At 43.2% G+C, this 94316-nt stretch carries 91 protein-coding genes, 1 tRNA gene, 2 pseudogenes and 1 CRISPR repeat array; of the genes and pseudogenes, 7 read left to right on the forward strand and 87 right to left on the reverse strand.

The window, feature by feature from the left end:
- Nucleotides 1–1352 (forward strand): IS1634 family transposase (locus tag ACFQ4A_RS08080; RefSeq protein WP_382399382.1); only part of this gene is annotated, 1352 nt, incomplete at its 5' end.
- A gap of 116 nt (nt 1353–1468) precedes the next feature.
- On the opposite strand, the gene ACFQ4A_RS08085 is transcribed toward ACFQ4A_RS08080, so the two are convergent.
- Nucleotides 1469–1717 carry a glutaredoxin family protein gene (locus tag ACFQ4A_RS08085; protein WP_382399384.1) on the reverse strand — a complete coding sequence of 83 codons (249 nt, stop codon included), beginning with the start codon at nt 1715–1717 and terminating at the stop codon, nt 1469–1471.
- 14 nt (nt 1718–1731) lie between these two features.
- The gene (gene rpoN / locus ACFQ4A_RS08090) at nt 1732–3003 is read right to left on the reverse strand and encodes an RNA polymerase factor sigma-54 (RefSeq protein ID WP_382399386.1); all 1272 of its coding nucleotides are present in this window, start codon (nt 3001–3003) and stop codon (nt 1732–1734) included.
- 162 nt (nt 3004–3165) lie between these two features.
- On the opposite strand from rpoN, the gene ACFQ4A_RS08095 reads away from it, so the two are divergent.
- Nucleotides 3166–3663 (forward strand): hypothetical protein, encoded by a 498-nt coding sequence (locus ACFQ4A_RS08095; protein WP_382399388.1) that lies wholly within the window; start codon nt 3166–3168, stop codon nt 3661–3663.
- A gap of 18 nt (nt 3664–3681) precedes the next feature.
- Nucleotides 3682–4587: a prenyltransferase gene (locus ACFQ4A_RS08100; RefSeq protein ID WP_382399390.1), complete on the forward strand. Its 906-nt coding sequence runs from the start codon at nt 3682–3684 to the stop codon at nt 4585–4587.
- Nucleotides 4588–4674: 87 nt separating this feature from the next.
- On the opposite strand, the gene ACFQ4A_RS08105 is transcribed toward ACFQ4A_RS08100, so the two are convergent.
- A tRNA-Arg gene (locus ACFQ4A_RS08105) sits at nt 4675–4748 on the reverse strand.
- Nucleotides 4749–5118: 370 nt separating this feature from the next.
- On the opposite strand from ACFQ4A_RS08105, the pseudogene clpP reads away from it, so the two are divergent.
- Nucleotides 5119–5715, forward strand: a pseudogene (clpP, locus tag ACFQ4A_RS08110) (ATP-dependent Clp endopeptidase proteolytic subunit ClpP); the annotation flags it as partial.
- Nucleotides 5716–5908: 193 nt separating this feature from the next.
- Here clpP and ACFQ4A_RS08115 read toward each other — a convergent pair.
- The 28 genes from ACFQ4A_RS08115 to ACFQ4A_RS08250 form a co-directional block, all read right to left on the reverse strand.
- On the reverse strand, nt 5909–6163 hold the full coding sequence (locus tag ACFQ4A_RS08115; RefSeq protein ID WP_382399392.1) for an HPr family phosphocarrier protein: 255 nt from the start codon (nt 6161–6163) through the stop codon (nt 5909–5911).
- 140 nt (nt 6164–6303) lie between these two features.
- Entirely contained in the window at nt 6304–7254 is a 951-nt protein-coding gene (gene whiA / locus ACFQ4A_RS08120) for a DNA-binding protein WhiA (protein ID WP_382399394.1), read from the reverse strand.
- Between the two features lie 38 nt (nt 7255–7292).
- Nucleotides 7293–8252: a gluconeogenesis factor YvcK family protein gene (locus ACFQ4A_RS08125; protein WP_382399396.1), complete on the reverse strand. Its 960-nt coding sequence runs from the start codon at nt 8250–8252 to the stop codon at nt 7293–7295.
- Between the two features lies 1 nt (nt 8253).
- On the reverse strand, nt 8254–9138 hold the full coding sequence (gene rapZ, locus ACFQ4A_RS08130) for an RNase adapter RapZ (protein ID WP_382399398.1): 885 nt from the start codon (nt 9136–9138) through the stop codon (nt 8254–8256).
- 16 nt (nt 9139–9154) lie between these two features.
- Nucleotides 9155–9619, reverse strand: a complete 465-nt coding sequence (locus tag ACFQ4A_RS08135) for an NUDIX hydrolase (protein WP_382399400.1) — start codon at nt 9617–9619, stop codon at nt 9155–9157.
- Between the two features lie 362 nt (nt 9620–9981).
- Nucleotides 9982–10956 carry a thioredoxin-disulfide reductase gene (gene trxB, locus ACFQ4A_RS08140; RefSeq protein WP_382399562.1) on the reverse strand — a complete coding sequence of 325 codons (975 nt, stop codon included), beginning with the start codon at nt 10954–10956 and terminating at the stop codon, nt 9982–9984.
- A 93-nt stretch (nt 10957–11049) separates the two neighbouring features.
- Nucleotides 11050–12054, reverse strand: coding sequence for a tetratricopeptide repeat protein (locus tag ACFQ4A_RS08145; protein WP_382399402.1), 1005 nt, complete (start codon nt 12052–12054; stop codon nt 11050–11052).
- Nucleotides 12055–12154: 100 nt separating this feature from the next.
- Complete coding sequence (locus tag ACFQ4A_RS08150) at nt 12155–12346, reverse strand: hypothetical protein (protein WP_382399404.1); 192 nt, start codon at nt 12344–12346, stop codon at nt 12155–12157.
- Nucleotides 12347–12367: 21 nt separating this feature from the next.
- Complete coding sequence (locus ACFQ4A_RS08155) at nt 12368–14029, reverse strand: glycerol-3-phosphate dehydrogenase/oxidase (protein WP_382399406.1); 1662 nt, start codon at nt 14027–14029, stop codon at nt 12368–12370.
- A gap of 289 nt (nt 14030–14318) precedes the next feature.
- Nucleotides 14319–14693, reverse strand: a complete 375-nt coding sequence (gene dhaM, locus ACFQ4A_RS08160; RefSeq protein WP_382399408.1) for a dihydroxyacetone kinase phosphoryl donor subunit DhaM — start codon at nt 14691–14693, stop codon at nt 14319–14321.
- Nucleotide 14694: 1 nt separating this feature from the next.
- A complete protein-coding gene (gene dhaL, locus ACFQ4A_RS08165; protein ID WP_382399410.1) occupies nt 14695–15315 on the reverse strand; it encodes a dihydroxyacetone kinase subunit DhaL in 621 nt (206 codons plus the stop codon).
- A 16-nt stretch (nt 15316–15331) separates the two neighbouring features.
- Nucleotides 15332–16312 carry a dihydroxyacetone kinase subunit DhaK gene (gene dhaK, locus ACFQ4A_RS08170; protein ID WP_382399412.1) on the reverse strand — a complete coding sequence of 327 codons (981 nt, stop codon included), beginning with the start codon at nt 16310–16312 and terminating at the stop codon, nt 15332–15334.
- A 91-nt stretch (nt 16313–16403) separates the two neighbouring features.
- Entirely contained in the window at nt 16404–17897 is a 1494-nt protein-coding gene (glpK, locus tag ACFQ4A_RS08175; RefSeq protein ID WP_382399414.1) for a glycerol kinase GlpK, read from the reverse strand.
- 50 nt (nt 17898–17947) lie between these two features.
- Nucleotides 17948–18757: an MIP/aquaporin family protein gene (locus ACFQ4A_RS08180; RefSeq protein ID WP_382399416.1), complete on the reverse strand. Its 810-nt coding sequence runs from the start codon at nt 18755–18757 to the stop codon at nt 17948–17950.
- Nucleotides 18758–18967: 210 nt separating this feature from the next.
- On the reverse strand, nt 18968–20185 hold the full coding sequence (gene fdhA / locus ACFQ4A_RS08185; RefSeq protein WP_382399418.1) for a formaldehyde dehydrogenase, glutathione-independent: 1218 nt from the start codon (nt 20183–20185) through the stop codon (nt 18968–18970).
- A gap of 111 nt (nt 20186–20296) precedes the next feature.
- Entirely contained in the window at nt 20297–20842 is a 546-nt protein-coding gene (locus tag ACFQ4A_RS08190; RefSeq protein WP_382399420.1) for a glycerol-3-phosphate responsive antiterminator, read from the reverse strand.
- A 15-nt stretch (nt 20843–20857) separates the two neighbouring features.
- On the reverse strand, nt 20858–21373 hold the full coding sequence (locus ACFQ4A_RS08195) for an acyltransferase (protein WP_382399422.1): 516 nt from the start codon (nt 21371–21373) through the stop codon (nt 20858–20860).
- Between the two features lie 3 nt (nt 21374–21376).
- Nucleotides 21377–22012 carry a pyrophosphatase PpaX gene (gene ppaX, locus ACFQ4A_RS08200; RefSeq protein ID WP_382399424.1) on the reverse strand — a complete coding sequence of 212 codons (636 nt, stop codon included), beginning with the start codon at nt 22010–22012 and terminating at the stop codon, nt 21377–21379.
- A complete protein-coding gene (locus ACFQ4A_RS08205; RefSeq protein WP_382399426.1) occupies nt 21987–22946 on the reverse strand; it encodes a nucleoside recognition domain-containing protein in 960 nt (319 codons plus the stop codon). Before ACFQ4A_RS08205 ends, ppaX begins: the two co-directional genes overlap by 26 nt.
- An 18-nt stretch (nt 22947–22964) precedes the next feature.
- Entirely contained in the window at nt 22965–23813 is an 849-nt protein-coding gene (gene lgt, locus ACFQ4A_RS08210) for a prolipoprotein diacylglyceryl transferase (protein ID WP_382399428.1), read from the reverse strand.
- Nucleotides 23814–23824: 11 nt separating this feature from the next.
- Complete coding sequence (gene hprK / locus ACFQ4A_RS08215; RefSeq protein WP_382399430.1) at nt 23825–24757, reverse strand: HPr(Ser) kinase/phosphatase; 933 nt, start codon at nt 24755–24757, stop codon at nt 23825–23827.
- Between the two features lie 119 nt (nt 24758–24876).
- A complete protein-coding gene (locus ACFQ4A_RS08220; protein WP_382399432.1) occupies nt 24877–25230 on the reverse strand; it encodes a phage holin family protein in 354 nt (117 codons plus the stop codon).
- Nucleotides 25230–25424, reverse strand: coding sequence for a PspC domain-containing protein (locus ACFQ4A_RS08225; protein WP_382399434.1), 195 nt, complete (start codon nt 25422–25424; stop codon nt 25230–25232). The genes ACFQ4A_RS08220 and ACFQ4A_RS08225 overlap by 1 nt, the downstream gene beginning before the upstream one ends.
- Before the next feature lie 26 nt (nt 25425–25450).
- A complete protein-coding gene (gene bshB2, locus ACFQ4A_RS08230; RefSeq protein ID WP_382399436.1) occupies nt 25451–26122 on the reverse strand; it encodes a bacillithiol biosynthesis deacetylase BshB2 in 672 nt (223 codons plus the stop codon).
- A gap of 53 nt (nt 26123–26175) precedes the next feature.
- Nucleotides 26176–26529: a YojF family protein gene (locus ACFQ4A_RS08235; protein WP_382399438.1), complete on the reverse strand. Its 354-nt coding sequence runs from the start codon at nt 26527–26529 to the stop codon at nt 26176–26178.
- 257 nt (nt 26530–26786) lie between these two features.
- Nucleotides 26787–29666, reverse strand: coding sequence for an excinuclease ABC subunit UvrA (gene uvrA / locus ACFQ4A_RS08240; RefSeq protein ID WP_382399440.1), 2880 nt, complete (start codon nt 29664–29666; stop codon nt 26787–26789).
- 75 nt (nt 29667–29741) lie between these two features.
- Nucleotides 29742–31727 (reverse strand): excinuclease ABC subunit UvrB, encoded by a 1986-nt coding sequence (gene uvrB, locus ACFQ4A_RS08245; RefSeq protein WP_382399442.1) that lies wholly within the window; start codon nt 31725–31727, stop codon nt 29742–29744.
- 216 nt (nt 31728–31943) lie between these two features.
- Nucleotides 31944–33056 (reverse strand): MGDG synthase family glycosyltransferase, encoded by a 1113-nt coding sequence (locus ACFQ4A_RS08250; RefSeq protein ID WP_382399444.1) that lies wholly within the window; start codon nt 33054–33056, stop codon nt 31944–31946.
- A 96-nt stretch (nt 33057–33152) separates the two neighbouring features.
- On the opposite strand from ACFQ4A_RS08250, the gene ACFQ4A_RS08255 reads away from it, so the two are divergent.
- Nucleotides 33153–33986, forward strand: a complete 834-nt coding sequence (locus tag ACFQ4A_RS08255) for a metallophosphoesterase (RefSeq protein ID WP_382399446.1) — start codon at nt 33153–33155, stop codon at nt 33984–33986.
- A gap of 1 nt (nt 33987) precedes the next feature.
- Here the strand turns inward: ACFQ4A_RS08255 and ACFQ4A_RS08260 are convergent, their stop codons facing one another.
- From ACFQ4A_RS08260 to ACFQ4A_RS08415, 32 genes are all read right to left on the reverse strand, one after another.
- On the reverse strand, nt 33988–34527 hold the full coding sequence (locus ACFQ4A_RS08260; protein ID WP_382399448.1) for a YkoP family protein: 540 nt from the start codon (nt 34525–34527) through the stop codon (nt 33988–33990).
- A gap of 242 nt (nt 34528–34769) precedes the next feature.
- Nucleotides 34770–35810 (reverse strand): multicopper oxidase domain-containing protein, encoded by a 1041-nt coding sequence (locus tag ACFQ4A_RS08265; RefSeq protein ID WP_382399450.1) that lies wholly within the window; start codon nt 35808–35810, stop codon nt 34770–34772.
- Nucleotides 35811–36171: 361 nt separating this feature from the next.
- Nucleotides 36172–36732 carry a hypothetical protein gene (locus tag ACFQ4A_RS08270; RefSeq protein WP_382399452.1) on the reverse strand — a complete coding sequence of 187 codons (561 nt, stop codon included), beginning with the start codon at nt 36730–36732 and terminating at the stop codon, nt 36172–36174.
- Nucleotides 36733–36765: 33 nt separating this feature from the next.
- Complete coding sequence (locus ACFQ4A_RS08275) at nt 36766–38232, reverse strand: cbb3-type cytochrome c oxidase subunit I (protein WP_382399454.1); 1467 nt, start codon at nt 38230–38232, stop codon at nt 36766–36768.
- 19 nt (nt 38233–38251) lie between these two features.
- On the reverse strand, nt 38252–38776 hold the full coding sequence (locus tag ACFQ4A_RS08280; RefSeq protein ID WP_382399456.1) for a cytochrome C oxidase subunit II: 525 nt from the start codon (nt 38774–38776) through the stop codon (nt 38252–38254).
- A 258-nt stretch (nt 38777–39034) separates the two neighbouring features.
- Nucleotides 39035–40225 (reverse strand): PDZ domain-containing protein, encoded by a 1191-nt coding sequence (locus ACFQ4A_RS08285; protein ID WP_382399458.1) that lies wholly within the window; start codon nt 40223–40225, stop codon nt 39035–39037.
- A gap of 373 nt (nt 40226–40598) precedes the next feature.
- On the reverse strand, nt 40599–42053 hold the full coding sequence (locus ACFQ4A_RS08290) for a S41 family peptidase (RefSeq protein WP_382399460.1): 1455 nt from the start codon (nt 42051–42053) through the stop codon (nt 40599–40601).
- Between the two features lie 180 nt (nt 42054–42233).
- Nucleotides 42234–43604: a murein hydrolase activator EnvC family protein gene (locus ACFQ4A_RS08295; RefSeq protein ID WP_382399462.1), complete on the reverse strand. Its 1371-nt coding sequence runs from the start codon at nt 43602–43604 to the stop codon at nt 42234–42236.
- 45 nt (nt 43605–43649) lie between these two features.
- On the reverse strand, nt 43650–44543 hold the full coding sequence (gene ftsX / locus ACFQ4A_RS08300; RefSeq protein WP_382399464.1) for a permease-like cell division protein FtsX: 894 nt from the start codon (nt 44541–44543) through the stop codon (nt 43650–43652).
- Nucleotides 44533–45219, reverse strand: coding sequence for a cell division ATP-binding protein FtsE (ftsE, locus tag ACFQ4A_RS08305; RefSeq protein WP_382399466.1), 687 nt, complete (start codon nt 45217–45219; stop codon nt 44533–44535). Before ftsE ends, ftsX begins: the two co-directional genes overlap by 11 nt.
- A 559-nt stretch (nt 45220–45778) precedes the next feature.
- Nucleotides 45779–46120 (reverse strand): cytochrome c551, encoded by a 342-nt coding sequence (gene cccB / locus ACFQ4A_RS08310; RefSeq protein WP_382399468.1) that lies wholly within the window; start codon nt 46118–46120, stop codon nt 45779–45781.
- 165 nt (nt 46121–46285) lie between these two features.
- Nucleotides 46286–47387 (reverse strand): peptide chain release factor 2 gene (gene prfB / locus ACFQ4A_RS08315; RefSeq protein ID WP_382399470.1). Its coding sequence is split into 2 segments (ribosomal slippage): nt 46286–47314 and nt 47316–47387, totalling 1101 coding nucleotides; the frame shifts between segments, so codons are not numbered across the junction.
- 64 nt (nt 47388–47451) lie between these two features.
- Nucleotides 47452–49971, reverse strand: a complete 2520-nt coding sequence (secA, locus tag ACFQ4A_RS08320; protein WP_382399472.1) for a preprotein translocase subunit SecA — start codon at nt 49969–49971, stop codon at nt 47452–47454.
- 371 nt (nt 49972–50342) lie between these two features.
- On the reverse strand, nt 50343–50558 hold the full coding sequence (locus tag ACFQ4A_RS08325) for a hypothetical protein (RefSeq protein ID WP_382399474.1): 216 nt from the start codon (nt 50556–50558) through the stop codon (nt 50343–50345).
- A 326-nt stretch (nt 50559–50884) separates the two neighbouring features.
- Nucleotides 50885–51442 (reverse strand): ribosome hibernation-promoting factor, HPF/YfiA family, encoded by a 558-nt coding sequence (hpf, locus tag ACFQ4A_RS08330; protein WP_382399476.1) that lies wholly within the window; start codon nt 51440–51442, stop codon nt 50885–50887.
- An 816-nt stretch (nt 51443–52258) separates the two neighbouring features.
- A complete protein-coding gene (locus ACFQ4A_RS08335) occupies nt 52259–52612 on the reverse strand; it encodes a flagellar protein FliT (RefSeq protein WP_382399478.1) in 354 nt (117 codons plus the stop codon).
- Nucleotides 52612–53013, reverse strand: coding sequence for a flagellar export chaperone FliS (fliS, locus tag ACFQ4A_RS08340; RefSeq protein ID WP_382399480.1), 402 nt, complete (start codon nt 53011–53013; stop codon nt 52612–52614). The genes ACFQ4A_RS08335 and fliS overlap by 1 nt, the downstream gene beginning before the upstream one ends.
- 45 nt (nt 53014–53058) lie before the next feature.
- Nucleotides 53059–54525 (reverse strand): flagellar hook-associated protein 2, encoded by a 1467-nt coding sequence (locus tag ACFQ4A_RS08345; protein WP_382399482.1) that lies wholly within the window; start codon nt 54523–54525, stop codon nt 53059–53061.
- Nucleotides 54526–54564: 39 nt separating this feature from the next.
- Nucleotides 54565–54921 carry a flagellar protein FlaG gene (gene flaG, locus ACFQ4A_RS08350; protein ID WP_382399484.1) on the reverse strand — a complete coding sequence of 119 codons (357 nt, stop codon included), beginning with the start codon at nt 54919–54921 and terminating at the stop codon, nt 54565–54567.
- A gap of 76 nt (nt 54922–54997) precedes the next feature.
- Nucleotides 54998–55222 carry a carbon storage regulator CsrA gene (gene csrA / locus ACFQ4A_RS08355; RefSeq protein WP_382399486.1) on the reverse strand — a complete coding sequence of 75 codons (225 nt, stop codon included), beginning with the start codon at nt 55220–55222 and terminating at the stop codon, nt 54998–55000.
- Nucleotides 55223–55224: 2 nt separating this feature from the next.
- On the reverse strand, nt 55225–55674 hold the full coding sequence (fliW, locus tag ACFQ4A_RS08360; protein WP_382399488.1) for a flagellar assembly protein FliW: 450 nt from the start codon (nt 55672–55674) through the stop codon (nt 55225–55227).
- A gap of 17 nt (nt 55675–55691) precedes the next feature.
- Nucleotides 55692–56264 (reverse strand): DUF6470 family protein, encoded by a 573-nt coding sequence (locus ACFQ4A_RS08365; RefSeq protein ID WP_382399490.1) that lies wholly within the window; start codon nt 56262–56264, stop codon nt 55692–55694.
- A gap of 63 nt (nt 56265–56327) precedes the next feature.
- Nucleotides 56328–57212, reverse strand: coding sequence for a flagellar hook-associated protein FlgL (gene flgL, locus ACFQ4A_RS08370; RefSeq protein WP_382399492.1), 885 nt, complete (start codon nt 57210–57212; stop codon nt 56328–56330).
- A 9-nt stretch (nt 57213–57221) separates the two neighbouring features.
- On the reverse strand, nt 57222–58733 hold the full coding sequence (gene flgK, locus ACFQ4A_RS08375; RefSeq protein ID WP_382399494.1) for a flagellar hook-associated protein FlgK: 1512 nt from the start codon (nt 58731–58733) through the stop codon (nt 57222–57224).
- Nucleotides 58734–58758: 25 nt separating this feature from the next.
- Nucleotides 58759–59247 (reverse strand): flagellar protein FlgN, encoded by a 489-nt coding sequence (locus ACFQ4A_RS08380; protein WP_382399496.1) that lies wholly within the window; start codon nt 59245–59247, stop codon nt 58759–58761.
- Nucleotides 59248–59309: 62 nt separating this feature from the next.
- Complete coding sequence (gene flgM, locus ACFQ4A_RS08385) at nt 59310–59576, reverse strand: flagellar biosynthesis anti-sigma factor FlgM (RefSeq protein WP_382399498.1); 267 nt, start codon at nt 59574–59576, stop codon at nt 59310–59312.
- A gap of 79 nt (nt 59577–59655) precedes the next feature.
- Nucleotides 59656–60072, reverse strand: a complete 417-nt coding sequence (locus ACFQ4A_RS08390) for a TIGR03826 family flagellar region protein (RefSeq protein WP_382399500.1) — start codon at nt 60070–60072, stop codon at nt 59656–59658.
- A 43-nt stretch (nt 60073–60115) separates the two neighbouring features.
- Nucleotides 60116–60799: a ComF family protein gene (locus ACFQ4A_RS08395; RefSeq protein ID WP_382399502.1), complete on the reverse strand. Its 684-nt coding sequence runs from the start codon at nt 60797–60799 to the stop codon at nt 60116–60118.
- A 1-nt stretch (nt 60800) separates the two neighbouring features.
- On the reverse strand, nt 60801–61913 hold the full coding sequence (locus tag ACFQ4A_RS08400; protein ID WP_382399504.1) for a DEAD/DEAH box helicase: 1113 nt from the start codon (nt 61911–61913) through the stop codon (nt 60801–60803).
- 330 nt (nt 61914–62243) lie between these two features.
- Complete coding sequence (locus ACFQ4A_RS08405; RefSeq protein WP_382399506.1) at nt 62244–63086, reverse strand: DegV family protein; 843 nt, start codon at nt 63084–63086, stop codon at nt 62244–62246.
- A gap of 223 nt (nt 63087–63309) precedes the next feature.
- Nucleotides 63310–64002 (reverse strand): response regulator, encoded by a 693-nt coding sequence (locus ACFQ4A_RS08410; protein ID WP_382399508.1) that lies wholly within the window; start codon nt 64000–64002, stop codon nt 63310–63312.
- Between the two features lie 160 nt (nt 64003–64162).
- Nucleotides 64163–65302 (reverse strand): sensor histidine kinase, encoded by a 1140-nt coding sequence (locus ACFQ4A_RS08415; RefSeq protein ID WP_382399510.1) that lies wholly within the window; start codon nt 65300–65302, stop codon nt 64163–64165.
- A 216-nt stretch (nt 65303–65518) separates the two neighbouring features.
- On the opposite strand from ACFQ4A_RS08415, the gene ACFQ4A_RS08420 reads away from it, so the two are divergent.
- Entirely contained in the window at nt 65519–66151 is a 633-nt protein-coding gene (locus ACFQ4A_RS08420) for a YigZ family protein (RefSeq protein ID WP_382399512.1), read from the forward strand.
- A gap of 284 nt (nt 66152–66435) precedes the next feature.
- Here the strand turns inward: ACFQ4A_RS08420 and nagB are convergent, their stop codons facing one another.
- The 5 genes from nagB to ACFQ4A_RS08445 form a co-directional block, all read right to left on the reverse strand.
- Complete coding sequence (nagB, locus tag ACFQ4A_RS08425; protein WP_382399514.1) at nt 66436–67161, reverse strand: glucosamine-6-phosphate deaminase; 726 nt, start codon at nt 67159–67161, stop codon at nt 66436–66438.
- The gene (gene nagA / locus ACFQ4A_RS08430; protein ID WP_382399516.1) at nt 67162–68328 is read right to left on the reverse strand and encodes an N-acetylglucosamine-6-phosphate deacetylase; all 1167 of its coding nucleotides are present in this window, start codon (nt 68326–68328) and stop codon (nt 67162–67164) included.
- Between the two features lie 108 nt (nt 68329–68436).
- Nucleotides 68437–68580 (reverse strand): hypothetical protein, encoded by a 144-nt coding sequence (locus tag ACFQ4A_RS08435; protein ID WP_382399518.1) that lies wholly within the window; start codon nt 68578–68580, stop codon nt 68437–68439.
- Nucleotides 68581–68904: 324 nt separating this feature from the next.
- The gene (locus ACFQ4A_RS08440) at nt 68905–69399 is read right to left on the reverse strand and encodes a VanZ family protein (RefSeq protein WP_382399520.1); all 495 of its coding nucleotides are present in this window, start codon (nt 69397–69399) and stop codon (nt 68905–68907) included.
- A gap of 97 nt (nt 69400–69496) precedes the next feature.
- A complete protein-coding gene (locus ACFQ4A_RS08445) occupies nt 69497–69829 on the reverse strand; it encodes a helix-turn-helix domain-containing protein (protein WP_382399522.1) in 333 nt (110 codons plus the stop codon).
- A gap of 174 nt (nt 69830–70003) precedes the next feature.
- Between ACFQ4A_RS08445 and ACFQ4A_RS08450 the strand changes: the two genes are divergently transcribed.
- On the forward strand, nt 70004–72031 hold the full coding sequence (locus ACFQ4A_RS08450) for a penicillin-binding transpeptidase domain-containing protein (RefSeq protein ID WP_382399524.1): 2028 nt from the start codon (nt 70004–70006) through the stop codon (nt 72029–72031).
- Nucleotides 72032–72259: 228 nt separating this feature from the next.
- On the opposite strand, the gene ACFQ4A_RS08455 is transcribed toward ACFQ4A_RS08450, so the two are convergent.
- The 19 genes and pseudogenes from ACFQ4A_RS08455 to ACFQ4A_RS08545 all read right to left on the reverse strand — a co-directional run bounded on the left by ACFQ4A_RS08455 (nt 72260) and on the right by ACFQ4A_RS08545 (nt 94118).
- On the reverse strand, nt 72260–74134 hold the full coding sequence (locus ACFQ4A_RS08455) for an OPT family oligopeptide transporter (RefSeq protein ID WP_382399526.1): 1875 nt from the start codon (nt 74132–74134) through the stop codon (nt 72260–72262).
- Nucleotides 74135–74420: 286 nt separating this feature from the next.
- Nucleotides 74421–75431 (reverse strand): hypothetical protein, encoded by a 1011-nt coding sequence (locus ACFQ4A_RS08460; RefSeq protein WP_382399528.1) that lies wholly within the window; start codon nt 75429–75431, stop codon nt 74421–74423.
- Nucleotides 75432–75645: 214 nt separating this feature from the next.
- A CRISPR array of direct repeats spans nt 75646–77508; the repeat unit is 29 nt; unit sequence CTTTATATCCCACTATGTTCAGATATAAC.
- Nucleotides 77509–77689: 181 nt separating this feature from the next.
- Nucleotides 77690–77953, reverse strand: a complete 264-nt coding sequence (gene cas2, locus ACFQ4A_RS08465) for a CRISPR-associated endonuclease Cas2 (protein WP_382399530.1) — start codon at nt 77951–77953, stop codon at nt 77690–77692.
- 2 nt (nt 77954–77955) lie between these two features.
- Nucleotides 77956–78945 carry a type I-B CRISPR-associated endonuclease Cas1b gene (gene cas1b / locus ACFQ4A_RS08470; protein WP_382399532.1) on the reverse strand — a complete coding sequence of 330 codons (990 nt, stop codon included), beginning with the start codon at nt 78943–78945 and terminating at the stop codon, nt 77956–77958.
- Nucleotides 78946–79440, reverse strand: coding sequence for a CRISPR-associated protein Cas4 (cas4, locus tag ACFQ4A_RS08475; RefSeq protein WP_382399534.1), 495 nt, complete (start codon nt 79438–79440; stop codon nt 78946–78948).
- 15 nt (nt 79441–79455) lie between these two features.
- The gene (gene cas3, locus ACFQ4A_RS08480) at nt 79456–81681 is read right to left on the reverse strand and encodes a CRISPR-associated helicase Cas3' (protein ID WP_382399536.1); all 2226 of its coding nucleotides are present in this window, start codon (nt 81679–81681) and stop codon (nt 79456–79458) included.
- 58 nt (nt 81682–81739) lie between these two features.
- Complete coding sequence (cas5b, locus tag ACFQ4A_RS08485; RefSeq protein WP_382399538.1) at nt 81740–82450, reverse strand: type I-B CRISPR-associated protein Cas5b; 711 nt, start codon at nt 82448–82450, stop codon at nt 81740–81742.
- Entirely contained in the window at nt 82447–83337 is an 891-nt protein-coding gene (gene cas7i, locus ACFQ4A_RS08490; protein ID WP_382399540.1) for a type I-B CRISPR-associated protein Cas7/Cst2/DevR, read from the reverse strand. The genes cas5b and cas7i overlap by 4 nt, the downstream gene beginning before the upstream one ends.
- A complete protein-coding gene (locus ACFQ4A_RS08495; RefSeq protein ID WP_382399542.1) occupies nt 83330–85024 on the reverse strand; it encodes a hypothetical protein in 1695 nt (564 codons plus the stop codon). The genes cas7i and ACFQ4A_RS08495 overlap by 8 nt, the downstream gene beginning before the upstream one ends.
- Nucleotides 85025–85741 carry a CRISPR-associated endoribonuclease Cas6 gene (gene cas6, locus ACFQ4A_RS08500; RefSeq protein ID WP_382399544.1) on the reverse strand — a complete coding sequence of 239 codons (717 nt, stop codon included), beginning with the start codon at nt 85739–85741 and terminating at the stop codon, nt 85025–85027. It lies immediately after the preceding gene.
- A gap of 288 nt (nt 85742–86029) precedes the next feature.
- On the reverse strand, nt 86030–86812 hold the full coding sequence (locus tag ACFQ4A_RS08505; protein WP_382399546.1) for a carbon-nitrogen family hydrolase: 783 nt from the start codon (nt 86810–86812) through the stop codon (nt 86030–86032).
- Nucleotides 86813–87030: 218 nt separating this feature from the next.
- Nucleotides 87031–87807 (reverse strand): ABC transporter permease, encoded by a 777-nt coding sequence (locus tag ACFQ4A_RS08510; RefSeq protein WP_382399548.1) that lies wholly within the window; start codon nt 87805–87807, stop codon nt 87031–87033.
- The gene (locus ACFQ4A_RS08515) at nt 87804–88757 is read right to left on the reverse strand and encodes an ABC transporter ATP-binding protein (protein ID WP_382399550.1); all 954 of its coding nucleotides are present in this window, start codon (nt 88755–88757) and stop codon (nt 87804–87806) included. The genes ACFQ4A_RS08510 and ACFQ4A_RS08515 overlap by 4 nt, the downstream gene beginning before the upstream one ends.
- A gap of 394 nt (nt 88758–89151) precedes the next feature.
- Nucleotides 89152–89580: a DinB family protein gene (locus tag ACFQ4A_RS08520; RefSeq protein WP_382399552.1), complete on the reverse strand. Its 429-nt coding sequence runs from the start codon at nt 89578–89580 to the stop codon at nt 89152–89154.
- Nucleotides 89581–89753: 173 nt separating this feature from the next.
- On the reverse strand, nt 89754–90032 hold the full coding sequence (locus ACFQ4A_RS08525; RefSeq protein ID WP_382399554.1) for a hypothetical protein: 279 nt from the start codon (nt 90030–90032) through the stop codon (nt 89754–89756).
- A 333-nt stretch (nt 90033–90365) separates the two neighbouring features.
- Nucleotides 90366–91700: pseudogene (locus ACFQ4A_RS08530) on the reverse strand (transposase); the annotation flags it as partial.
- 119 nt (nt 91701–91819) lie between these two features.
- Nucleotides 91820–92254, reverse strand: a complete 435-nt coding sequence (locus tag ACFQ4A_RS08535; RefSeq protein WP_382399556.1) for a hypothetical protein — start codon at nt 92252–92254, stop codon at nt 91820–91822.
- 826 nt (nt 92255–93080) lie between these two features.
- The gene (locus tag ACFQ4A_RS08540) at nt 93081–93449 is read right to left on the reverse strand and encodes a DUF4181 domain-containing protein (protein WP_382399558.1); all 369 of its coding nucleotides are present in this window, start codon (nt 93447–93449) and stop codon (nt 93081–93083) included.
- 471 nt (nt 93450–93920) lie between these two features.
- Nucleotides 93921–94118, reverse strand: coding sequence for a hypothetical protein (locus ACFQ4A_RS08545; protein WP_382399560.1), 198 nt, complete (start codon nt 94116–94118; stop codon nt 93921–93923).
- Between the last annotated feature and the right edge of the window lie 198 nt (nt 94119–94316).

The raw sequence follows: 94316 nt of genomic DNA on the forward strand, positions 1-94316 counted from the left end.
TTAATGAGATTCTTTCGCGTCTTCTGTATTTGCGTATTCTACACCCTGCTTCAAAAAAGGGAACGTTTGAACATTCGAAGGACTTACTTGAACCGGCACAATTTCAGTCCCATCAAATCTATCGGGCACTTGGGGTGCTTGCGGAACAATCGGATTTTATTGAAGAAATGGTCTATAAAAATAGCCTCCAAGTTGTTGATCGAAACACGCAAGTTTTATATTATGACTGCACCAATTTTTTCTTTGAAATCGAGGAAGAAGATGGTTTAAAACAATATGGCGTTTCTAAAGAAAATCGTCCCAGCCCCATTGTTCAAATGGGACTGTTCATGGATGGGTCCGGGCTTCCACTAGCTTTTAGTATGACACCTGGAAACCAAAACGAACAAACCACCTTGAAACCGCTAGAACGCCGTATTCTAAAAGACTTTAACCTTTCAAAATTTGTAGTATGCACAGATGCCGGTCTATCTTCAAATAAAAATCGGATCTATAACACGAAAGGAAAACGCGCCTTTGTAACCACGCAATCCATCAAAAAACTGAAGAAATTTTTGAAGGAGTGGGCTCTGGATTCCGAGGGATGGCGCATACCCGGAAGCAATAAAAAAATAAATTTGGATGATGTTCGCAAGCTCAAAAATGATCAGAAAACGTATTACAAAGAGCGCTGGATAAACGAAAATGGATTGGAACAAAAGTTAATTGTCACCTACTCACCCGTTTATCAGCGATATCAAGCTTCTATCCGGGAAAAACAAGTTGAACGCGCGAAGAAGAAGGTGGACAATCCAAGTTCGTTGCATAAACATAACCAGAACGACCCAAAGCGATTCATTAAAGCAACACATGTCACAGACGATGGCGAAATCGCGGACAAGACTCAGGCAGCTCTGAATCAAGACCAGATTGATAATGAATCCATGTATGACGGGTTTTATGCGGTATGTACCAATCTGGAATCCACTATTGAGGAAATTATTAAGATTAATCATAGGAGATGGGAGATTGAGGAGACGTTCCGGATATTAAAAAGTGAATTCCAGACCCGACCCGTTTACTTGCAGAGGGAAACCCGAATAAGAGCACATTTTTTAACATGTTTTTTAGCATTACTGATTTATCGCATTTTGGAGAAAAAATTGGATGAAAGCTTTACATGCCCTGAATTAATCAGTACGTTGAGGAATATGAACATGCGGGAATTGAATGGAGAGGGATACATACCTGTATATACACGAACAGAAATTACGGATGCTTTACATGAAGCATTTGGCTTTAGAACCGACTTTGAAATAGTTACTCAAAAAAACATGAAAAAAATTTTAAAACAAACCAAAAAAGGAAAATAGTACGCTGTTTTTGAGCAATTTAAAACCGCCAATAACGTTGATTTTGCAGCGCTTATGGCGGTTTTTAGTGTCAAAGATGAGATTTTCATTGTATCATATCTCTATTTTTATACAAATCATTTGCTGTTCGCCACCTGCAATGCTGCTTCCACCGCTTCATAGCTGATCTGTTCGCAGTTGAGTGTGGTGCCATTAATGTCAATAACCGGTATCTGCAATTGATATGTTTCCAGCCAGTCATCATTGGTGTAAATATCTCTTTCGTCGATGGCGAATGAGTAATCATGACGTAATAATTGAAGTGTCGCAAGTGCCTCATCACATAAGGGACAATTTTCTTTTGTGTATACGATAATCGTTTGCATGGTTAACCTCCATTTTATCTACGTTTCGTTGATGCCGCTATCCCTAATTGCTCCCGGTACTTCATCACGGTTCGTCGTGCTACGGTGATACCGAATTCCTGCTGGAGACGGTTTTTGATGGCTTGATCTGAAAATGGCTTTTGTTTATCTTCATTATTAATCAGTTCAGCAATCAGCTGTTTAATCACAAACGAAGCGGTTTGCTGTCCATCTTTCTGTTTGATCCCGGATTGTAGAAAAAATTTCAGCGGGATAACGCCATATTTGGTTTGGACATACTTATGGGATATAGCACGGCTGACCGTGGAAATATGCATATTTAATTCGGCGGCGATCTCTTTTAATGTCAATGGCTGCAGCATAAACGCCCCATGCTCAAAATACATACGCTGTTTCTCCACGATCTTTTCAATCACTTGTTCCACTGTATGGCCACGGAATTTGATCGCCTGCTGCAGCCAGTTGACCTGATTGATTTTTTCCTTTAAATAATCTGCGGCGTCTTTCTCATCAACCTGCAGATGCTTGTATGATTCGTTAACTTCAATCGTCGGTGCATGCCATTTATAGAACGATATTTTCCAATTCCCATCTTCCTCATAAATGTACGCTTCGGGAATGATGTATTCTGTCTTTTTCGCCGATAAAAGCTGACCTGGTTTGGGGTGACATGATTGGATCCGTTTTAATATGTCCGCCGCTTTCGCTTCTGACAAATGATAACGGTCACTGATGGCGATAGTGTCTTCTTCAGCAACCCAATCCAAATGATCGGTCAGCAATTCAGCTAGTAACGCCCCTGAATCCGGCAGCTGTAGTTGAATGCATTCCTGCAGCGTACGGGCCCCGATTCCGGCCGGCTCCAACTGCTGAATCAGCTGTAATGCATCCTCTACCCTGTCAACCGTTACGCCACACTGATCTGCCCAGGACGTCAAGTCGATGTCAAGATAACCGTCTTCATTTAGCGAGTCGATTCCAAAATGGACAGCTTCACGTAAATCATTTGGCACATGAATGGCATACAGCTGGCTTTTCAGCTGCTCATACATCGTCAGTTCAGCCGGGTTGATTTCACCAATCGATATGTCATTGGTACTGGCCTGTTTGAATCGGCCTATCTCATAGTCAACATTAACGTCTTCAATCAGTGGGTTTTCCTTGGAGAGCTCTTGGATATATTCCACCATTTCCACGCCAGAATACTGGAGCAAATGAATGGCCTGGATAAGTGACTGATTCATCTTCAGCTGTAATTTCTGTTCCTGGACAATTGCCGGCCGCATCGTGGATCTCCCCCTCATCCTGACTAGTTCTATTTTGCCACAAAATCGACAAAAACTCACGTTCAGAAAACATAGGAAGCTGACATTTCGTGATATGTGTCACATCACATCACGTTTCCCGGGTATACAATCGAGTCAAATCACGCAAAGCTGGTGGTCAACATGCCATGGGAACTGCGTCAAGCGCTTTTATTTGTGCATATCGTGCTTGCGATCATCTGGGTTGGCGGTATATTGTTTATCGGCTGGGGAGCTTTTCCGGCTGTCAGGAAAATGACTTTCGTCCGGCAGCGGGACGTATTGCAAGCGTTGATGCAATGGTCCCACAAATTTCTGACCGGGTCCGGTGTCGGCGTCATCATGAGCGGAATATTGCTCGGGACTGTTTTCGGCCCGATTGATCAATGGCGTAACTTGTGGAAGACCAGATACGGCCATATTTGGCTGGCAGCTTTGATTATCGGAGCCGTCACACTGCTATGGGGACTTTTCATCGGATATCGGCAATCGCTTAAAGTACTGGCACATGTTGAGCTGTGGCAGCAGGCAGATTCCGGCGATAAAAAACCGCTGTTAAACGACCTGACCAAAGTCGCGTTGTTTGAATCAGTCGAGGTAATTGGTTTTATGGCCCTTATTGTTTTGATGGTTTTATTTTAATAAAGGGGATGAGCTGTGATGTTACAGTCTGCCGTCAGTCACAAACACGAAATCTATTATTATCGGGCTTCGTGGATTCAGTTGTTTCGTCCGATGACCCTGACCGGGACCATTACCCCGATCTTAGTCGAAACTGGTATGGCACTCATGCAAGGGGGGATTCGATTTGATGTGTTTCTGGCCATGCTTGCAGCAGCACTATTCATTCAAGCCGGCACCAATCTGTTTAATGATTATTATGATTTCAAGCATGGTCAGGATCAGGAAAAATGGACTGTCGATGAATCGCAGGCACGAGGGCCTGCTCATCATACAGTTCCATATTTAGCCATGTCACTGATAAGTATCGCCATGGTGATTGGATTCTGGCTCGCCGTTCAAAGTACGTTCTGGATTATACCTGTGGGCGTTGCCGGTATTGTTTTCGGTTATTTGTATTCAGCCGGGCCGCGCCCATTATGCTCGATCGGACTGGGCGAAACAATCGCTTTTATCTCTCTTGGACCGGTTGTCATGATATTAAGTTATGTTGTCCAAGGAAACGGATTGGACTTTCAAATCACTGCCGTCTCCTTACCCTTTGCATTGGCGATCGCATCGATGATTTTGACAAACAACATTCGCGATATTGACAAGGACCGTCATTTTCGCCACACGCTGGCAATACTGCTTGGCCGTAAGCGGGCTGTTCGTTTACTGACAGCATTGCTGACACTTGCCTACCTGGTCGTTATTGGACTCATATCGGGCGGGGTAATGCCTATACCTGCCATCATCGTTTTGCTGGCAACACCTGTTGCTGCGCGTTTGCGCTGGTCATTCCGGGAAGGAGCAGGACGTGCCGATGAACTTGGTGGCATGAAGTGGGCAGCCTGGCACCACTGGGCTTTCGGGCTATTGTTGGCGATCGGGGTATGGCTGTGACGGCTTATTGGGAAAGAGCAGCGATTTTTCAGGTATATTAAAAGGCAAGGAATCAGCGGCTGATCCCTTGTCTTTTTAAATAGAAAACGCGCCCGGGAGGACTTGAACCCCCGACTCCTGGTACCGGAAACCAGTGCTCTATCCGACTGAGCTACGAGCGCATAAAATAAATATTTCCTTCAGACACATATGGTATTATAATACGTGATTTAAAAATAAACAAGTCTTTTTGTAGATTTTATAATGAGACAGTATTTTCTGACTAAGTATCAGACTGGTGATCGATTCATGATTTTTTATAACATTTTTTCATAACGGGTTTTATCCAAATCTTTTTAAGGGTATGATGGTAGATGATAATTGTATCATAGAACCATTGATCAGGTTTGTATAACCGCTATGAAAAGCGGCCATTCACTAAAACGCCAGCTTCGAAGCTTGAGCATTTTTTGTTTGACCTTTTTTGACCTATTAGTTATGATAAGACTATCCAATGTATGGATGAATTTGAAATGAAATAAGGAGGATGAACAGATGAATTTAATCCCAACAGTCATTGAACAGACGAACCGTGGAGAACGCGCCTATGATATTTATTCACGTTTATTGAAAGACCGTATCATTATGCTTGGAAGCGGCGTTGACGACAATGTTGCCAACTCCATTGTTGCTCAGCTGCTTTTCCTGGAGGCGGAAGATCCGGATAAGGATATTTCCCTGTACATTAATTCACCGGGTGGTTCCATTACGGCCGGTATGGCCATTTATGATACCATGCAATTTATTAAATCGGATGTTTCAACCATTTGCACGGGGATGGCAGCATCCATGGGAGCTTTCCTGCTGGCAGCCGGTGAAAAAGGCAAACGGTACGCTCTGCCAAATAGTGAAGTCATGATCCACCAGCCATTGGGCGGAACACAGGGACAGGCAACAGATATCGAAATTCATGCACGCCGAATCATCGAAATGCGTGAGAAAATCAACAAAATCCTGTCTGATCGTACAGGTCAGCCAATGGAAGTGATCGACCGTGACACGGATCGCGATAACTTTATGTCCGCCGAAAAATCAGTCGAATATGGTCTGATTGACAAGATCTTGGAGAGAAATACCGACCGGGAATAATCAATGTCAATTGGAAATAAAAACTGCACCGAATTCGGTGCAGTTTTTTTAAAAGATAAGAAAGTATAAAATTTTGAAATCGGCTAACTCGCCGATTTCTTCCAATCCAACTTCTGACCTCTGGCATCTGAAAAGACACGTCAGCGTTTTTTCTTATGGGCTCACGCCTGAACTATAGGATTCACCCTCAACGTTATGATTTTGATACAAAGGCTGTTAATTCATTAAGCGCTTCCGCTTCATCATCACCTTCTGCAATCAATTTAACCGTTTCACCTGGGGTTACCGCGAGGCTCATCAACCCCATGATACTTTTGGCATTGACCCGCTTGCCGTCTTTTTCAAGAAATAGATGGGCCGAAAACCGATTTGCTTCCTGAACAAACTTTGATGCCGGCCGTGACTGCAAACCTGTATCAAGTTCAACCTTCACCAATTTCTCCACCAAACATCTCACCCTCCTATTGAAATCGTTTTCATAATTTTGTAAAAAATTGGCAGTATGTTTGAACCGCTTACTGCCATGATTGCTGATAATCATCATTTAAATAATCATAGTATATCATATAACATGTGATTATTGAATTGTCACTTCTTCGGTGCAACACCTTCCTCACGAAGTTTCTCAGCGAATTCGTCAATTTTTTTCAGACGATGATTTACACCGGACTTGGAAATTTTACCGCCGGACATGAGCTCACCCAATTCTTTCAGCGAAATATCTTGATGCTGAACCCTTAATTCAGCAATTTCCCGCAATTTTTCCGGCAATGATTCCAATCCAACTGTCTCGGAAATGAAATTGATATTTTCAATCTGACGGAATGCTGCTCCAATGGTTTTGTTTAAATTAGCTGTTTCACAATTAACGAGTCGATTGACCGAATTGCGCATATCCCGGACGATCCGGACATCTTCAAATTTGAATAACGCGTTATGGGCGCCAATAATATTGAGTAAATCGGTTATTTTTTCGGCTTCTTTCAAATAAGTGATGTAACCCGTTTTGCGTTCCAGTTTGCGTGCCTTTAAATCAAAGTCGTTCAGAAGTTCACATAAGGAATCATTATGTTCCTGATAGGAGTTGAAAATTTCCAGATGATAGGACGACGTTTCCGGGTTATTAATCGAACCACCTGCCAAAAAAGCTCCCCTTAAGTATGCGCGTTTACAGCAGTTCTTTTCCCAATATTTATCCGGGATGGTTCTATGGAACGTATACGAATCCTGGATAATCCCCAATTCATCAAGCAGTTTCTGAACAACTTCTTTCAAGCGTACAATATAAATATTATTTTTCCTCAGCTTCATCTTCTTGCGGACAAGCAGTTCAGACGAAAAGTTGTATAATGATTTCACCAGTGTATATATACGGCGAGCGATAGCAGCATTTTCAGTCTGGACATCCAGTGTGTAGACGTTACCGGACTTGGAGATAACACCATTCATGCGAATTAATGCGGCCAATTCAGCATACTGACAGCAATTATCCACCTCAACGCCTGTTAATTCTTTCTTTATTTCCGATGCAAATGACATTCCCGATACCTCCCCGTTCAGCCGTCCTCACAAATCGATTATTCATGAATTAATGAATAAAGCAATTTTGCTATTTTCTGTGTATCGTGGCGCAATGCTGTTTTCGATGGGTCAATGATATCACTTTCGATAATCCGCAGCCCCATATCAAGCAATCGTTCCGTATCATAAATGACAGGAGCGGCATTCTCTTCGGCATATACCTCACGAACATGCCCGCGAATCGGTTCATTATGAACGACAATCGAATCGATGCATTCCTCACCAATGTGACCGCGAATAGCCTGGACATGATCTGCCGCCGTATAATCAGTCGTCTCGCCCGCCTGGGTCATGACGTTACAGACATAAACAACATTTGCTTTCGTTTGACTGAGAGCAACATCAATTTGCGGAATGATCAAGTTCGGTAAGATACTCGTATACAAACTCCCGGGAGCCACTACCACCAAATCGGCATCGGTAATCGCGTTGACCGCATCCGGAAGCGGCTGAACCGGCTGCGGACTTAAATAAACATGGGCAATTTTTTTATTGGCCAGTGGAATATTGGACTCACCTGATACTACCGTGCCATCTGTCATTTTGGCATGCAGCGACATGCTGTCATTTGATATGGGGAAGATTTCACCTTTAACATTCAATACCCGCGATATTTCCTGAATACCTGTTAAAAAATTACCGGTAACAGACGTCATCGCCGCCAGGAGCAAATTACCCATCGAATGACCTGACAGACCATTGCCGACTTTAAACCGATGCTGGAATAAATCAAGCAGCATCGGTTCGGCATCCGATAAAGCAGCAATCACATTTCGTATATCGCCGGGAGCCGGGATGGCCATTTCATCCCGCAGCCGACCTGTACTCCCGCCATCATCGGCAACGGTTACCAGAGCCGTTAAATCAATCGGCAAATCCTTCAGCCCACGTAAAAGCACCGGCATTCCTGTCCCGCCGCCAAGAACAACAACACGCGGTCGTTTCCTGCTGTCCATATTAATGACCCTTTCTTTTATCAATGTCACGGTGGCTGACATGTGTAATGTAATGATCTGAAAGCTGTTTGGCGAAATATTCCGCAATGGCTACGGAACGATGCTGTCCGCCTGTACAACCGATACCCACCACCAGTTGTGATTTACCCTCTTTTTTATATTGTGGCAACATAAACTGCAGCAAATCGAGTACTTTCGCATTAAACTTCTGTGTGTCAGACCATTTGAATACGTAAGAGGACACTTCCGAATTAAGACCGGTCAATGGCTGCATGTGCGGCACATAATGCGGATTCGGCAAAAACCGTACATCAAACAATAAGTCCGCATCAATCGGGATGCCATATTTATAACCAAATGAAACCATGTGCACGGAAAAAATATCCTGTTTACTTTCTGTATAGGCTTTTAATATGTTGTCTCTTAATTCCTTTGGCTTTAGACTGCTAGTATCAATAATCCGTTGTGCCCTGCCCCTTAACTCATCCATAATTTGCCGTTCCTGCTGAATGCCGCTTAAAGGCAGGCCCTCAGGAGCCAGGGGGTGCGTTCGCCGTGTTTCTTTATACCTTGTTACGAGCGCTTCATCCTTGGCATCCAGGAAAAGGATGTGTTCATTCAACCAGTCTTCCTCGGCTAATCTATCGAGCGCTTCAAATAACGAATCGAAAAACTCGCGGCCGCGCAAATCCATCACAAGCGCCACATTTTGAATGTTGTTTCGGGAATCTTTCATCAGATCCAAAAACTTCGGCAAGAGAGCTGGCGGCAGGTTATCGACACAATAATAGCCGAGATCTTCAAAACTTTGCACGGCAACGGTTTTTCCCGCTCCCGACATGCCGGTGATCACAACGAGTTTTGTTTCCTGTTCACTGTTTGACATGGCACATTTCTCCTCTTCAGGGACTGGAAGGATCAAGACGACATTCAATCAACTGATAGTCTTCAGTGTATTTAAAAGATCCGTACAACATCTTACTAGAATTCAGGACGTGACGGAAAATTTTCCTGTCCCCCTCAGCCATGGGTAATTCATAGATAGTCTCCCGCGTCACCCATTCCAGTTCACCTTCACGGCAGTCATTCGTTAACGTTCCGGTATACGTTTGACACAGGAATGTGAACATCATCCATTCCTGTATCAGTCTATCTGCTTGATAAACCATGAAGGTAAAGACCCCGGCGAGCTCCGGGTCAACCAGTTCCAGCTCTGTTTCTTCCCGGTATTCACGGGCCGCTGATTCTTTGATCGATTCACCCTGCTCCATTTTTCCGCCAGGGGTGGCATACCAACCACGCCGCGGTTTTTTCAATAGTAAAACATGATCCTGATTTAATAATATGCAATTGGTCACACGTTGCATTCATATGTCACTGCTTTCTCTCTCCTGAAAAATTGCCCGCCCATTAGCGAGTGCCGATAATTTTCCGTATACGTTATTCTAAAGTGAAAAAGAAAAATCATTTGATGACTATTATACACTGAATCCAATCCAGGCAACAACCATATAGCCTGCAGCTGTTCGACACGTTTTGACAACAGCTATTCAGCTGGCGTCAGGCCAAAAAAAATACAGGTGAAACGAGTCACCTGCCATCAAACTAATTTATTATTAAAAGGGGGTCAATTAGTTAATTCCATTGTACCTGATTAATGTTTCGTGCGTGTTACAGCAGCGTTAAAATGTCATGACTTTTTGATACGTTTAACGTGACAAACGTAAAATTACGATTGTGCCGCTTTCAGTTCTTCATGCAAATCCTCAAGATATTTTTGAGCAGTTTCAGCGGCAATGCTTCCATCTCCGGTTGCTGTCACAATTTGTCGCAGAGATTTTTCACGGATATCGCCCGCTGCAAAAATGCCCGGGATGGCTGTTTCCATATTTTCGTTTGTCGGAATATAGCCTTCATCATTGGTAATTCCAAGTGATTTGAATGGCTCGTTTAGCGGCAGCATTCCAATATAAATGAACACACCATCAATCGGATGGTCGTACGCTTCGCCGGTTTCATTGTTATGCAAGCGTACCGATTGGACCTTGCCGTCCGGGCCATTGATCGTTTCCGCCTCTGTATTCCAGATGAATTCAATTTTATCGTTATCAAAGGCGCGGTCCTGCAGAATTTTCTGGGCACGGAGTTTATCACGGCGGTGCACGATGGTTACTTTTTCGGCAAAGCGGGTCAGATACATCCCCTCTTCCACGGCTGAATCTCCACCACCGATAACGAAAAGATTTTTTTCCTTAAAGAAAGCACCATCACATACCGCGCAATAGGATACACCACGGCCACCCAGTTCTTCTTCACCCGGAATACCGAGTTTTTTGTATTGGGCGCCTGTCGTAATAATCAGTGCCCGTGTATTGTATTGCTTATTTCCGGCGATAACGGTTTTGTAATCGCCGTGATCTTCAACCCCTTTAATGTCGCCATAAGCATATTCGGCACCAAATTTTTTTGCATGGTCAAACATTTTATTCGATAAATCGGGACCAAGAATGTGTTCATAGCCAGGGTAGTTCTCCACATCTTCCGTATTGGCCACCTGGCCGCCTGGAATACCGCGTTCGATCATTAATGTGTCAAGATTCGCACGTGATGCATAAACGGCCGCAGTCATGCCTGCGGGTCCGGCACCGGCGATAATGACATCGTACATACGTTCATCGGCCATACTATCAGCCCTTTCCTCCACTATAATCGTCAAGCCATATTCATCATATTAAATGGCTCCGGTTTCGTCTAACGTTCTGCTCATACCGGGATGATCCCCCTGATGAGCCCATCTTCACACGTTCCATGGTCCTTCTTCATCCGCAAGTCCCGGATGTTTTCTGCAGCCTTCTTCCCATAACGATAGTGCTTTGGATGGCTGACCGAGCTGGTATGCAGAAATACTGTACCACTTATAATATGATAAATGATGTTGCATTTGTGATCTGGCCAACTTACGAAAGCGACTATAAGCTTGATCGTAGACACCGGTTCGGGCAAGTGTCACAGCTATTCGTAATTTTTGCTGCTCATGGATGGGATATACATTTAGTAATGGCTCAATATGCTTTTTATATTCCTCAGACTGCCCTGTCTGATAATAAAATATCGCCAGGTTGGTATGGCTGTTTAATGAATCAGGCCGCTCTTCCAGGGTCTCCAGTTCCATCCTGATGGCCTCATCAGCATGGCCGAAAAAGAACAGGGCATGGGCGTAGTCATGCTGGATCACTTTGTGCTCCGGGAACAGGGTGAGCATTTCTTCAAGTAATGGAAGCGCCTCTTCCCATTCTTCATGTTCCATATGCTGAAAAACGGCTTCCTGATAAACAAGTAATTCATCCTCGGCTTCGAACTCCCAGTCATCCTCATCTGCTTCATCAATAGTCACTAAATCCAGCAAATGTTCAGCATCTTCCCGAAAGTCACCATCCGTCGCTTTATGAAGATACATTTCCGCATGTGTTTTCGCATCATTCAACAGCCCCAAATGCGCATAATTATTGGCAAGGAAGTAATAGCAATCCGTATACGTTTCATTTGTTGACTGCAGCACGTCATTCAGCAGTTGATTCGCCGCGTGATAGGCACCGATCTCAGTATACACAATCGACATTTGGCACTGATATAACGGGTTTTCAGGTGCCGATTCGATCGCTTTGCGCAACCATTTAATGGCCACATCGAATTTCCGTTTCTCAAAGGCTTCGACACCTTTTGTGAAATAAAACTTACCGTCCGGAATAAAGGGGAGAATATTCTCCTTATATCCTTGTATTTGCTTGTCTGATTGCTGCATACATCAAATCCCCTTATTGTCGAATCTCATCGAACAAAGTATATCATAATTGGAAGGAGAATTATATACATGTTTGAGATTAAAAAAGGAAAAAAGCAATTTATCCGAGGTTGCCTGCTTTTCCGGTCGATGGTGCGCCCGCTCCGGTTGATGTTGTGCGCTCTCCGGTTGATGTTGTGCTCGTTCCGGTCGATGTTGCGCTTGCTCCGGTTGATGTTGCCCCCGCTCCGGTTGATGTTGCCCCCGCTCCGGTTGATGTTGCCCCCGCTCCGGTTGATGTTGGGCGGAACAAAAACTGTTCCGCCCACTCACATTATTCAACCGGATGTACGGCTTCGTAGAGTAACTGATCCAGTTCTTCGGTATAGCTTTGTCTCTGCCGGTCGTTCCATTGCAGTGCATGCGCCATGTAGTCAATAACGTTTTCCTTGTGCTCTCTAACAAAGTCAATGTCAAAGAAGAGAGCCCCGGTCCGCCGTACAAAAAAGTCAACAGGCTTATACGTCATTTCCTGCTCGATGGCATAGATCAATTCCGCAAACACGATCGGCTTAATACCTGCCTCGTCAGCACGCAGTTGTTCACTTTGATACAGATCAAAAATCTGATCAATATTCGAACCATACTTTTGGATTAGAAAAATCGCTGCTTCTTCTTCAATTCCCAAGTCAGTTGCCTCGGCAATTTTTTGTTTCTTAAACTGTCGAAATCCATTTGATCCGTTGACGTCGCCGCCAGATATCGGCAAATGCTCCGTTTCCGACTCAGAATACAGGATGCCGTCTTCTTCTTTTAGTTGCTTTACAACCGTATCAACCGCTTCTTCAGCCATTTTACGGTAACCTGTTAATTTTCCGCCGGCCATCGAGATCAGGCCGGAATCCGAAATGAATATTTCATCTTTCCGGGATATTTCATCAGGATCATCCTGTCCTTCTTCGGCAATCAACGGCCTTAAGCCGGCATAGCTTGAATCAACATCTTCTTTTGTCATAGCAAGCGAAGGAAACATGTAATTGATCGCATTCAACAAATAATCCCGGTCTTCTTCCGTCATTTGCGGATGGGCAATATCGCCTGTGTAGCTCGTATCAGTTGTGCCGACATATGTTTTTTTGTTCCGTGGGATGGCAAAGATCATCCGGCCGTCCGGTGCATCAAAATAAATCGCCTGCTTTAGTGGGAATCGTTTTTTCGGAAACACGAGATGAACCCCTTTTGTCAGATAAAGATTCTTCCCTTGTTTGGAGCCGTCAATTTCCCGTAAATCATCCACCCATGGACCACCCGCATTAATGATTTTTTTGGCATAAACGTTGTGCTGTTCGCCGGTAATCCGGTCTTTCACAACCGCGCCGCAAATTTTGCCACTATCATAAAGAAAACCTGTGACTTTGGCATAGTTAACCGCATGGGCGCCTTTCTCGACTGCTTTCTTCATGACTTCAATCGTCAGTCGGGCATCGTCCGTTTTGTATTCAACATAATAACCAGCTCCTTTAAGGCCGTCATCCTTAACAAGTGGTTCTTTTTTTAGTGCTTCTTCAGAACTTAGCATTTCCCTGCGCTCGCTTTTTTTGACCCCTGCCAGAAAATCGTAAACACGCAGACCGATATTTGTTGTGAACGGGCCGAATGTTCCACCTTTATAAAATGGCAGCATCATCCATTCTGGCGTGGTAACGTGGGGGCCATTTTCATAAACAATCGCCCGCTCCTGACCAACTTCTGAAACCACTTTAACCTCAAATTGCTTCAAATAACGAAGCCCGCCATGTACCAATTTGGTGGAGCGGCTAGATGTCCCGGCCGCAAAATCCTGCATTTCCACGACAGCTGTATTCAAACCACGGGTAACAGCATCAAGCGAAATTCCGGCACCGGTGATTCCACCGCCGATGATGAGCAGATCAAGCGGCTCCTGCTCCATGTCGTGAAAAACGGGATTGCGCTGATGACTTGAAAATACTGACATATTCATTCACTCCTTATCACCTGTATCTGTCAGCAACCTGACCAGATTTATTCATATATTGAGAACAACATACGGGATGATCTATTTTTTTTTGGAGCCGAAATCAATGGCCTATTTATTACTTTTCCTTAAAACGAAAAAAAGAAACCACAAAATGAACTAATGATTGACGATCATCAGTAATTGTGGTTTCTCCATCTCTCCGGCACATGTATTAACTTACGTTTATCATAGCACAAAGCTTGAACGCTGTATAGTCATAGGCAAACATCGGCGCGAAAACGATGTGTCAGCCAAATTCATTGGCCAAAGCAGCTGTAATACGTTGCACATCTTTCCCCATCCCAGATTCAACAGCCGCCACATATGATCCTTCCACTAAAGGTGCTCCCATGAGCTTGACGTCCTCTTCCCCGATCATTTCTATGGCCATTTCTGCATTCATTTTGGCACTGCCGATATCATAAAACACGGATACACCCTCGCCGTCATTTGCGCGTTCGATTGCTTGCTGGACCATTTCAACGTTTGTGCCAATCGCACCATCATCCGTTCCACCGGCGATTTCAATTGGTACTTCCTTTATAACCTGACGAATAAGATCTTTAGTTCCCTCAACGATTTTTGGACTGTGGGAAATGAGCACGATCCCGACATAGGACATATTACGCCCTCCTTTCAACGATATCTGCCAGTGCCTGGAAAATATAAAACGAGGAAGCAGAACCCGGGTCAATTGATCCAACTGATCGTTCTTTAAAATAGGCCGCCCGCCCCTTTGTTGCCATCATATCTTTTGTATCTTCCATCGCTTTTTTAGCCTTTTCAGCAATCGTCTCGGCATGGAAATCCGTTTCATGTTTAAAGTAATTCATCATTTGTGACCATACATCAACAAGTGTTTTTTCACCTTCCGTTGCTTTTCCGCGCTGTTTGAGACCATTCACCGCTTCTTCCAGTCCATTTGTAAACGTCTCGTAACTGATTGGATCCATTCCGTTTGCCGCCGTTGACAATTTCAGGAATGCCGTTCCAAATAAAGGGCCTGATGCACCGCCGACCTTGGACATAAGCGTCATCGCAGTATCTTTTAGTACATCAGCACTACTCGTATAAGTCTGCTCCGCTATTTTGGCAGCCGCCTCCTGAAATCCGCGAGCCATATTAATCCCATGGTCGCCATCCCCGATTTCCTGATCAAGGGTTGTGAGGTATTCTTTGTTCGCTTGAATGTTTTCATTTGATTTTTCAATCCATGCAACAATGTCTTGGACATCTAATTCCATGTTCAAAACTCCTTTCTCAGCTGCGAAAAGCTAGCGCTTGCGATGGTTCATCGAGTAATTGTTTTAATTCATCGTCTAATTTCAACAACGTGACAGAGCAGCCAGCCATTTCCAGTGATGTCATATAGTCGCCGACAAATGTTTTGTAGATAGTGATGCCTTTTTCCGCTAATATCGACTGAACTTTTTGATTGACAATATACAGTTCCATCTCCGGTGTAGAGCCTAAACCATTTACCATGACCGCTACATTGCCTGAGAAATCAAAATCATTCAGCACTTTGTCCGTGAGTTCTTTTGCTATATCGACAGCGGTTGTCATCACTTTCCGTTCAATACCTGATTCACCGTGAATACCGATGCCAATCTCCATTTCATTCTCGTCCAGCTGAAAGCTTGGTTTCCCAGCCGCTGGCACTGTACACGGACTTAAGGCCATACCCATCGAGCGAACGTTTTGCACAGTCTTTTCGGCAGCAGCTTTCACTTCTTCCAAAGAACCGCCCTGTTCAGCCTTTGCCCCGGCCATTTTATGAACGAAAACAGTTCCGGCAATGCCCCTTCTTGACACTCGTTCGTCTACGGCAACATCATCGTTCACAACCACTTTATCTACCGCAATGCCTTCTGCGTCAGCAAGCTCTGCAGCCATGTCGAAATTAAGGACATCCCCGGTATAATTTTTAATCACCAATAGGACACCGGCACCACTATCGACCGCTTTAATCGCTTCAAAAATTTGATCTGGTGTGGGTGATGTAAAAACTTCTCCGGCAACGGCTGCATCAATCATGCCTTTCCCTATATAACCAGCATGGGCGGGTTCATGACCACTCCCGCCGCCGCTGACAATGCCGACTTTATTTGCAATCGGGGCATTCTTTTTCACCATGACGGTTGTGCCAAATAGCTGTTTCAATTCATCAGGATGTGCAGCGGCCATCCCGCTGACCATATCCTGCACAACTTGATTCGGATCATTAATGATTTTTTTCATATGGGTATCCTCCCTTACATTGATTGGCTCCAAAAAAGCGAAGCGAGATCGACTAATGCATTGCCATAGTGATCCCCCTCGCTATCAAAAATTATTTAAACGTTCTCGCTGCCTCAACGGCCTTCTTCCAGCCAGCATAGAGCTCATCACGTTTCTGTTCATCCATGTCGCTGTTAAATGTCCGTCCATTTTGCCACTGTCTGGCAATTTCATCTTTATCTTTCCAATAGCCGACGGCCAGCCCGGCCAGATACGCTGAGCCGAGAGCTGTTGTTTCCTGCACAACGGGGCGCTCAACCGGGACACCGACAATATCACTCTGGAATTGCATCAAGAAGTCATTTTTTACTGCGCCACCATCAACCCGCAATGTTTTTAAATCAATACCCGAGTCTTCGATCATCGCATCGAGAACATCTTTGGATTGATAAGCCAGTGATTCAAGCGTTGCCCTTATCATGTGTTCTCTTGTTGTCCCACGTGTGATGCCGAAAAATGCGCCACGGGCATCACTATCCCAGTAAGGCGTACCCAGCCCGACAAACGCCGGCACCATATACACACCGTCAGTTGAATCGACTCTTGTGGCATAATCTTCACTTTGCGGGGAATCATCGATGATTTTTAACCCGTCACGCAACCATTGAATGGCCGAGCCCGACACGAAGATACTTCCCTCCAAGGCATATTCCACTTGGCCATTAATACCCCATGCCAGTGTTGTCAAGAGACCATGATCCGATTGAACGCCTTCATCGCCTGTATTCATCAGCATAAAGTTACCCGTACCATATGTGTTTTTGACCATCCCTTTATCAAAACATGCCTGGCCGAATAGAGCTGCCTGCTGGTCACCGGCGATCCCGGCGATTGGAACCTCATGACCAAAGAAGTGATAATTGACCGTATTAGCGTACACTTCACTGGATTCCCGCACTTCCGGAAGCATGCTTTTCGGAACACCCAATATGTCCAGTAATTCTTCGTCCCATTGAAGATCATAAATATTAAACATCAATGTTCTGGCGGCATTGGAATAATCGGTAATATGTGTTTTGCCGCCGGAAAGCTTGTAAACAATCCATGTGTCCATCGTACCAAACAGCAAATCACCATTTTCTGCCTTTTCCCGGACGCCCTCGACATTGTCAAAGATCCACTTCACCTTCGTTCCGGAAAAATAAGCATCAATCAATAAACCGGTTTTTTCGCGAATAATATCCTGATAGCCTTGTTCAACCAATTCCTTACAAATGCCGTCCGTTTGGCGTGACTGCCAGACGATTGCTTTATAGACGGGCTTTCCGGTATGTTTATCCCACACAACGGTCGTTTCACGCTGGTTGGTTATGCCGATTCCGGCGATTTGGGATGGTTCCACATCTGCTTTGCGCAGTACTTCCGAAATACAAGACAATACAGATGTCCAGATTTCATTCGCATCATGTTCCACCCAGCCTGGATGCTGAAAAAACTGTTCAAATTCTTTTTGGGCTGTTTCAACAATCTCACCGTCATGGTTAAACAGAATCGCCCTTGAACTTGTTGTCCCCTGATCTAATGATAAAATAAATGTTTCACTCATAGTGTCTCCTCCTTAAAATATTTATAGTTTTATACCATTTTTCCCGTGTTTTATCTGCTGCTGTTTTTCCCTTTTCTGAGCTCCACATTGGCAGCGCCGCTTAAAATAATGACGGCGATAACACTTAATATCCAAAACAACGCAGAATAATCACCTAAAAACATGGCGTTATAAAACACCGCACCATAAATCCCTCCCAAAATCGGGCCAACTACCGGAACCCAGGCATAGCCCCAATCTGAGACGCCCTTTCCCGGTATGGGAAGCAATGCATGGGCAATTCGCGGCCCAAGGTCACGAGCTGGGTTAATGGCATAACCGGTTGCGCCTCCTAAGGACACACCAATCGCCAGAATCAGCAAACCGACAATCAATGGATTCAGACCTTCAGTGAATTCGTTCGCTCCAATGAACATAAGACCGAGCAAAAGGACAAACGTGCCAATCATCTCACTGACCAAGTTGGAAAAAGGGCTTCGTATCGCTGGCGTCGTGGAAAAAACATCCCGTTTGGCCACTTTATCATCTGTAACCTTCCAGTGTGGCAAATAATTAAAGAACACAACGACTGCTCCAATAAACGCACCACTTAATTGAGCACTTATATACATTGGTACTTTTGACCATGGAAACTCCCCCGCAGCGGCGAATCCCAATGTTACCGCAGGATTAATATGTGCATCGGTAAACTGACCGACCGCATACACCCCCATTGTAACACCTAATCCCCAGCCAATCGTAATCAATACCCAGCCAGTACCTTCTGCTTTCGACTTTTTTAAAACGACGCCGGCAACAACGCCGCCACCTAAGATGATTAAGATCATCGTGCCGATTAATTCAGCCAAAAACTCCGGCATATCAAAACACTCCTTTAACAGCAATATCAATCTCGCAAACAAGTAATGATGATTTAAAAAAACCCACACTGCAACAGACGTACTTTACCCGGGAAAGTACTATTGCAGCGTGGGTCTCCATGTCTCCACCTCATCGTTAACTTGTTGAAAGCAATATTACCTCACAGTGTAAACGCTGTCAACAGTTGTTTACATTTAAATTTGTAGAAATTAGTTTCTCACCAGGCCGTGCGGATCAATGACAAACTTTTTCGATGCCCCGCCGTCAAATTGTTTATACCCTTCCGGAGCCTGATCAAGCGAAATCAATGTAGCATTAACAGCCTTTGCAATTTGCGCTTTGCCACTCAGGATCGCCTTCATTAAATCCCGATGGTAGCGCATAACGGGCGTTTGGCCGGTCACAAATGTATGCGCCTTCGCAAAACCTAAACCAAATCGGATTTTTAAAGTTCCTTCTTTTGCACCCTCATCCTCTGCACCAGGGTCTCCAGTTACATATAAACCCGGGATGCCCAGTCGTCCTCCCGCTCTCGTTGCTCCCATAATAGAGTTCAACACAGTGGCTGGGGCTTCTCCGGCACCTTCACCGTGACCGCTTGCCTCAAAACCGACTGCGTCAATCGCACAGTCCACCTCTGGTACTCCCAATAGTTGTTCAAGCTGCTCACCAAGATCATCATGCTTGCGTAAATTGACTGTTTCACATCCGAAACTTCTTGCCTGTGCTAAACGTTCCTCAATCATGTCACCAACAATCACAACTGATGCGCCTAAGAGTTGTGCTGAATGAGCAGCCGCTAATCCTACCGGCCCAGCACCAGCAACATAAACGGTTGATCCGGTTTTAACCCCTGCACTTACCGCACCATGATATCCGGTCGGGAAAATATCTGAAAGCATCGTTAAATCCAGAATTTTATCCATAGCCTCATCTTTATCGGGAAATTTCAGTAGCTGAAAATCCGCATATGGTACCATCACATACTCGGACTGGCCGCCAACCCAGCCACCCATATCCACATAACCATATGCCGAGCCCGGGCGATCAGGATTTACATTTTCACAAATATGTGTGTCTTGTCTCCTGCAGCTTGGGCACCGCCCACATGCAATATTAAACGGAACGGATACTAAATCACCTTTCTTAATAAATTCCACATCACTTCCTGTTTCAACAACTTCCCCCGTAATTTCATGTCCTAATACCAAACCGCTCGGCGCTGTTGTTCGCCCCCTGACCATATGCTGGTCACTGCCGCAAATGTTTGTTGTAACGACTTTGACAATCACGCCGTGGTTACATTTTCTCCCAACATTCAGCGGATTCACTCCAGGACCATCCCGTAAGATCAACTCCGGATAACGCGTATCCCGCACCTCAACCTCACCTGGTCTAACATAGACTACCGCTCTGTTACCCGCCATACAAACCACAACTCCTTTAATTGTTTTATGGTGTTATATGTGTAAGCGCTATCATTATATGTCAAATATTATAATATATATGACAGAAAAAATCAATAATTAGCCATATTGTTAAATATTCCACAATTCAGTGTTTGATGTCGATACCGCAACTGCGCCAGCATTTAGGGCTGAGGAAACTTCTACTTTGTCCCTGACAAGGCCTCCCGCAATAACAGGAATCCCGGTTTCTTCATCAATATGCTTTATAATATCCGGAATAAGCCCGGGCAGCAGTTCAATGCAATCCGGTTGAAAACGGTCAATCAGCTTTAAATTATGTTCCACCGCCATACTGTCCAGCAAAAACATCCGCTGAATAGCAAGCAGCTTATGTTTTTTGGCTAGCTTAATAATGTTGCCTCTGGTGGAAATTATCCCATCCGGTTTGATGTCCCGGACTAAAAATTCCATGCCATATTCGTCGGCTTTCAGTCCCTGAATTAAATCGAAATGAACCAGAATCTGTTTATTAGCCTGCCTTGAATAGTTGATCAAGCTTTTTAATTGAGCAAGACGGGTTTCCAGAAATACAATGGCATGATGATCAGATTCCAGAGCCTTTTCAAAATCTTTCATCGTTTTGATGGCAGGTAATATACCTGTTGGTAAATCCATATAAGGGATCCTCCTTCAAGAATCATCGTCCATCCGCTTGTCCATCTCTTCTTTCGTATAAATCACCTGCATCGGATTACCGCCGACAAATGCGCCCGGCGGTACATCCCGATTAACAAGTGTTGCTGAAGAAATGACAGCGCCATCGCCGATTTTAACCCCGGGCAAAATGGTGGTGTTGGCGCCGATCATCACGTCATTGCCAATCACCACCGCCCCGATGCGATATTCGCTGATTAAATATTCATGCGCCAAAATCGTGGTATTATAACCAATCACGCAGTTCGAACCAACTGTTATCTTCTCCGGAAACATGGTGTCCGGCATAACCATCAGCGCAAAGGCGGTCTGTTTGCCGACCTTCATACGCAAAAACGTCCGGTAAAGCCAATTTTTTACGCTTAAAAAGGGCATATATCGCCCCAATTGGATAAAAATAAAATTTTTCATAACTTTCCAGAATGAAACGGTTTGATAGATCTGCCAGAGCGAATTGGCCTGATCCACTTTATATCGTTTTGTTTGACGCATCGCTTACACTCCTGCTATTTGCAAAAGATCCCGCATGTCATCAAGCAGATAAGTTGGTTGATAGGTCAGCATTTTTTCCCGTCCTTTTAATGACCAGGCAACGGCCGCCGTTTTGACACCGGCATTTTGACCTGCTTCGATGTCATGCGAATTATCACCGACCATTAACGTTGCGTCCGCCTTTGCCCCGAATGCTGTCATGGCATTCATGACCGGCTCGGGGTGTGGCTTGGCATGCGTCACATCATCGAGTGTCACAACGGTGTCAAAAAAGTGATCAAGTCCAGTCACCTTTAAGCCCATACCCACCGTTCTGCGCATCTTTGTCGTCACAACACCAAGCTGAATATCACGTTTCCGCAGTTTTTCCAATGTTTCGGCCACATAGGGAAATGCCACGACATAGTCATCATGATGCTGCTGATTGTACCCCCGGTAAGTTTCTATCATCGCATCTACCTGCTCAGGGGCAAATTGTAGAAACGTATCCCGTAACGGCGGTCCGATAAATTGAATGGCTTCCTCACGGGACAGCTCTTTTCCGTAGGCGTTAAACGTATGTCTGAACGAATCAATAATTAGTTCGTTGGTATCTATCAATGTCCCATCAAGATCAAAGAGTATGGTATGAATGGTCATGTACTGTTTCCTTCCTTTTTCGATTTTCCACACGCCGCCAAACAAAGGCGACCGTCATCGTCAGCAAAATAGCCGTCAGCAAACGAATGACCAGAAGTGGCCATACCGGAATGCCCAGTGGGATAAATATGACGGTATCTTCCACTACGGCGTGGCAGGATACAAGAAAAATCAGCGCCAAATACATATCGCGTCTGGACACGCCATCTTCCTCCACTGCCTGAATCATTAAACCCGCACCATAGGCAAGCCCGATTGTCAGACCGGCAACAAGCGTCATGGATGTGTTTTTTTCCATTCCCAACATCCTTGTAAACGGGGCCAATTTATCGGAAATGGATGTGAGCCAGCCTTTTTCACGGAAAAATTGCATCACGATCATCAAGATAATAACGATTATAGCTAATTGAATAATCGCCACAAATGCTGTTTGCAGTCCATGTAGCACAATCTCAGTCCATCCGTTCAGCACAACATCTGACGATGAAATAAGTCCATATTGTGCCAGCTCTCCCCCACCTTGCCATAACAGGTTAATCACAGTAGCGGCAATGAGAGCCAATGAAAGACGAATGCCGGAAATGAGCCACCAACTGACACCAACTTTTGATGCAACCGTTGATTCAATAAACAAATTATGGGAAAACGACATCATGACGGCCAATATGAAGACTTCTTTCACCGTAAAATCAAATGAGACAATCGCTGCTATACCGGCATACAAATTCAGTGCATTACCCAATACAAGCGGCACCGCTGCTTCGCCGGATAACCCGAGCCATCCCATTAATGGGCTGATTTTGTCAATCAGCCAGGGCAGAACCGGTGTATATTGTAAAATCGTCACTATGAGCGTAATTGGAAAAATGACTTTTCCTAATGTCCACGTCACTTGAAGTCCTTGCTGTAAACCACGATGTAAAATGCCTGCCAATGACCCATCCCCCACCTTTCAGCGTTTCTTTTTCTTTTTCACCTTTTTACCATCATAATGTTTAGTGGCCATACCTGTTTTGCGGCGGTACCACATCAGCGCAACCAGCCCGATAATAATCACAACTGAAATGAGCTGCGCCATTCGCATGCCTGTTCCAGGGACGTATAAGCTGTCTGTCCGCATACCTTCAATAACGAAGCGGCCGGCCGAATAGGCAATCAGATAGCTCAGGAATACCTCGCCGCGCAACGGATTCCTGCGGCGTAATATTAATAAGACGATCAAAACAAGGATGTTCCAGACCGACTCATACAAAAAGGTCGGATGATACATGACACCATCAATGCACATTTGATTCATGATAAAATCAGGCAAATATGTATGAAAGCTGTTAAACGTCTCCGCAGCAATCGGCCCGCCATGTGCTTCCTGATTCATGAAATTGCCCCAACGCCCAATAGCCTGCCCTAAAATCAGACTGGGCGCCGCGATGTCCGCCACTTGCCAGAATGACACCTTTTTCACCCGGGCGAAGACAATTGCTGTCAATACCGCACCAATCAGCGCACCATGGATGGCGATGCCGCCTTCCCAAACTGCAAAGATACCCCACCACGGGCCGCCAGCATAGCGATCCCACTCAAATATAACATAGTAAATACGGGCAAATATAATCGAAGCCGGGATCGCAAACACGACCAGATCTACCATTAAGTCTTTTGGCATGCCAAGCCGATCGGATTCTTTTGTCGCCAAATAGAGTCCCAAAAAGGCACCAAACGCAATAATCAATCCGTACCAATGAATCGGTAACGGTCCCAATTCCATAAATACCGGGTCTAATGCCGGTGCACTGCAACTCAAACCAACCACTCCTACTCTGTATCATTTCCATGGTCAATCATTTCTGTTAAACGATCAGAAAATTCCTCGGCAGCATTAACGCCCATTCGCTTTAACCGGAAGTTCATCGCAGCGACTTCAATGATGACGGCAAGATTGCGGCCCGGTCTGACCGGAATCGTCGCTTTCGGCACTTTAACATCCATAATTTTCATTGTTTCCTCATCAAGCCCCAAACGATCATACTGTTTCGTTTCATCCCACAATTCCAGATTAATGATCAGGGATATTTTTTTATAACTTCTGACCGCCCCAGCACCAAATAAGGTCATCACATTAATGATACCCAGTCCGCGAATTTCCAGCAGGTGTTCGATCAATGGCGGCGAATTCCCGATTAACTGGTCATAATCTTCTTGCCGGATTTCGACACTGTCATCTGCTACGAGTCGATGTCCCCGTTTCACCAATTCAAGCGCTGTCTCACTTTTGCCAACACCGCTTTGGCCGGTCAGTAGTACACCAACCCCGTTTATATCCACTAAAACACCATGAATGGCTGTAAAGGGCGCAAATTTTGCCTCGAGATAGTTGGTTAGCCGGCTGATGACCCGTGTCGTTTTGCGTGGTGAGTGTAAAATCGGAACCCCGGCCTTATTAGCTGTTTCCAGCATAACCTCAGGAATATCCATTCCCCGTGAAATAACAATGACCGGTGTTATATCAGTGCAGAGTTGTTCCATACGATCTTTTTGTGCGTCCGGTGGCAGATCGAGAAAATAGGCCATCTCTGTTTTGCCGATTAATTGCAAACGTTCGCGTGGGTAATAATCAAAATAACCGGTCATTTCAATCCCCGGCCGATGAACATCACTGGTTGTGAGTTCCCGATGAATGCCATCTTCCCCCGCAACAAGGGTCAGGTTGAAATTTTCGAGCAAGTTTTGCGTACGGACTTTCGCCATGTCGTGAAACCTCCTCAAATACTGGTTTATATTGTAGCACATTTTATAGCGATCGAATATGATCAAGCGTCCGTATCAGAAAAAAATCGCAGGAAATGGCACCTGCGACGAGCATACGGCTATCTGATTGTATCGACAAGTTTATTCAGTAACAAGTTTAACAGCGATATCACAACAGCAGCCATAACGGCTGTTCCAAACCCTTCAATCACAAACGATTCGTCTATGATGGCCTGGGTTATCATCAAAGTGATGGCATTGATGACAAACAGGAACAAACCAAGTGTCACCACTGTTACCGGCAAAGTCAGAATTACCAATACCGGTTTCACAATCACATTTAAAATACCGAGAATAACACTTGCCAGCAGGGCGGTGCCGAATCCATCAAGCTGAAATGAACTGAACAGTTCAGCAACGACAATAAGGGCAACGGCATTCAGAACAACCGAAATCACTGCACGCATCAGCATCAACGCACCTCCCGCTCATTTGGAATGATGAAAATACCAATAATGTAAGCGTAAATCGAGGCGCCACCCGCAAAAGCCAGCCCAGCAAACAATAAACGGATGATGGTTGGATCAATATCAAAGTATTCCGCTAGACCGCCACACACCCCTGATATCATACGCTCAGAATTTGACCGATATAATCGTTTTCGCATATGACACGTCCTCCTTTCATAACCGTTTATTCACGAAAGTCCCAAATGTAAAACTGCTCTTTGCCTAATTGCTGTTTGGCTGCTTCCTTCAAATTGTCGGCTGTTGTTGAATTTCCATGGAATTGTCCGAGGATACCATTGGCTTGTGACTGATGGGCAAGAACGGCGTCCATCTTCTGCTCGAAAACCGGGCTCACATCATTTGAAACGTCCGGAACACCAAGTTCCCGCGTGTGGTCATTGCTGATCGCCTGTGCCCATACCGTCGGCCGGTTTTCAGCCGCCATCAGCCGGACCGCTTCAATGGCGGCTGCTCCCATGGCGTTATGATCGGGGTGGACGGCATATTCCGGATAATGAGTAATGACCAGGCTTGGCTGTATTTCCTCAAGGATACCTTTTAAATGTAGGGCTACTTGACGTCTGTCTTCAAATTCCAGTGTTTTATCACGATAGCCAAGCATGCGCAGTTCAACATCCAGTTTCTCACAGGCATTAACCAATTCCTCTTTCCGGATTGCCGGAAGTGTTTCCCGATTGGCAAAAATAGGAGAACCCATATTCCTTCCCATTTCGCCCAATGTGCCGCACAAATACGTTACAGGTACACCTTGCTCGCGAAATTGCGTAATCGTGCCCGCCGCACCGAATGATTCATCATCGGGATGTGGATAAATAACGACCACATGCGTTTCCATTTCGATCACCTGACCCTTTGCTGATATATTATGTGTATGATGGTGGAATGATATTATTGCCCCAACGGTGTCTCACTGATGTGCAAAGCGACCATCAGCCGGCCTTCCTGGTCATGTCCAGCGAGCAATAACTGGTTCTCCTGATGCATCGTCCAGTCTGTTAGCCCTTCAGCATAAACCCAGCCAAGCTGTGTTTTTAACCCGACACGGTAGCTTTGGCCGTCACCGATTATCTTAGCCTGGGTAAAATTAACCCTAGCATTACGAATATACGCACCGACATTGTAGGCTTTATCATTAAAATGGCTTGCATAAGCACCATTCGTGGTTTCCAAATGAACATAAACGTCTTTATGGATAAATGATTCCAGTTGCTGTTGTACGTGTTCAATTTCGATCGGCTTCATCTCATTTGTCCTCCCCAGCGTAAAAACTTCTTATTTAAGGTTATCGGAATGGCTGTACGGCGTCAAAAGTTTTGACCAGTTGATGTTCGTGTGCCCCGTAAGAAAAAACGCTGACACGTCTTTTCAGATGCCAGAGGTCAGAAGTCGGATTGGAAGAAATTAGCGACTTAACTGATTTCGGTATTGAATACAATCATCCAAAATTTTATACTATTTGACAAAAAGACGGCAAACCACTTATGGTCTGCCGCCTCATACTATTTTGACCCGACGCTTTCACGTCGCTTCATATCCCGCTCCATTCGATTGCGGTCCCGTTCCAAAACTGGCTTCAAAAAGCGCCCTGTATAGGATTGTTCATGGTTAGCGATTTCCTCCGGTGTGCCAGTAGCGATAATCTCACCACCACCATCACCGCCTTCAGGTCCGAGATCGATAATGTGATCCGCTGTTTTAATAACGTCCAGGTTGTGCTCAATGATAAGCACTGAATCACCGTTTTCGACCAGCCGATGCAGCACAGTCAAAAGCCGGTTGATATCATCTGTATGCAGCCCTGTCGTCGGTTCGTCCAAAATGTAAAACGATTTGCCGTTTGACCGGCGGTGGAGTTCACTTGCCAGCTTGACCCGCTGTGCCTCACCACCGGACAAGGTTGTTGCCGGCTGCCCCAATTTGATATAACCGAGTCCCACGTCATAAACAGTCTGCAGTTTCCGCTTAATTTTCGGGATATTTCCAAAAAAGTCCAGTGCTTCTTCAATCGTCATATCCAGAACGTCTGCGATATTTTTTCCTTTATACATCACTTCCAGGGTTTCGCGATTATAGCGTTTGCCGTGACATACTTCACAAGGCACATAGACATCCGGTAAAAAGTGCATTTCAATCTTAATAATGCCGTCGCCGTGACATGCCTCGCAACGGCCGCCCTTCACATTGAAGCTGAAACGTCCCTTTTTATAGCCGCGTATTTTGGCCTCATTCGTCTGGGCAAAAACGTCACGAATATGATCGAACATCCCCGTGTACGTTGCCGGATTGGATCGCGGTGTCCGGCCGATTGGTGACTGATCGATATCGATAACTTTCTCGATGTTTTTGATGCCGTTAATCCGTGTGTGCTTTCCGGGTTTGTGCTTGGCACGATGCAATTGCTTAGCCAAAGATTTATGCAAAATGTCGTTGACCAGTGTACTTTTGCCGGAGCCTGACACACCTGTCACGACCGTCATCAGTCCTATCGGGAAAGATGCGTCAACGTTTTTCAGGTTGTTTTCCTCAGCGCCGATTACTTTGACCTGCTTACGTTTATTTTGTTTGCGTCGTTTCAACGGAAGCGGGACATATTTCTCACCTGCTAGGTATTGCCCGGTCAATGATGCTGTGTTTTTCATGACATTTTTCGGTGTATCACTGGCAACAATCTGACCGCCATGTTCGCCTGCGCCTGGTCCAATATCAATCAGGTGATCGGCAGCAAGCATTGTGTCCTCATCGTGTTCCACAACAATTAACGTATTATCCAGATCACGCATTTGCTTCAACGTATTAATCAAACGGTAATTATCCCGCTGGTGCAAACCAATTGATGGCTCATCCAGCACATACAATACGCCGGTGAGTGCCGAGCCGATTTGTGTAGCCAAGCGGATCCGCTGTGCCTCACCGCCAGAAAGCGTTCCGGCCGCACGTGACAAGGTCAGATAATCAAGGCCGACATTATTCATAAAGTCAAGACGATCGGCTATTTCCTTCAGAATCATCTTGGCAATCGTTTCTTCTTTTTCCGTCAACTCAAGATTAGCAAAATGTTGCCTAGCTTCTGTTATCGCATAATCCGTCACGTCGCTGATATGCATTCCGTTAACCAATACTGCCAGAGCCTCTTCTTTGAGGCGATGGCCATGACAGGTTGGGCAATTTTTGTGGGCCATGTACTTGCCCAGCAGTTCCCGTGTAAAATCAGACGATGTCTCACGGTACCTGCGTGCAATGTTGTTCAACACACCTTCAAAGTAAATAGCGTTATCCCGGATATTGCCGAAGTCATTTTGATAGCGGAAATGGATTTTTTCCTTGCCGCTCCCATACAAAATCTTATCCATCTGTTTTTTCGGGATGTCTTTAGCCGGTATCGTCATATCAATTTCATAATGGTCACAGACACTTTTAAGCAGCTGCGGATAATATTGGGAGCTAATTGGTTCCCATGCCGCAATCGCATGCTCGTTTAAGCTCCTGTCCCAATCCGGTATGACCAGTTCCAAATCCACCTCAAGGTTTGTTCCGAGACCATCACAGGTTGGGCACGCCCCAAAGGGACTATTGAACGAAAAGAGCCGTGGCTCCAGTTCACCGATTGAAAAACCGCAAATCGGGCAGGCATGATTTTCACTGAACATTAATTCCTCATCACCGATGACGTCCACAATGACGTTGCCATCCCCAAGGCCTAATGCCGTTTCGAGCGAATCACTCATTCGGCCAGCCGCTCCATCTTTGATAATGACACGGTCGACCACGACTTCGATTGAGTGCTGTTTATTTTTATCGAGCTGAATATCATCGGTCACTTCCCGCATTTCCTGATCGACACGAATACGAACATAGCCTTCCTGTTTCAGCTGTTCGATTGTTTTGGCGTGTTCACCTTTACGCCCAGAAACGACCGGTGCCAGAATTTGCATTTTGGTTCGTTCAGGATACTCAAACAAACGATCCACCATTTGCTGAACCGTCTGGGAGCTGATTTCGATACCGTGTCTCGGGCAAGTCGGCCGGCCGATCCGGGCGTATAACAGACGTAAGTAATCATAAATTTCCGTAACCGTGCCAACGGTCGAGCGCGGGTTTTTGCTCGTCGTTTTCTGATCAATCGAAATAGCTGGTGATAATCCTTCAATAGCATCAACATCAGGTTTATCCATCTGACCTAAAAATTGCCGTGCATAGGCAGACAGCGACTCCACATAACGGCGCTGCCCTTCTGCATATACCGTATCAAAGGCCAGCGAGGATTTACCGGAGCCGGATAAACCTGTTAGGACGACAAAATTATTTTTGGGAATCGACACATCAATATCTTGTAAGTTGTGCGCACGGGCACCCTGGACTGTAATTGATTTGCTTGGCATGAACAGGTCATCCTTCCACATTGCATGTTCGTATTTTATTCCAGCTGCCGGTTCGAAACAGTCTATTAAGATTCCTCAAGCACTATCAGCCTTGAGTTCCAGCACAATATCCCGCAATTCGGCAGCCTTTTCGAAGTCAAGTGCTTTCGCCGCTTCTCTCATTTCTTTTTCCATATTATCAATCATTTTTTGTTTTTCGTCTTTGGAGAGTTCCGCAACGTTTGATTTCGTACGTTCATATTCTTCATTATTCTCAGCTGCCACCGTCGCCTGTATAACATCACGCACTTCTTTACGGATGGTTGTTGGTGTAATATTATGCTGTTCATTGTAGGCCATTTGCTTTTCCCGGCGCCGGTTTGTTTCATCAATGGCCACCTGCATGGAATTTGTTATCTTATCGCCATACATGACCACTTCACCATGTTCATTACGTGCTGCACGTCCCATTGTCTGAATGAGCGAGCGCTCTGAACGGAGAAACCCTTCCTTATCAGCATCGAGAATAGTGACGAGCGATACTTCCGGAATATCGAGCCCTTCTCGCAACAGGTTAATCCCAACGAGCACATCATATTTCCCGACACGCAGATCACGGATGATTTCGATCCGCTCTAGTGTTTTAATCTCCGAATGCAAATACGCCACTTTTATGCCGATTTCCTTCAAGTAATCGGTCAAATCCTCGGACATTTTCTTCGTCAACGTTGTGACCAGTACCCGTTCGTTACGCTTGGATCGCTTATTAATCTCCGCGATCAAATCATCCACCTGACCATCGATCGGCCGAACATGGACTTTCGGATCAAGTAATCCGGTCGGCCGGATGATCTGTTCGGTCACATCCGGTGCATGCTCCCCTTCGTACGGACCAGGGGTAGCCGAAACGTAAATCAGCTGATTGGTTGCTTTTTCAAATTCCGCAAACTTCAATGGGCGGTTATCAAGCGCAGAGGGCAGACGAAAACCATGATCGACCAGCACTTGTTTACGCGCCTTATCGCCGTTATACATACCTCTGATTTGCGGCAGTGTCACGTGCGACTCATCAATGACACACAGAAAATCATCCGGGAAGAAATCCAGTAATGTATACGGTGTTGAACCGGGTTCACGGAATGTTAGATGACGGGAATAGTTTTCAATCCCGGAACAAAAGCCCATCTCCTGCATCATTTCAATATCATAATTGGTGCGCTGCTCCAAACGCTGCGCTTCTAGCAGTTTGTCCTGTTCGCGCATTTCCGTCAGCTGTTCTTCCAATTCTTTTTTGATATTTTCAATCGCCTTTTTCAGCTTTTCGTCACGGGTGACAAAGTGGGATGCCGGAAAAATGGCCACATGTTCCCGGTCACCGATGATTTCCCCGGTTAACGCATCAACTTCCCGAATCCGATCAATTTCATCACCAAAAAACTCGATCCGGATACAATGTTCTTCACGTGAAGCCGGAATCACTTCAACAGAGTCACCACGTACACGAAACGTTCCACGCTGAAAATCAATATCGTTCCGCGCATACTGGATATCGACCAGATCCCGCAAAAGCTGGTCACGATCTTTTTCCATTCCCATTCTTAACGACAGGACCTGGCTTTCATACTCTTCCGGTGACCCCAGACCGTAAATACATGAGACACTGGAGACAATCAGGACATCACGACGCTCAATTAACGAAGATGTTGCTGAGTGCCGCAGCTTATCAATCTCATCGTTAATGCTGGCATCCTTTTCGATAAACGTATCGGTCGATGGGACATATGCTTCTGGCTGATAATAGTCATAATAGCTGACAAAATATTCAACCGCATTATTCGGGAAGAACTCCTTAAACTCACTGTACAATTGGCCGGCCAATGTTTTGTTATGAGCGATCACTAAAGTCGGGCGATTAATCTCTGTGATGGCATTGGATACCGTAAACGTTTTACCGGTACCTGTTGCACCAAGCAATGTCTGATGCCTTTGCCCGGCTTTCACTTTTTCTACGATTTCTCTAATGGCTTCAGGCTGGTCGCCGCGTGGCTCATAATCTGCCACCAGTTCAAATTTATTTTCCAAAACGAAAACCTCCGTTCATCTTCCGGTCCCGTAAGTGATAAATCTATTCTATCACATTTGAGCTGATATTTTAACTGAAAAACGAACAAATATTCGTTTTTATCTTACTAACGTCTTCACTAACCATTTTACCCGATATACCGGGCAAAAATCATCTCCTAGGGTCCACGGGAGGGGGCAGATGGATCATAAAAAAAACATTAGCAAATAATACCGCTAATGTTTTTTATTAATCATTTGCGCCATCAGCATGGATGGTGGCCGCTTATCGAGGAAGCTATGATACGCCTCCAGATTTTTTTCATAGATCTTTCGTTTTTTATGATTGGTTAAGAAATGCAGTAATTGCTTCTCCACATTTTGAGTTATGTCCACTGAATTGGCCAGACCGAGCCGTTTTAGCTGCTCGGCATTAATTTTTTCCTGGCCGGGCAAAGGATCATATATGAAAATCGGCTTCCGCTTCATAAGACATTCACTGATTGTAACCCCGCCAGGCTTGGTTAATACGGCGTCCACCTGATCATACAACCGATTCATTTTCGATTTACTGGAAATATACGAAAGCGGTGTGACAGTTTTCCGCTGGTTCGAACACAATTCTTGGTATAATGTTTTGTTCTTACCGCACAGGACGTAATAATGAATAGCGTTCGATTCGGCTGACAGCAATAATCGTCTCAAGGGACCGACACCCAAACTGCCGCCGGTTATCAGCACCTTTATGTCATCGTTGTTCGTTTTTTCGTTGTGGCTTTCAGACTGAAAGGCATCATCAATCGGGATACCTGTCACAAAAATTTGTTCAGACTTGACCCCAGCCGCCATTAAATATTCCTTAACCGCCACGGTAGGAACAAAATGGTAATCAATTCCCGCGATCCCCCAAATCCCATTAATAAAGAAGTCTGTATAAACATTGACCGTGACGGGCTGCAGCTTGTCTTTCTTTTTTAATAAACTAGCCATATTTGATGGCAGCGCATGTGTGCAAAATAAAATGCTGGAACGGTGCTGGGTGATCAACCGCTTAAAAGAATGGATAAACATTGCTTCATAAAAGTATTGCCGATTGTGTAAAGGTGCTTTTTGGTAAGCAGCACGCCTGTATAGCCAGTCATAAGCATCCGGGAAATACTTGATCCAATTCAAATAGACGGAAGAAACAACTTTTTCCATTCTCCCATAGCTGTACGACAAAATATCAACTTTATCGCATACAATATTTTGATGAAATGATTGGATGTCGTCGATCAATGCATCGGCCACATGATGATGTCCTGTTGGAATTTGCATGAATGGTAAAAATAATGCTTTGTCCTTTTCCATGGTTACCTCCATTACAAACCGGTCTGATTCTGGCTTCAATTACCAGTGCTTATACCCATGCTGCATGGTATAATTTTAAAGGAAAGGAGTTATGCGATGACCATCATAATGATTAGTGTCATAACCATCAGTATCGGTTACTTCCTGTACAAAGCCTATAAGAATACAAAAGATATCAGGATTAATAAAATCAATATTATGCCTGAAGTAAATAAAGAGAATCCATCGTTATCCATCCTTCACCTATCCGATTTACATTTGGAAAATATATCGCTGACACCATCCGAATTGGCGAGCAAGCTACGAAATGAATCTGTTGATATAATCGCTTTAACCGGTGACTTTCTTGACCGGAAGCGTACAATCCCCAAACTGACACCATATTTGCGTGTTTTACGTGATTTAAAACCTGCGTACGGCATCTATGCGGTGCTTGGTAATCACGATTATGTTCTGAAGCCCAATGATTTGAAAGAACTTACGACGGTTTTACAGGCATATGATGTTCATGTGATGCAAAATGAAAGTGACACTATTTCTGTGAATGGGCATGTGATCAATATCATCGGCATCGATGATGACAGTACCAACCGGAGCAACGTGCCTTTAGCCTATCAGCATGTTAAACAGGGGACGAATATTGTCCTGACCCACGACCCTAATATCGTTCTTAATATGGCGGGATATTCGTTTGATTATTTAATGGCCGGGCACTTTCATGGTGGTCAGATCTGTTATCCGAAGGCCTACCATCTTGTTAAAATGGGACAGCTAGCGAAGCGGGATATCATTAAAGGTTTGCAGATGCATGACGAAACACCATTTTATATCAGCGAAGGGCTTGGCCAGACCGGTCTCAATATACGTATTGGCTCAAGACCTGAAATCACGTTTCACCAGGTTCCGATCATTCATTCCAAAAGTGCTTAAGTTAAATCTTTGAATGATTAAGCAGCTGGTTCGTCGACATGAATAAATAGACAGGCGGATTCCCGTTTGAACTGTTCGCAATAAAATTGATGAGCAGGCATGTCAATTGTTTAAACAGCCGGTAATACCGATTTTGGATGGAAAATGTTTCGAACCCTAGACGTCGTGTGCCTTTATTTAACATGGTAATTCCGATGATCGCTTTTATTTCATGGCGTTTAGGGTGTTTTGCAATATAACGAGAGAGACAACGCAAATCGTCCCGGACCATATGATATAACAGTAAAGCACGTTGAACCTCACTTCGGACATCCTTCAGCTCACGGATCATGCGTACGTTATGCAAGTGAATCTTCAGAAGCAAATCATGTTTATGAATCATCGTGCCATCCTTCAGGACAACTGACGAACCTTTGTATTTGGTTAACCTGACACGGAATATCGTTTTATTGCGTTCATGATCAGCCACATGATGAAGCCTTGTAAAATTGTAGTAAATAGGGTCAAGGGTGCCCCATATCGTCAGCAAATAACGTTTCATACCTGTACCCTCTTCTTTAACTGGTTTAACGTTCATTAGTTTGCTTTATTTTAAAAATAATATTGAAGGTATTTTAAACCAAAAGACGAAAAACCCGGTAGTTTAAACCGGGTTTTTCTTAATGATTAAATGGTATAAAATTTTGGACGACGTTTTCGATACCGAAATCGGATTTCTTCCAATCCGACTTCTGACTTCTGGCATCCGAAAAGACGTGTCAGCGTTTTTTCTTAATGACTTACTTACTCAGTTACGATCAATTTGCCGACAGCGCCTTTTTGGACGTGATTGAATTGGTGGGTGACAAATTTATAGGTGCCAGCTTCTTTCACCGTGAATTCTACAACCGCCCCGCCACTCGCCGGCAAGCCGACTGTTTGCATGCCTTCTTGATGGTTGGCCGGGTTGCCATCGATGTAGACATCATCAAACAGTGTTCCAATAACATGGAAGCTGCTCAGTTCATTCGGTCCGACATTATTGATATAGAACCGGACCTTATCACCGACGTTAGCTTCAAGCGGTTCGTCCAATAAAGCGCCAACTGTACCATTCGTATTCGGCTGCCCGTCATGCAGCGCTTTTGTTGAGAAGACAACCTGGGATGGCTCTTCGTTTGTCATATTATCAAGGTCATTGTATTGGTACCATTCATTCTGGATGAGCACATATTCCTGATCCACTTCATCATCAGTTGGATAACCATCATCCGGCTGAACGATGATCACACCGTGCATGCCATTGGCAATATGGGAAAGAACCGGGTCCGTGCCACAGTGATACATGAATACACCCGGGTTGGAAGCCTGATAAACAAAGGTGCCGTCTTCATTTGGTTCGACATCCGCATAACCTTTATCAGGGGCTGTATGGACGGCGTGAAAGTCCATGCTGTGCGGTATGGCCGGGTCCATATTATCAAGCGTGAAATGAATCGTGTCGCCTTCGTTGACGACAACCAGCGGACCGGGTGCTTCACCGTTAAATGTCCAGGCTTTATACGTATCCCCATCGTCAATATCAATGTCGGTTATTTGTGCAGTCATTTTAATGTAAACATCACTGCCGTCCCGCTCCATCTTCAAAGGCGTTACCTCCTGATCCAGCCCTTTATGGGGCTTGATCACTTCAGGTGCTTCTTCGGCGCCAGCCGTCTCAACGGCATTTTCCAAATCAGGTGATACGTCTGTTTGAGATTCGGTATTTTCCTCAGAGCAAGCAGATAACAACAGAACCAAAGCCACAAAACCAACAGCTGTATAAATCCCTAACTGTTTAAACAATTTTCTCACCCCATCAGTTTTTTTAGATAAGCCTTAACCACTCACCCTTTTGGTCGCTGTTTCTATCTGTTATCTGCCTGGCTGAATGGTTTACTTATCTTTAACGATAGTTTAGTGCCTTTGACCTGCTATCCCTGTGATGCGTATCACTTAAATCATGTTCAACTATGAACAATTTATGTCGGCAATAAACCATATAAATACTGCTGTGGATGGATTTTAAGCAACCTTTCCACTATTAATATTGTGAAAATATATCAATGTGTTTTTCCATATTTTTACTGTTAGTCTTTCCCCTCCAGTACAAAAAAACACCTTCAATTCGTGTTAAACACACGTATTAAAGGTGTTTTTACCTTTATTATGGATCTGCTTCTGAATGGTCGATGAAGACATTCTGCAACATATAAAGCGCGAGACTGATGGTGATGATTAAAAATCCCCAGCCCAGTATCTCCTGGTCAGCCGCCAAATAACTGTTGCAAACGCGGACAGGCGCATCAATATAAAGCCATGCCAACAGTCCGAACATCGAAATATAATTAACGACAATAAAACTTTTCACCAGTGAACCCAGTTTACGCCAGCTGTTGCGAAGTGGTATACCGACTAAAAAAGGAAGACTGAGAAACTTAAACAATTCAACATGCCCGTTTACAAGGGATTCGTCCAACATCCGTGGAATCATCCAATATATTGTCAGCAAAATGGCAAGCAAAATGCCGGCAATGCCATTTCCGTTCCACTTGGCCCAAAACTGGTAACATTTTTCCTGAACAGCCTCGGCCATCAGACATCCGGACGTTATGAGCAACGGAATCTGGACAAGCATATGTGTAATCATAACCGATTCCATAGCATTTCGGACAGGAGGGAGCGCCAGCAGCACAAACAAAATAAGACCGAACAGTGATTTTGACATCCGATTACCCTCCTTCATCAATCGTCACCAGGGCTAGGCAAGCCGTTTGTCATGCATATCTGATTCCGGCATCGTTTTCGGACGTTTTCTGATATAGCGGAAAAAATGAATAACAAAAATCGTGACGGACAGGAGACCGAGAATACCGGCAACTCCTCCAAATACAGCGGGTCCCATCCATTCCGGAATATGGGTTGCCCATCGCCTTGGCGTACTTAATGCGCCGGATACCAGAAACGATCCACTCAATCCGAGAATCGCAAGCGTGTAGCCAACAAAGCCAATCCGGTCTATGATCGTCGTTTTGATGGCACTGTCATGTTTGGCCAAATAATACATGAAACCAAAAATCATCGCACATGCTCCCAGTGCCATATACATATGAAAATGCCCCGGAACCCACTTGGTGTTGTGCATGACCTGATTGACGACGATTGTCGCATCAACAATTGCCGGAACAACACCAACTACCCATCCGAACATCGACAGGAAAATAAGACCGGAGCCCATATCCCACTTAATCCCAGATTTGTAAACAATCATCAGCGCCCCATATGCTGTTACCACTAACACCGGCAAACCGTTTGCATAGGAAAGAGCCTGTCCCATAATCAGCATCCATATCGGCATGACTGAATCCATCAATAAATGGTGGGTGTAAATCAGTAGTGTAAAGACCGTTGACATCGTCCACGCTATCAAAAATACCTTGTTAACTTTCCATGTACGATGGGAATACTGTTGCAAAATTTCATAAACGGCAATCACGGCCATGTAAATGATCGCGTTCGCAAAAATGTGCCCAAACGCGTAAGTCAGATTTTTAGCCAGCAGTGGATCAACTGTAAACGTCGGGTTTAACACATTAATGATATTCATGATTAACACAATGGCGCCTGCCGTCAATGCCGTAATATTGACGATGGTGACCATTGTACTCGCAATGACTGTACTGGAAGGGGAATCATACTCGGATTTTTTCCCGGATATGACATCCCAGCCCAATCCTTTGGCAAGGCTGCCATATGTTTTGACGATTGCATGCCCGCTGTCCAGATAGAAAAGCAAAAAACCAACACCCAATATCAGCATTCCGACTAAATACAAGAGAGCTCCGATTGTGCCCCATGCGTTGGCCGAAAGCTGTGGCAGCGGATATAAAAATGTCCAGGAACTCGCATATTCAAATGAAAATACTCCAACAATCACCATGACAATCCCCGTCAGAAACAATACCAGATTAACCTTCAACACGGTTTTCGACAGGGTCACATATTGACTCAAAAAATATGCCATGATGCCAGCAGCTGCAAATGCTGCTGCACCAACCATTCCGGTTCCATGTATCGTCAGGAACTGGTAAAAGGTTGCCGGTGTCAAATCCAATACACCACCCTGTGCCAAAAGCATTAGAATACCAAAGATCATCATGACCAGAATAATCAAACCGCCGACGATTAAATAAGATACAACTAAATGATTGCGGGATTTTACTGACATTTATCACACCTCCGTTATGTTATTCTGTCACGATTATTTCCGCTGTCATGACATGATGAGCCAGACCACAATATTCCAGACAAAGGATTTCATACGTGCCAGGCTCGTCGAACGTGATATATACGTCATTTGTGTAGTCAGGCATTGCCTGTGTCTGGGTGACCATATTCATCTCATCATCATAAAGGCCAAACCCATGATTCACATCCTGGCTCGTGACACGAAATTCAATCGGTTCACCGACTTTAAATTCGGTTTGGCTTATTTCCCAGCCGAATTGCATCGCTTCCACCTCAACTACTGTCGGCCCGGCACCGGCACTGTATACCGGCTGATTATATGGAAGATCCCTTAACGTGTAAATGGTCACGGCCAACATGACGATAATCAGCACTGCACCATAAAGTGACCGTGCTTTGTACCACTTCTTTTTAATCGGTTCATAATCTCGTCGTTCTGTGGATTTTAATACCACAACACCGAAAACGGCTGTCATAATAAGCATGACAATTAAGCTGACGACCCATGCAACGGTTTGTATCACATTCATAACCCCCTTAATGTTTGGCTCGTTATATAACCAGCCAAAATAAATGATCGGCTATAGCATACGAAATATAGAACTACATCTGAGTGATGCGTATCACGCATTGTAGATTATTTTGTGAAAAAACAGTTTTTTTAGTTTTTATAGTTAAAACGATGAAAATAATAAAAAAGCAGCAAGGTACGTCTAAATACCTTACTGCTTATTCGAGTCATCTGATCATGTATTAAGCCAATTTATCTATATTAAGAATCGTTAAGTGGTGAGAGATTCAATGTCACGATATGGTTTGCTTATCGTGATAACCCCCAATTCGTGATGATCTGCTTCGTAAAGCGCACTTTGCACGAATCGGACTTCGCTGTTGTCTCCGATGATCCCAAGTTTAAAAAATGCGCCGCCCTCCTGCAATGCATTGTAAAAAGCATCCATGTCGTTAATTTTCCTGCCGTTTACGGTGCTAATCACTTCGCCTGCTGAAATACCCAAACGGTCTGCAGGTGAACCAGGGATAACAGCCAGAACCCGGATCCCACGTTCATGACGATGAAAAAATGGCGTCATTTTCCTATCCGCCATGCGGTGTCTGTAACTGACAAATTCCCGGCCAATAATCGCGATCACAACCGCTGCCAATGAGAGCCAACCGATGTAAAGACTGCCAATTGCGAGAAACAGAACAAATAGGCTTAAAATGTGAATGGATTTAGCCAAACGGGCCGCGGCCTTTTCAGGTAATTCGCTTCTGACTATATGATCAAACCCAACCACAAAAGGAATCAGCATCAGGCTGTATGTTTCACCATTCACCGAAAAATATGGCCAAAAAGGAGCCATTGATGTGATGGAACCAGTTGGTATCAATATAAAAAACGGAATGAGTGTCATTTTTTTTAGGTGGTGTACACCAATCATTAAACCTCGATGACCTGACTCCAAATCCGGGAACGTATCATCCCGGCTGGGCCGTTTTAATAAAAACGCTTCTGCCGATAACAGGATAGCCAATAATAAACTGAACCCTGTAAAATTGGCAGATTCAAATAAACCCGGATCGAGTGCAGATTGGTAAGCCAATACAAAAGGTGCCATAAATATCAACAAAAATGTGATCCCGATCGTATAGCTCGGCGACAGCAATGTAAAACGAAGGGACAAACTAAGCAAGATGGTTACACTAGCCAACAGGATAATCGCCTCAACTGAGAAAACAATCCCCGCGCCGATAGTCACAATAGACAGCAACAGTCCAAAGATCACGGAAATTAGCCACGTATGCCGCCATTCTGCAAACATATCAAACACTTTTAAACCAAAACGCTTTCGCTCTTTTTTAATCCGTTTATAACCAGCAACGATTACTAACAAAATGGCCCAGTACACGAGCGGATTCAAAAAGAATCGCCCTATTCCGTTTGCTAGTTCTACAAACCAGACTTCCGCCATGATGCTCACCTTCTGTCATTTTCTATAGTTCGTTTCAGTGACTATATTCGCGATTTGTCGAATTATTTCCTGCCTGTTGAAGAAAAAACGCTGACGCGTCTTTTCAGTTGCCAGAGGTTAGAAGTCGGATTGGAGGAAATCGGCGAGGGAGCCGATTTCGGCATTGAAAACGTCATCTAAAGTGATCTGACGTTGTAAAGGAAACCCGCGAGAAACCCCCGCGGATCGGTCCTATGATACATGTAACGGGCAGTTCCAATCTACCATTCCAAGGTTAATACAGAAAAGATATTGGCGTGAACTGCCCGTTAATGTCCAATTCGTTCATCCAACAATCAGTGGCGAATACCATATCACTGATTGAGGATTCAGGTTATTCATATAAAGCATCGAGCGCCTTTTCCATTTGCCGGTCATCTTCGCCATTACGAATCCGGTCAACAACGGCCGTTTCAATGGCGCCTGCCGTCTGTTCATCAACCTCTCCGGTCACATCAAGGTCGTGATCTGTCTGAAAGTTGTCAATGGCCGCTTCTGTCTTATGACTGAAATAACCATCTGTCCGGCCAGGATCATAGCCAAGGCCTGACAGCATTACCTGCAGGTTTGCCACATTTTCACCCGTCTCATTGTACGTGACCGGCTCCTCCACCTGCACGGGATTCGTAAAGTAATATTCCGGCTGTTCCACTTCAACAGTTGGTTTTACGCCTTCTTCATGAATCCATGTCCCTTCAGGGGAAAGCCATTTGAAAAAGGTTAACTTAACTCTGCTGCCGTCATCACCAATCGGTACAGCCTGCTGAACAGTTCCCTTGCCAAAACTGTCCGTTCCGACAACATGATAGCCGACTTCTTTCATGGCGACCGCTAAAATTTCCGAAGCCGACGCACTGCCTTCGTTTATTAGCACACTGATCGGATACGGCTTTTTCTCGTCCAACTCGGAAAAGGACTTTTCCGTTTCACCGTTCTGATTTTCAATCTGTACATAAGGTATATCGTTTGGAATAAAATTTTCCAACACGCCCTCAACAGCGGATAAGACACCTCCCGGATTGCCCCGAACATCGATGACAAGTCCTTCAATATTTTCATCTTCCAGTGACGCCAGCTGCTGTGTAAAATGTTCTGCTGTATTTTCCGCAAAAGACGTTATTTCGATAACACCTGTTTTCTTGCCATCGATTGTCTTTGTTTCGGAGTAAACCGTTTCAACCGGGATGTCATCACGCACAATGGTTACCTCAAACGGATCGGAAACCCCGGAACGCTGAATTTCGACAACGACTTCTGAACCTTTTTCGCCACGGATTTTTTCGACGGCTTCATTTAAATTTAAACCCGCAACACTTTCGCCGTCCACACTCAAAATCTGGTCATTCGGTCTGAGGCCTGCATCCTCGGCAGGTGAATCCTTAATCGGTGATACGATCGTAACCTTTCCATTCACCATGCTCACTTCAGCGCCGATTCCCTCAAATGATGATTCGATTGTTTCATTAAATTGGGTCATCGATTCAACATCCATGTAAGAACTGTATGGATCTTCCAATGAGGCAACCATACCCTGGATGGCCCCTTGAATCAATTGCTGATCCTCGACATCTTCCAGGTAGTGTTCCTTGATTAAATTATAGGTTTGCGCCACTTTTTGCATATCGGCAGGCGGTGTATACTGGTTCTGCTCTAATGTATCAACCGAATCAGCCGGTTCCCCCTGGTCGGGATCGGGCTGTGCCAGTTTGACACCTAAAAATGCACCCGCAAACCCCAATACCAGCGCAGCCGCAAAAATAAGGAATATGTGTTGCTTTCGCAGTTTCATGTTTTCACCTCACCTTATCTATATTCACCCGATCGTTTGTCCATTACGGTAATCGAAAGAAACGCCGCGTTACCATCGGAACATGCTCTTGTATCTATAAAAAGGCATCACACCGTAATGTGCGATGCCTTCAATATTATAGTTTATGCAAACAAAATGCAATGTCATGCGTCCCATTTCTCAGTTGAGATAACTCAGCGGATTGACGGAATTACTTTTTGAGGCGTTCCAGCCGCCCTTATGAATTTCAAAATGCAGATGCGGACCGGTTGAATGTCCCGAATTTCCACTTGCACCAATTGTCTGACCACCGCTGACTGTTTGACCTGCTGATACAGATATACTGCTCAAATGCGCATATAGCGTTGTATAAGAGACGCCATCGATGGAATGGGAGATTAAGACAGCATTCCCATAACCATTCATCGACCCATCATTTTCAGTATGGGTTGAAATAACCACCCCTGAAGCGGCAGCATTGATCGATGTTCCAACACCGACACCGTAATCAATTCCGGCATGAAGTTTCCCCCAGCGCTGACCATACTCGGATGACACGGATGCTGCTACCGGATGACTGAAGGTGCCGTCTCCACCCGACTCACCTGAATCCTTATCCTCGGAAAGCTGCTCTAACTCCCCTTCTTCCTCAGTTTCGTTTTTCTCTTGTTTTTTCTCCTTGGCCATTTCGATTGCTTTTTGATTAGCCGCTTCCTGCTTTCGTAATATTTCCTGTTCATCTTCTAAACTAACTTTATATTCTTCCAGTTCACTTTGTTCTGCTTCCAACTCACTAAGCAAATCTTCTTTTTCGTCCATTTGACCGTCCAGCTGTGATTTTAGCGATTCAAGTTCCTGCTTCTGGCTTTTCAGAGATGCTTTCTGTTCTTTCACGTCAGCTTTCTTGTCTTCCACAGTCTGTTTCTTTTCCTTGACTTCTGCCTTCTTATCTTCAACTTCCTGTTTTTCACGTTTATGTGTCTCCATGATGTTTTGATCCTGGTTCATAATCGTGTTGACAGCTGATGACCTGCTGATGAAATCACCAAAACTTTTTGATCCCAAAAGTACTTCTATGTAATTCATACTGCCACCATTTGATTGGATGGCACGAAGCCGATCTTTTAATAGTTGTTCGCGTTCTTCAATGCGTTGTTTCAATTCCTGTATGTCGTCTTCCAACTGTTCAATCTGAGCACCCAGCTCATCAATCTGATTGTTTAGCTCGTCAAGTCGGGCATTGGTGTCAGCAATTTCATTTTCTTTGGTCGCAATATTTTCCCGTGTATCGGCTAATTCCTGATCTATCTCGTCAATCTCACTGTTGACATTCTCCTGTTCACCTTTGTTTTCATCGATTTTTTCTTCTGTTTCCTGTTTGTCATTTTTTAGCTCGGATTTTTCTTGTTCAATTTCTTCTTGTTCATTTTTTTTATTTTGGATTTTTTGTTCCAGATCTTCAGTCGTCTGTGCTGATACCTGCTGCATATTGAAAAACCCGGTACTGACAACCATTAATGTTATCAGTACATACGAAATAAATTTCCTCATCCCGTTTTCCCCTCTCTGTTGGATCTCGTACATCGTTTGTTTCTATTAAACTTTCAGGAATTTGCGTACACTCATAACGCTTCCCCATATTCCGATGAATGTGCCAATTAATAGAATGGTGAGTGATAGCTGCCAGGCAAATGGATGGAATGGCAGTAATTCGACAAACGGGTACCTGATTTTTTCACTGATATTGTTTGCCAGATAGGAATAACCCGTCATAACAGCGACAACAGGGATAATCGCCCCCAGTATGCCATGAAATGCTCCTTCAATAAAAAATGGCCAACGAATAAAGCCGTTCGTGGCACCGACCAGCTTCATAATCCCGATTTCCCTGCTCCGGGCCATGATGGTCAGTTTTATCGTGTTAGAAATAAGGAATATAGCCGTAAAAACCAAAGCAGCTATCAGTACCAGGCCGATATTCCGAGCATACTCGTTAAACTGGAAGAGCCGGTGGATAACCTCTTGGCCGTAGTTCACTTTTTGAATATGATCCAGTTTGTTAATCTGTTTTGCCAGGGCTTCCGTATTTGACGGTTCCTTGGCTTTGACAATATAAGCATGGCTCAGCGGATTGTCCTGCTCAAACATCTCCCACGTGCTTCCGTCTTCACCCATATCATCAATTAATTGCTCAAGCTGTTCACTCTTTGAGTTGAATTTAACACTTTGTGCTGTATCCATTTCTTCGATGGTTGACCCAAGTTCCTGTATTTGCTCTTCATCAGCGGTAACGTCGATTAATGCCTCAATCTGAACGTCTTCCTCCAGGCCATTCGCCATATGATTAAGGTTCAGCATCAAGGCGAGAAAAGCCCCGACTAGAAGCAATGTTGTGGTGACAGCACCTACTGATGCGACGGTCATCCAACCATTCCGGAAAAGGTTTTTGACCCCTTCCCTCATATGACGTTTCGTTGTTCTAAGCTTCATAGCCGTAATCACCTCGGTGTTCGTCACGAACGATTAACCCGTCTTCTATTGCGATAACGCGTTTTTTAGCCGTGTTGACAATTTCTTTGCTGTGGGTGGCCATGATGATGGTTGTACCCCTGTCATTAATCGCTTTAAAGATCCGCATGATCTCCCATGATGTGTCCGGATCCAGATTACCAGTAGGCTCGTCTGCTATGGCAATTTTAGGATTGTTCACAATGGCACGTGCGATGGATACCCGCTGCTGTTCGCCTCCCGATAATTCGTCCGGAATGAACCTTGCCTTATTTTTCAAACCGACCAGGTCAAGAACATCCATGACTCGCTTGCGGATGTTGCGCGGCGACTCTTCAATCACTTCGAGTGCAAACGCAATATTTTCATAGACTGTCAGTTTCGGAAGCAGTTTGAAATCCTGAAAAACAACGCCGACATCCCGGCGCAAATATGGCACTTTACTTTCCTTTAATGTTTTCAAATCAGTATCGTTGATGATGACTGTGCCTTCGGTTGGTTTCACTTCACGATAAATTAATCTGATAAACGTTGATTTGCCAGCACCGCTTGGACCGACCACATAGACGAATTCACCTTGATCAATGTCGACATTGATGCCGTTCAACGCTGTCACACCATTTGCATAAGTTTTATAGACATTTTTCATATTAATCATGGACATATCACCTTTAGCAAGAATGTTGTATTGTCTGGCTGTGGATTCTTCAAAACAGTATCGAAAGGGGACGTCTCACTCACTGGTGTTTCACACTGAAGTCAGAAATCAGCTGTTTTCACCAGTTCGTATTATTTCCTCCCCGGAAATCAGACGTTATAAAAAGCAACTTTCTTCTTAAAACGAGTTAGTTTATGTAATTTTTATCTATTATAACATTTTTCAACACAAATTTTAGGCATATTAATATTACATTTTCATTTCAATTTACGGGGTTCGGTTCTAACTTTGTAATATTTTAAGACATTATGGAAAAAGCTTCTTTCGTATTGCGGTAGAATAACCACTAGTTGAGGATGACTCTGAAGGAAAAACGCTGACGCGTCGTTTCAGATGCCAGAGGCCAAAAGTCGGATAGGAAGAAATCGGCGAGGTAGCCGATTTCGGTATTGAAAACGTTATCCAAAATGTTATATTTTCTCATCTTATAAACAAGGCATGAAAAAAAGCCTGGCCTATATCTGTCATAGACCAAGCTTTAAGTCAGTAAGTAGTCACGTTATTTTTTGTCAGCTAACCATTCAGCTACCGCTTGGGCGTCTGCCTCGTCCAAGTTTTGCGGCTGCATTTGGCCTTTACCATTTTGAATGATATCGACAATTTCATCTGCTGAGTAATCCGATCCAACAGATGTTAAACCCGGACCAACATTGCCGGAAAGATCTTGACCATGGCAGGAGGCACAGTTGCTTTCAAAAATCTCTTCAGCAGCTGCCGTGTCGACTGTACCACCGTCATCGCCGCCGGTGCTTTCATCGTCGCCACCGTCATTACCACCACCGCCACAAGCGCCGAGCACAAGCGCTGTGCCGAACAACATTGTTAATAACCATTTTTTCATGTTTAATCCCCCCTAACGCGTTTAGTGAAAAGGTTATCACACATATTATAACCCTATATTCAAAAATTAAAACCATTACAGCTGTCACTTTCATGGTATACCGTCCCTAAATCACAGGCAGATAAGGGCGTTTGGCAATATGTGTCAATTTCATGAATCTTTTTGTTAACTGATCCGTGAACGCAAAAATGCATCGATAAATGGATTTAGTTCCCCGTCTATGACACCTTGTGCATTGCCCGCTTCAACATTTGTACGGTGATCTTTCACCATGGTGTAAGGGTGGAAAACATACGAGCGAATTTGGCTTCCCCAGCCAATTTCCCGTTGTTCACCGCGCAGTTCGTCCATTTCCTGCTGCTGCCGCTCCAATTCCTGCTGATACAGCTTGGACCGGAGCATTTTCATGGCACGCTCCCGGTTCTGAATTTGCGAGCGTTCTGACTGGCATGTCACGATGATTTTTGTCGGCAAGTGAGTAATCCTGACAGCTGAATCGGTTGTGTTGACGTGCTGACCGCCTGCACCGCTTGCTCGATACGTATCGATATGGAGATCTTCATTTCTGATTTCAATCGCTACATCATCATCCATTTCAGGTATGACTTCACATGACACAAACGATGTATGGCGTCTTCCTGATGAATCAAACGGCGATATGCGCACAAGGCGATGGACGCCTTTTTCAGCTTTCAAATAGCCATACGCATTATGCCCTTTAATCCATAATGTGACACTTTTGACACCTGCTTCATCGCCTGGAAGATAGTCCAGCGTCTCGACGGTAAAGCCTTTTTTGTCAGCCCAGCGCTGGTACATTCGCAGCAACATACTTGCCCAGTCCTGCGATTCCGTGCCACCGGCTCCGGGATGCAGTTCCAAAATCGCATTGTTCTGATCGTATGGCTCACTTAGCAGCATTTGTAGTTCAAACTGGTTCATCTCTTTTCTTAATGCTGCCACCTCATGTTCCAGATCAGCAAACAGTTCCTGATCATTTTCCTCTTTGACGAGTTCATAGGAAACCTCAATGTTATCGCGTTTTTCCTCCAGCGATGCAAACCCTTCGACATAACGCTTCAGGCCGTTGTTTTCATCAATCAGCTTTTGCGCCCTGTCCTGATCATCCCAAAAAGCAGGGTCCGACATTTCCATTTCCAGTTCTTTGATACGTTCCCGTTTGACATCTAAGTCAAAGAGACCCCCTGAAGTCATTAATCCGCTTATTCATTTGCTGCAGTTCATTTCCAATGTCAACTAATTCCATTGTGTTCACCTCATTCAGATTGTCAATTATTATTGGATGTTTAAAAAGCCCGGATACGCTAGGATTAGGCGCCGTGACATTTTTTATATTTTTTGCCGCTGCCGCACGGACACGGGTCATTCCGTCCAACCGTTTCCGTCTTCACGTAAGGTTTCCGTGACTTTTTCTTATCATCCTGATCCTGCCCGCCGGAAACCGCCTGCGTATTTTTGACGACTTCCTGGCGCTGCAGATTATCCCGGATTTCTGCTTTCATCACGTATTTGGCCACTTCCTCTTCAATTTCAACGACCATTTCCTCAAACATCTGAAAGCCTTCTGCCTGATATTCCTGCAGCGGATCGTTCTGACCGTATGCACGCAGGTGAATCCCCTGCCGCAGCTGATCCATCTGGTCGATATGATCCATCCACTTGGTATCAACGGTACGCAGAACGATTACTTTTTCGAATTCACGCATTTGTTCAGACGAAAGCTCCTGTTCTTTTTCATCATACCGAGCTATCACCTTGTCCATGATGTCATCGATTATTTCGTCCGGTTCTTTCCCTTTGATAGCGTCCACAGAAATATCTTCCGGGCTCAGCAAATTGCCGTGAACGTACTCGATAATCGAATCAAGTTCCCAGTTTTCATCAAGATCATCCTGTGTATTCGCACCGACGACACGTTCCAATGTGGATTTGATCATGCCTTCTACAATATCACGCAAATCTTCGGTCGCTTCAATCACGTCAAAACGCTGTTTGTAAATGATGTCGCGCTGTTGTCTCAGGACGTCATCATAGGAAAGCACGGTTTTACGGGCATCAAAATTATTCCCTTCAACCCGCTTCTGGGCAGATTCTACAGCTCTTGACACCATTTTGCTCTCAATGGGCTGCGTATCATCCATGCCCATTTTTTCCATCATCGAACTCAAATTTTCCGAACCGAAACGACGCATCAGCTCATCTTCCATCGACAGATAAAACTGCGATAAGCCAGGATCCCCTTGACGGCCTGAGCGTCCGCGCAGCTGATTGTCAATCCGGCGGGACTCATGCCGTTCCGTACCAATGACAGCAAGCCCACCAAGCTCCTTCACACCATCACCAAGCTTGATGTCGGTTCCACGCCCAGCCATGTTCGTGGCAATCGTTACGGCACCTTTTTGTCCGGCATTCTCAATAATTTCCGCTTCCCGGTAATGGTTTTTGGCGTTCAGTATATTGTGCGGGACACCGGCTTTTTTCAGTAGTTTGGAGATTAATTCCGACGTTTCAACAGCAACAGTACCGACCAGTACAGGCTGTCCGATTTCATGCCGCTGTTTAATATCCTCTGCTACAGCCCGGAATTTTCCCTCCATCGACTTATAAATCATATCCGCCTCGTCATCACGAATAATCGACTCATTCGTGGGGATGGCGATAACATCCATATTGTAAATATTACGGAATTCTTCTTCTTCGGTTTTAGCCGTACCGGTCATACCGGCCAATTTCTCGTACATCCGGAAAAAGTTCTGAAATGTAATCGAAGCGAGCGTCATACTTTCATTTTGAATCTGCAATCCTTCTTTGGCTTCAATCGCTTGATGGAGACCGTCACTGTAACGACGTCCTTTCATCAGCCGGCCGGTGAACTGATCCACAATGATCACCTCACCTTCCTGGACGACATAATCGGTATCACGCTGCATGGACACATGGGCTTTTAAAGCCTGGTTAATATGGTGGGTCAATGACACATGATTCAAGTCAAACAGGTTTTCAATGCTGAAATACCGCTCTGCTTTATTGATCCCTTCTTCTGTCAGTTGAACACCTTTCGTTTTCTCGTCAAACGTGTAGTCTGTTTCCCGGTTTAACGTCCGGACAAAGGCATTCGCCTGTTGATACATCGACGCTGATTTTTGTGCCGATCCGGAAATGATCAACGGTGTCCGCGCCTCATCAATTAAAATCGAATCCACCTCATCAATGATTGCGAATGGAAGCGGACGCTGGACCATCTGTTCCTTATAAAGAACCATATTGTCACGCAAGTAATCAAAGCCGAATTCGTTGTTTGTCCCATACGTGATGTCACAGTTGTAGGCTTCCCGTTTTTCCTCTTTTGTCATACCGTTGCCATTCATACCAACTGTCAGGCCAAGGAAATGATATAGTTCACCCATTTCCCTAGCGTCCCGGTCTGCCAGATAATCGTTAACTGTGATAATATGCACGCCTCTTCCGGTTAGTGCATTTAAGTAGGCAGGCATCGTGGAAGCAAGTGTCTTACCTTCACCTGTCTTCATCTCGGCAATATTGCCTTCATGCAGGGCAATGGCACCCATAAGCTGAACAGGGAATGGCCGCATGCCCAACACACGTCTGGAACCTTCACGTACAACAGCAAATGCTTCCGCAAGCAAATCATCCAATGATTCACCGTTGGCATACCGCTCTTTAAATTCGTCGGTTTTCCTGCTGAAATCATCATCGGCTAATTGTTCCATATCAGACTCCAGTGCTTCGATCTGATCAACTTTACGCTGTAATTTATTTAACTGTTTCTTATTGCCATCACCAAAAATCTTTGTGAGTAACCCTGCCATATAAAACGCTCCTCATATGATTTCATTAAAAATACGTGTCCGGCCCCACCATCTGGCGCGTGCCGTTATAATCTCAATCGTCATTGCTACGTTCTGACGCTAGAAAATGCTACTTTGCCACCAAAACACGATGGCAAAGTTCTATCATAGCACGTAATCTTGTTTATACTTAATATCGTCCAATATTTATGATAACGCATCTCAAGTGGTATGACAACTGATTGAGGTACGTGCCAACATAACAGCAAAACAGTCTTTGAAGCTGGAATGAGCCTTTGTGCGAATACGAAAAAAGAAAGAACAGTCCGGGGATGAACTGCTCTTTCAGTCGTTGAGGCAAACTGAGGCAAATATGAGGCTAATAGGAAGGCCTATGTAAATGAATAGTGTTCTTTCTGCTTCCTATCCAATTCTGACAGTCGACGATTGGTAACAGCAACAATTTCCAGCAGCTGGGCAATCGCTTCTTCATGCTGCCTGACCTGTTGAACTAATTCGTCATACGCTATTTCACTCACATAAGCACTTCCTTTCTTCTTGGATAATTCTGTTATAGCACGGAATTGTGCCATAATGCCAATTGCCATTTTTCAATTTTATCTTCCAATCGACAAAGTTTTATCCTGAAAAGTACAATTTTCGACGCACTTTCCCGTTAACCAGCGAAAAATACAGCTGCTTTATATTACAAAATTAAATTTCAGCATTCCATACGACAACTTTCGACATAACATAGCTAACCCTTGGTCTGCCTGGACTTCACGGAGATAAATGATCGGTTTCGTTTTTGGAACTCCCTTATGACAGCGGCCAAAAGAAAAAGGCGATCCCTCTGCAGGAACGCCCTTTCTGTCAAAATGTATCCAGCGCAGTAAAAGTCAGATAAAGACTCGACTGCCTGTTTTCCTTCATATTAACTATTCGGTTCGATCAAGCCATACTTTCCATCTTTCCGGCGATAAACAACATTGGTGTTGCCGGAGATAGCATCTGTGAATACATAGAATGCATGTCCCAGCAAATCCATTTGCAAGACAGCTTCTTCTGAATCCATTGGTTTCAGATCAAATTGTTTTTTCCGGACAATTTCCGGCTCATCATCATCTTCTTTTCCATTTGCAATTTCGGCTTCTTTTTCAAGTTCGGCAAATATGTGTTTCGGAGAACCTTTTTGTCTGAATTTACGATTCACTCTTGTTTTGTACTTGCGGATTTGACGTTCCAACTTATCCACTACCAGATCAATGGCTGCATACAAATCAACATGTCGCTCTTCGGCTCTGAGCAGCAAATCGGGTATTGGAATCGTCACCTCAATTTGTTGTTCATCGTTGTAGACACTCAAGTTAACATTGACATCGGATGATGGTGGTGTATCAAAGTACCTTTCAAGTTTGCCGATTTTCTTTTCGACATAGTCACGAATCGCGCCGGTCACCTCAATATTTTCACCACGAATATTGTACTTCATACAAAGTGTCCTCCTTTCATCCTATGTATTTATTATACTACATTCCCGTACTTTTTTCCTGCTTAAACAAGCACTGTTTTCCAGGAAAAAATAGATTATGGAACTTTTCAGCAATCAGGCCTTTCACACCGAGCATCGCGGCTAATCCTGCTTATCAAGAAAGGCTGTTTTCTAGATTGTTGTTGTTGACACAACATCCAAAACTGCGACGTAACTATTGCTTGGTTGTTTTCTATAAGTACGTGTCATTCCCGCCGTCCGGGATCGCAGCTTCACCGAAAAACCTGCAACACGACGAGCACAAAGCAAAGCTTCACCGAGTACGCTTCAACCTGCGAGGAGTGCAGCTTCACTGAAAAACTTGCAACACGACGAGCACAAAGCAAAGCTTCACCGAGTACGCTTCAACCTGCGAGGAGTGCAGCTTCACTGAAAAACTTGCAACACGACGAGCACAAAGCAAAGCTTCACCGAGTACGCTTCAACCTGCGAGGAGTGCAGCTTCACTGAAAAACTTGCAACACGACGAGCACAAAGTGTTTTTCCGCAGCGATGGACCAGCATTTACTTAAATTCTGAAGTTTGGGAGGAATTCCTGATAAAGTTACGTCGCAGTTTTATCAAATGCAAGCGTCTAAGGGCAATAAAATTCACGAAAAGAGCCTTAAGAAAAATGCTGACGCGTCATTTCAGATGTCAAAGGTCAAAAGTGGATTGGAATAAATTGGCAGGTTAGCCAATTCCAGTATTAAAACGTCTTCCAAAATTTTATTTTTATCTTACCAAAAAAGCTCCGGGGTACCGGAGCTTATAGCTTTAATTTCTGCTATCCATGTACATACCATCTGCTGTTTTCACATTTTCATATGGATTGAGGTATGAGCGATTGGATTTTTTCTGTTTTTTGGATTGTTTCATTTCCAGCTTCAACGCATCAAATAGCGCATCCATTTTTTGTTGTATCTGTTCATTCAGCGCAACTGTCTGCTGGCCGGTCAATCTTTCATCAGCGGTAAACGGTGGGGTGATTTGATCAAGCAACTTTTTTCTTTCGTCAAGCAATTCATGAACTTCCCCCATGATGTCATCCCTGTTTTGGGCATTAACTTGGCCATTAAGCACATCTTCAAGCTCCCGGGTTAGCACCAATAATTGCTGCAGACGGTTCATTATACCCGCCTACCCTGGGCATACCGGCTCTGACGTGTTTGCTTAATAACCTGCTTCCAGGTGTCACGGAACTCGGTGACATAGGTCAGCGCCTCTTCCAGAAAGGCCGGGTCATTTTTAATATTGGCCTCTTTCAGCTGGTGCAGAATATAGTCATATAATGGCATCATCTGTTGTGAAATCACCACGTCGGTATCCAATGTGACCATCAGTTCCTGGATAATTTTCTGAGCCTTTTGGATATTGCTATTTTTGGCTTCAAACCTGGCGCTTTCCATATCCTTCATCGCCTGTTTAATAAACTTGATACAGCCATTATACAGCATTAGCGTAAGTTCCCCTCCCGATGCTGTGTTGACGGCATTATTCCGGTAGGTTTGGTATTGTTTTTGAATGGACACTCCGAAACACTCCTTTAAAGCGATTGATAACATCACGGCTGCGGACTACATCATGCCTCCGCCGCCAAACTGGTTCTGTAATTGTGCCGACTGCTGGTTCATCTGCTGTATTGCCTTCTCCATCTCGGTGAATTGGCTCCAATAACGATTTTCCACTTGAACCATGCGCTCTTCAAAAGATGCTATTCGCTCATTCAAATCTTTCATTCGTTTGCCAATTGTATAGTTTTCCAGGGTATCTGTTCCCTTCCCTGCACGCTGCTCAATCTGACCTATTGTAGAATCAAGTGAATCTTCAAGCCTATTAATAACACCTCTGTCATCACCTTCTGAACCATTGGAAAAAAGCTGGTGTACACTGTCCGGGTCATTGGACAGGGCATCTTTTAATGCCTGTTCATCGACTTCCAATTTTCCGCCATCCAAATAATTGCTGGTGGTCGTAATTCCGATTTGTGTTAACGATGTATAAGCACCATCTGTTTCAACCTCGGAATACCAGCTGCTGCGCATGGAAAAAAGCCCTCCGGAAATAGACGATTCGCCACGGAGAATCCCGCTTTTTGCTTTTTCTTCCCAAAGTTCAATTTCCCGCTCGGACATCTCGTTCTTCTGTTCCTCGGTTAAAGGGGGATAATCCCGGAATTTCTCCTCCTGCTGGGTCCCATTGAGTTTTTCGACGACTTCATTGTACTGATCGACAAAGTTCATAATCGATTCAAATGATTGTTCGACATCATTGGCCACAGTGACGTTTGCGCCATCTCCTGTTGTTGTATCGTTGAACTCGTAAGTGACACCACCGAGTTCATATTCGTTATTATGGGAAGTCATTTCTATTCCGTTGTATTTGAATTCAGCGTCTGTTCCACCTGTTTCTGCGCCTGTCAACTTCAGACTGCTGAAAAACGCATCACTCGAATCAAAATCGATTTCACTGCCATCCGTATTGTAATCACCAGTTCTTGTTGTTTCCATAGCCACTTTTTGTGAATGGGGATCGTAAATGGCACGGACATTATTGTCATCCTCTGTAATCATTTCCAACACATCGTTCAGTGTGTCTTTTTCGCCGATAGTATAAGAGTGCTCTTGTGGGTCACCGTTACTGTCATAAGTTGTAAAAGATACAGAATCAACCCCTTCATCAGACAGTATGCTATCCTCGTCCATTTCAAGGCTTTCCTGACTCATCGTAATGGCTGAAGTTGCCATTTTATTTACCTTTATATTAAACGTTCCCTCATCAGCGTCGGATGAAGCGGTTGCTGTTACTGCGTTGTCCTGTGATGAATTAGCCGACTTTGAGTTGTATGTACTGCTCTTTTTCATATCAAGGGTCATGTCATCCAATTCTGCTAACGTTTTATTGACATCACGAAATGCATCCTGTTTCCAGGTAAGTTTTGTCTGATCCTGTTCCATTTTTTGCAGTGGCATTCGCTCTGCTTCCATCAGTTTATTAACAAGATTATCAACATCCATTCCTGACGCCAAACCGCCAATACGCATGTTTTCTAACTCCTTTCAGAGAGTGCTCTAAAACCTGTTTTAAATCTTTTCATCTACATGTAAACCCATGAATTCTACCATTGCTGCATACATATCGAGCATTTTTTCCGGTGGGATTTCCCTAATAACCTCATCTTTGTCACGATCAATCACTTTAACATAATAGCTATCAAGTTTATCATGAAGCTCAAATTCAAGGCTCGTCCGTAATGGTTCCATAAACGCATTTAATTGGGATACGATTGTTTCCGCTTGATCTGCATCCATTGTTAGTTCTTTATATTGTTCTGTATTGGTGCTATTTTCGGCATCTCTTTCCTTTGCAGGTGTCATGTGCTTGCTGTTATGTTCATTTTGCAAGGGTTGAACTACTGTTAGTGCATCTTCTAACTTCATTGCCCATGCAACTCCCCATATTAAATTTATTTATTGTTTATATCGGCAAAAAAAATAAATTGTTAAAGAATCTGCCTCATTTTTCTTCCGTTTGCAGGATATCCAAAATATCCTCTGATAAGTTGGCAGCCTCATTATTCTGCCTTTGAATATCAAGATAAATTTCTTTCCTGTGAATATCGACTGATCCGGGTGCTGAAACTCCCAGTTTCACTTGATCGCCTGCCACATCAAGTACTTTAACTTCAATATGTTCACCAATTTGAATTGATTCATTTTGTTTTCGTGTCAAAACAAGCATAGCTACTCTCCTTTCACCGCTGTGGAAACAGATGAAGTGATAGCTGCTTTGGATGGATAAACGTCTGTATTTAATATGTACTGCTTTCCTAGTTGATTTTGTGAATTGATGATAATCGGTGCTTTCAGGTTAAGTGTGCTGGTATCAAACGGTTTTTTTACCGTCACAATGGCCAATACGATAACGTCTGCTTCATTGCTGATAGACAGACTTACCAGTAAACTGTCATCTAAATCGACCACGTAGTCCTGATAAAAATGGTATGGGTTGACGACGACAAATGCTATATCAGGCGTATCAGCTGACTGCAAAATCTGAAAAACCGGATTCCTTGGCATGTCCAGCAAAACGAATTGTTTTTCATTCGTAAATCCCGGCAGGCCTGATGGAAATTGAAGGATTTTGTGATGATCGACTTCCATTTCCCCCAGATATTTTGTTTGTATGCGCATGATATGCTCATCCTTTCTTATACTGAATCAGAGGACAAGTGGATAAAATCTATTTGCAAATCCTGATATTGTCCTATACGGGTTGTCACGTCCCCGGGTATATATGTATGCGTTGGTTTCTGCGACTGGTTATCGATCACAGGCTTGTTCACATTCACGCTAATTTGTACATTTGCCGGCTCGTAATTGGTTTTCGCGGCAAAGTTCGATGGTATGAACGTGATCCCAGGGGACTTCTGCTGATCATAGGCATTTGTTGTGGCCTGACTGACAATCGGATTACCTTCATTTTCGATCTCCATCAGCTCCTTGCCCTGTTTGGCACGGCGGGCAATCCCTGCCATTCCGTCTTGATAGCCATCATTTGCATGTTTTTCAATACGTTTAAAAATATGCATCAGTCCCATTTCTTCCCATGCCTGTGTCTGGTCAATGGTCAGTTTGGATGGCTTAGTCTCCATCGACACGTCAGCATGAGGCTGCCGAATCGATATGTCAGCTTCCGGCTGCCGGATTTCCTGTCTGGCAGGGGTTTGCTGTATTTGAATTTTTGCCATGTGAGATTCCATCCGGATTTGCGGCAAGCGCATCTGTCATCACCCTTTAATCAAATAAAGCCCTGTACCGAACATGGCCAGGGCTGGCAGTATTTATTAACGCAGAAAATCGACTAATGTTGGCTGTATGATTCGAGCTCCTGTCGATAATGCAGCACGGTGAACACTTTCCTGACTTATCAGATCGGTAATGACCTTTTCATAATCAATGTCCTCGTTTTCCGACATCGTTTTGGTAGCCGTAATTTCCTGTTCGCCCAACCGGTTTTCCACTAATTCAAGCCGGTTCATACGTGCTCCGAGATCTGCCCTTGCGTTAATGATATTATTAATATTTTCGTCGAGTGTATCAATACTGTCTTCCACAGCCGCCTGATCATTGTTTTCTAATGCACTCATAAAATCCGGAATGTCAGTATTGAATAATTCTTCGTCAAAAAGTTCTGTCGCATCAACATTTGCCTGGAGTTTTGTTCCCTTTATGATTTCAATATTTACCGGAGTCGAATTTACTGAAACATTTAAACTCCCATCTTCATTAACGGTAACAGGTCTTGTGTCAGTCTCCGTCCCATTAAAAATATATTTGCCGTTCACATTCGTATTGGCAATATCAACGAAATGTTCTTGCAGCTGTTCAACTTCTTCTTTCATGTTCTGTCGCTCTTCCGCATCATATGTATCATTGCTTGCCTGCACCGCCAGCTCACGCATTTTTTGCAAAGTTTGGGTTGCCTTGTCCAACGCAGCATCAGAGTTATCCATCCACGTGTGCATTTCATTTGTATTCCGCTGAAATTGCTCGACTTTTGTTACCTCTGTACGATAGCCCATCCCTTTCATGGCAATGACAGGATCATCAGAAGGACGGTTGATTTTTTTGCCGGTCGATAGCTGCTCCATGTATGTATTCATTTTGGAGTAACTACTTGACATATGATTTAGCATATTATTCGAAAGCATACTTTGTGTGATACGCATTACATTAACCTACCTTCCCACTAAACCCATATTATTAATGATCCGGTCGACCATTTCATCAACTGTTGTCATACTTCTGGCAGCAGCATTATAGGCATGCTGAAACTTAACCATGTTGGACATTTCCTCATCAAGTGATACCGAGCTGACTGACATTCGCTGTTCATCTACCTGCGATCGGAGTGTTTGCGTATTCTCAGTCATACGATTGGCTTCCTTTGCCATTACCCCTAAATCACCAATAACTGATTCAAAAAACCCATTAACAGATGTATCGCCCAGCTCTTCCAAAGATTCGTCAAAAGCGTCTGACAGGTCAGAAGCATTTGCACCGTCCCCAGTTCCGAAATCGTTACTGGCGGCTATCAATTCAGGATTGTCCAAAATGTCTTGATTTACGGTGATATTTGCTGCCGGCTCTTGTCCGGAAGCAGCTTGAAAAAAATCTTCTATACCTTGATCACTGTTCAAATCGAAACCACTGCTATGAACCTCGTTAAATTTTTCAGCAAACGCCTGGGCCATTTTATCCAAATCACTGATCATATCCGGATATGTGCCTTGGGTTTCACCATTCTCGTCCACATACCCATATGACTCGATTAAACCATTCAACGACCCTGTTGAAGAAAAGGACTCACCACTCACGGTAATATCATTAACCGCTTCATAATCATTATTTGAGTACTCGACGTCAATCTCATTATAACCGAGCTCACCACCGTCGGTTATATCGCCATTCACCAGTTCCGGTACATCCAAAGCGTTCCCGTTCTCATCCACAAGGTTAATCGTCGCCAGGCCATCAGCCATATCTGATGCACTGTCACTGCTTTCAGAATAACTTACCTCGATATTCACGATTTCTGATAACTCATCGATCAGCCGGTCCCGTTCATCATACAGGTTATTTGCCAATTGTCCATGTGTTTCAATATCTTTAACCTGGTCATTTATTGAATTTATCTGGCTTACAAGTGAATTAACATCCTCTGTCTTTTCATTAATCTCACTTTCGAGATCTGTACGTATGGAACTTAAAGAATCAGACAAATAGTTAAACGTTTCAGCTACATTCACGGCTCTTTGCGCGACGACAGACCTTTCACCGGAGTCTCCCGGATTAGCTGATAAATCCTGGAGCGACTGCCAGAATTGGTCCATTGTTTCAGAGAGCCCTGTTTCCGAGGGTTCATTCAGCAAACTTTCCATACGACTGAGCGCATCTGCCTTTGTGCTCCAATAGCCGGATGCACTGTTTTCAGCCCGAAATTGGTGATCCAGGAATTGATTGCGAATCCGCTGTACCGATCCGGTCTCCACACCGGTTCCCATTTGTCCAGCCATTTCCGGTCGATTACGTGAGGCCGGGGGATACGCTGAGGCTGATTCAAAGTTCACGCGCTGGCGTGAATACCCTTTCGTATTGGCATTGGAAATATTATTACCGGTCGTATAGAGTGCTGATTGCTGAGCTGATAAAGCTTGCTTGGCCATTTCCAGGCCATGGAAAGTACTCATTGGTTTGCCCCTTTCGTCTGCCTGCCTATGCTCTGGAGTCAAAAACAGATCGTTCTGGTGAAACAGGTGCGTGTTTATCCCCATAGTTCATATGACTTAAAGATGGGTTCATCATATCAAGCGATAATTCGACAAATTGCATGGATTGCCGGATCAAAGCCTGATTCAGCTGCTCCTGCTGTTTCAATTGCGTGATCGTATCAGCCAGCTTCACAGCTATGTTTTCCAGATCATGTTTTGCCCTGTCATCGGTTATCGTCTCCAAAACTGCTGTCATGGTTGGCTGCTTCAAGGTGATACCTGCATGTGCCAGCCATTGATCGACAGCCTTTTGCCGGTTGGTCTCAGCCTGTTCCAAAGCCTGCACATATTTGTGTTCTTTGACGAGCAATGTTTGCAGCCGCTCCACAGAGCCTTCTTTCACGATGTCTGTCTTTTTTCTTGCGGCGTCAAGCAGACCTTCGTGCAGCTTAAGCAGTTTCTCCATTGCTTGTATCATAGCATAAACGGACACGTTAGCGTCCTCCTTTTTCGTTTTGGAAGGGAAATAATCCCCACTTATTAAGCCGGGATAGCTCAGGATTCCCTCGACCAGAAATCGATCATTTTTTGGGCGGTTTTTTCATGATTGATTTGATAGTCTCCCTTATCGACGGCGTCCTTAATGTGCTGAACATACGATGCACGCTTCGCATCTGCTTTTCCATTCTTCAGCATTTCCTTCGCCTGATTGGATATCTCCACCTGATCGTGTTTAGGCGTATGTTTTGTATCGTCCGTCTGCTTTTGCATCTGTTGTTTATATGGATTAAAGTTTGATTGATTCGGACCATATATTTTCATGCCAGATCACCTCGATTATCCTACATCTGCTTCTAATACTTTTATCGGCAGATGAGACGATTATTTAAAGTATAGAGGATTATTTCTTAAACTTATTAAATGTGTAATAAACACTTTCTGATTCAGTCATTTTTCTACGTTCATGCTCTTTCAGCCTTTCGTGGCGTTCCAGATCCTTTTTCAGTTCATCTGAACAATCAGCACACAATCGGCCGCTGACAATATTTACCCCGCACCGTTCACAGGGATAAGCCAGTTTCGGAAAGTCAGACGTGCGTAGTCTTCTCTCTTTAATAAACTTAATAATCAATGCTTCCTCGACAGCCGTAGCCTTAACAATCTCATTCATGGTCGCTTCCCGGTTTTCCCGTTTGCTTAGAAACCGGTAAACAATCCTGAATGCTTCCTCTACTTCTCTATAACATGCTTGACACACATCATGAAATGTTTTCCCAAACACTTTTCCGCAGCGGGAGCAATTTGCCAATTCAGCCATTGGCCCTCTCTCCTTTTCCCTGTCATTCTACCATATTCTTCTACTAACCCCGAATCAATGTCAAAGCATAGACAGCCGGGCAACCATGCTTTTTCAGAACAGAAGCAGCACGTCTTAGTGTTGTTCCAGTTGTATAAATATCATCGGCAAGTAGGACCGGATTGTTAATGCTTCCTGTCATCCGAAATGGATTATCAGCTTCCAGACGTTCGCGGCGGGACTTTTTGGACTGTTTTTCACGATGGCTGCGGGTAAGTATGTCTAGTGTTGGCAGTGGCAAAAAGTCTGCCAGCCTTTGGGCCTGGTTAAACCCACGTTCATCCATCCGCTGCCCACTTAATGGAATCGGGACAACAGCCGTTTTCCCGGGAAGAAAAGAAAATTCCCTGTCAAATGCCTGACGGTAATCACGTTGAAAAGCTTCTGCTAAACAATAATCACCCCGGTATTTCCACCTGGCAACCATCTCCTTGATAGCTTCATTATACGCAAAAACGGAATAATTGCATATCAACGAGTCCTCCTGCGTTGTGCGCCGCTCCAACCACGTGCAGTCGGGACATCTATCACTGTCACTTACCCGGCTGCACTTGCTACACCGTTTTCCCTGCAGAATCATTAACGTATCCTCACAGGACGCACAGAGGCGTTTCGGTTTGGGCAGCCAAATAATGGTTTTCCAGCTGATTTCCGGCATAATCGTCGTATCACACCATAAACAATGCATGTTACCGGAATCCTCCCCGTTTATTCATTTTGCTGATAGCCCGTACAGCCTGTACCATCGCTTCAGTCTTACCGTCATGGAAAAACACAACTTCCCCTGTCGGATCGTCTGGGCTCCTACCGGCTCGTCCGGCAATTTGTACAAGCGCCGCCTCGTCGAAAACTGCATGGCCTGCATCCAGAACTACCACGTCCACGGACGGAAAGGTGACGCCACGCTCCAAAATGGTCGTCGTCACCAGGATTTGAAATTTTTTATCCCTGAATTGCTGAACTTTTTCCTCGCGATCATGATCGGAAGCATGGACAGCCATAATCGTATCGTCAGACAGGGTGGCAGATAACTTTTGTGTGAAGCTTTCAGCCAGCTCAATAGTTGGCACAAATATGAGCAATTGCCGATTGGGATTATTCCTTGTCGTCAACCACCTGTAAAATCTGTTAGGCGGCTTGGCTTTTTGCACGTCTTTTTTTAATGTGTGCGACATAAGAAAGATTGGTACCGGTAGCGGCTGTCCGTGAAAACGCCTGGGGACAAATATATGCGGAAGTTTCCCTTTGGCCATCCGGGTTTGATAGGCCTTTCCGGGGGTGGCCGTTAAATAAATCGTGGTGCTGATATCTTTTTTGGCCCGATCAGCAGCGAAGGGGAGTGCAGGGTCATGTGTGTATGGAAACGCATCAACCTCATCGATAATGAGAACGTCAAACGCCTGTTTAAAACGGAGCAGCTGGTGTGTTGTGGCGATCAGCAGCTGGGCTGTTGCATCCTTTTCCAAACTGCCGCCATACAATCCTTGAATATAAACACCTGTAAAAGCCTCACGCAGACGTGGCAGCAATTCACGGACCACATCTGTTCTGGGCGTGGCGATGCCTACCCGTTTCCCCCGTTTCAGAGCTTCCGTGATCCCCGGGAAAAGCATTTCTGTTTTGCCAGCACCACAAACGGCCCAAGTGAGCAGCTCTGTTTCATGGTGGCTGATTGCCTTGGTTATGCGATCCGCCGCTCGCTGCTGTGCTGACGTTAACTCACCGTCCCAAGTACACGGGTTTTCATAAGCCGGCCATTGGTATTCCGGACCCGTCCATTCGTACAGTGGCGTACATGCCATGACGCGGCCCATCTCAATACACTTCCGGCAATACATATGCGAGCGTTTACAATCCTGGCATGGGATTTGGCCAAATAATGATTGTTTTTGATTCCCACAGCGTTGACACTGATAGTGGAACCATGTTTGTGTTATGGACGGTTGGGGTGTGAAATAACGCATGTTCAGAAGGTGTTCAAATAAGGGGGCATCAAGGAGGATTTCACGTCGCAGTAAAAATTTTCCTACATAACGTTGACTGAGTTCCGTGTCATCCATAGCATCACGCTCCTGTATCATTTTGTAGGGGGAGAGAGAAACCGGCCGCAATGCCGGCTCCTAACTGTTCGTTTATTTCGTGTACCAGCAAACACCAAGAGCCCCTTCACCAAGGTGGGTGCCAATAACAGGGCCGAAATAACTGATCATGGTTTCCGCCTCAGGATAGTCAGCCTCGAATGTTTCTTTCAATTCGACGGCAGCCGCTTCATTATTGGCATGAATAAACACGACTTTCAAGGCTTTTCCTTGTGCCGCGTCTTCACGTAACATATTCATAATCCGGTTTAACGCTTTTTTGCGGGTACGGATTTTTTCAAACGGAACAATTTGCTTATCAACAAAATGCAAAATTGGCTTGACCTGCAGAACGCTCCCAACAAGGGCCTGGGCACCATTCAGCCGTCCGCCACGCTGCAGATGACTTAAATCATCAACCATAAAATAGGCACGTATGGTCTGTTTTATCGCATCAAGACGTTCCACGATGGCTTCCGGCGATTGTCCTGCCCGGGCCTGCTCAGCGGCTTCCAGGACGTAAAAACCCTGCCCCATACAGCTTAATTCCGAATCGTACGCGTACACATCAATGCCATCGACCATTTCTCCCGCGGTGATAATAGCTTGATAGGTACCGCTTATGCCGCTGGACAAATGGACGGAAATAACGGCGTCATAATCACCAGCCAATTCCTCTAGTTTTTTGGTTAACATCCCAATTGACGGCTGTGACGTTTTCGGCAGTTCCTCTGACCCCTTCACTTTTTGATAAAATTCCCCGGTTGTGATATCAATGCCTTCCCGGTAGGCATCGTCACCGAATACAACACTGAGCGGAACAATATGAATATGGTGCGCATCTATTAAATGCTCAGGAATATAGGATGTGCTATCCGTCATTACGGCAATATTCATCGCATAACGTCTCCTCATACTTGTACTATTTTCTCTTATTTTACATCAACCGGGCCAAAAATGCACCACTAAAAACGCTGACATGTCTTTTCAGATGCAGAGGTCAGAAGTCGGATTGAAAGAAATCGGCGAATTAGCCATTTCGGTATTGAAAACGTCGTCCAAAATCTTTTTAAAAATACTCTGCAGCCAAAAGACTGCAGAGATCCCGAATTCGCTTTGATTAATTTTGTACTTCCACCCAACCTTTGCGGATAGCTGAAACGACTGCCTGGGTACGGTCGTTCACACTCATTTTTTGTAAAATATTACTGACATGATTCTTCACCGTTTTTTCACTAATATACAATCGTTCAGCGACACCGCGATTGCTTTTGCCGTCTGCCAGGAGCTGCAGCACTTCACATTCACGGCGAGTGAGCAAATGGAGCGGTTTATGGTATTCAACACTGCTTTCGCCGACAGTGGTGACAGTCTCACGGGCCAGACGGCGGTATTCCTGAACGAGATTATGCGTAATTTTAGGGTGGAGATATGATCCGCCTTCCCGGACAACTTTAATTGCCTCAATTAAAGCATCTGAATCCATCTCTTTCAGTAAATAGCCCTGCGCCCCCGTCTTCAAAGCATGTGTGACGTAATTCTCGTCATCGTGGATTGAGAGGATAATGACATACGTATCAGGAAATTTGCGAACAAGGTCGGATGTCGCCTGCACGCCGTTTAATTTCGGCATGTTAATATCCATTAACACAACATTCGGTCTGTACTTTTTGACCAATTCGGCAGAAACATGGCCGTCATCACCTTCAGCGACAACCTCAAAAGATGGTTCAAAATCAAGTATGCGTTTAACCCCTTCGCGAAATAACTTATGGTCGTCAATCAGTACAATTTTGGTTTGTTTTTTACTCATTACTTATTCCTCCCGGGTTATTACTCTATTAGGTTATTCTAACAGCCGACTATATTCCGCCGTATGACGAACTCACCCTATTACATCTATGTATCAATATCCCTTACTTTCTATATCGCTATAATGCCAGTTTACGTGATTTTTTGTAAAATAGGAAATGTTAAGAACCACTATACGGCACTTTAATCAAAATGGTGGTGCCTTTTCCGATCGTCGAATGGATGGATAATGTACCATCCAGCATTTCTACACGTTCACGCATGCCAATTAAACCAAACGACTTTTCCTGTTTTACCGCGGGGTCAAAGCCCTTTCCATCATCTTTGACCACCATGGCAATCGTGTTTTGATTGATTTCCAGCTTCACCCTGATGAATGATGCCTCAGCATGTTTGATGGCGTTTTGCAGGGCTTCCTGCATTAAACGAAAAAAGGCAATTTCATATTTATGATGTACCCGTTTTTCCTGACCGACAGGCGTAAATTCAATTTCAATATCATTATAATCAGCAGTGGTTGCGACATACTTCTTAATCGTTGGTATCAGGCCTAGGTCGTCCAATGCCATCGGCCGTAGATCATAGATGATGCGCCGGACTTCATATAAAGACGAACGTATCATCTTCCGGACACTTTGGATTTCATTAATCGCTTCATTAGCGGTGCCATTCCGAAACGTCCGGTCCACCAGCTCTGAACGGAGCAGGATATTCGCCAGCATCTGGGCCGGTCCGTCATGAATCTCCCGGGAAATTTTCCGGCGCTCGTCTTCCTGTGCCTCAATGATTTTCAACCCGAATTCCTGTTTCTCCTTCGCCTCTTCAATCATTTCATTAACTTGTCTGAAATCATCATTTAGGTAAGTGAGGATAACGGATATTTTACTAGCTAACCCTTCCGCGCGTTGAATAGTCTGATCCAGTGCTTTCAGACGCCGCTCGAATTCATCGCGTTTATCACGCAACACTTTTTCTTCTTGCCGCGTCACAGCAAGTTTCGTCTGCATGGCATGGGTTCGCTCATAAACGTCACGGATTTCATCTTCCGAATGCTGGTCGAATTCCTTGCTGACTTCTGACAGTCGCTGCCTGGAAAACCTTACTTTTTGTTCCAATTCATCCCCGTCGGTAATATGGCTGATGACTTTCTCCCGCGTCTCCTCCAATTCCTTCTGCAGCCGTTCGTACTCGGTTCGTGCCTCTTCGCTGATATGAAAAATTTCATCCTTGCTGTTTTGTACCACGTCAGTCATATCGTTGATGACAGAATCCAGTACCTTCTCTTCCAGCTTTTGTACCATTTATTCCCACCAACCTATGTTATATTTGTTCGTTATCAGTATGATTTTTGTAGGGGCTTTCACTCATATTTTTAGCATTTATTCCAACAATCCGGTAAAATAGACATATTGGATCTTTCGCTACCCTTTTGAATACGCGTTTTTTCCGGTTCCGTTATCCTGCATTTCGGTCCCGGTATTATCCAGTATAATAGCTCCCGGGAGGTAAAACGCAAGATGCTATCTAACTATTATACCGTAAAAAAAGAAGATTTCGACCAAACTATCATTCAAAAGTCCCGATTTATCGGCTATGTTAAACGTGTGGAAACGGAAGAAGAAGCACAGGCTTTCATCCAAAAAATTAAGAAAAAGCACCATGACGCGACCCACAATTGCTCAGCTTACATGGTCGGGGAGCATAATCAGTTCCAAAAGGCAAACGATGATGGGGAACCCAGCGGAACAGCCGGCGTCCCGATTCTTGAGGTGCTGAAAAAGCAGGAGTTAAAAGATACAGCTGTTGTTGTGACCCGCTACTTCGGTGGTATTAAGCTCGGGGCGGGCGGTTTGATCCGTGCCTACAGCAGCACGACATCACAGGCACTCCAAACGGCCGGGGTGGTGCAGCGGCGGCTGATGAAAGGTTTTTCGGTTGTTGTGGATTATGCACTGCTTGGGAAACTTGAAAATGCCCTGCGTAACGCTGAATATGTATTGGATTCAATCAATTACCTCGACAAAGTGACGTTCATTGTATACGTGCCTGACGGTGAAGAACACGTTTTCCACGACTGGCTGGTCGACCTCACCCATGCTCAAGCGGCGTTTTCGGACAAAGGAACGGCCTATGTGGAGATAGATGTATGACCGGATATAGTGCTAGTATGGTGATCCTCCGGTTGATAGTCGCGTTTTCCGGTCGATGCTGTGCCCGCTCCGGTCGATGCTGCGCCCACTCTGGTTGATGTTCGCCCGCCCCGGTCGATGTTCGCTCTCCTCCGGTTGATATTGCGCCCACTCTGGTCGATGTTCGCACTCCTCCGGTCGATGTTGTGCTCGCCCCGGTCGATGTTCGCACTCCTCCGGTTGATGCTGCGCCCGCTCCGGTCGATGTTCGCACTCCTCCGGTTGATACTGAAAGGGGCACTGTCTTAAACCTTCGACAGTGCCCCTTCGTCTGCAACAATCGTGACATTTTCATGCTTTTGCAAGATGGACGCCGGAAACGTCTCGGTCACCTCGCCATTCACAAGCTTGCTAACGGCATCAGCCTTTTTCTCACCGGAAACCAGCAGCACAATCTTTTTGCTATCCATAATCGTGCCAATGCCCATCGTGATAGCTTTTCTCGGGACGTCATCCATGGATGGGAAAAACCGTGCATTCGCTTCCCGCGTTGATTCGTCCAAGTCGACAATATGTGTCCGGCGGTCGAATGGGGTCCCTGGTTCATTGAACCCAATATGCCCATTCAATCCTAATCCCAAAATCTGCAAATCGATATGCCCGGCATCACGAATCATCGCTTCATAATCCCGGCATTCGTTTTCCAGATCCGCTGCATCACCATTTGGAAGGAATGCACGCTGTTCAGGCAAATCAATGTGGTTAAACAGTTTGTCATTCATATAGTAGCGATAACTATTCGGATCATCATCACTCAGGCCGACATATTCATCAAGGTTAAATGTGGTGAGAGGCTTAAATGACACATTTCCCTGCTTGTATTGCTCAATCAATTGCTGATAAAGTCCTTCCGGTGTTGATCCGGTTGCCAGTCCCAAGACTGAATGAATTGCTGTTTTCACCTGGCCAACGACTAATTGACTGGCTTTTTCGCTTAGTTCGTTATAGTCTTTCACTCGAATGATGTCCATTCATTGTCCCTCCTGATAGGCTATTTCGCCACGACAAATGGTATAGTAAATCTGCAAATCATCACCCACCAATAATAAATCGGCATCTTTGCCGGCTTTAATGCTGCCTTTTCTGTCAAACATGTTGAGCTGTTTGGCAGGATTTTCCGATGCCATTTTCACGATGCTGCGAATGGATGCATGTGGCAATTGCAGCATCCGCCGGGCCCCTTCGTTCATTTTTAAAATACTGCCGGCGAGCGAACCGTTATCCAGAACAGCACGATCTTCTGTTACCGTGACGGGCTGGCCACCCAACTCATAATTGCCGGCTTGTAGGCATTTGGCCCGCATAGCATCTGTGATGAGGATTAACCGGTCACTTCCGACATTGGCAAAAATCAGCTTCAGCATTTCCGGGGACACATGAATCCCGTCAGCAATTAGCTCTGCCCTTAAGTCTTCCAGTTGAAAAGCTGCTCCGACCCCACCAATATCACGGTGATGTATGCCGTTCATGGCATTGCACAAATGTGTCATTTGCCGCAGTCCATGGGATACCGCTTGCTTGATATCGGCAAAACCAGCGGCAGTATGCCCCGCAGAGACATTCACACCGGAATCAGTTAAATACCGCATAAACTCCCCGGTCGCATCATGCTCCGGCGCCATTGTGACCGTTTTGATCGTGTGTCCAGACAGCTTCTGCCAGTCATTAAATTGCTCAATGTCCGGCTTCGTAATGTGTCGTTCCGGCTGGGCACCTTTTTTGCTTGCCTCGATAAATGGCCCTTCCAAATGAACACCGATTACGTCGGCTTTACCTTGCTTGGACCGATAATTCGCGGCATTTTCCAGTGCCCCGCTGATGTTTTCCGGCGCCTGGGTGATGGTCGTTGCTAAGAAACTTGTTGTGCCTTCCCCCGGCAATGCCCCAGCCATCGTATCCAGCGCATCCACGGTAGCGTCCATCACATCCGCGCCGGCAGCCCCGTGGATGTGCCCGTCAATAAACCCTGGGATCAGGTTCAGCCCCCGTGCGTCAATCACCAGAGCATCAGACGGCGGTGTGTGCACGTTGCTATGTATCGCCTTGATTGTCGTTCCCTCGATTAATAAGCAACCATTCGTGATGTTCGTTTCTTCGGTAAAAATGGTCGCATTTTTGATATAAACGGTTTGATTCAATCGGCTTCATTCCTTTTTATTTCGTCTGTTAACATAGCATATTGGCCGAAAATCTGTCCATTTGAACACAGAACCTGCATCCCCCTGTCAGGAAATGCAGTTTCCATGTTAATGATTCGGTTTATATGATTTTTCGCCTGATAATTCACTGACTAATTTCTGAATCATTTCTTCCGCCGATTGAATCCTGGAATTCTCGGTCTCTGTAATCAATTTTTTCATTAAATATTTGTATCGTTCTTGCTCCACCATTTAAAAACCGCCTTTTAATGGTGTCAAAAAAGCTACCGAATGCTATTGCAACGCACAGGGCGCGCGTGCTTGGGACCTTCTGATTTAGCAACTTTTTTGGCACACTTTTTATAAGATTAAACGTATAAAGTTTTGTATGACGTTTTTAATACCTGAATCGCCTAGCTCGCCAATTTCTTCCAATCCGATCCTGTGACCACTAGCATCTGACATCTGAAAAGACGCATCAGCGTTTTATCTAAATAAACTACCAAAATCATATCACATATCCACAAAAAATGTTGTCGTTTTATGTCATTTTCCGCAATTTTAATACAGCATTCGTTATGACGGGTTCCTTTTTGTCCGATATCTTCGGAAAAAAGCTAATAAAATCACAGCCAATAGAGCTCCGAAGCCGTCTATGACGACATCACCCATATAAGGCGTCCGGTTAGCTGTGAACCCTTGATGCCACTCATCTATAGCAGCATATGCAACCGTCAGCCAAAAAGAAACAACGACCGCCGCCCTAAATGTCGTGCTGCTTGTCTTGCTTAACGCGACATAGAACAGACACATCAAGACAAAGAAAACGCCGATGTGGGCCCCTTTCCGCATGAAAAATTCTATAAAGCCTTCCACACCTAGTGCCGCAACGGACACTTCCCCGTGATGATAAGTAAATGCCACCCAATCGACATATGGTGCAAGAAAGGATAAGTCCACTGTCCTTTCCAAAAACGGCTTTACATCCTGTTGTTCATAGGGCTGGGCTGACGAATAGAAAATGACACACATCCAGCCAATCGGCAGCAACCAATATACATATTTCTTCATCCTATCACCTTTACGCGTTTGGCCGTTCCACACGCTGATTTTTTGATTCAAAACATACGACAAATAAACCGCAAGCTTGAACCGCCACGGTCCCACATTAACGATTTTGCCGATTCCGCCATTTATAAAATTCAAGGTATTCCTTGAATTGCTCTTTGGACACACCTGAATTCATCGCTTCCTGGACAATCTGCAGCCATTCATCATCCAGTTCTTGCCCGATTCGCTCTCGTTTATCTTCGCGGATTAAATCATTGGAAGGTATACCCAGCACCGCACTGATCTTCTCGATAAACTGGATAGATGGATTCGTTTGAAGGTTTCGCTCAATCGAGCTCAAATAGGACTTGGCTACACCTGCTTTTTCCGCCATTTCCGAAATAGACATCTCTTGCTCGATGCGCAGCTGTTTTATCTTCTCACCGATCAACACATACACCTTCTTTCAACAAAATTATACCATATAAGGGTGGGTAGTTCTATATTGAGCACAACTTTTTGACGATAGGGCGACGGTTCGTATGGCACATTTCGTTAGCATTTTTTTTGCCCGGGTAACATGCTATAATAAAGACAGATCATACAAAAGGATAGAGGGGATTGTATGAAAAAACTAGTCCTATTATTGTCATTAATGCTGTTAAGTCTCATCACGGCTTGTTCAAACGATGAAACGACACCACAGGAACGTTTTGACCAATATATCAGTCATTGGAACAATCAGGCGTTTTCGGACATGTACAGCATGCTTACCGATGCATCAGCGGAAGCCTATCCAACAGAAGAATTTGTTGACCGCTATGAAACCATTTATGCTGATCTGAATATATCAGACCTGAACATCACGTACGATGAACTATCCGAAGAGCAAATGGACGCGGCTATGGATGAAGGCAAAGCCGAATTTCCAATAACCGTAGAAATGACATCAGTCGCCGGACCGATTACGTTTGATTACGAAGCAACGCTAATCAAAGAAAAGGTAGACGATGAAGACAAGGAAAACTGGTTCGTCGAATGGGATCCTGGTTTTATTTTCCCGGAAATTAAGAATGGCGGGGAAATCGGCTTGGAAACAACCGAACCGAAGCGGGGCGAAATTCTCGACCGTAACCGTATGCCTTTAGCGCTTAACGACACGGTTCATGAAGTTGGTATCATCCCGGAAAAATTAGGAGAGCAGTCAGAGCAGGCCATACAGGACATAGCTGATCAAATCGGGATGTCCGAAGAAAGCATCGGTGACAGCCTGAATCAGGAATGGGTTGAACCGAATATGTTCGTCCCGCTGGAGAAGTTTCCCCAGTCGCAAGAGGACAAAGTTAACCAGTTAATCGAGCTGGATGGTGTCACCACACGTGATGCAACCGGCCGTGTTTATCCGCTTGGCAAAGCCGCTGCACACCTTACCGGCTATATCAGCCAAGTGACGGCAGAGGATCTGGAAGAACTGGACACCGACAAATACAGTACGGATGATATGGTTGGTCAGCGCGGTCTCGAAGCCTTATTTGAAAAACGATTAAAAGGTGAAAAAGGTGCTGTGATCACCGCTGTCGGTGAAAATGGCGGGGAAACCATCATTGCTGAGAAAGAAGTGGCCAATGGTGACAATATCATCACCACGATTGATGCTGATGTGCAGGAAGCCATTTACGATTCATATGATGGGGATGCCGGTACAGCAGCAGCCATTAATCCCAAAACCGGTGAAACATTAGCGTTGGTCAGCAGCCCGGCTTTTGTGCCGGACAATTTTCTGTACGGGATATCCCAGTCACAATATGAAGCGCTGCAAAATGACCCGCAGAAGCCTGAATTGAATCGTTTTACAGCGACATTTTCACCCGGATCGGCCGTTAAACCGGTAACAGCCGCCATTGGTCTTAACAATGGCAGCATTGTACCAGGTGAAGGCATGGAGATTAACGGCCTCACTTGGAGCAACGGTGAAGGCTGGGGCGACTATGAGGTCCGTCGTGTCAGTGAATCCAATGGCCCTGTCGATGTCACGGATGCCTTGATTCGCTCAGATAACATTTACTTTGCCAGAAAAGGTGTGGAAATGGGCAGTGATGCATTGGTCGAGGGACTGGAGCAATTTGGCCTCGGTGATGACCTGCCATTTGACTATCCCGTGACGTCATCTTCCGTTTCTTCCAGCGGGACGATTGATGATGAGGTGCAGCTGGCCAATACCAGCTATGGCCAAGGTGAAATCGAAGTGAGCGCCCTGCATCTGGCATTAACATACACGCCGTTTTTAAATGACGGGGATATGCTTAAGCCAACATTTCTGGCAGATGAGGAAAACAGCCAAATTTGGAAAGAACAATTAATCTCAAGTGATGAGGCAACGCTTATCCAGGACGCTCTCCGCGATGTCGTTGATGCATCAAATGGAACAGCAAAGGCCGCACAGGATGCCGACTTCCCAATTGCCGGTAAAACAGGGACAGCCGAACTAAAGCTTGCCGCTGACGAAGATGGTGACGAAAACGGCTGGTTTGTCGGCTACCCAGCAGACGATCAGGATATTTTGATTGCGATGATGGTTGAAGAAACACATGACAAAGGCGGTAGTGCTTACACCGTGGAAAAAGTGACCGAGATCCTGAAGAAAATAAAATGACGCAAAGAAAGACGTGTATCCGACCTTATCCGGGTGCACGTCTTCTATTTACATACAATTATTGACCTCCGACAAATCATATTAGCATCCATATGCCGTCCACATTAATTCGACCAGTTTTCACGATATTCCGGCCACTTTCCTGGATCATTCAGCTTACCGCGCAAAGCATACAAAAAAAGAGCCATCCCTTTAAAAGAGATAGCTCCTAGTTTTAACCAAGCCGTTTTACTTAATCGACTTCTTATTGGCTGTATGGTATAGATACCAGGCGACCGCGGCAATCGCGATCAGTGATACAAATGGGCCGAAGAATGTTTCTTCAGGGAAGACAACACCAGCTGTAACAGCCAATGCCACAATCACACCCATCAGTGCCTCACCGGCAATATAACCGGACGCCAGCAAAATACCGCGTTCATTTTTCGCTTCAAATTCTTCTTTGTTTTTGGTACGTCGTTTAATGATACCGCTGATAAGTCCGCCAACCATAATCGGCGCTGTCGTATGGATCGGCAAGTAGAGCCCGACCGCAAACGGCAGGGAACCGATGCCGAAGAGTTCAACGGTCGCAGCAGCTGCCGCCCCAATAAAGATGAGGTTCCAAGGCAGATCCCCGCTCATGATGCCATCAACAATCATTGACATGAGAACAGCCTGTGGTGCCGGCAGTTCTTCTGTTCCGAAGCCATAGGCACTATCCAGAAGCACCAGGATAAAGCCAATAACAATACTGGCAATCAAAACACCATATAATTGGGCGATTTGTTGCCACCTGGGTGTCGCTCCGACGATATAACCGGTTTTCAAATCCTGTGACGTATCCCCGGCAATCGCCGCTGCAATACACACAACCGAACCGATAATAATGGCGGTTACCGCACCAGCTTGTCCAGTTTGTCCAATCGCGGTTAACACCAGCGAAATAAAGATAAGCGCCCCGATCGTCATACCGGATACAGGATTGGACGAACTGCCGACAACACCGACAATCCGTGATGAAACAGTGACAAAGAAAAAACCAAAAATAAACAGCAGAATAGCACCGATCAGGCCAACATCAATCGTTGGATAAAACATTAAAATGCCCATAAATACAACGGTCAGCACAACGATTAACGGCATCGGAATATCTCTGTCGGTACGTAAATCGACCGAATCACTGGCAGAAGAGAAACCTTTAATCGAGCCCATAAATGACGCCGCAATTGTCGGTAATGTTTTGATCAATCCCATAATACCGCCGAATGCCACCGCACCAGCACCGATGTAGCGAAGATAGTTGTCCCAAATATCATGAAAGCCCATTTCCGTTATCGGCACGTCACCCGGATAAATCGGCGCGGTGGTAAACTCACCAATATAGCTGATCAGTGGAATAATGCCGAGCCAGCCAAGCACACCACCGGCAAACATGATACCGGCAATCCGCGGCCCGATAATATAACCAACACCAAGCATGGCCGGCAATGTATCCATCCCGATAGCGGCATTTTTAAATTTGTAAATCTCCCACTCAATCGATGACGGGAATGCTTTAACCGCATCCGTCAGCATTTTGAAAGCTGCACCAATCCCGAGACCGCCCAGGACGAGCTTGGCACCTTTCCCGCCTTCTTCACCGGCGTGCAGCACCTCGGCACATGCGGTACCCTCCGGATATGGCAGTGTGTCATGCTCGTTGACAATCAACGCCCGGCGCAGCGGCACCATCAGGACAACGCCTAGAATACCGCCGGCCAGCGCAATAATCGCAATCGTCGTTAAACTCGGCTGCAGCTGCCAAATGAATAGCGCAGGCAATGTAAAAATAACACCCGCTGCCAACGATTCCCCGGTCGAGGTGATCGTCTGCACAATATTATTTTCCAGAATGGATGTCCGCTTCATAATGATTCGCAGCACTGCCATGGAAATGACAGCAGCCGGAATCGAAGCAGACACCGTCATCCCGACGATCAGCCCTAAATAGGCGTTCGCCGCACCGAATACAATCGCCAGCACAGCACCGATGACCATCGCCACCCAGGTGAATTCAGGGGGTTTTTTCGATGCCGGAACATATGGCTTAAATTCATCCTGTTTATCCTGTTGTTTTGACATCACTAACACCTTCCTTGTAAATCTTACTTGCAAAATGAAGTCTATTTCCGTCAAAAGGTTAAGACAATTAATAATAAAAAGCCAAATTCCTGAAAATAGAAATTCCTTACTATGGAACATAGCAAGGAACGATCACTTCATTTTTTTATACCTGGCACAGGTCAGCCAGTATTGAATTATTTTAAAACTATATCACAAAAACTCATATTATGAAAGATCGGGTGTTAAATTCCAATAATTACAAAAGAAAAAAGCCATTGATTCTATAAAATCAACGGCAAACCGTTCATCTCAAAATTGATTGAAAACATGTATTTATGTCATGAGAAGCTATATTTCGCATGTAGTCATCTTCCAGCTGCTGTCGCATTTCACCGGCTTCTTTCAAATAGCGCACACCCTTTTTCATACAGGCTTTGTAACGTGTATGCACGTCATTGATTTCCGTAGCGAATTTCTCGTCTGTCCCAGGTGCCACCAATTCACCGTATAAATCAATTATGACGTCTTTTTCTTTTTCCGGGAAGAATTCATGTGGGTCGGTGCTGTCAAATATACAAAAATCCAAGCCACGAACGAGCACCATGTCGATACTATTCGGGTCGAAACTGCAGTAATACAGCTCCACATCAAAGCCATGGTCCTCACATGCTGCGGCAATTTTCTTCATAAATACGGATTTCCCTGTACCGGCCCGGCCTTTTACGTAATAAACATTGGTTATGTCTTTGATGAGATGGGGCACGACATTCACCACACCATCTGCCGTATTTGTACCGAAAAGCCGGGTATACGTATGCGGTATGCGATCCCTTGCAGGAATATTTTTAAGTAAATCATGAATGAATTGTTCTGTAAATGCATCCGCATGCTTGAAATCCATTTGTTTGATGTAGATATCTTCCAAATCATCATGAATTTTCAAGCCTTCTGCAAAACTGTCATATGCTTTTTGAATTAGGCCATTTACCTCCGACAAATCATGTTTCGGCGGCGAAAAAGACGCTGCTAGATTAATTGTATCGGTCTGCGTCGTGGTGATCTTTTCGTCAATGTATGCAAGTGATTGATCACGAATAATGATACCGTCCAGATAGTCACTACCCAACGCGCTTTCAAGTATTTCCAAATTATTGTTCTGGTAATGTTTAGCCAACTTTTTGAGTACGGACGTTTTCAGTTTGGCAGATGAATGCTGCAATGCCACGATTTGCCGGATATTGTGCAGATTTGTGTCCAGATGGTTAACTAGCCCCTCAGCCGTGTTGCCGGTGACGTAATAATGACGATTTGACAAAGCGGTCACTCCTTTTTTATTATAAATGATAATAATTACGCCTCTTTAGTTTATGTATGTTGACGGGGTTGGTGATAAAAGACAATTATCTAAAAAACAATTAACGAAAGTCTATTTCACCCGTTAATTAGCCTATTATTGTTATATTGTTAGAGTCCCCACTATGTTCAGATATAACTGTTTCAAATGTATTTTCATAGGTTGTTTTGGTAAGCTTTATATCCTACTATGTTCAGATATAACGGAAGATACGTTTTGGCACCGTTCTAGTATAATAATCTTTATATCCCACTATGTTCAGATATAACCCAAAATGGGTACGCTTCAGAAGTTGTTTTAGGTGACTTTATATCCCACTATGTTCAGATATAACGGCATCCGGTATCAGTAGCACTTCACCATTTACTCCTTTATATCCCACTATGTTCAGATATAACCAGGCTTTCATTGCTGCTGTATAAATGTTGATCGAATCTTTATATCCCACTATGTTCAGATATAACCCGGGTTTTCCGTCAACCCCGATACCCACATCGCGCTTTATATCCCACTATGTTCAGATATAACGCATATAACTTTTTGCTAAACAACGATTACTTATACGACTTTATATCCCACTATGTTCAGATATAACTCCGTGCATACCTGATGTGGATGAGCCATAGCTTTCTTTATATCCCACTATGTTCAGATATAACGGAAGGGATGGAGGGCGATTAGGTGAAATATAAAATCTTTATATCCCACTATGTTCAGATATAACGATGAGGTTTATTATATGGATTCTATTCTTAACGGCTTTATATCCCACTATGTTCAGATATAACTGACCACGTTGATATTGAAGAAGGGGAAATTCGTTCTTTATATCCCACTATGTTCAGATATAACCTCGATGGGGCGATATAGTAAGCATACCGTCATCGGGCTTTATATCCCACTATGTTCAGATATAACAGAAGTTCATTTGTTTGATGAAAACATGAATAACTTCTTTATATCCCACTATGTTCAGATATAACGAAAGGTGCGAAAGGTAATCTCACGTGGATATTGCCTTTATATCCCACTATGTTCAGATATAACAGTCAATTCATCTTCTGTGCGTTGCTCTTTCATCGATCTTTATATCCCACTATGTTCAGATATAACACAACCACAACTTTTAGTGTGACCACTTCTCAAATCTTTATATCCCACTATGTTCAGATATAACGTGCCAGAAAGTGCTGATATCGTGTCAGAAGCATTCTTTATATCCCACTATGTTCAGATATAACGACTTATGCAAGACCCGGACGCAAACGCGATTGTTTTTCTTTATATCCCACTATGTTCAGATATAACGTCACTGATGACGAGGCACGCTCCATATTTACGCAAGCTTTATATCCCACTATGTTCAGATATAACAATGCGGCTGAACTGACTAAGCAGATTATGGATGATGACTTTATATCCCACTATGTTCAGATATAACTTTAAAACAGCCATAATAATAGCGCCTATGATAAGACGCCTTTATATCCCACTATGTTCAGATATAACGGTGCTTTTTTAATTGAGGTGGTGGTATTGGCTAACTTTATATCCCACTATGTTCAGATATAACGGTCGCTTATGAATTATACGAATCATGCAGTGAGGAAGAACTTTATATCCCACTATGTTCAGATATAACCGAATGAAATAACCCTCAATTACTTTTTCGTTATCGTCTTTATATCCCACTATGTTCAGATATAACCAAAAAGCGTTTGTTTGAACAACGCAAAAAACAATTAACTTTATATCCCACTATGTTCAGATATAACTGAGGATTACGAAAGAGCAAGAAAAAGAAATTAAACTTTATATCCCACTATGTTCAGATATAACATGTCACCGAAAAGAACAGGGAAGCAAGGGTGATTACACTTTATATCCCACTATGTTCAGATATAACCTCCGACTCATCTAATATTTTCCGCATACTTTCTTGCTTTATATCCCACTATGTTCAGATATAACGATGATTATATAGACGAATTGAAGTCAGGTGGAACAAACTTTATATCCCACTATGTTCAGATATAACCCCCCGCAAAAATCGGGTGGAAAATCCCATGATATCAACCTTCATGGAATTCGTATGAAACGATTTTTGCAGTAAACCATCAGTCTTAAATAATAGACGCAACGAAAAATAACCAACTAACCGTATTATACCAATATTTAAACACCATTTCTACCAATTTTAGGTTTACTGCAAATACGACTTATAGAAACATATCATCAAATGACTTTTCCACCCCATAAGATGTTTTTTGGATATGATTAGGATTTCTTACTTCGTATAAATATATAGAGTCCACCTCTGGATTTATAATCGATTCAATTTCATCCATACATTGAAGCAATAATGTCTTCGTAATTTCGCCTTCAAACACAGAATTCTGGGACCATGTAAGGTATTCCTTTAATTTTTTGCACACTTTACCGACACGTTTTACCCCCACATCGTATGTAATGATAACGTACATCATTACCACCACGCTTTTAAAGGCTTATAGTGTTGGTCCCCTATAAAATGCTTAATGAGCTTATAGCATTCTAATCTAATAAAATACTTATAAGAAACGTTTCTCTTTAGCTTACGGTGTCGTATTGTTGTTCCAAGTTTTTCATTCCATTCTTTAATAAACTTCTTTTTCCCTGTGTCATTCAGTATGACCATTTCCTCCAGAAATTCAAAATCTGATATTTTTATTTGTTTGCGATTAAGCAATGCAAATATAGCCGAATCCACTAACAAAGGTTTAAAAATCTCGGCAATATCCAAACTCAGCGAGAACCTTTTTGTCGACGGCTCATGCAAAAAACTTACAGTAGGGTCAAGGTGTGTTTTATAGATTTCCGTTAAAACGGCTGTATAACACATACTATTCCCAAAGGAAATCAAAGCATTCAAAGGATCTTTAGGTGGTCGTTTTGTTCGCTCATCAAATGCAAATTCATCCGGCAAAAAATAGTTAAAGGAAGAATAATATAGCTGTCTTAAAGTTCCTTCCACCCCCATGATTTCTGGCACCCGTTTAACGCTTTCTAATAATTCCAGATTTGACTGCATACGCTCACTCACCGCATTTACTTCTTCGTACTTTTTATAATTTCTCAGATTACGCAGCATATGAAAAGCACTGCTATACACAAATTGCTTAGCTAAGTATTCCCTTTTATCCTTATCTAAATAATGACTGCTCTGATTAACGATCGTAAACCCAGAAACCTTTTTTGACCGGGGATAATACGTTCCATAATAAAAACCATAATAATTGTAGAAATGGATCCTGACATCATGTTTTGTCAGTAAGTCTAAAAAATCAGTGTTGAAGTCCACCTTCCCAAACACATATATGTTTTCAATCTGGTGAACTGGTAGCGATTTTTTATTATCTTCTTCATCTATAAAATAGAATGTGTTATTCTTTCTTCGCATTCGACCGCTATTGAAGATAAAATAATCCTTATTCAATTACTCCTCACCTTCTTCCGCATAGCAAAAATCATAATAGGCACACTTTGTACATATTGGCGAATTTATAACACTTGGCGGCCTAGACTGTTCTAATATCTGATAAATATTCTCAATAATTTCTTCAAGCTTTTTCTCATCTTTCTCCTTCAATTCAACTTCTTCCGTTCGTTTTTCTTTGGTATAACTGATTAACCCTTTTTTGTTAAGGCCGCGCTTTTTAAGTTCATACAAATAAAACAATAATTGCCATTTATCAGCTTTTGTCATTCGACTTGTTACCTTAACTTCCCTGACATAATCGCCATCAATGGCATCTATTTTGATATTATCCACCGTGAGTTCTTTTTTGTCCGAATTTCTATATGACCTTTCGTGTAGAATTTTCCCTGTTTGCACACGTTCGTTCCCTTCCTCAAGTTGGATATTCTTGGAGTAGAGCCATAATTTGCGATGACAAACAAAGTAGTACTGTATATGCAAACCACTAATCATTTTTATCAACTCCCATTAATCCAATATAAAAGAATTCTCCGATACTTGTTTGTCACTTAGGCCGATGCCACGCAATGTTTCAGAATCGAAGTCATATTCAACGTCTAAAATTTCGACATTGGGTAATATATTATATTTTCGTCCGTCTTTCCCTGTTTGGTATAAATCAATCGGTGTTCTTTCACTCCTGTATTTATGTTTTGGAATGGAAACTGTATAGTTGTCTACTTCCCGACGTAGTCTTGTCCGGTCCTGTGAATTAAGTTCTTTTTCCAGCGCTTCAAGTAAATCAATTATTTCATCGTATATAACCCTAGGAATAACAGTTACCGATTGAATGCCACGCAATATTTCTTGAGCTTCATCATTTGTATATTGGTAGTCCTCCAAGTAATTTAATTTATGAACGGCATTATTAAATTGCTCGTAGAATTTTGTCCCTTGCAATTCTTCTTTTGAATAGATTTTTTTGACCAATTCAACTTTATTCTTCTCACTTAACAGCTTTGTATCATAAGCTAGTAAGTATTTTTCAGTTAAGTTTAAAATATCCTCATCGTAAACATACTTGCTTCCGGATACGTCGTCTGTATAAATATATACATTCGAGTTTTCGTGATCCAATTTCCGATTTCGATAACAACGCCCCAATCGCTGCAATAAGCTGTCAATCGTGGAAAGTTCGGTGAATAGGATATCAAAATCAATATCTATTGACGCTTCTACCAATTGTGTTGTAATCCAAATGCCGTTTGTTTCCTCATCGGCAAATCGTTTTATCTCATTTTCTAACAGGGCCCGATCGCGCTGAACAAAACGGGAGTGCAATAAATGAACATTTTCTCCCTCTAACTGCTTAAAAAGGTCTATTGCCCTGTCAACGGTATTAACAATAATCAGCACTTTTTGATTTGTCGCCATCTCTACTATGCGATCTTTATCATCATAAATCCCCATATCTTGTAGGCTGATTCTATGCCTTATCAATGATTCGTCTACAAATTCATTCACTATTGTATTATCATCTAAAATTCCTCTATCTGCCAGCTCATCCAAATAGATTTGAGGCATTGTAGCTGTCATAATCATAAATTTCCCGCCAATCTTATGAATCATCTCAATCGCCTTAAGAAGTACTGCTACAATCCATGGGTTATATGCCTGGATTTCATCAATAATAACTTTTGAATAAGCCATAGTAGCAAAAAACTTTTCATAGCCTTTAAATTTAAAAGGGAACTTCAATATTTGATCAATCGTTGTGAACAATAGTTTATTCGAGAAGTTTTGGGACTGATCAAAAATGATTTCCCAGTCCTCATCGCCATTTTTATCCAAATGTGAAGCACTTGTCCCATGCAGCAGTCCAACATTTTTATAATTCATATCACTATGGACACGGTCATATAGCGCATTAAGGGAAACACGAATGGGAAGGGTGAAAAACGTTTTATCGTTTCCGGCCCAAAGCAACGAAGCTTCCGTTTTTCCCATTCCTGTCTGGGCAATGATAATGAGATTCTTATTCTGATTTTGGTATGTGTATTCCTGAAGTGGTCGAAGTGAACGCTCACCAAAGTTTTCTTGCATATAATTGTGTGTTAGATCTGCAATATTTACATTGGTGTCAACTTCTACGGGGATATGTGCTGAAGCTGCATGGTCTAAACGGTGCAATAACCCTTTTATTAAAATGTATAAATAGTAAGTATCCCTGCCGTCTTTTATTTCTGTAATTCGATCCTTAGGTTTTAAAGGATTGGTAATCTTAAACTTCTTTTGATTTTTATCCGGGACACTAAGCTCCATTTCTTTTTTTATCTCATCAAAATGGTTTAGCAGTTCTTCCTGATATACCTTGGTCAGAAACGATACATCCGGCTTCGTATTTCTTTCATGATGATAGGCAATTGCCTGGACAAGCACCCTTCTCTCCTCTTCACTAAGATCCCAGCTTGAAACCGGTAAAAAGAAAGGTGATAAATAATTATGTGGTATGTGACCAAAATGGGAAGGATGAACAGCTTCATTTGTTTTTAGTGCCTTATGCATTTTTCCCTGAAAATCATTATTCACTTTTCCTAAATCATGGTATTGCGCGGCCTTATACAATATATCCCATATTTTATATTCCGGGATTTTCTCAGAATAGGCGTTTTTCAATACAGTAAATCTTTTTAACAACTCATCTGTATGTTCTTTGAGTGTCTCCATTTCCGGTCTGGTTTTTGCTATTAGCATTAAACGTCGCCTCTTTTCCAATAAGCCAATGAGGACGGCTCCACATTGGCTTTTTATATTATTGATTCCAGAACACGGGGTAATCGTCCCCATCAATCAAGATCGGACTATCGAAATAATCTTTATTAATTTCTTCATGTCGTGCTATATAAATTGAAGGTATCCTATTCCATTCTCTGATACCTTTTTTAATTGTGTACGTCCAATTCAGTAAATAAGGTATCCCCAAACCGTCTTCAGTCACTTGCACCTTAGGTACATAAATAGAATGTTTTGTCGTGCATTCCTCTGTCTCTTCAAGTGTTACAAAGTCAACCTCATCAATCCGAAGTAGATCCTCATGTCGACCTAATGATACAAATGAACATGTTTCCTGAAATCCATTATATATATCATTCAACACTTTTTCTTCCGCCTTAATATGAAATACCAGCCCTACATTGTAAAGCATATGTGTGTACAATGGCATGGACGTCATAACATTGCTTGAGTAAACAGGGGCCTCCTCCGCTATTCCATCCAAAATAATCGGCATAGCAAATTCATGCTTCTTCACAAAATAAGTCTTCCGGTAATCAACAATTTGACTTTCAAAATCACCTTGTATAGATAACGAAAATGGAATTAGCCTGTCCGCATTCAAAACAGCATGAATCATTCCTTTAACAGTTGAATAAGGCGGGAGCGGGTATGTTTCAGTAACCTTGTTTGCAAAAGGCTTTTTATAACACACAGTTTCCTGAAATGCTTTAATTCTCAATACCTTCATACAGAAACACCGTAATACTGACCAACTTGCTTTGCCAAATGCTCATAGAACTCATCTACTCTTACTGTATCAGCGACTCTTGAAAATTCATCTTCATTAGCGAAAACACCCCGAACATAGCCAATTTCGGTATCTTCTTTGATTGACGAACCGAAAACATTTGCACTAACTGTATCCTCTAATGATGTAATATTTAATTGATCTTTGCTTTCAAGCGATACACGTCCCTGAAAGAATGGATTTGGAATAGGGTAGGCACCGCCAATTATGAATAGAGGTGAAAGATTCTCTTGTCTGCCACGTATTTCACGAGTTAAAAATTTGGTAACCTCCAAAAACTGGTTTACTCGGTTGACTTTTTCTTCTGTATTTAACTCAACACCTTCGTCAACCCCTACCCTTGACAGATCAATCGTAACCGTATAGGCATAATAACTGATATGCTGTTCAATCGTTGCCAGATTGGAATCTTCATTGATTCTCGAAGCCAACCCCATATTGTTTAAGAACTCGAGATCACTTTTATAAGGCTCCAGTGAAATGGCATGACTTAAGCGAACGACAGCAGATCGTTTGGCAGCACCCGTTTTGGCTTTTGTTTTCATATAACCGAATAAATCCATTTCAACCGAATCTTCTATCGTGCATTTTTCTTTAAATTGAATAACACGCTGTTCTTTGTCCACTACGTCTAAGTTCCAATTAAAAAATTGATTGCCAAGACGCACCATGTCATAACGTAAACTTTGCCTCGATGCAAATGAATAAACACCGCCATCACCACGATGGAACTTTTTCAGCTCGGAAATATTGGCAGTTCCCTCACCATAATTTAATGAATTCGCCCGAAAGACGACCGTAAATGTAATTGCTTTATTATTAGCCATTTTTAACTTCCCCCTCCTCATTTGGTTTAGAAATTAGTCCGGAAATCCATGCGTTTGCAATAGTTTCGAAGTCCATGTTATTTTCGTGCAAAGCTTCCAATAGCAGTGACGGCATTTCCAAATCGTTGGAAATATAAATCCTCATGACGGTATCCATAAATGTATTCCGATTTCCTGCCTGAACAGAATTCAATAAACGATATGCAATACCTTGTGCTTTCTTTAGTCCAATCTTATTTCGCACATTCTCTGCACTCTTGTACAAGACCCAAATGTATTTCTGCTGTTTTTCAGGATCCATATAATTGACGCCCTCCTTTAAGTAAAATTCATTATAGTGTCTCAATATTGTCATGAACATAACTTCTAAAGGTGAATAATTGTTCTTGACTTTATCCCGGAGTGTTTCAAAAATAAATACTTTTGTGTCTATATTCTTTAGCAGATATTTAATAAAAGCAATCCGGTTTTTGTAAAATAGATAACCAAATAGCTTATTGTGTTTTTCAAAAAGATGTATCAAATTTGGTGTTAAAATCATGTAATCCAGTAATGTCTTTTTGGCTTGATAGTCGGACTCATACTCAACGATAAGGTAATTTTTAATCAACATATCTGCTCTTAACTTCTGCTCGGTAACAAGATCGAAAATAACTTCATCAAATGATATGTTATCATCGGATTCAGTGCTGTAATGTTCATTTGTTTGGTATATTTGGTCAAATGAGCCATCAAATTGTACAAAAACGGATTTGCCATTGGAAATGGTCGCCCCAGCAGGTGCACAGAATAATAGTAATTTTGCTAGAGCACTAATCGGAAAAAAGTTGTTACCTTCACTATTCCAAGTACTGTTCAACGCATTTTTAAGGCTTAAGGCTAAAGGTGAGAATACACTTTCTTCAAAAGAAAAAAGTCCTAAGCGAAAATCTGTTAAACTGCATTTAAGAATTTCTTCGTTTATGTATTGTTTCATTTCGTCGGTGCTTAATTTCTTAAATGGCCTTTTGAGAACAGCTAAAGACTTATGCTCTGAATTTTGCAACAGTTGATGGACAGTATTTAATTCGTTTTCGTCAATCGCATATAATAGATTCCACTCGTCGATGACCGGTTGGATAAAATCTTTTTCGAATAACGCCTTTTGTTCTTCTACATTTTTTGAGTTATGGACAACATTAAGAAATGACACTTGACCAAAATACGGTTGAAAATATATAGCTTTAAACGCATTGCAAGTTAACTTTTCATCGATTTCTTTTGTGTGTATTCCCGCGATAATGTCATCCAGCCATTCATCCGTTTCTTCTTTATACGTCTTTTCAGATCGATAATGCTCCACATTGTCGATTACATTCCAGCCGAATTCGTATTCTTTAAAATATTTATCAACCTTTGTTTCGATATCTTTTAATCGCTTGTTTAGATTTGATTTATATTTCTCTTCTCCGTTTTTCCAGCGGCTATGCCAACTTTTGAGTACCTGTTCATGCCTATTAGCAACACTGTACTTTTTCAAAAAGTAATCGAAAAATGCATCTGGTAGTACCTCCAGCTGCTCTTTTGTAATAGTAAAACCGTCATGCGTTGTCGGAACATTTACGCCATAAGATTCTAAAATTCGTTTATATCCGACCATTCCTTGGGTTAAAGCCCATTCGTTCATGGACACTTCCATCCGATCCACCTAGTTCACCTCCTTTTCAACTTCTAATAATCCCAATCCAAGTGATCTTCGCATACTTACGCCATTATCATATAAACATTGAAGATCATCAGGAGCCCCTTGGAGTTGTATCAAACCTTTGTTCGTTGTTAAATATAATGGTCTTTTCTGTTTCTGATGAAGGTCTTCCTTTAGGACTTGTTTTGTCATCATTGTTTGCAGAACTTTAATAGGTTGTTGTGGCTCTCTCTTATAAAGTTCTCGGATAATGAGATTAGCAACATATTGAAGTTCTTCATTAAAATTGCTATCTGTAGCCAATATTGGTTTTTTATCCTTTGATTCTATCAATATGGGCGACAAAGTTTTAAACACTACATTTTCTTCTTTGATAGACTTTTTAGGTAATAAGTTTTTCGTTTTTAAAACTAACTGAGATTCTTGGATGTAATATACTTGGCCTTTTTTGGAGCCATTCATAAGATGCATGATAAATTCATAGCTTGAACTTGATAGATTCAAATGCAATTCTTTACCGTAAATAGTCTCCTGACTGATATCAAGATTTGTTATATAAGTCGAATATGTGAATGGCTTCATATTTCGTTTATTTTGAACAAAAAGGTTATCATAGTAGGTTTGTGAACCATTTCTCACCATTTCTTTGATTATTGATAGAGTACCCAGCCTGTAAGTAATCGGGATAGATTGCATATCAAATACTAATTTTACTTTCATTTTATCTCCCCCCTTTCCTAGTAAATTATTTTATATATTTTATTATCTTTTGTCAACAATTTTCCGAAAATAAAAAGTTGCATTATAAAAATACAACTTTCCCCTCTTCGTTCAGATATAATTATTCCTTTTGATATAGAATAATTTACTTTTTATATCCTGCTATATGCAAATATATTTATAATATTATCACATATAGCGAAACTTAAACAGGGAGCTATGTATTACTTACTAGAATAGCACATCCCCCCTACAAAAAAATGCACACCCTACCAAGATTCCAAAAATTTAATACCTTTCCTCTCGCCTATCCCGGAAAATCGGTATCTGCTGCCGGACATCATCCACCTTATTCAGATCGATTTCAGCCAGCACCATCTTTTCCTCACTGCCGCCTTCAGCAACGATCTCACCCCATGGATCTACAACAAGCGACATGCCGCCGAATTCATTTTTCGGATCAGCCCCCACCCGGTTGCAAGCAACAACATAACATTGATTCTCAATCGCACGTGCCTGCAGCAGTACACGCCAATGATCGATGCGGGGTTTTGGCCATTCCGCCACGACATACATAACTTTAGCTCCATTTACGGCCGATTTGCGCAGCCATTCCGGAAAGCGGATATCATAGCAAATGAACCCGGCCGACGGGACACCCTCCAATTCGAAGTCAGCAGCATCGTGACCCTCAACGAGGTGTAAGTGTTCATCCATCAGCTGAAAAAGGTGCAGCTTGCTGTACGTCTGGATAAGCTCGCCGTTACGATCAATAACAAGCATCGTGTTTTTCATACCGTCCTTACTCTCCTCAGCGACGGATCCGCCGATAATGACGACATTCAGCTGTTTCGCCAAATCGCTCAGGAACTCGGTCGTCGCTTTGGCATCCTTGTCTGCCAGCACATCCAGCCGCTCCAGGTCATAGCCTGTATCCCATAACTCGGGTAATACAATGATGTCAGCACCAGTGCTCGCGGCATCCATCACCCATTTGGAAACACGGGCAAAATTCACTTTCGGATCACCATACGTCACATCCATCTGAATCAGTGCCATTTTTTTCTTCATATCCGCATTTACCTCCTGAAAATTATTAGACTTCCTCTACCTATAATCGAAATTCTAAGCTTAACGGGGGCATTCTTAACCATTATTTTTTAAGACGCCCCCAAACCGTTTTTTCAGACGATTGTAATGATGAGAGGGTATATATCTTAGTTCAAACGTACCATAAGTAAGATGCAAAAAAAATCGTCATCCCACAGCGGAACAACGATTTTTTAACCTTAATAATGGCCGAGCAGTCCTTTTTTCATCGCATATTTTTCGCAGGCGATGTAGAACATGATTCCTATAAACCCATACACAATCGAATTACCAATGAGCAACAAGTAATCGCCCATTGTGAAATCAGCCAATGTATAGCCATTGATCATAATGTGTCTCGTCATATCAACGCCTTTGACAATTGGCGCTGCCACCATGTATGGTGCAGCCGATAGTGGGACGAAAGTCAACCCGGCGATGATAAACTGAAGAATTTGCAGGAAGGCATTGATTTGCTTAAAAATAAGTGCCATGCCAGCGACAATAAAGCTTGCCCCAATCATGCCGGCCACTGTCAACAGAAGGACCGGGATAATGGATACCGGATTTAAATTCAGCCATTCACCCGCTGTCGCCATCGATAAAAAAAGCAATCCGACCACCAGGACAAAGTGGTTGGCAATCGTACCAATCAATCGGGAAAGAAGGATATTCCATGGCTTGACGGGTGACATGTACAGCTGCTCCAGTGTCCCTTTCATCGCCTCATCAGATATCGTCCAGCCCATCGATTGCAACGTCATCATGCCAAAATACCAGAAAATATAATTGACAATCACGTATTGTGTGTTTGTGCTTGCCTGTGCCGGATCGCCGATAACCTGAATGCCGAACATCATCGCGATAAAAATGATATAAAATGTCAGTAGCAGACTGATCGTGTTCGCTTTATAACGTTTCAGTTCAACATATTCCATCATCGTGTTAACGCGCAGAACATTCCAAAATGCTGTCATGAGGTCACCCCTTCGTTCACAAGTTTACGGAACACTTGTTCAAAGTTAATTCCCGTCCGGTTGATCGTCTCAATCGGCGTTTCGTTTTGTTTTAAAATAGCCATCAGTTTGTAAATGTCCTGCTCCTGATCGAGATTAACCTCCAGGGTATCAGCCTCCCAATGGTGAATCGGAAACCGGGACGCAAGCATGGCCTGCTGTTCATCTGTGAGTGATGCTTTTACTTCAACCCGGTAAGCACTTGTCGCAAACAGCCTTAACAATTGGTCGACGCGTTCATTGGCAATGACTTCTCCTTCATTGATAATGATTGTCCGTTCACATAAGTCCTGAACAACCGGCATGTCATGCGTGCTGATAATAATGGTTTTGCCTTGTTCGTGGGCAATATGCCGAAGCAGGTTACGGACTTCGTAGCCGGTTTCGACGTCAAGGCCCAATGTCGGTTCATCCAGAAGCACGACATCCGTATCCGCCAGCATGGCTACAGATACCGCCAATTTTTGTTGCATCCCGCGAGACAAGTTATTGACAAGCTCATCTTGTTTGTCATGCAGCTGAAACAGGGTGAGCAATTCTTCTACTTTTTTGGCAATCTCTTTTTTCGGAACACCGCGATTGCCGGCAAAATAGACGAGATTTTCAAAAACAGTCAGCCGCCAATATAAATTACGATTTCCTTCCAGGACGGCACTGATATGGCGAAGGGCTTTCTTACGGTCTCGCACACTATCAAACCCATTTATCGTTACCGTTCCCTGATCCGGAACAAGCAAACCGCAAATCGTTTTGATGGTTGTTGTTTTGCCTGCACCGTTCGGACCGAGCAACCCAACAATTTCCCCTTTCATGACGCTGAATGATACATTGCTTACTGCCGTAAAGATCTGTTTCGATTTTCGTTTCTTATACGCTTTATGTATGGCGTTGACTGAGATGATCGATTCCATATTCTAAACCCCCTTTCAATGACTATATTTTATTATACGTATTTTTCTAAAATTCACAATCGGGCAGTGGATGTTTTTGCCATCAGTCCAGAGGCTGACATATGTTCCATCTCGAAAGGGGGCATTTCCACATAATTAGTTCTCCTACCATAGATAAAACTCAAAATATCAGTATGATTTTCTCATGAAACAGCAACGTTTCTAGACCATTGTTAAGAGCTTAATAAACTAGGAATTTAACTCATTAAAAAAGCTTTGTGGCGGTCTTTGTTATTAAAAATAAAACAGCTCAGTTCACATGAACTGAGCTGTTTTATTTGATTATTAAACAATTGCGTCCGATGATTGAATAGTCTCTTTTTGCCATTAGCTGGTATCAGGGAAGCAGCAGTGATTACATATTCCAATCCTGAATCCATTGTTTTGGTAGCTTAATTCCAGCTTGTTTAAGAGCAACAAAATACTGTCCTTGATGAATGCCTTCATGCTGAACTATGGTATTTAACAGTTCCATAATTGATAAATTTTCCGCACCCATTTTTATGCTTTCGTGGGTTACCTGTGTAAATTCAAAGGCCAACTCATTAGAGGCTCTTTCTAACTGATCAATTAGATTGTATTCAGATGGAAGATCACCCGGAAATTCTACAACACCAGTTCTTAATCCGTCCCTGTATATCTCCCTAACACGGATTATGTGGATGAATAACTTCCTCAGTGATCCCAATTCTGTAATCAACTGAATATCCCATTTGGTTTCCGAAATTTCCTTTGCTAAGGCATCAGTCATTTTTGCAGCATAAAGAAATCCATTCGAATCCATATTGTCTTCACCCCTAGCCATTTATAATCCTAATTACTATTTCGATTTAACATATAAAACTCCTTCTATTATTTCGTAAACTAGCCCCATGATGCAATATTGGAGCCAATCCTTATTAAGGATTAGCGCCCGTTTGTTTAAGTGAATTAATTCACAGTTTTGATTATTTATTTTTAAAAAGTTCCACTGTACATTAAAACTTTTAATATCACTACTGCAATATATACAATTACAAATATGAAACACATTATTGCAAATTTATAATCAGCGATTTTAATAGAATAAATTCCCTTAATTAAGAAGAATAAAAAAGCCAGAAAAGATATAATTTCACCATAGATTAAATGGTTTTGACGGTCTAGAAATGTTAAAATAAAACATATTATAGCTACGCTTATTAGGATAATATTAAATACAGATAAAGGTTTATTTACGAGTTTATCTGACTTCATATAATACACCTCCCATAGCTTATAGTTCCAATAACTTATATGGCCCAACTAACGAACAAATTTATTCCGCAACTGCGCCCGATTAATGAATAACTTACTAACTACCAGAATACTCATTAAAACTTTATATAATAAAATAACAAACCTCTCTTTCGTTGAGTCTTGTTATTTGGAACAAGAATGAAATGATGTTTAAAAGTCCGGTGAAAAACTATATTTTTCATCCATCAAAGATGCGAGAGATGCGAGCAAAGACCCGAATTTTTCTTGGATTTCCTTAAAAATAAAGGAAATAAAGTGATGATGGTGGTGTATTTCATCCCGATTTTTCGTTTCAGCGCATGCTGAAATACCGGTCCTGGGCCTTTTGCCTTTAAACCGGCTTAACTTCTTAAGATTTTGAACGATGGCGGTGCAGAGTGCCTGTTCCTGCATGCAGTCCAGCCCTCTGCTTCTGGCACGATCCATGCCGTGAACTGTCTTAGCCTCGGCGAATTCATGTTCACACTGGACACGCTCGTCTTGGATATCTTGATATTTGCCGTCAATCTGAATTTGTTTTGCTTGATTTTTGGCCTTGGCGCTGTCAACTTTTTCCTGCCGTTTTCTTTGGTGTTCAAGGTTGTGGGTTTTCCTTTGCCAAGTCGGAACTTCCTCCAACTCATGATCTCGCAACGAAATCAAAGGGATGATGCCTCGTGAAATTAAATAGGCCAAATATGCCGGTGTGCCATAGGCCTTGTCACCCGATAACGTCCGAATATGGATTTGCGGATGCTGAAAACGAACAGCGTTTAGCTGTTGTTGGCTAATTTCTCTTTCAGCTGTACCGGAAGCAACGCTCGCATCAGTTTTCAAAATAATCCCTGATTCAACGTCTATCAGGTCGTGTACAAGGTAACGTGGATAAGCTTCCTGCCCTTTGCTCTTTTTGTACAAACGGGCATCAGGATCTGTTGTACTCCGATGGGTTTGATTGGAAAATGTTTTGCCATGAAAATCCTCATGGCTGGCATTTTCCTGAAGCTGATCCGATTGATGATTGTTCTTTGATTTCGGAGGCTGAGGATTTTGATCTTCATCGTCGCTGTCCGTAATGTCTGATGGAGCCAAGGATGCCTCGTCACGTTGCTTTTTATCTTCCAGGTAACCTTCAATGGTTTGAACCGGAGCCAGCTCTATTTCTTCCAGACTGTGAATGGACGCGTTTGCACGCACTTGTGTGCCGTCCACACCGGCATGAACGTCTGGGCGAACGAGGCCGGAAGCAATGCACTGATCAACGACATGCATCATGATATCATCAAAAATACCGTGGCGACGCCAAAGCGCTCTTGTCTTAACAAGTGTTGTCCGATCGGGAAGAGAAGACTCAAAATCCAGGCCGCAAAACCACAGGTAGCCTGCATGCATGGGGAGCGTTTCAAACAGTTCCCGTTCCGAGTGATTAAATAGATACTCCAGTACAACCAGCCGCACGACCAATTCAGCATTTGTAGATGGCCGGCCTGTTTTTTCGGAGTAGAGAGGTTTCACCCAATCGTGGACAGCTGAAAAGTCGATCACATCTTTCACCCTTCTCAGGATATGGTGCCTGGGAACGAGATCCTCCATATCAATATATTGAAACATGCTGGGTTGAATGTGATTTTGCTTTGGCGAATGCATAAACGGATCATCCTTTTATAAGTGTTCTATAGACTATATTCGACATAAAGAAGGGAAATTCCTAGCACAGTTCGACTTTTTCACCGGACTTTTAAAAGGTTAGAAGATAAGTCACCTATTTAAAAGCTATCTAATTCCGATACTAAATTTTCTTTAAATGTTTGAAATTGGCTTTTTGTTACCATCATGTATAAAGCAGGCCCTGTATCAGTAGATACCTGGTTAGGCCCAAATATTCCTCCGTCTAATACAAAAAGTACACTAAATAACGTTTCGTTTTCTAATTTTTGAGCATTTGTAACTTCCATAAAAAATCCAGGCTCATTTGTAGAAATAAAGCTCGGATTTTCAGTATTAATAATATCTTGAGTGGTTTCTAACATGAATAAAAAGTCATTTTTTAAGCAAGTGATTTTTTCTTTAATCGTACTGTACTTACTTACAAGTGTTACATTAAAGGTAACACTAGTTTCATCCTTAGGTTCGATCTTCTCAATTTCTAAATCAATTTTACATGAGTTAAATTTTACACCATAATCTAATAATTCCGCCATCGTATATCCTCCATTTACCAACTCCAAAAACTAGATTGCCACCGATTTTTAGGTAGAAGAGATTGGTAAGTTGTTATTGTTTTGTTAGTGCTCTTATCAATAACTACAGCAACGCCATTTGATCTGTTATGGACGACTCTAGCTCCAGTTAAGCGATCTGTGTATCTTGCCCCAAAGATAGTGCGTCATCTAAATTTCTACCTGTTATAGACCTTTGTACGGCTCTCTGTGTTGTATGTGAACCAACCCTTACAGTTGCTCCCACTGAGATACGTGAAAGATATGATACCCCTGATCTAATTACTATACCTGCTAAGAGAGGAAGTGCTTTTGTTTGATATTCTGATTTTTCCTTACTGAAATCATTAATATACCGGTCAATTTCTTCTTCTGTGATATTTTTCTCTTCAGATTTTAAAATCTCAAGCTGTCGCTATAATTCGTTCTTTTCCTTCTCTTTAAGGTCGGTTTGTTCTACCTTTTCAGCTGTTTTTTCTCCATTAGAAGCCTTAACATATGGAGTAAAGACACTTGAAAATACTAGAAAAAAAGTTGCGATTAAACATAGATAAAGTCGTAATTTCATATGTATTTTATTTATGACAGTAACATTATTCCATAATCTACATATCATTTAAATAGTATTTTTTTACTATTTAAATTATTTCTTTTTGTTTATAATTAACTAACATAGAGAAGGAGGATAAGACGTTGATAAATTCGAAAAAAATAAGCCCTGTTAATTTGAACTTTTTATTCAACAAAATGGCCCTTATACTCAAAACCGGGCGGCGCTGATCGTTATTCCGCAAGCGCGCCCGTTTGCTTAAATAATATTAACATAAGTCGTTACTCCATAAATAACCGACCCTAAAATAAAAAGGGCACAAGTTGTAGCACTTAAGAGATATGTTTTATTTTCTTTTGCGTAAATCCATTTCATTATGGTACGGAAAGCAAATACAACTGTCATACCTATGAAAATAAATATTCGAAGGTATTTGAAGTCAGATATTGCTATAATCATCACAATAAAACTAGTCCAATAAAGTATTCCTTCACCGTATTTATGTAGTTTGTTTACATATGTTTTTCCTAAATCGGATTCCTCTATATTCAATTTCGTTATCAGCTTTCGATTGATAAAGTGATCTAAAACTAGAATAGCAATCATAATGGCAATAATGGTTACCATTTTTAATATGCCTCCTGTAAGCCTCGCCCTGCTTTTTTAATATAAATCGCAATTGTTTGTTTCATAATATACACTTATTATATTCTCAATCCATACACTCGATCCTGTGCCAATAATTCCTGACAAGCGCCTGTTTGATTAGTAATGTGGTTCATTTTTACTCAATTTACTGTCCACAATAAAAAATACAATAAGAGCTACTCCCATAAAAAATGAGTTTAATGCGTTAGAAATTAATCCGTACAGAGATAGTGTTATTATGCTTAGGAGTATAACAGTAAAAATAATTCTTAGCCTCAAAAATTTCCCTTTGAAATACTTTGACATACATACTCCCCTTTGTATCCTTATTCAATAAAATGGCCCTTATGTATGGAACGGGCGCCAAGACTTATTCCGGAATGGCGCCCGATTGCTTAAAATACTGTATTGTCAATGTTTGTTTAAGCTAATATCTGGTAATGGCCAAAATTACCCTTCCTTTGATTTCCACTTTGTGTAAAGCACATAAATAGCGTTCCCAATCGTTAAAATTATTGCTGCGGTTAAAAGACCAAGCATTAGATATATATTATAATCAAATATTAAGAACAAAATAGTCGCCACAACAAATGCTCCCCAACCTCCGATAGCAAAACGCCAGGGATGTTCTTTATTATTAAATAACATAATAATTTACCCCCTTACTTGTTCTGCATAATGGCCCGATTCAGGCACAGCGTTTATTCAACAACTGCGCTCCTTTTGCCGAATGGTTTCTTCTAATATTTGCTGATATTAAATCTTAAGTATTACACAGGTCCTCACTTTGTAAATTCAGCTTTAAATAAATATACAACATCGTATTTTTTTAATTCATTGGGATCT

Origin of the sequence: Lentibacillus salinarum, from assembly GCF_042679865.1 — a bacterium.
Lineage (GTDB): Bacteria > Bacillota > Bacilli > Bacillales > Amphibacillaceae > Lentibacillus > Lentibacillus salinarum.

Excerpts from the sequence above, each read along its gene's own strand:
- ACFQ4A_RS08450 (WP_382399524.1), top strand. The coding sequence starts at position 70,004 with ATGAAAAAACTAGTCCTATTATTGTCATTAATGCTGTTAAGTCTCATC.
- ACFQ4A_RS08155 (WP_382399406.1), bottom strand. The coding sequence starts at position 14,029 with ATGTCAGTATTTTCAAGTCATCAGCGCAATCCCGTTTTTCACGACATG.
- nagB (WP_382399514.1), bottom strand. The coding sequence starts at position 67,161 with ATGGACATCATTCGAGTGAAAGACTATAACGAACTAAGCGAAAAAGCC.
- whiA (WP_382399394.1), bottom strand. The coding sequence starts at position 7,254 with ATGTCATTTGCATCGGAAATAAAGAAAGAATTAACAGGCGTTGAGGTG.
- flgM (WP_382399498.1), bottom strand. The coding sequence starts at position 59,576 with ATGAAAATATATGGTCCGAATCAATCAAACTTTAATCCATATAAACAA.
- ACFQ4A_RS08290 (WP_382399460.1), bottom strand. The coding sequence starts at position 42,053 with ATGAAACTGCGAAAGCAACACATATTCCTTATTTTTGCGGCTGCGCTG.
- ACFQ4A_RS08195 (WP_382399422.1), bottom strand. The coding sequence starts at position 21,373 with ATGCGTCAAACAAAACGATATAAAGTGGATCAGGCCAATTCGCTCTGG.
- fliW (WP_382399488.1), bottom strand. The coding sequence starts at position 55,674 with ATGCGCATACAAACAAAATATCTGGGGGAAATGGAAGTCGATCATCAC.
- secA (WP_382399472.1), bottom strand. The coding sequence starts at position 49,971 with ATGGCAGGGTTACTCACAAAGATTTTTGGTGATGGCAATAAGAAACAG.
- ACFQ4A_RS08270 (WP_382399452.1), bottom strand. The coding sequence starts at position 36,732 with ATGTCAAAATCACTGTTCGGTCTTATTTTGTTTGTGCTGCTGGCGCTC.
- flgK (WP_382399494.1), bottom strand. The coding sequence starts at position 58,733 with ATGAGTACTTTCCATGGCCTGGAAATGGCCAAGCAAGCTTTATCAGCT.
- ACFQ4A_RS08420 (WP_382399512.1), top strand. The coding sequence starts at position 65,519 with ATGCTATCTAACTATTATACCGTAAAAAAAGAAGATTTCGACCAAACT.
- fdhA (WP_382399418.1), bottom strand. The coding sequence starts at position 20,185 with ATGGCGGGTAACAGAGCGGTAGTCTATGTTAGACCAGGTGAGGTTGAG.
- ftsE (WP_382399466.1), bottom strand. The coding sequence starts at position 45,219 with ATGATTAATATGAAAAATGTCTATAAAACTTATGCAAATGGTGTGACA.
- ACFQ4A_RS08365 (WP_382399490.1), bottom strand. The coding sequence starts at position 56,264 with ATGCGCTTGCCGCAAATCCGGATGGAATCTCACATGGCAAAAATTCAA.
- ACFQ4A_RS08540 (WP_382399558.1), bottom strand. The coding sequence starts at position 93,449 with ATGGTAACCATTATTGCCATTATGATTGCTATTCTAGTTTTAGATCAC.
- ACFQ4A_RS08220 (WP_382399432.1), bottom strand. The coding sequence starts at position 25,230 with ATGCTGATGCGTGCAGTGATTTCGGTTGTTCTGAATGCCGTTGCCCTT.
- cas3 (WP_382399536.1), bottom strand. The coding sequence starts at position 81,681 with ATGCTAATAGCAAAAACCAGACCGGAAATGGAGACACTCAAAGAACAT.
- dhaL (WP_382399410.1), bottom strand. The coding sequence starts at position 15,315 with ATGGAATTAGATGTCCAAGACATTGTTGCATGGATTGAAAAATCAAAT.
- ACFQ4A_RS08390 (WP_382399500.1), bottom strand. The coding sequence starts at position 60,072 with ATGGCTGAATTGGCAAATTGCTCCCGCTGCGGAAAAGTGTTTGGGAAA.
- ACFQ4A_RS08235 (WP_382399438.1), bottom strand. The coding sequence starts at position 26,529 with ATGAAGCCGATCGAAATTGAACACGTACAACAGCAACTGGAATCATTT.
- uvrA (WP_382399440.1), bottom strand. The coding sequence starts at position 29,666 with ATGCCAAGCAAATCAATTACAGTCCAGGGTGCCCGTGCGCACAACTTA.
- cas6 (WP_382399544.1), bottom strand. The coding sequence starts at position 85,741 with ATGAAAGTAAAATTAGTATTTGATATGCAATCTATCCCGATTACTTAC.
- ACFQ4A_RS08100 (WP_382399390.1), top strand. The coding sequence starts at position 3,682 with ATGTTACAGTCTGCCGTCAGTCACAAACACGAAATCTATTATTATCGG.
- cas2 (WP_382399530.1), bottom strand. The coding sequence starts at position 77,953 with ATGTACGTTATCATTACATACGATGTGGGGGTAAAACGTGTCGGTAAA.
- glpK (WP_382399414.1), bottom strand. The coding sequence starts at position 17,897 with ATGAGTGAAACATTTATTTTATCATTAGATCAGGGGACAACAAGTTCA.
- ACFQ4A_RS08410 (WP_382399508.1), bottom strand. The coding sequence starts at position 64,002 with ATGAGTAAAAAACAAACCAAAATTGTACTGATTGACGACCATAAGTTA.
- ACFQ4A_RS08510 (WP_382399548.1), bottom strand. The coding sequence starts at position 87,807 with ATGACAGCATTTTGGAATGTTCTGCGCGTTAACACGATGATGGAATAT.
- ACFQ4A_RS08405 (WP_382399506.1), bottom strand. The coding sequence starts at position 63,086 with ATGAATATTGCCGTAATGACGGATAGCACATCCTATATTCCTGAGCAT.
- ACFQ4A_RS08535 (WP_382399556.1), bottom strand. The coding sequence starts at position 92,254 with ATGGCGGAATTATTAGATTATGGTGTAAAATTTAACTCATGTAAAATT.
- cas4 (WP_382399534.1), bottom strand. The coding sequence starts at position 79,440 with ATGATTAGTGGTTTGCATATACAGTACTACTTTGTTTGTCATCGCAAA.
- csrA (WP_382399486.1), bottom strand. The coding sequence starts at position 55,222 with ATGCTTGTTTTGACACGAAAACAAAATGAATCAATTCAAATTGGTGAA.
- hprK (WP_382399430.1), bottom strand. The coding sequence starts at position 24,757 with ATGGCGAAAGTCCGTACGCAAAACTTGCTCGAAAATTTCAACCTGACC.
- ACFQ4A_RS08285 (WP_382399458.1), bottom strand. The coding sequence starts at position 40,225 with ATGGCGGAAGTCTGGTTTGTAGAACTAGCAAACGGAATAGGGCGATTC.
- cas5b (WP_382399538.1), bottom strand. The coding sequence starts at position 82,450 with ATGAAGGTATTGAGAATTAAAGCATTTCAGGAAACTGTGTGTTATAAA.
- cccB (WP_382399468.1), bottom strand. The coding sequence starts at position 46,120 with ATGAAAAAATGGTTATTAACAATGTTGTTCGGCACAGCGCTTGTGCTC.
- ACFQ4A_RS08335 (WP_382399478.1), bottom strand. The coding sequence starts at position 52,612 with ATGAACCGTCTGCAGCAATTATTGGTGCTAACCCGGGAGCTTGAAGAT.
- ACFQ4A_RS08545 (WP_382399560.1), bottom strand. The coding sequence starts at position 94,118 with ATGTTATTTAATAATAAAGAACATCCCTGGCGTTTTGCTATCGGAGGT.
- ACFQ4A_RS08255 (WP_382399446.1), top strand. The coding sequence starts at position 33,153 with ATGACCATCATAATGATTAGTGTCATAACCATCAGTATCGGTTACTTC.
- ACFQ4A_RS08095 (WP_382399388.1), top strand. The coding sequence starts at position 3,166 with ATGCCATGGGAACTGCGTCAAGCGCTTTTATTTGTGCATATCGTGCTT.
- ACFQ4A_RS08455 (WP_382399526.1), bottom strand. The coding sequence starts at position 74,134 with ATGTCAAAACAACAGGATAAACAGGATGAATTTAAGCCATATGTTCCG.
- ACFQ4A_RS08125 (WP_382399396.1), bottom strand. The coding sequence starts at position 8,252 with ATGGACAGCAGGAAACGACCGCGTGTTGTTGTTCTTGGCGGCGGGACA.
- ACFQ4A_RS08525 (WP_382399554.1), bottom strand. The coding sequence starts at position 90,032 with ATGAAGTCAGATAAACTCGTAAATAAACCTTTATCTGTATTTAATATT.
- dhaK (WP_382399412.1), bottom strand. The coding sequence starts at position 16,312 with ATGAAAAAAATCATTAATGATCCGAATCAAGTTGTGCAGGATATGGTC.
- ACFQ4A_RS08515 (WP_382399550.1), bottom strand. The coding sequence starts at position 88,757 with ATGGAATCGATCATCTCAGTCAACGCCATACATAAAGCGTATAAGAAA.
- ACFQ4A_RS08505 (WP_382399546.1), bottom strand. The coding sequence starts at position 86,812 with ATGAAGAAAAAAATGGCACTGATTCAGATGGATGTGACGTATGGTGAT.
- ACFQ4A_RS08250 (WP_382399444.1), bottom strand. The coding sequence starts at position 33,056 with ATGGAAAAGGACAAAGCATTATTTTTACCATTCATGCAAATTCCAACA.
- ACFQ4A_RS08225 (WP_382399434.1), bottom strand. The coding sequence starts at position 25,424 with ATGCGAAAACGATTATATCGGTCAAATTCTGAGCGTATGATATCAGGG.
- bshB2 (WP_382399436.1), bottom strand. The coding sequence starts at position 26,122 with ATGGAAACGCATGTGGTCGTTATTTATCCACATCCCGATGATGAATCA.
- dhaM (WP_382399408.1), bottom strand. The coding sequence starts at position 14,693 with ATGTCCTATGTCGGGATCGTGCTCATTTCCCACAGTCCAAAAATCGTT.
- cas7i (WP_382399540.1), bottom strand. The coding sequence starts at position 83,337 with ATGGCTAATAATAAAGCAATTACATTTACGGTCGTCTTTCGGGCGAAT.
- ACFQ4A_RS08440 (WP_382399520.1), bottom strand. The coding sequence starts at position 69,399 with ATGAAGAAATATGTATATTGGTTGCTGCCGATTGGCTGGATGTGTGTC.
- ACFQ4A_RS08085 (WP_382399384.1), bottom strand. The coding sequence starts at position 1,717 with ATGCAAACGATTATCGTATACACAAAAGAAAATTGTCCCTTATGTGAT.
- ACFQ4A_RS08520 (WP_382399552.1), bottom strand. The coding sequence starts at position 89,580 with ATGGATTCGAATGGATTTCTTTATGCTGCAAAAATGACTGATGCCTTA.
- rpoN (WP_382399386.1), bottom strand. The coding sequence starts at position 3,003 with ATGCGGCCGGCAATTGTCCAGGAACAGAAATTACAGCTGAAGATGAAT.
- ACFQ4A_RS08135 (WP_382399400.1), bottom strand. The coding sequence starts at position 9,619 with ATGCAACGTGTGACCAATTGCATATTATTAAATCAGGATCATGTTTTA.
- ACFQ4A_RS08435 (WP_382399518.1), bottom strand. The coding sequence starts at position 68,580 with ATGGTGGAGCAAGAACGATACAAATATTTAATGAAAAAATTGATTACA.
- ACFQ4A_RS08415 (WP_382399510.1), bottom strand. The coding sequence starts at position 65,302 with ATGGTACAAAAGCTGGAAGAGAAGGTACTGGATTCTGTCATCAACGAT.
- ACFQ4A_RS08260 (WP_382399448.1), bottom strand. The coding sequence starts at position 34,527 with ATGAAACGTTATTTGCTGACGATATGGGGCACCCTTGACCCTATTTAC.
- ACFQ4A_RS08295 (WP_382399462.1), bottom strand. The coding sequence starts at position 43,604 with ATGAGGAAATTTATTTCGTATGTACTGATAACATTAATGGTTGTCAGT.
- flaG (WP_382399484.1), bottom strand. The coding sequence starts at position 54,921 with ATGAAGTTAGAAGATGCACTAACAGTAGTTCAACCCTTGCAAAATGAA.
- ACFQ4A_RS08180 (WP_382399416.1), bottom strand. The coding sequence starts at position 18,757 with ATGCCGGAGTTTTTGGCTGAATTAATCGGCACGATGATCTTAATCATC.
- hpf (WP_382399476.1), bottom strand. The coding sequence starts at position 51,442 with ATGAAGTACAATATTCGTGGTGAAAATATTGAGGTGACCGGCGCGATT.
- ftsX (WP_382399464.1), bottom strand. The coding sequence starts at position 44,543 with ATGAAGCTTAGAACAACGAAACGTCATATGAGGGAAGGGGTCAAAAAC.
- ACFQ4A_RS08275 (WP_382399454.1), bottom strand. The coding sequence starts at position 38,232 with ATGTCAGTAAAATCCCGCAATCATTTAGTTGTATCTTATTTAATCGTC.
- rapZ (WP_382399398.1), bottom strand. The coding sequence starts at position 9,138 with ATGTCAAACAGTGAACAGGAAACAAAACTCGTTGTGATCACCGGCATG.
- flgL (WP_382399492.1), bottom strand. The coding sequence starts at position 57,212 with ATGCGTATCACACAAAGTATGCTTTCGAATAATATGCTAAATCATATG.
- ACFQ4A_RS08325 (WP_382399474.1), bottom strand. The coding sequence starts at position 50,558 with ATGGCAATTGGCATTATGGCACAATTCCGTGCTATAACAGAATTATCC.
- ppaX (WP_382399424.1), bottom strand. The coding sequence starts at position 22,012 with ATGACCATTCATACCATACTCTTTGATCTTGATGGGACATTGATAGAT.
- ACFQ4A_RS08190 (WP_382399420.1), bottom strand. The coding sequence starts at position 20,842 with ATGGATTTACCAACAGGTATATTACCTGCCATCAAAACGATGAAAGAT.
- ACFQ4A_RS08345 (WP_382399482.1), bottom strand. The coding sequence starts at position 54,525 with ATGCGTATTGGCGGTTTGGCGTCAGGAATGGATGTTGATAATCTTGTT.
- ACFQ4A_RS08145 (WP_382399402.1), bottom strand. The coding sequence starts at position 12,054 with ATGCAGCAATCAGACAAGCAAATACAAGGATATAAGGAGAATATTCTC.
- ACFQ4A_RS08395 (WP_382399502.1), bottom strand. The coding sequence starts at position 60,799 with ATGCATTGTTTATGGTGTGATACGACGATTATGCCGGAAATCAGCTGG.
- ACFQ4A_RS08400 (WP_382399504.1), bottom strand. The coding sequence starts at position 61,913 with ATGGCATGTACGCCACTGTACGAATGGACGGGTCCGGAATACCAATGG.